Below are 93,838 nucleotides of genomic sequence, written 5' to 3' on the forward strand. Positions count from 1 at the left end.
CGGATCGGCTTCGCCGCGATGCAGGCGGAGGCCTTCATCACCCTCGGCATGCCGCGCTTCGGCCGCAAGCGCCAGCGGGAGGGCCTGATGCCGGTCCCGTCGACCCGAGAGGTCACCGAGGCCGCCTGAGGCACCGCAGCCGTGAACGAGGCCCCCGCCGGGAATCCCCGGCGGGGGCCTCGTTCGATAATGGGGAGCATGAGCGAGCGCAGCGAGCGGATCACCGGAAGGCGCGCACGGGCCCAGGCCCCTGCCGAGCGGAACGGGGCGGGCGCATGAGCGAGACACCGTCCTTCTCCCTCCCGGTCGGTCTGCCGCGGCTCGAACGCTGCGCCGTGATGGGCGTGGTCAACGTCACGCCCGACTCCTTCTCGGACGGCGGGCTCTGGCACGACCCCGCCAAGGCGATCGCGCACGGGCTCGCCCTGCGGGCCCGCGGCGCGGACCTGGTGGACGTCGGCGGCGAGTCCACCCGGCCGGGCTCGCAGCGGGTGCCCGAGGAGGAGGAGCTGCGCCGGGTGGTCCCGGTGGTGCGCGAGCTCGCCGACGCCGGGGTGACCGTCTCCGTCGACACCATGCGCGCCTCGGTCGCCGAGCGGGCCGTCGAGGCCGGCGCCGCGATCGTCAACGACGTCTCCGGCGGGCTGGCGGACCCGGCGATGGCCCGGGTGGTCGCCGAGACCGGCGCGCCCTTCGTGGTGATGCACTGGCGCGGGCAGTCCGCGGACATGGACCGGCTGGCCGTCTACGACGACGTGGTGCGGGACGTGGTCGCCGAGCTCACCGCCCGGGTGGACGCGCTGCTGGCGGCCGGGGTCAAGGAGGACCAGCTGATCCTCGACCCGGGGCTCGGCTTCGCCAAGACCGCCGAGCACAACTGGACGCTGCTCGCCCGGCTGGACGCGCTCACCGCGCTCGGCCGTCCCGTCCTCGTGGCCGCTTCGCGCAAGCGGTTCCTGGGTACGCTGCTCGCCGACCCGGCAACCGGGGAACTGCGCCCGGCCCGGGAGCGCGACGACGCGACGGCCGCGGTGTCGGTGCTGTCGGCCCGGGCCGGAGCCTGGGCGGTGCGGGTGCACGACGTGTCCGGCACGGCGGACGCCGTACGGGTCGTCGCGGCGTGGCAGCACGCGGCGCGGTTGGGGTGAGGGAGGGTCTGTGACGGGTGACGGCAGGTTGAGCGGCGGAACGGCCGGGCAGGCACGCGAGGCGGACCTGGAGGCCGTGCTGGCGGCGAACCGGGCGCTCTACGAGGCGCTGGAACGGGGGGACCTGGAGGCGGTCGAGGACGCCTGGCTGGGCGCCGCGGACGCCGACGACAAGGGCGGCGTGGTGTGCGTGCACCCGGGCTGGCCGGTGTTGCGCGGGCGGGCCCAGGTGACCCGTTCGTACATGCTGATCATGATGAACACGGAGTACATCCAGTTCTTCCTGACCGATGTCGAGGCCGAGGTCCACGGTGATGTGGCCCTTGTCACGTGCACCGAGAACATCCTGTCCGGGGGCGAGGCGGAGGAGGAGGGCGAACTCGGACCGCTGGTCGGCGGAAAGGTCGTGTCGACGAATCTGTTCCGCCGTACCCCGGCCGGGTGGAAGCTCTGGTCGCACCACGGTTCACCCGTTCTGACCAGCGGCGACGAGGACGACGAGAGTTGATTCCGACCGCTGCGGAAATGCGGTGGCGGTTCGTCGCCCGGGAATTCCGGAGTGGTCACCGAACGTTCACGTCAATCGCCATTCCGGTGTGCGTGGCACCGTTTGCTGCCGGGTAGGACGGTCAGGCGTTGTCCGTGCTCGCGGGTAGATTCGAAGCGGAGTGGCGGGCGCTGCCCGCCTTCGCCCTGCCCGTCCATGCCTTTCTCCGGGTGGGGCCCGTCCGACTGGGAGCAGTGATTCGTTTGCTGGACCGCGTCACCCTGCGGGGGCTGCGAGCCCGGGGCCACCACGGCGTCTTCGAGCGCGAGCGCGTCGAGGGGCAGACCTTCGTCGTCGACCTCGTGCTGTACCTGGACACCCGCCCCGCCGCGTCCGGAGACGACCTCACCCGCACGGCGCACTACGGCATCGTGGCCGAGGAGGTCACCGCGATCATCGCCGGGGAGCCGGTCGACCTGATCGAGACCCTGGCCCAGCGCATCGCCGACCAGTGCCTCAAGCACGAAGCGGTCGAGGAGGTCGAGGTCACGGTGCACAAGCCGGACGCCCCGATCACCGTGCCGTTCGACGACGTGACCGTGACCATCCACCGGGGCCGCGCGTGACCCCCACCGCGCGCCCGGTATCCGATGCAGAGGGAAGACTTCGATGAGTAGCAGCGACCCGACCGCCACGCCGAACGCGTTCGACCTGGAGAGCCGGGTGGACTCCGCTGACACCACACTGCACAGCCAGCGCTGCGCGGTGGTCGCGCTCGGCAGCAACCTGGGCAACCGGCTGGACACCCTGCAGGGCGCCGTGGACGCGCTCGCCGACACCCCCGGGCTGAAGATCAAGGCCGTCTCCGCGGTCTACGAGACCGAGGCCGTCGGCGGCCCCGAGGAGCAGCCCAACTACTACAACGCCGTCGTCGTGCTGCGCACCTCGCTGCCCCCGCGGGACCTCCTGGAGCGCGGCAACGCGATCGAGGACGCCTTCGGGCGGGTGCGGACGGTCCACTGGGGGCCGCGCACCCTGGACGTCGACATCCTGTCCTACGAGGGCGAGCTCAGCGACGACCCGCAGCTGCTGCTGCCGCACCCGCGCTCGCACGAGCGGGCCTTCGTGCTCGCCCCGTGGCTGGACGCGCAGCCGGAGGCCGAGGTGCCCGGGCACGGGCGGGTCGACGCGCTGCTGGCGGCGCTCGGCGGCCCGGACGCGCAGGGCGTGAAGCGCCGCGAGGACATCCGGCTGACGCTGCCGGAGTAGGCCCCCCGGGGCCGTTGATCAGGGAACTCGACCGGGGGCCCGGCCGTACCAGTAGGTGTCCGCCGTTCGCGCGGGTGTCCGTCCGGCCGGGCCCGGTACGGTGGCCTGGCGCCGCCGCGTCGGGTCACCGGGCGGTCGGCCGGCTCTGGAACCCCGGGAAGGACCTCCTCCGAGTGAAGCTGCTTCGCCTCCGCCTGCTGATCGGCATCACGGCCGCCACGACGGCGCTGGCCTGGGCCGGCTCCAAGCTGTGGGCCTCCCTGGACACGCTGCCGGCGGTGCCGGGTGCGGCGCCGGTGGTGCTGGCGGCGGTGGCGGTGATCCTGCTGGCGACCGCGCTGTCCCTGCGCTCCCGGCTGAAGGCGGCGCGTGAGCGCCAGCCCGGCGCGAAGGGGGTCGACCCGCTGCTCGCGGCCCGGGCGCTGGTGCTGGGGCAGGCCAGCGCGCTGGTCTCCGCGGTCGTCACCGGCATCTACGCGGGCACCGGGATCTACCTGCTGGGGGAGTTGGACGTGCCGGCCCGCCAGGACCAGGCCGTCACGGCGGGCTTCGCGGTGCTGGCGGGGATCGCGGTGATCGCCGCGGCGCTCTGGCTCCAGCACGTCTGCAAGTTGCCCGAGAATCACGACGGTCCGAGCGGTCCGGCGGCGTCCCACCGCTGAGCAGGGCTTTCTTCGTGATCTTGAGTGAGAATCCGGGCACGTGCGGTAAAAACCGCCCCCTGTCAAGGGCGGAAGGGGACCCTGGGCTGACAGAGCCCCAATTCGCACGCTAGTTTCTTGGCATGTCTCGCGGACGCCACCGTCATTCCTCCGTCCTCGGCCGGGTCTTTCCCCCCACCGCCGCCGGCGTACTGCTGGTAGCCGCTCTGGCCGCTCTGCTTTTCAGTCAGGACACCATCCTGGTGCGGTCGGTGGGCATCGCCGCACTGATCGCCACGCTCGGGTTCGCGCTGTTGCTGCGTCAGCGGGACAAGGCGGCCCGGGCGGCCGCCGAGATGTCCGCGGCGCAGCGGATGCGGGCCGAGGAGCGATTCGAGGAGCAGCTGGCGGAGGCCGAGTACGCGGCCGAGGTCGCCGAGGAGCGGGCCACCCGGTTCGGGCGCCGGCTGACCGCGGAGAAGTCGCGGCTGGCCAAGGCGGAGACCGAGATCGCCCGGCTGCTGCGCGAGCGGGCCGTGACGGTGGCCGAGCAGGCGCTCAAGGAGGCCGAGGCGGCCCAGCGGGCGCTCGCCGCGAGCCGTCCCAAGTACCCGGCCAGCCCGGCCGCCTACGTGCGGGCTGCGGCCGTGCTGCGGCTGCTGGAGCGCCGCGCGGCGGAGCAGGAGGCGCAGCGGGCGCGGACGGCGGGTGCGGAGGTCGCGCTGCGGGCCTCCGCGGCTCCGTCGCGGATCCGCCCGGCCGCCCCGGTGGCCCAGGCCGCGCCGGCGCCCGCGCCGGTCGCCGTGCCCGCCCCGGTGGCGCCCGCGGTGCCCACTCCGGCCCCGGCACCGGCCTCGGCGCCGGTGGCCGAGCCGGCGGTGCGGCCCGCTCCGCTGCGTCCGGCGCTGACGGCGACGGTCGGTCAGCTCGGCGGCGCGCAGGCCGCGCCGGCCGCCGCGCCCGTACCGGCGGAGCGGCAGCGGCCGCGGCCGGCGCAGTCGGGGCAGGCGCGCGGGCAGGGGTTCAGCTTCTTCGGCCGCGGCGCGGGCGCTCCGGGCCGTCCGGCGGCTCCGGTGTCGGCGGTGGGCAGCGTCGCCGAACTCGGGGAGCGGGCCGACCTGGCGGACGTGGTGGGTGACGAGGCCGTGGCCGCGAAGGCCGAGGCCGAGGCCCGGGCGGCGGAGTCGACCGCGGTGCGCGGGGACGCGCGGGAGCCGGAGCAGGGCGAGCCGACCGTGGTGGACCTGACGCCGGAGGACGAGACCGAGCTGATCCAGCTGCCGGAGCTGCGCGCCTCGCGCTGAGCCCTGTCGCACGAACGCCGCGGCGCGGGAAGTCGGACGGACCGGCTTCCCGCGCCGCGGCGTTGTCAGGAGGGGTGCGTCAGATCTGCACGCCGAAGTCCTGGGCGATGCCGGCCAGGCCGGAGGCGTAGCCCTGGCCGACGGCGCGGAACTTCCACTCGCTGCCGTTGCGGTAGAGCTCGCCGAAGATCATCGCGGTCTCGGTGGCGGCGTCCTCGGAGAGGTCGTAGCGGGCGATCTCGGCGCCGCCGGCGGCGTTCACCACGCGGATGTAGGCGTTGCGGACCTGGCCGAAGCTCTGGCCGCGGGCGGTGCCGTCGTAGATGGTGACCGGGAAGGTGATCTTCGTGGCCTCGGCCGGCAGGCCGGCCAGGTTGACGTTGATCGACTCGTCGTCGCCCGCGCCCTCGCCGGTGCGGTTGTCACCGGTGTGCACGACGGTGTTGTCCGGCGTGCTGGTGTTGTTGAAGAAGACGAAGTGGGCGTTGGAGAGCACCTTGCCGTCCGCGTTCAGGACGATCGCGCTGGCGTCGAGGTCGAATTCGGCGCCGGTCGTGGTGCGGACGTCCCAGCCCAGGCCGACGGTGACCGCGGACAGGCCGGGGGCCTCCTTGGTCAGCGAGACGTTGCCACCCTTGGAGAGGCTCACTGGCATGGCGTTTGCTGTCCCTTCGTTCGCTTCGTGCGCTTTTCCCCGGGACAACGCAATACCCGGGCGGCTTGGTTCCGCAGGGTCCGTGAATTCTTCGCGCGGGTGATTCACGGGGGCAAAGCCCCGGCAAAGACGGCCGTCAGATCCGGCGGAACCGGCCCTGCAGCGACCAGACGTTCGGGTTGTCGGCCAGGTCGGGGTGCATGTCGAACAGGTCGGCGAGGGTGTCCTGGAGGAAGTCCCGGGCCTCGCGCCGCAGGTCGCTGTGGCGGACCACGGCCGGCGGCTCGTCCGGCAGCCAGGTCGCGGTGACCTCGACCCAGTTGAAGCGGCGGGCGAAGCGCAGCAGCTCGGTGTTCTGGGTGAAGTCGAGGTCGGCGGTCTGCACCCGGGCGGCCCGGATGCCGTCCGGGTCGCGGTCCAGGTGCTCGGCGATGTCGCACAGCGCCCAGGCGAAGTCGAGCACCGGCACCCAGCCCCAGGCGGTGGACAGCTCGGCGCCCTCGGCGTCCAGGTAGACGTCGCCGCAGAACAGGTCGTAGCGCAGGGCGTGCACGGACGCGGTGCGGTAGTCCGTCTGCGGGGGGTCGGGGAAGCGGTTGGAGAGGGAGTAGCCGAGCTCGATCACGTACGCCATTGTCGGGGCTCGCGGCGCGTGCGGGTAACCGGGTGCCCGGCCCGGGTGCCGGGCCCGGGTGCCGGGCCCAAGAGGCGGGCCCGGAAGGCGGGCCTGATTAACCGGGTGACCCGGACGGCCGAGCGCGGGATGATGGGCGCATGCCCGAGCCCATCCGCGTACGGGGGTCGGTGGTCGTCCCCGACGCCGAGCTCGTCTGGCGCTTCTCGCGTTCCTCCGGCCCCGGTGGCCAGCACGTCAACACCTCCGACTCCAAGGTCGAGCTGCGCTTCGACGTGGCGTCCACCGGGGCGCTGCCCGAGGTGTGGCGCGAGCGCGCCCTGGAGCGGCTGGCCGGGCGGCTGGTGGACGGCCGGGTGCTGGTGGTCCAGGCCTCGGAGTTCCGCTCGCAGTGGCGCAACCGGGAGGCGGCCGCGGCCCGGCTGTCGGCGCTGCTGACCGAGGCGTGCGCGCCGCCGCCGAAGACCCGGCGGGCGACCAAGCCGAGCCGGGGGATGGTCGAGCGCCGGCTGTTCAACAAGCGGCACCGCTCCGAGGTCAAGCAGGGCCGCCGGGTGCCGCGGGGCGGCGAGTAGCCGGGCCCGCTCGGCCCGGCCCGGTTCGGCGCAGCTCAGCCCAGGGTGCGGTAGCCGCCGCGGAAGTAGAGCAGCGGACGGCCGCCGGGGTCGGGCACCACGGCCTCCAGCACGCGGCCGAGCAGCAGGGTGTGGTCGCCCGCGGGTATCCGCTGTTCGGTGCGGCACTCGACGGTGGCCAGCGCGCCCTCGACCAGCGGGGCGCCGGTGCGCGGGCCGCGGTGGTGCGCGGTGTCCGCGAACAGCAGCCGGTCGCTGAGCCGGCCCTTCATGGCGAAGCGCGAGCCGAGCGTCTTCTGTCCCTCGGTCAGCACCGAGACCGCCCAGGTGTCGACCCGGGAGAGCACCTCGTCCATCCGGGAGTCCTCGCGGACCGAGATCAGCACCAGCGGCGGCTCCAGCGACACGGAGAGGAAGGACGTCGCGGTCATGCCGATGTCCTCGCCGTCCTCCGGGTCGTGGACGGTCACCAGGCTCACGCCGGCGGCGAGCTGGGAGAGTGCTGCCCGGAACTCGTCGGGCGTGGCGTGGGGGGCAGCTTCGGGCTGCGGGGACGGGTACACGTACCGCACGGTAGTCGTCACCCGCGGGAAACGGCATCGGGCCTTGGTCGTAGGACCGGCGGCGCGCCCGCGGGGTCGCGGTCGCCGGTCGGACTCACCCGCAGGAGTGAAGCGGACGGACCGGCGGGTGCAGCCGGCTTCAGCTCGCGGCCGGTGCGGTCGACCAGGAGAAAAGGTCCGGATGGAACTTTGTGTCCCGTTATGGGGCGGATGAACTGATTACGGGCGCATTAGTGTCGTGTGATTTAAGTCACAAGTGGCGCCCTATTGCTGACCGAGCGTGCCGAACGCTGTGCTCCCTGTGATTCAGTTCTTCTGGCAATCGGACGATAACCAATCAAGAACTATCCGAAGCAGCCGGGGAGCCCCCGCATGGAAGCCGAGTCGGAGCCGTACGTCCGTCTCGCGACCCTCCGCACCTTGCACCGGGTCGTGGCGGACCTCAACGCTGCCCGCAGCCTGGCGGGCACGCTGCAGGCCGTCGTCGAGGGCGCGGTGCACGGGCTCGGCTTCGACGCCGCCGCGGTCAGCCTGGTCCGCCCGGACGGCGACCTCGTGGTGGCGGCCGTCTGGGAGCTGGAGGAGAGCCCGATGGGCGGCCCCTCCGTGCTGCTCGGCCAGGTCGGCTCCCGGGAGTCCTGGGACCGGCTGCTCGGCGTCAGCGACCACTGGGGCACCCTGCGCTTCCTGCCGTTCGACCGCGGCTGGGCCGTCGCCAGCGACATCCCGCGCTGGATCGGGGACGGCCCGCTGCCCGTGTACGCCAACGACTGGCACCCCGCCGACGGGCTGCTCGCCCCGATGTACAGCGCCGGCGGCGACCTGCTCGGGGTGCTCTCGGTGGACCGCCCGCGCAGCGGCAAGCGCCCCGGCGCATGGACCCGCGAGGCGCTGGAGATGTTCTCGCTGCAGGCCTCGATCGCGATCGGCAACGCCCGGCTGCGGGCCGAGATGCAACGCGCGCTGGCCCGCCTGGAGAAGGAGCAGCAGGCGCTGCGGGCCAGCGAGGAGAGCTTCCGCCAGGCGTTCGAGTACGCGCCCAGCGGGATGGCCATCACCGAGCTGCACGGCGCCGGGCGCGGCCAGCTGACCAGGGTCAACGACGCGCTCTGCCGGCTGCTCGGCCGCCCCCGCGCGGTGCTGCGCCAGCAGAGCTTCGCCGACCTCGTCCACCCCGAGGACCGGGCCCTGCTGGAGCGCACCAGCGCCGAGAGCGGCCGGGCGGAGCTGCGGCTGTCCCGGCGGGACGGCGGCTACCAGTGGGTCTGCCTGCGCAACTCGATCGTGGCGGACGCGGCCGAGGGGCCCAGCTTCCTGCTCACCCACGTCGAGGACATCGAGGACCGCAAGCGGCACGAGTTCCAGCTCGCCCACCGGGCCAGCCACGACGCGCTCACCGGCCTGCCCAACGGCGCCGAGCTCAAGGCCCGGCTGGCCCGCCGGCTCTGCGCCCAGCCGCAGCCGGTCGGCGCCGCGCCCGGCCCCGCCGAGGCGGCCTACTCGCCGTCGTACGGCTACCCGGCCGACTCCTACAGCTCCTACAGCGCCCACGCGGCCCACGACGGGCTGGAGGGCGCGGACCCGTACGCCGGGGCGGTGCACGGCTACGGGCTGCCCGAGGGCGTCCCGCCGCCCGGCCTCGGCCAGGGCTACGGGGAGCACGTGCACGCGGTCGTCCCGGCCGACCACGGGCCGGGCGGCGACGCCTGGTCCGCCCCGTTCCGCTCCGGCGGCGCGGCCGCCGTGGACAAGGGGCTCGCGGTGCTCTTCTGCGACCTCGACGGCTTCAAGTCGATCAACGACCGGTTCGGCCACAACGCGGGCGACGCGGTGCTGGTCGAGGTCGCCCGGCGGCTGAGCCAGGCCGTCCGGGACGGCGACACGGTGGCCCGGCTCGGCGGCGACGAGTTCGTGGTGCTGGCCGACGGCATCGGCCGCGAGGAGGCGAAGGACCTCGCCCACCGGCTGCGCAACGCGATCATCCCGCCGATGCGGATCGACGGCCGGGCGATGCGCGTGGGGGTGAGCCTCGGGATCGGCTGGGCGGGCTGCGGGATGAGCATCGAGGAGGTGCTGCAGACCGCCGACGAGCGGATGTACGACGAGAAGCGCGCCCGCGGCGGGGCCGTGCGCGGGGCGCGCGGAGAGCGCTCGCACCGGCGCGCGGGCTGAGACCGGACGCGGGCGGACGACACGGCCCCGGCGCCCCCGACACCGCAGGTGGGTTCCCGGTTACCCGCGAGTTGTCAAGGGTTCTTTTCCTGCTGTCACGTGCGGCAGGTAGGGTGCCCGGTACGACAGCGTCCATGATCTGCGCCGCCCGCAGCCCGGCGGCGCGCACCGGATGGGGGAACAGACCACCGTGACGACCGCCGGCAGCAACGGAGTGCCCGAGGGCCAGGGGGGCGGTGCCCCGCAGGACGACGACCCGTTCGGCTACCTCTACCGCCCGGCCGACGGCTCCACCGGGCAGCCGGCCGAGCCGCAGCAGGGTGTTCCCCGCACGTCCTACAACCGGCCGATGGAGGTCGGGCGCGCCCAGTACGGCTACGGCTACCCGCCGCGGCAGCAGCAGCCGTACGGCCAGCAGGGCATGCCGCAGCAGGGGTACCCGGGCGGTCAGCCGCAGGCCCCGTACGGTCAGCCCGGCGTGCCACAGCAGGCCGAGTACGGCGGCGCGCCCACCCAGCAGAACCGCTACGCCGAGCACTCCCGGCCGCAGCCGGGGGACGAGCGGCCGAGCAGCGGCCGGAGCAAGGGCGCGGTGATCGGCGCGGTCGCCGTGGTCGCGGCCATCGCGATCGGCGCCGGGATAGCGCTCTCCACGGGCGGCAACCCGGACGGCGGCGACAAGAACGCCAAGGGCGGCGCCGCCACCACCGCCGCGCCCGGCCCCGCCACCCCGGGGTCGACCGCCTCGACCGCCGGCGGCGGCCCCTCGGCGAGCGCCACCCCGATCACCGGCCCGTCGACCGTGGACGCGAGCCAGCTGCAGGCGCAGAACGCTCCCTCCGGCAACACCGTCAAGGGCGCCAAGTCGGCCGACGGCAGCTACCTGACCCTCCAGCCGGGCGGCTCGGTGACGTGGAGCGGTGAGATCGCCACGGCCGGGACGTACAAGCTGACGGTGCACTACAACTACTCGGGCGGCGACCTCAAGGGCACGGCCGCGGTGAACGGCAAGGACTGGCCGAGCGGGGTGACCTACAAGATCTACGGTCCCGCTCCCAAGGACCAGGCGTCGGCCTGGTACACCACCTGGATACTGCCGCAGTTCCAGGCCGGCCAGAACTCGGTGACCTTCACGGGGCCCGCCGGGGCGTCGATCCTGATCGACCAGATCACCATCGAACCGGGCGGCTGAGCCCGACCGCCCGCCGGACGCTCCACGGCCGCCCTCCCCGCAGCGGGGAGGGCGGCCGTCGGCTTTGTCCGGGCGGCTCCTTCAGGCAGCTCGCCCGGGAGGCCTCGGTCAGGCCGGCTGCACGGTGGAGAACCGGTCGGCGCCCACGACCCAGCGGCCGCGGCGCATGACGGCGACCAGCTCGAAGCTCTCGGAGTCGACCACCACGAGGTCGGCGAGCTTGCCGGTCTCCAGCGAGCCGATGCGGTCGTCGAGGCCGAGCAGCCGGGCCGGGGTGGCGGACAGCGACTCGACGGTCTGGTTCAGGGTCAGGCCGTTGACCGTCACCGAGCGCCGGAACGCGACGTCCAGGGTGAGGGTGGAGCCGGCGATCGCGCCGCCCTCGACCAGCCGGGCCACGCCGTCCCTGACCCGGACCTGGAGGGGGCCGAGGGGGTAGAGGCCGTCGCCCGTGCCGGCGGCGCCCATGGCGTCGGTGATCAGGGCGACGCGGTGGGGGCCGGCGGTGCCGTAGGCGAGGTCGAGGACCGAGGGGTGCAGGTGCACGCCGTCGTTGATCAGCTCGACGGTGACCCGCTCGTCCTCCAGCAGGGCGACGATCGGGCCGGGGGCGCGGTGGGCGATGGCGGGCATGGCGTTGAAGAGGTGGGTGGCGACGGTGGCGCCGGCGTCGATGGCCTGCAGGGTGGTGGCGTAGTCGGAGTCGGTGTGGCCGACGGCGGCGATGATGCCGAGGTCGGCGAGCATGCGCACGGAGTCGAGGCCGCCGGGGAGTTCGGGGGCGAGGGTGACCATGGTGGCGTGGCCGCGGGCGGCGTCGACGAGTTTGCGGACGAGGGCCGGGTCGGGCTCGCGCAGCAGGTCGGGGCGGTGGGCGCCGCAGCGGTTGTGCGAGATGAAGGGGCCCTCGAAGTGGATGCCGGCCAGCACGTCGTCCTCGACGAGCTCGGAGAGGACGGCGGCCTGGCGGGCGAGCTCGTCGATCTCGCCGGTGACGGTGGAGGCGACGGTGGTGGTGGTGCCGTGGTGCAGGTGGGTCCGGGCGGCGAGCAGGGCCTCCTCGGCGTTGCCGGAGGCGTAGGAGGCGCCGCCGCCGCCGTGGACGTGCAGGTCCACGAAGCCGGGGACGACGGTGTGACCGGTCAGGTCGAGGTCGCCGGGTTCGGCGGCGCCGCCGCTCGTGCCGTTCGTGAGGGCGGAGATCCGGTCGCCCCGGACGGTCAGGCGGCCGTCCTCGACGACACCGCCGGGCAGGACCAGCCGGGCACCGGCCAGGACAGTACGGTCACGGTCCGCGGTGGTCACGCGGTCACCTCCATCGAGAGCAGGTCCCAGGCGAGCAGGCCCGCGCCCAGGGACGCGGCGGTGTCTTTGAGCATGGCCGGAACGACCTTCGGGGGCATCTGGAAGGTCAGGCGCTCGGTGACCGCCGCGCGAAGCGGTGTGAAGAGGGTGTCGCCGGCTTCGGCGAGCCCGCCGCCGACGATCACCGTGGACGGGTCGAGCAGGCTCTGGGCGAGGACGATGCCGTCCGCCAGGGCGTCGACCGCCCGCTGCCAGACCGCGAGTGCGCGGTCGTCCCCGGCGTCCACCGCGGCGGCGCAGGATGCCGCGTCGGCGTCGGGGTCGCCGCTGGCCTCGGCCCAGGCGCGCGAGACGGCGGAGGCGGAGGCCAGGGTCTCCAGGCAGCCGCGGGCACCGCAGCCGCACGGTGGTCCGCCCGGGCGGACCACGACGTGGCCGATCTCGCCGCCGTAGCCGTGCGCGCCCGCCTCGATCCGGCCGCCGATGCCGATGGCGCCGGCGATGCCGGTGCCGAGGGCGATGAACAGGAAGCGGTCGACGCCCCGGCCGGCGCCGAGCCGGCCCTCGGCCAGGCCGCCCGAACGCACGTCGTGGCCGAGCGCCACCGGCATCGCGGTGCCGTCGGGACCGGCCAGCCGCCCGCCGAGGAGCGTGCGCAGGGGGAGGTCCCGCCAGCCGAGGTTGGCGGAGAAGACCGCGATTCCGTTCTTCTCGTCGATCGTGCCCGGAACGGCCACCCCGGCCGCGAGCGGGGCGACGCCGAAGCGGCGGCGGCCCTCCTCGGCCAGGTCGGTGGCGAAGTCGAGGATGGCGGCGACGACGGCGTCCGTGCCGTGCTCCCGCCCGGTCGGTCGGCGTGCCTCGAACAGCACGGAGCCGTCCTGGGCGAGCAGCGCGGCCTTCATGCCGGTGCCGCCTACATCGAGTGCGATGACGTGCTTCACGGAGGACAGTTTCCCTTGGTGGATAGAAGAGGTCTAGTCCAGTTGTCGGATTGGTCTGGTCCATACTGGGTGAGCTTTGTCGCAGCTGCGGGGGTGTGCGGGGCTTTGGGCGGGGGCGTACGGGGAGTGTCCGGGGGTTGTCCGGGAGGTGCTCGGGGGCGCCGGTGTTGCGCATCGCGCAACGACCCCGGGCACTTCGGTAACCATTGCGGCGGGGTGGCCCAGTGGTGTGGACCAGTGCTCCGCCGGTTTGGCAGTGTGGCGCCTCCCCCTGCCGGAATCCCTCGTTCCGGCGGCAGTTCTTCCCCTAAGGCGGTACCCGCGTTGAACAGGCGCGTCCACGTTCCCACCCGTGTGCTCGGCAGTGTGCTGGCCGGAGCGGTGGCACTCACCTGTGTCGGCGCGTGCAGCGGGCAGGGCGACGGGACCGTCACCCTCAAGCTGGTCGCCGCGGACTACGGGGAGAACCAGGAGACCGGCTCCAAGCGCTACTGGGACGCGGTCGCCAAGGACTTCGAGGCCGCCAATCCCGGGATCAAGGTCAGCGTCGAGGTCGACAGCTGGACCGAGATCGGCAAGAAGGTCGACGACATGATCGCGGCCGGGAAGTCGCCGGACCTGCTGCAGACCGGCGGCTTCGCCGACCAGGTCGCGGCGGACCGGCTGTACCCGGCGTCCGACGTGCTCACGATGGACGCCCAGGCGAACTTCCTGGACGGCTTCGCGCACGCCGGGCAGGTGCTCGGCATCCAGTACGGGATCCCGTTCGTGTCCTCGTCACGGGTGCTCTTCTACAACAAGGCGGTGTTCCGGCAGGCGGGGATCGCGCAGCCACCCGCCACCTGGAGCGAGCTGAAGCAGGACGCGGAGAAGATCAAGGCCAAGGTGCCGGGGGTGACCCCGTACGGGCTTCCGCTGGGGCCGGAGGAGGCGCCCGCGGAGTCCATGCTGTGGACGCTGAGCGGCGGCGGGAGCATCTCCGACGACGTCGGCAACTACACCATCGACAGCACCCAGAACCAGGCCACCTTCGGCTGGCTGAAGAGCAACCTGGTGAGCACCGGCCTGACGTACCCGGACCCGGGGAAGATGAACCGCACCCCGGTGTTCCAGGACTTCGCCGCCGGGAAGGTCGCGATGCTGAACGGGCACCCGACGCTGCTGCGGATGGCGACCACCGGGAACATCGACTTCGGGACGGCGCCGATCCCGAAGAAGGACGGCGTGGGCCGGACGGGGAGCCTCGGCGTCGCGGACTGGATGATGGCGTTCAAGGCGAACGGGCACAAGAACGAGATCAAGAAGTTCCTGTCGTTCGTCTACAACCGGGACAACCAGCTGAAGTTCGACGAGCAGTACAACCTGCTGCCGGTCACCCAGGACGCGTTCAACCAGATGACGACGGACCCGAAGCACGCGGACCTCAAGCAGTTCGCGGTCGGGCTGACCAACGCCAGCTTCTACCCGTTCGGGGACCCGGCCTGGGGTGAGGTCAGCAACCGGATCAAGGCGGGGATCGGCCAGGCCGTGACGGGGGACCCGAAGCAGGTGCTCGGGGGGCTGCAGGACGCGGCGGTGAAGGAGGCGGCGCGGGTCCGCAAGTAGGGGCCCGTCGTCCGACCCCGCCGTGCCGCGGAGGCCCGGTCCCGGTGGTTCGGGGCCGGGCCTCGGTGCGTCTCCGCTCAGGGGAGCGTGATCGCGTAGGCCTTGCGGAGGGTCTCGTGGACCGTCCACGTGGTGCGGTCGCCCTCGCGCAGCACCGCGCAGTCGCCGGGGCCGACCTCCAGGGTCGGGCCGCCCTCGATCTCGATGGTGGCCCGGCCGCTGAGGACCACGAACATCTCGTCGGCCTCGACGTCGGTGACCACACCGGGGGTGATCTGCCAGAGGCCGCGCAGCTGGCGGCCGTCCGCGGACTCGGAGAGGACCCTGCCGGTGACCTCGGGGGTGCCGGAGACGATCTGGGACGGGTCGAGCGGGTCGGGTTCGAGGTCGGCCGCGGGGATGTTCAGGACGAAGCTGGGCGTGGTCATGGGGGTGACGTTAGCCGGGGCCGGAGAGCGGTGGGGCGAGCACTGTGTGTCGGGGTCGCGCGGGAGAATGACACTCCGTAGTGGTCGGCGGAGGTGTGCGCGGTGGGCGAGCTGAGTGAGCGGGACCGGGCGGTGCTGGCGCTGGAGGGGCGGCAGTGGCGGACGGCGGGGGCCAAGGAGCGGGCCATCCGGGAGGAGCTGGGGCTCTCCTCCACGCGGTACTACCAGCTGCTGAACGCGCTGCTGGACCGGGAGGAGGCGCTGGCGCACGCGCCGGTGCTGGTCAATCGGCTGCGGCGGATCCGGGCCGCACGACGGGCGGCCCGCTAGGGCGGCCGGCGAGGGGGTGTGGGCTGCGGGCGGCCGGGGGGTATGGGCCTCGGTATGGGATTCGAAGAGACGTGGGTGCCGGGGACCGAGGCCGGGCGGGACGGGGTGCGGGCGATCCTGCGGGCGCCCCGGGACGCGGTGATCGGGCTGGACTTCGACGGGACGTTGGCGCCGATCGTGGCCGACCCCGGGCAGGCGAGGGCGCATCCGGGGGTGGCGGGGGCGCTGCGGGTGCTGGCCCCGGCGGTCGGGGCCGTGGTGGTGGTGACGGGGCGGCCGGCGGCGCTGGCGGTGGAGTACGGCGGGCTGGCCGGGGTGCCGGGGGTCGTGGTGCTCGGGCACTACGGGGCCGAGCGCTGGGAGGGCGGCGAGGTGACGGCGCCGGAGGTGCACCCGGGGGTGGCCGGGGCGCGGGAGGCGTTGCCGCTGGTGGCGGCCCGGGTGCGGGCACCCGAGGGGGTGTGGGTGGAGGACAAGGGGCGCTCGGTGGCGGTGCACACGCGGCGTACGGCGGCGCCCGAGGAGACCTTGGAGCTGCTGCGGGCGCCGGTGGCGGAGCTGGCCGCCGAGTGCGGGCTGGTGGTGGAGCCCGGACGGCTGGTGCTGGAGCTCCGGCCGCCGGGGGTGGACAAGGGCGCGGCGCTGACCGGGTTCCTGCGGGAGCGCGGCGCCCGGTCGGTGCTGTACGCGGGCGACGACCTCGGGGACGTGGCGGCGTTCGCGGCGGTGGAGGAGCTGCGCGGGGACGGGCTGGCCGGGCTGCTGGTGTGCAGCGCGGCGGTCGGGGACGCGCCGGTGAAGGAGCTGGCCGACCGCGCGGACCTGGTGGTCGCGGGGCCGGCCGGGGTGGTGGAGCTGTTGGCGGCGTTGGGGGAGGCCCTCACCGGGAGTTGAGCGGGGCCAGCGCGTTGAGCTGGTCGAGGAACCACTGCTGCGGGGGGAGTGCGGTGGCCGCCGCCGCGAGGCGCTTGGTGCGGCCGGCGCGCTCCTCCTCGGGCATGGTCAGCGCGGTGTGCAGGGCGTCGGCGGTGGCGATGACGTCGTACGGGTTGACCGTCAGGGCGTCGTCGGCCAGTTCCGCGTGGGCGCCGGCCTCCCGGGAGAGGACCAGGGCGCAGCCGCGGTCGGAGACGACCGGGACCTCCTTGGCCACCAGGTTCATGCCGTCCCGGATCGGGTTCACCAGGGCGACGTCGGCCAGGCGGTAGGCGGCGAGGGAGCGCGGGAAGTCGTCGTCGACGTGCAGGATCAGGGGCTGCCAGTCCGGGGTGGCGAACTCGGTGTCGATGGCGTCGGCGAGTTCGCGGACCTGCGCCGTGTAGTTGCGGTACTCGGCCAGGTCGGTCCGCGACGGGTAGGCGAAGGCGATGTGGACCACGCGGTCGTGCCACTCGGGGCGGGTGCGGAGCAGGTGCCGGTAGGCCAGCAGGCCGCGGACGATGTTCTTGCTCAGCTCGGTGCGGTCGACCCGGACGATCGTGCGGCGCTCGCCGACGGCCTCGCGCAGGGCGGCGAGGCGTTCGTCCACGTCGGGGCGGTGGGAGCGTTCGCGCAGGAAGTCGGCGTCGGCGCCGAGGGCGTGGACGCCGAGGGCGGTGGTGCGGCCGTCGAGGGTGACGGTGAGCGCCTCGTGGTCGACGTCGGCGCCGAGGAGGTCCGCGCAGCAGGCGGCGAAGGCGCGGGCCCAGCGTTCGGTGAGGAAGCCGGCCCGGTCGGCGCCGAGGATGCCGGTGAGGACGGCGCGGGCGACGTCGTCGGGGAGCATCCGGTAGTACTCGGGCGGGGCCCAGGGGGTGTGCGAGAAGTGGCCGATCCGCAGGTCGGGGCGGGCGGCGCGGAGCAGCGCCGGGGCCAGGGACAGGTGGTAGTCCTGGACGAGGACGGCGGCGTTCGGGGCGGCCTCGGTGGCCAGCGCCTCGGCGAAGGCCGCGTTGTAGGCCCGGTAGGCGGCCCATTCGGTGCGGAAGTCGGCGTCGAAGGCGGGGGCGGTGGGGGTCGCGTACAGCAGGTGGTGGACGAACCAGAGGGTGGAGTTGGCGACGCCGTTGTAGGCGCGGGCGAAGGTCTCGGGGTCGATGTCCAGCATCCGGACGGCCTGCCCGCCGACGTCGTGGCCGGCCAGGTCGAGGCGGCCGTCGGGGGCTTCCGCGGCGGCTCTGCGGTCCGCGGCGCCGAGGGCCGCGCAGACCCAGACGGCGTTCGGGTCGTCGATGGCGGAGAGGCCGGAGACCAGGCCCCCGCCGCCGCGCCGCAGGGTCAGCGTGCCGTCGTCGGCGGTGCTGAACGACACCGGTCCCCGGTTGGAGGCCACCAGGACGGGGGCGGTGCCGGTCGCACTCGAACGTTCGGTCGTGAGATCGCCCATGGTTGGCATGTTGCCGGGCGCCCGGCGTGGCAAACCCGTCATCGGTGGGTGGCGTATTCGGGGACGGTGTGCATCGGGGGGCGTTCCAGGGCGGTCACCGGGTGGGTGTGGGCGAGGAAGGCGCGGGTCTCCGGGTCGCGGGCGAACTGGGTGAGCTCCGGGCGGACCAGGTCGGCGGAGGCCTTGAGCCGGTGGGCGCGGTCGAGGCGTTCGAGCGCGGTGCGGTAGATGGTGGCGGCCATCCGGCCGAGCGCCTGGCCGTCCTGGTGGCGGTGGTGCCGGACGCCGACGTCCACCTGGGCCAGGGCATCCAGGCCGACCAGCTCCAACGCGTCGACGAGCAGGCCGAGTTCGACGCCGTAGCCGGTGGGGAAGGGCAGCCGTTCGAGCAGTGAGCGGCGGGCCGCGTACTCGCCGCCGAGGGGCTGGACGAAGCCGGCGAGTTCCGGCCAGTGCAGGTTGAGGAGGGGGCGGGCGACGAGTTCGGTGACCCGGCCGCCGCCGGCCGGGAGGACGGCGGCGCGGTCCCCCGCGGCGGAGCCGCTCAGTGCGACTTCGAGGGGGCGGTCGTACATGGCCTTGACCAGCTGGATGGACTCGTCGGTCAGCAGCGGCCCGACGATGCCGGAGACGAAGGCCGGGTCGAACTCGCGCAGGTCGGCGTCCACGAAGCAGACGATGTCGCCGCGGGTGACCAGCAGCGAGCGCCAGAGCACCTCGCCCTTGCCGGGGGCGGCGGGCAGCCGGGGCAGGATGGCGTCGCGGTGCTCCACCCGGGCGCCGGCCTCGGCGGCGGCCTCGGCCGTGGCGTCGGTGGAGCCGGAGTCGACAACGACGAGTTCGTCGACCAGCGGGAGCCGTTCCATCAGCTCGCGGCGGACGGTGCGGACGATGTCGCCGACGGTGGCCTCCTCGTCCAGGGCGGGGAGGACGACGCTGATCGTGCGGCCGGTGCGTTCCTTGGCCGCGAGGAGGGTGTCGACCGGCCGGTCGGCCGCGCTCCAGGAGCGGCGGCGCAGCCAGGACGCCGCCTGCGGGAGGAGCTCGGGAGTCGGTTCGGCGGGCACGGAAGTCTCCTCGGCGGGTCGGGTGGGACGGGTCATCTCGCGTGGCGGACGGTCCCGTTCAGGATTGGCGCCTTCGGATACAGTCTTCGTACAGCGGTAGGACCCATGCACGCCGGGGTCGCCGTCGAGCACCACCACAATTTCACAAGCTCATCCAGAGGGACTGAGGGAACGGCCCGTTGACGTCCCGGCAACCTTCTCGCGCGGCTGTCGACGACAGGCCCCGGCGGGACAGGTGCCAATTCCGGCCTGTGGCGCGTCCGCGCTGCGGGGAAGATGAGGAGAGAGGCCTCGCCGTCATGGCTATCGACACTGCCGCACCTGTTTCCGTGGACCTCGGCCCCGCCGCCGCCCTGTCCTGTCGGGAGTGTGGAACCCGCTTCCCGCTCGGTCCCAGCTTCGCGTGCCTGGAGTGCTTCGGCCCGCTGGAGATCGCCTACGAGTTCGGCAGCGAGGGCGCCGAGGAGCTGCGCAAGCGGATCGAGGCCGGCCCGACTTCGGTCTGGCGGTACGCGCCGCTGCTGCCGGTGCCGGCCGACGTCGCGTCCAAGCCCAACCTGAACCCGGGCTGGACCCCGCTGGTGAAGGCGGACAACCTGGGCCGCGAGCTCGGCTTCACCGCGCAGCTGCACATCAAGGACGACTCCGGGAACCCGACGCACTCGTTCAAGGACCGCGTGGTGGCCTGCGCCATCGAGGCGGCGCGGGCGTTCGGCTACACGACGCTGTCCTGCTCCTCCACCGGCAACCTGGCCGGTGCGGTGGGCGCGGCGGCCGCCCGGGCCGGCTTCCGGTCCTGCGTGTTCATCCCGCACGACCTGGAGCAGGGCAAGGTCGTCATGGCCGGGGTGTACGGCGGCGAGCTGGTCGGCATCGAGGGCAACTACGACGACGTGAACCGCTTCTGCTCGGAGCTGATCGGGGACCCGGCCGGCGAGGGCTGGGGCTTCGTCAACGTCAACCTGCGGCCGTACTACGGCGAGGGCTCCAAGACGCTGGCGTACGAGATCTGCGAGCAGCTCGGCTGGCGGCTGCCGGAGCAGATCGTGATCCCGATCGCCTCGGGCTCCCAGCTGACGAAGATCGACAAGGGGCTGCAGGAGCTGATCAAGCTCGGCCTGGTCGAGGACCGGCCGTACCGGGTCTTCGGCGCCCAGGCCGAGGGCTGCTCCCCGGTGTCGGCCGCCTTCAAGGCCGGCCGGGACGTGATCAAGCCGGTCAAGCCGGACACCATCGCCAAGTCGCTGGCGATCGGCAACCCGGCCGACGGCCCGTACGTGCTGGACATCGCCCGCCGCACGGGCGGCGCGGTGGAGGACGTCACGGACGCCGAGGTCGTGGCGGCGATCCGGCTGCTGGCCCGGACCGAGGGCATCTTCGCCGAGACCGCGGGCGGGGTGACCGTCGGCGTGCTGAAGAAGCTGGTCGAGACCGGGCAGCTGGACCCGGCCAAGGAGACCGTCGCGATCAACACCGGCGACGGCCTGAAGACCCTGGACGCCGTCTCCGACGCCGGGATGAGCGCCGTCATCCGCCCGACGCTGGACGCGTTCCGCGCCGCCGGCCTCGCGTCCGCCTGAACCACGCCGCCGGCCCCGTGCCCGCCCCGACCGCTGCCCCGCAGAGCCGCACCCCCGCAAGGAGAGTCATGAGCGCCAACGTCCGCATCCCCACCATCCTGCGCACCTACACCGGCGGCGCCGCCGAGGTGACCGCCGAGGGCGCCACCCTGGGCGAGGTCATCGCCGACCTGGAGAAGAACCACGCGGGCATCTCCGCCCGCATCCTGGACGACACCGGCAAGCTGCGCCGTTTCGTCAACGTCTACGTGAACGACGACGACGTGCGCTTCGCCGAGGGCCTGGCGACCGAGATCGCGGACGGCGCCGGCGTCTCGATCATTCCGGCGGTGGCCGGCGGCTGCTGAGCCGTCCCGCGCGCCATTCGGCCGCCCGTACGTACGGAATTCCGCTCTCCGTATGTACGGGCGGCCGGTTGCATTCCGGCGGGAATATTTCCGGGTCGAGTCGGAGTAGAGTGTCGCTCGGTTGGGAACAGGGGTTCCCTCTCGGCCGTTCGCGGCGTTCCGCCGGGCAGGGCCCGGCCGATGGGACCGGGCCGTGAAACATGTCAGGCCGATGTCAGAATTACCGCGGGGATTTGGGTAATTCGTCCGCTATGTCCCGCGTGGAATGCCGAGATTTTTCCGGTTCGGCCCGTCCTGTCCCTTGCCGGCGGGGCGGAATTACCGGCGGTTGACCCTGTTGCAGAGGGCTTCGGTCCGGATACATTCAGCGGCGGTCGACGCAATCACCCGCTCACCGGAGCCCGTTGGGCGTTCCGCGCGGAGGGTTGCGGCGTGCACGGCTGCGCCCAGGGGGGGTTCCCCGGGTGGGCCGTCAACCAACCCGGGCCCGCGACCTGCGGGCGCGTGAAGGGCCAGCACAGCACTAGGGGAGTTCGGAATGGCTCAGGGCACCGTCAAGTGGTTCAACGCGGAGAAGGGCTACGGCTTTATCGCGGTCGACGGTGGTGCGGACGTCTTCGTCCACTACAGCGCGATCCAGATGGACGGCTACCGCACCCTTGAGGAGGGCCAGCGGGTCGAGTTCGAGATTTCCCAGGGACAGAAGGGCCCGCAGGCGGACATGGTTCGCGCGGCGGTCTGACCCCTTCCGACTCCAGGAGCTCGGCGCGGCCCACGGCTGGTGACCGCTCGCTTCTCGACGGGCCCGTACGACACGCGTCGTACGGGCCCGTCGCCGTTCCCGGGCGGCCCCGGGGGTGGTCCCAGCGGCGGCTCGCGGGTTGGCGATTGGGCTTGCACTCGACCACCCGGAGTGCTAATCATTGGCGTTAGCACTCACAGCGTGAGAGTGACAGCGGACCGGGTCGGTGAGGCCCCCGGGAGCGGTAGGGGAAAAGACCCCCGCACACCAGGGCCGTCCGTCGCGGGCACCCCTTGGTCCGAGCAGTCGACCGTGTCCCGGAGGACCACTTCTGATGGCCAAGATCATCGCCTTTGATGAGGAAGCTCGCCGCGGCCTTGAGCGTGGCATGAACCAGCTCGCCGACGCAGTGAAGGTCACGCTCGGCCCCAAGGGTCGCAACGTCGTGCTGGAGAAGAAGTGGGGCGCCCCCACGATCACCAACGACGGTGTCTCCATCGCCAAGGAGATCGAGCTCGAAGACCCGTACGAGAAGATCGGTGCGGAGCTCGTCAAGGAGGTCGCCAAGAAGACGGACGACGTCGCGGGTGACGGCACCACCACCGCCACCGTGCTCGCCCAGGCCCTGGTTCGCGAGGGTCTGCGCAACGTCGCCGCCGGCGCCAACCCGATGGCCCTGAAGCGCGGCATCGAGAAGGCCGTCGCGGCCGTCTCCGACCAGCTGCTGGCCCAGGCCAAGGACGTGGAGACCAAGGAGCAGATCGCCTCCACCGCCTCCATCTCCGCCGCCGACACCCAGATCGGCGAGCTGATCGCCGAGGCCATGGACAAGGTCGGCAAGGAAGGCGTCATCACCGTCGAGGAGAGCAACACCTTCGGCCTGGAGCTTGAGCTCACCGAGGGCATGCGCTTCGACAAGGGCTACATCTCCGCCTACTTCGCCACCGACCTGGAGCGCATGGAGGCGACGTTCGAGGACCCGTACATCCTCATCGCCAACTCCAAGATCGGCTCGGTCAAGGACCTGCTCCCGCTGCTGGAGAAGGTCATGCAGAGCGGCAAGCCGCTCGTCATCATCGCCGAGGACGTCGAGGGCGAGGCCCTGTCGACCCTGGTCGTGAACAAGATCCGCGGCACCTTCAAGTCCGTCGCCGTCAAGGCCCCGGGCTTCGGCGACCGCCGCAAGGCCATGCTCGGCGACATCGCCATCCTCACCGGTGGCACCGTGATCTCCGAGGAGGTCGGCCTCAAGCTGGAGAACGCCGGCATCGACCTGCTGGGCACCGCCCGCAAGGTGGTCATCACCAAGGACGAGACCACCATCGTCGACGGTGGCGGCGACAGCGAGCAGGTCGCGGGCCGCGTGAACCAGATCCGCGCCGAGATCGAGAACAGCGACTCGGACTACGACCGCGAGAAGCTCCAGGAGCGCCTCGCCAAGCTGGCCGGCGGCGTGGCCGTCATCAAGGCCGGCGCGGCCACCGAGGTGGAGCTCAAGGAGCGCAAGCACCGCATCGAGGACGCCGTCCGCAACGCCAAGGCCGCCGTCGAGGAGGGCATCGTCGCCGGTGGTGGCGTCGCCCTGCTGCAGGCCGGTGTCGCCTTCGACAAGCTGGAGCTGGACGGCGACGAGGCCACCGGTGCCAACATCGTCAAGGTCGCGCTGGAGGCCCCGATCAAGCAGATCGCGACCAACGCCGGCCTGGAGGGTGGCGTCGTGGTGGAGAAGGTGCGCAACCTCCCCGCCGGTCACGGCCTGAACGCCGCCACCAACGAGTACGTCGACCTGGTCGCCGCGGGCATCATCGACCCGGCCAAGGTCACCCGCTCCGCGCTGCAGAACGCCGCCTCCATCGCGGCGCTGTTCCTCACCACCGAGGCCGTCATCGCCGACAAGCCGGAGAAGGCCTCCGCGGCCGCCGGCGGCGGCATGCCGGGCGGTGACATGGACTTCTGATCCTGATCGCTTCGATCGGATCGGTTCGTTCCTCGTCCGCGTGGGCGGTTCCCTTCGGGGAGCCGCCCACGCGGCGTTTCCGCGTTCCGGCGCGCCGACGGAGAATGGACGGATGGCAGCTGACGACATCGAGACCGCCCTGCACAACGCGCGGGCACTGATCCTGGCCGACCTCACCGCGCGGGACGTGGCGGACGCCGCCGTCGTCTCGCTGGTGGAGCAGGCGGTGACGCACCGCCGCTGGTGGCTGGAGCAGTGGCCGGACGGCACCGAGTACGTGCTCGGGCTGGTCGCCCAGGACGTCCAGGACGCGCTGCTGGAGGCGTACGGGCGCTGGCCGCTGTGCACCGGGTGCGCGGCCGACGGGGACCCGCACGCGCTGAGCGTGGAGCCCGAGCTGGGGCCGGAGCCGCACTGGGTGTGCGGCAAGCAGGGCGCGGTGGTGGCGCCGGTCGGGAAGCTGGTCTGAGGAAATCCGGTCCGGGGGAAGCTGGTCCGAGGGGGCTGGTCCGGGGGAGGCTGCTCAACCCTCCAGGCGGCGGAGTTCGGCCGCCAGGTTGCCGTGGGCGGCGTCCGTGAAGCGCTCGCGGGCGGCCGGGGTGCGGTAGAGCGCGGGCAGTGCCAGGAGCCCGCGCAGCACGGCGGCGCGGCCGGCGCGGAAGTCCGGCTCGGGGACGAAGCCGTACTCCTCCCGGACGGCGGCCGCGTACGCCGCGTACGCCTCGGGGGTGCCGCCGAGGACGGCGAGGTCCGCGTCGCAGAGCACCTCGCCGTCGCGGTCGCCCGGTGCGGGGTCGTGGGTGACGGTGAGCAGGACGAGCCGTTCGACCTCGGCCACCCGGGCGGCGGGCAGGCTGGCGGCGGTGAGGGCCCGGACGGCCAGGGCGGCGCTGCGCTCCTCGTTCTCGCTGCGGTCGGGCCGGTAGACGGCGTCGTGGAACCAGGCCGCGAGGCGGACGGCGTCCGGGTCGGCGGCGTGCCCGGCCAGGTCGTCGACGTGCCGCAGGACCGCGCTCAGGTGTTCCCGGGTGTGGTACCGGCGCTGCGGCTCCGACCAGCGGCGCAGCAGCTCCCGGCCGTACGGTTCGGGGTCGGTCGCGGCGTCGCAGCGGTGCAGCAGGGCGGTCCAGGCGGGGAGCAGTTCCTCGGAGATCGTCATGGGTTCCATTCTGTCCGGCGATTCAGGTGGACGGTATATGCCGTCGGGCGATATATGTGGACCATGACAGAACGCTCCATGCAGGAGCCGACACTGCTTCTGCTCACCGCGCTCGCCGATGCCCCGAGGCACGGCTACGCGCTCATCCAGGAGATCGCCGTGATCTCGGAGGGCCGGGTCAAGATGCGCACCGGCACGCTCTACGGAGCGCTCGACCGGCTGCTGGGCCAGGGCCTGATCGAGGTCGCGGCCGAGGAGGTGGTGGACGGCCGCGCCCGGCGCACCTACGCGCTGACGGACGCCGGCCGCGGTGCGCTGGCCGCCGAGGCCGCGCGGCTGCGGGCGGTGGCCACCGAGGCGGAACGCCGGCTCGCCGCGCTCCGCTCGGTGCTGAAGGGGAAGCCGGGGCCCGAGGGGCGGGCCCTGGGGGGAGGGGGTCTCGCATGACCACGCCGACGATCGGAGCGCCCCCGGCCGCGCTGAGGGCCGTGCTCCAGCTGTTCCCGGCCGGCTACCGGCGGGTGAACGGCGACGAGATGGTGGCGGTCTTCGCCGACGCCACGGCGGAGGCGGACCGCTCGGCCGTCGCCCGGGAGGTGTTCGACCTGGCCGCGTACGGGCTGCGGGTGCGGCTCGGGCTGACCGGCTCCTCGGTGATCGGGCGCGTGCTCGCGCTGGCCGCCCCGATGGTCGCCGGTGCGCTGGCCGGCTCCGGGCTGGTGCCCTGGGTCGCCGACCCGGACCGGGCCACGTTCCGGCTGACCTGGGACCGCTCGTACACCTCGTACGCCATGACCTTCGCGCCGGCGGTGGCCGCGATGCTGCTGGGTGTGGCGGCGGTGCTGGGGCGCTGGACGGCCGTGCGGGTCATCGCGCTGGTGCAGGCGGTGCTCGGACTGACCGTGCTGGCCCAGGCGTTCGGCGGGCCGGTGTTCATCGACTGGTGGTGGATGGGGTACGTCGGCATGGCGACCCTGCCGGCCGCGCTCGCCGCGGTGCTGCTGCTCGCGGCGCCGACGGAACTGCTGCCGAGGCCGACCTGGCGCACCCGGGGGACGGTGCTGGGCGCGGTGGCCGGGGGCGGGCTGCTGGTGGCACTCCAGCGCTGGGACGACACCACCTTCCCGCTGGACGAACAGTGGTTCGTGGTGCTGCTGATGGTGCCGCTGCTGCTGACCTTCACCGCGTTGCGCGGGCGGGAGCTGCCGGCCGCCGTGGGCGTCGCGGTGCTGTCGCTGACGACGTTCGCGAGCCTGTTCAACATCTGGCGGGAGTCGGGCGGGATCCCGCACCTGCTGCCGATCGCGCTGCCGGTGCTGGCTCTGCTGGTGATCGTCGCGATGGCGATGCGCCGGACCGGGCGGGGCGGCGCGGGCGGTCCGGGGGCCGGCGGCGACGCCGGTCAGGAGCGCGCCGCGGCGTGACCCCGGGTCCGGGGCGGTCTCGTCGGGTCCGGTGGGGTGTGGCAGGCTGTCGATATGTCTAGACCAATTTTCGAAGTCATCGCGCTGACGCCCCAGGACGCCCAGGCCGCCGAGTCGGGCGGCGCCGACCGGCTCGAACTGGTCACCGACATGGCCGCCGACGGGCTCACCCCGGCCGTCGAGGACTTCGCCCGGATCCGGGCCGCCGTCGGCATCCCGCTGCGCGTCATGCTCCGGATCCGCGACGGCTTCGCCCCCGGCGACCTGGACGGGCTGTGCGCCCGGGCCGCCGAGCTGCGGGCCGAGGGCGCCGAGGAGTTCGTCTTCGGCTTCCTCGACGCCGACGGCGCCGTCGACCTGGCCGCCACCGCGGCCGTCGCCGAGGCGGTGGCCGGCTGCCGCTGGACCTTCCACCGGGCGATCGACCACAGCGCCGACCGGGCCGCCCTGCGGGCCGCCGTCGGCGCGCTGCCCGGGCTGGACACCTTCCTCACCTCGGGTGCCGCCGCCGGGGTGGACGCCGGGCGCGGGGTGCTCTCGGCCGAGCTGGCCCGGGCGGGCGAGCCCGGCCACCGGCAGCGGATCCTGATCGGCGGCGGCCTGCGGGCCGAGCACCTCGCGGAGCTGCGGGCCGAGGGCTTCGACGCCTTCCACGTCGGCGGCGCGGTGCGGGTCGACGGCTGGCACACGCCGGTGGACGCGGCCAAGGTCGCCGAGTGGCGGGCCCGGATCGACGGCTGAGCGTGGAAGCGCCGACAGCCGGGCGGCCGGAGCCCGTCGCACGAGAAGGGGGCCGGGCCGTTCGCGGCCCGGCCCTTCTCCGCGTCGTCAGCGGAGCCGGTCCGGCAGCGGCTCGGCGTGCAGGACCGTCAGCCCGGAGACGGCGCGGGTCAGCGCCACGTACAGCCGCCGCAGGCCGGACCGCTCGTCGGGCTCGCCGGCGATCACCGCGGCGGGCTCGTCCAGCACCACGTAGTCGTACTCCAGGCCCTTGGCCAGCGAGGCCGGCACGAGGGTCAGCCGGGCCTCGGCGCTGGTCTCGGTGCCGGGGGAGAGGTGCGGCAGGCCGGCCGCGGCCAGCGCCTCGGCGAGCAGCGGGATCCTGGCGTCGGCGGCGATCAGACCGGTCGAGCCCTCGCGCTCCAGGGCCTCCCGACAGGCGGCGACGACCGCCTCCGGCACTTCCCCGTCCGGGACGTGGCGGATCGCCAGCGAGCCGGGCGCCTCGCGGACGGAGGTGGCCGGGGCCAGGCCCGGGGCGATCTCCGGGAGCAGTCGGGAGGCGTACGCGATGACCTCCTCCGGCACCCGGAAGCCCTTGGTCAGCTCCTCGATGTGCGCCTCCGGCTTGCCCAGGTGGTGCAGCGCGTCCGGCCAACTCTCCGTCGCCCACGGGGTGGTGCCCTGGGCGAGGTCGCCGAGGACGGTGGCCGAGCCGGTGGTGCAGCGGCGGCCGACCGCGCGGTACTGCATCGGGGAGAGGTCCTGCGCCTCGTCCAGCACGACGTGGCCGAGCGAGGGCGTGCGCTGCACCAGGTCGGTGGCCTCGTCCACCAGGACGGCGTCGGCCGGAGTCCAGCGGGCCGTCTTCACCGAGCGGCCGGGCTTGGGCCACAGCACCGCCTGCTGCTCCTCGGGCGTCAGCACGCCCTCGGCGCACTCGGCCAGGAACGCCGGCTCGGAGAGCAGCCGCAGCACCAGCTTCGCCGGGTCGACGGCGGGCCAGCACTCCTTGACCACCGCCTTGACCGCGGCGTTGCGAGCCACCGCGTCCTGCACCCGGTCGTCCGGGGCCTCGCCGCCCTGCTCCATCTTCAGCAGCACGGCGTGCGCGATGCGCTGCGGCAGGGCGTCGCGGGCGGCGCCGTAGCGCACCTCGCGGCCCTTCAACTCCTCGATGATCTCGGTGAGTTCGTACACCGGTACGCGCCAGCGGCGGGAGCCGCGGATCACCACGCAGGGCTCGGCGGGCAGCGTGATGCCGGCCCGCACCGCCCGGCGCAGCACCTCGGCCATCCGGGCGTCGCCCTTCAGCCGGGCCGCCTCCGGGGTGTCCTCGCCGCGCACCTCGACATGTCCGACCAGCTGCTGCACGGTGGCCTGGGCGACGTCCAGCTCGCCGAGGGCCGGGAGGACCTGCTCGATGTAGGAGAGGAAGGCGTTGTTCGGCCCGATCACCAGGGTGCCGGTCCGGGCCAGGCGCTCGCGGTGCGCGTACAGCAGGTAGGCGACGCGGTGCAGGCCGACGGCGGTCTTCCCGGTGCCTGGCGCTCCCTGGACGCAGATGGTGCCCGTGACGTCGGAGCGGACGATCTCGTCCTGCTCGGGCTGGATGGTGGCGACGATGTCGCGCATCGGGCCGACGCGGGGCTTCTCGATCTCGGCGGCGAGCAGGGCGGAGGAGGTCTCCTCCTCGGCCGGGTCGGTGAGGTGCTCGTCCTCGTAGGCGGTGAGCTCGCCGCCGGTGTAGCCGAAGCGGCGGCGGCGCTCGACGTCCATCGGATCGGTGCGGGTGGCCCGGTAGAATGGCTGGGAGACCGGCGCGCGCCAGTCGATCACCATCGGGTCGCCGTCGGCGTCGTGGACGTGGCGGCGGCCGATGTAGAAGTTCTCTCCGCCGCCGCCCTCGCTCAGCTCCTCGCTGATCGCGTGCAGGTAGTCGAGGCGGCCGAAGAACAGCGGGGTGTGGGAGAGGTCGGCCAGGGCGGCGATCCTGGCCTCGATCTGGTTCTGCAGGACGACGGCGGACACCCAGGTGCCGGTCACGTCGCGCAGGTCCAGGGACTCGACGTCCTCGCGCATCGCTCGCAGCGCTGCCCGGGACGACGCCAGGTGGTCGCGTTCGCGCTGGAGGGGGTCGGTGGTGGGGGTGGCGGGCACAGCGAACCTTCCCGGCTGCCCCGGTGGCGGGCGCAGCGGATCGATGGAGCTCACGGTGGGGTACAGCCGACCGGTTGCCGAACGGTCGACGCCTCCCCCGGCTGCCTGCGGGACTTCAGCAGGTACCACGGTTCGGGAGGGGGCAGACGGACGATCCTAGACCCGTCCGGTCCGGGGTTCCAGCCGGGCAGGTCTCGGGGTTGCCCCTACCCCGGCCCCGGGGTCGCCCGTACACCCGGAGGACGACCTCCGTCCCGACGGGTACGGCCTTTGGAGTGATGCCCTCGGCCGGTCGGGTGCCTACCGTTGAAGACATGAGCACCCAGAACCGCACCTCCCGTTCGGGCCCGGCCGGCGCGACCGCCGTCCAGGGCCGCCACCGCAATCCGCTGAGCACCGCCGTCCGCAACGTCGGCATCGCCCTGGACACCGCCGCGCGCGTGATCTTCCTCGGGCGCGACGGTGTCCGCTACTGAGTCGCCCGCTGCCGGGCCGTCCGCTGGTGGGACGTCCGCTGCGGGGCCGTCCGGCTACAGCACGTCGTCCGCGTCGATGATCCGGTACGCGTAGCCCTGCTCGGCCAGGAAGCGCTGCCGGTGGGCGGCGAAGTCCTGGTCCACGGTGTCCCGGGCGACCACCGAGTAGAAGTGGGCCGCGTGGCCGTCCGCCTTGGGGCGCAGCACGCGGCCGAGCCGCTGGGCCTCCTCCTGGCGGGAGCCGAAGGTCCCGGAGACCTGGATGGCCACCGTCGCCTCGGGCAGGTCGATCGAGAAGTTCGCGACCTTGGAGACCACCAGGACGCCGATCTCCTTGTTCCGGAAGGCGTCGAAGAGCTTCTCGCGTTGGGCGTTGCTGGTCTCGCCCTTGATCACCGGGGCGTCCAGGGCCTCGCCGAGCTCGTCCAGCTGGTCGATGTACTGGCCGATGATCAGCGTCTGGTCCTTCTCGTGCTTCCTGACCAGCGCCTCCACCACCCGCCGCTTGGTCGCCGTGGTGGCGCAGAAGCGGTAGCGCTCCTCCGGCTCGGCGGTCGCGTAGGCGAGCCGCTCGGAGTCGGTCAGGGTGACGCGGACCTCGCAGCAGTCGGCGGGCGCGATGTAGCCCTGCGCCTCGATCTCCTTCCACGGCGCGTCGAAGCGCTTGGGGCCGATCAGGCTGAACACGTCGCCCTCGCGGCCGTCCTCGCGCACCAGCGTGGCGGTCAGGCCGAGCCGGCGGCGGGCCTGCAGGTCGGCGGTGAACTTGAACACCGGGGCGGGCAGCAGGTGCACCTCGTCGTAGACCACCAGGCCCCAGTTGCGGGCGTCGAAGAGCTCCAGGTGCGCGTAGACGCCCTTCTTCTTGGTGGTCATCACCTGGTAGGTGGCGATGGTGACCGGGCGGATCTCCTTCCTGGTGCCGCTGTACTCGCCGATCTCGTCCTCGGTGAGCGAGGTGCGCTTGACCAGCTCGTGCTTCCACTGGCGGGCCGAGACGGTGTTGGTGACCAGGATCAGCGTGGTCGACTTGGCCTCGGCCATCGCGGCCGCGCCGACCAGCGTCTTGCCGGCGCCGCAGGGCAGCACGACGACGCCGGAGCCGCCGTGCCAGAAGCCCTCGACGGCCTGCGCCTGGTACGGGCGCAGCTGCCAGCCGTCCTCCTCCAGGTCGATCGGGTGCGCCTCGCCGTCCACGTACCCGGCGAAGTCCTCGGCGGGCCAGCCGAGCTTGAGCAGCACCTGCTTGATCTGCCCGCGCTCGGAGGGGTGCACCACCACGGTGTCCGGGTCGACCCGGGCGCCGACCAGCGGGGCGATCTTCTTGGAGCGCAGCACCTCCTCCAGCACCGGCCGGTCGGTGGTGGCGAGGACCAGTCCGTGCGTCGGGTGCTTGAGCAGCTGGAGCCGGCCGTAGCGGCCCATGGTGTCGGCCACGTCCACCAGCAGCGCGTGCGGCACCGGGTAGCGCGAGTACGTCACCAGGGCGTCCACCACCTGCTCGGCGTCGTGGCCGGCCGCGCGCGCGTTCCACAGCCCGAGCGGGGTCACCCGGTACGTGTGCACGTGCTCGGGCGCCCGCTCCAGCTCGGCGAACGGTGCGATGGCGCGGCGGCAGTCGGCGGCCTTGGGGTGGTCGATCTCCAGGAGAAGAGTTTTGTCGCTCTGGACGATGAGCGGTCCGTCGTTCACGCGGGGGAGCCCTCCACTGGCTGACAGGGTGGATTGACGCAGACCCTCCAGTGTCGCGCATTCCGCCGGGAACGTGGACGGGCTACTTCCATTCGAACAGGACGGACTTGCCGTTGCCCTGGGGATCGTTGTCGAACTCGAACAGGCCGACCAGGTCGTTGAGGCGCAGGAACGCGTCGGCGGTGCTCTCGAAGAAGATGCTGCCGCGCCAGCTGACCGCGCCGCCCTCGGTGAAGTGCCCGATGCCGCTGCCGTGCCAGCTGTACGTCTCGCCCTTGTCCGTCATGCCGACGCCCTGGCCCTCGCCGAACAGCGAGCCGTCGGGCCGCAGCTCGGACTCGTAGCTGACGAACTCCCGGACCTGGTGGCCGAGCAGCTGCCCGGTGCCGGTCATCGAGACCTCCAGCGCGGGACCGCCGACCGTGGCGAGGACCCGTCGGCCGGTTTCCGTGGTGGTGAGCTCCGCTATCCGATCGCCGAGCATGATGCCTCCTTAGGAATCCCCCACTCCAGACTGCGCCCGCACCGGGGGCCCGGCAACGCTGCGAGTGACCACCGTGCGCACTCGCTCGTTGAGCTGGTCATGAAGAAGTCGAAGCGCGTTCTCACCGCCCTCGCCCTGATGGGCACGGCCTTCGCCGCCACCGCCTCCTCGGCCGGTTCCGCCCACGCCCTCGCGGGCATCGGCGAGGGGCCCGGCGGCCTGCTCGCGGCGCCGGGCTTCCTGCTCGCGGACACCGTCACCGGGGGTGAACTGCCGGTCGGGCAGGGGCAGATCGGCAGCCTGGCGGACCAGGCCGTCAAGGAGAAGATGAAGGAGTCGCAGGGGCACTGACGCGCCGTCGCCCCCGTCCCCGTATGGCGGTCCGCAGGCGGCCGGCGGCTACTCCTGGAGCTCGGCGACGCCGGTGATGCGGTGCAGGGCGAAGGTGCGCAGTTCGTCGGCGTGGTGGTCGAAGGCGGTGACGAAGCCGCCTTCGACCTTGACCGGGTCGATGATGCGCTGGCTGGCGATGCCCTCGGCGTTGAGGTAGCCGATCCACATCCGCTCGCCGAGGAGGACGGCCGTCTGGAGGGCGGCCAGGGTCTCGGCGGCGGCCGTGCGGGGGAGCCGGAGCGGGTCGGGCGTGGGCTCGCGGCGGGCGGCGGTGGCGGCGCGGTCACCGGCCCGGATGGCCTTGATGGCGGCGGCGAGCAGGGTGTCGTCGGGGGTGGGCGGGCCGTCGGGGACGGGTACGGGCGCCGTCCGGGGCGGGGTGCGGTGGCTGTCCGGGCGGGTGATCAGCACGTCGCCCTCGGCGGATTCGGCGGCCGGCGCGTAGCCCATGGTGCGCAGCGCGGCGAGCAGGACGTCCGGGGCGGCCTGGGAGGCGAGGACGGTGGGGGCGAGCAGCCGCAGCCGCAGGTCGGCGGAGCGGCGGTCGGCGAGCACCTCGTTCAGCAGGGACGGGTCGTCGCAGCGCAGGTAGGAGGAGGCGGCGCCGACCCGCAGGATGCCGTGCCGGCGGGCGACGTCGTCGATCAGGTACGCGAGGGGCTGCGGGACGGGTGTCCGGCTGTGCTGCTCCAGGAAGGCGCGCAGGTCGGCGGCGGTGCGTCCGGCGTCCAGGGCGCGGCGGACGGACGCCGGGGTGAAGCGGTAGACGGTGGCGCCGCCCTTGGACTCGATGTCGGCGCAGAGGGCGAGGGCGTGGGCGAGCGGGGTGAGCAGCGGGCCGGGAGCGATCGCGGTGAGGTCCGGCTGGAGGATCACGTGGTCGAGCGGCTGCGGGAGCAGCGGGGCGAGCACCTCGGCCGGGTCGGCCTCGGCGGTGAGCAGGGCGCGGGCGGGGGCGGCGAGGGCGCCGCGGCCGGTGATGCCGAGCAGTTCGGCCTCGTCGAGGGTCCAGGCGGTGAGGTCGTCGCGCAGCTCGCGGCCGTCCTGGCCGGTCGGGCCCCCGCGCAGCGGGCGCTGCCAGCGCAGGGTGGGGAGCAGGTCCTCGGCGGTGGCCGGGGTGCCGGGCGGGAGTTCGGCGAGCAGCGCGAGGGCGGCGCGGCGGACGGCCGGGGCGAGGGTGCGGTCGAGTTCGGGGCCGAGGGCGGCGCGCGCCTTGCCCTTGCCGTCCGGGCTGCCGGCGAGGGCGGGGACGCGGGTGGCGGCGAGCCAGGCGGTGGCGAGGACGGACCAGCGTTCGGCGGTGTCGAGCTGCAGCCAGGTGTCGTAGCCGGGGGTCGGGGCCCAGCGTTCGTCCACCTCGCCGTCGGGTGCCAGCAGGCCTGCGGTGTAGGCGAGTTCGAGCCAGAAGGCGGCCTGCTGCTCGGTGGTCTCCAGGGCCTGGGCGGCGCGCTTGAGGTCGCGCACGCCGAGGCCGCCGGCCCGCAGGGTGAGCGGCGGGGTGAGGCCCCAGCCGTCCAGCAGCTCCTCGACGGTCTTGACGGCGGTGTGGGCCTGGCCGGCCGCGGCGCTGTCCACAGCCTGTGGATCGCGCGGGGTGGCGGCGGGCGCGGGCTCCGGCTGGACCGGTTCGACGGTGCGGTGGGTGCGGCCGCCGCGCAGGTGCAGGGCGAGTTCGCGGGGCAGCACGACGCTGCCGGGGCTGGTGGGCAGCAGCAGGCCGCGGGCGAGCAGCCACTCGACGGGGCTCTGCGCGTCCTCGGCGGTGACCGGGCGGGCGGCGTCCGGGACGGTGCCGGTGGGCGGGCCCCAGACCAGCCGGTCGAGCAGCCGCAGCGCGGGCTCGGGGGCGGTGTCCAGCAGCGCGGCGCAGCGGGTGCGGTCGGTGAGCAGTGCGGTGAGTGCGGCGACGGCGGTGACCGGGTCAGCGGTGGCGGGCTGGCCGGCCGAGGCGAGCAGCTGCTGCAGCCGGGCCGGGGATGTGCCGGCGGTGGCGTCGGCGAGGGTCGGGCCGAGCCCGGTGCGGCCGGGGTTGGCGGCGGTCGGCGCGAGCGCCTCGCGGACGGCGAGGACCAGTCGCAGGCCGTTGTCCGGGCCCCAGAGCAGTGCCCGGTCGCGCAGGGTGGCGATCGCGCGGGGCAGGGCGGCGGCGACGGCGGACCGGTCGGCCGGGGTGAGCGGGGTCGCGCCGGGGTGCGGCTTGACCTTGGCCGGGCCGGTCAGCAGGGAGCGGACGGTGGTCACGGAGGTGCCGTCGGGGGTGGTGGCCAGTGCCTCGGCGACCTGCAGGGTGAAGCGGTCCAGTCGCTCCAGGGCGCGCAGTGCGGAGGCTCGCGAGGAGAGCCGGGCGGACAGCTGGGTGAGGTCGCCGGGGACGGGGTTCAGCAGGTCGGGGCGGGAGCGGAGCAGGGCGGCGAGCGCGTCGTCGGGACGGGCGCGCAGCTCCTCGGCGAGGGTGCGCGGGCCGGTGGTGGACCTGCCCCGGCGTTGGGGGCCCTGCTGTGTGGTCATTCGACCTAGGTTAGTCGGGCGGGCCGACGGCGTGGTGTCCCGCGCACCGCCGGACCGGCGGCCGCTCCGCCCCGGCGGTCGGACTCGCGTGGGCGGGGGCGGGGTGGGTAGCGTCACGACGAGGGCGGTTCGGTGGGCGGCCGCGCTCTCCAAGGGCGGGCCGGGCGAGGCGGGGTGTCGGAGATGACGGACGGCGAGTGGTGGCGCAAGAGCGGGCCGTGGAGCGAGCGCCCGGCCGGGGGTGCGGAGGACCGGACCGCACCGGGCGGTGCCGTTCCGGGCGCCGGGGCGGGCGTACCGGCCGCCGCGGGCGCCCCGTCCGTGCCGCCTGCGCCGTCGGTGCCGCCCTTGCCCGCGTCGGATCCTGACAGCGTGTACGACCCCCCGGCGCCGAGTGCGGCCGGGATCCCGTCCGTCCCGCTGAACCCGCCGGACGCGGTCGAGGCCGAGCGGCGGGCGTCCGCGATCCCGCCGCCGACGGTGAGCAGCACCGGCCCGTGGACCATGACGGTGTTCGACTTCTCGGACGGGCCGGAGCCCGCGCCGGGGCCGCTCCCCGGGCAGCGTGCGCCGGAACCGGCCGACGGGTCTTCCGGGGCCGGGGCCGCGGCGCAGCCGACGGGGCCCGGGGTGGACCCGAAGGCGGCGCGGCGGGCGGGGAAGCTGCGCCTGACCAAGGGCAAGGCGGCTCCGCAGGCTGCCGTCGGCGCGCCCGGGGCTCCCGCGGGCGGGAAGGCGGCCGGAAAGGCGGCGGGGAAGGCGGCCGGGAAGGGCGCGGGGAAGGGTGCCGGAAAGGGGGCGGCGGGCAGGGACGCGGGTGCCCGCAAGGCGTCCCCGCTGATCCTGCTCTCCAGTGCCCTGCTGGTCGGCGGCGCCGTCACCGGCTTCTTCCCGGTCATGCTGGCCGGCTGGGGCCTGGGCTACCTGTCCCGCCAACTCTCGGACCTGATGCGCAAGTTCGCGATCCTCGGCATTCCGCTGATCACGATGAGCGCGACCACCCTGTACAGCATGCAGCACGCCAAGCAGGGCGGTGCCCAGGGCGGCGGTCTGCAGTCGGGCTCCCCGCTGGGCCAGATCAGCTGGTCGTCGGCCCCGAACGTGCTGCGGCTGTCGGCCGTGATCTCCGCGGTGGTCCTGCTGCTGGTCGGCATGCGCCGCAGGCCGCCGCAGCAGCAGGGCTGAGGCGCCGGCGGTCACCGGGGCCGTCGGCCGGCGGCGGGGCGCGGTCGGCGGGTCGGCGCGGTCGGCGGGGTCAGCGGGGTCGGTGCGCAGCCGTGGGCGGTCAGCCGTCGGCGAGGTGGACGAGGCGGCGGAAGGTGTCCGGATCGCCGAGGTGGTCGGTGATCCAGCGGGCGACGGTGGCGCGGGCGGCGGTGCCGGCGCGGGGGAGCGGCCGGTCGTAGGAGACCAGGGGGCGGGCGGACGGCGGCCCGTCCTTGAGCATCGGCACGCGGACGACCGTCCAGTCGACGTCCGACTCGGCGAGCACCTCCTCCATCCGGGCCAGGTCGTGGTGGATCTCCCGGTACAAGCGGTCGACCACGAGCCTGGTCACCACCCGTTGGGCGAGCGGGAGCCGGCTGGGGTCCAGCCCTGCCGAGCCCATGGTCACCAGGTGTGCGCCGCCGCCGGCCCGGACGGCGGCGGTCAGGGCCCGGGCGCCGTCGGAGAAGACGGTGGTGGCCCGGCGGCCGGTGGTGCCGAGGGCGGCGACGACGACGTCCTGGCCGTCCAGCGGTGCCAGCAGCGACGCGGGTTCGTGGACGTCGGCGGCCGCGGTGCGCGGGGTGCCGTGCGCGAACTCCGGTAGCCGGGCGGGGGTGCGCGCGACGGCGGTGACGGTGTGTCCGGCCGCCAGGGCGAGGTCGACCACCAGGCGGCCGGTACGGCCGGTGGCGCCCACGACTGCGATCCTCATCGGTTCCTCCTTGTGATCGCGGGGTTCCCCGCGAGCCCGTGCGGCCCCGGCGGTTGGCCCTTGCGATTCATTCAGACGGACTGTATGAATGAATCAAGTGAACCACAGCACACCGTGAGAGCAAGCCCCGAGTGCAAGCCCGAAGGAGCGATGGGACATGGGAGTTCGACAGGCGCGGTACCCCGACCTGGACGGCCGGGTCGTCGTGATCACCGGCGGCAGCCGCGGCATCGGCGCGGAGACCGCCCGGGCCTTCGCCCGTCAGGGCTCGGCCGTGGCCGTCCTCGGCCGGGACGAGGCGGCGCTGGCGGAAGTGGCCGCGGAACTGCGCGCGGAGGGTGCCAGGGCGCTCGGACTGGTCGCCGACTGCACCGACCCGGCGGCGCTCGACGCCGCCGCGGCCCGGATCGAGCGGGAGCTCGGCCCGGTCGACGTCCTGGCCGCGTTCGCCGGCGGCGACGGCTACCCCGTACCGACCGTCCGCGAGACCGAGGAGCACTGGCGGGCCGTCGTGGACGGCAACCTCACCGCCACCTTCCTCACCGTCCGGGCCTTCCTGCCCGGCTTCTCGGCCCGGCGCAGCGGTTCGATCGTCACCATGGCCTCGACGGCGGGCCGACTGCCCAGCGGGGCGTCCGCCGCGTACGCCGCGGCCAAGGCGGGGGTGCTGATGTTCACCCGCCACCTGGCGCTGGAGGTCGCCGGCGAGGGCGTACGGGTCAACGCGGTCGCGCCCGGGGCCGTCCGCACCGAGCGGACCGCGGCCCGGATGCCGCTGGAGGTCCAGGCCACGGTCGCCGCCGCGCACCCGCTGGGCCGCCTCGGCGAGCCGGAGGACCTGGCCGCCGCCACGCTGTTCCTGGCCTCCGACGCCTCGTCCTGGATCACCGGGCAGACCCTGGACGTCAGCGGCGGCCGGGTCATCGTGTGAGCGCCGGGGCGTCCCGGCACGGGTGAACCGGCCGGCGACCCCGCCGGTTCGCGCGATACTGCCAGTTCACGCGGAACCCCCGGTTCGCGCGGACGGCACACGCGGAACGAGTGGAGGCGAGCGGGATGAGCCCCCGGTCCTACCGGATGGGACAACGGCAGGCGGAGGTCGACGAGACCCGGGCCCGGATCGTCGCGGCCGCCCGGGTGCACCTGGCGGAGACCGGCGGGCTCTCGCTGGACGCGGTCGCCCGTCGCGCGGACGTCGCCCGGGCCACCGTCTACTACCAGTTCGGCTCCAAGACGGGCCTGCTGGAGGCGGTCTGCGACGCCCTCGCCGAGCAGGGCGGCATGGCCCGGCTGGCCGAGGCGTTCACCCTGGCCGACCCGTGGGCGGCGGTGGACCGCTTCGTCGAGGTGATGGGCGGCTTCTGGGCGTTCGACCGGGTCTGCACCCGCCGGCTGCGCGCCCTCGCCGCCCTCGACGACGAGGTCGGCCGGGTCATCGCCGACCGCGACGCCCGGCGCCGGGAGGGCGCCGCGGTCCTGACCGGCCGCCTTCCCGCCGCCCCGCCGGACGCGGCCGGCCTGCTGTTCGTCCTGACCGCCTTCGAGACCTACGACGCCCTGGCGGCGGAGGTGGAGCCGACCGCGGGGGACGGGCCGGCCGCGGCCGTTCCCGCCGTCACCCGCCTGGTCCGCGCCGCCCTCGGCGGGCCGGGGGCGGCGGCGGGTTAGGGCGCGGCGGGGGAGCGTGGGGACAGGCGCATCGGGGGGACTCTCCGTGGTGCGGAGCGGCCGCCCGGGACGAGCGGCCGCCCGGGACGAGCGACCGTCACGCACGAGGCTTCCCGCCCGCCCGGTGCTCCCGGCCGGAGCGCGGCAGATTCACCTGAACGACCGTCCGCTCCCCCCTCCCCGTGTTGACGCGGAGGGTCAACTGGCCTGCCCGGCGGCCGTGCTGAGGATTCCGGCGAGGACGGCGGCGGGGTCGTCGGTCGGCAGGGCGTGGCCCGCACCCGGAACCAGGGTGACCCGGGCGTCCGGGACGAGGCGGTGCAGCCGGGCGGCGGCCTCCCGGGCGTCGTGCAGGGCGCTGCGCTCGCCGAGCAGGAAGTGGGCGGGGCCGTGGCGGCGGCCGAGTTCCTCGTCGGTGAGGGTGGTGGCCGGCGGCAGCCGGCGGCGGAAGCCCAGGGAGGCGCGCATCAGGGCCATCAGCTCGGTCTCCAGGATCGCGCTGTTGCCGACCAGTGCCGCCAGTCGGGGCCGGAGCGGGCGCGGGGCCAGTGCGGCGAGGCCGCCGGCGATGAGCCAGGCGTAGAAGCGGCGGCCGGGGTCGGCCAGGCCCGCCGGGTCGACCAGGGTGAGAGTGGCGGTCCGCCCGGGGTGGTGGATCCGGTGGTTGAGGGCGATCCAGCCGCCGTAGGAGCAGCCGACCAGGTGGACGGCCGGCAGGTCGAGCCCGGCGAGGAGGTCCTCCAGCCAGGCGGCGGCGTCGCGCCCGTCCCGGACGGGGGCGCTCTGCACGCTGGCGCCGGGTTCGCCGACGGTGTCCACGGCGATGACGGGGTGCCGGCGGGCGAGGTCGTCGAGGTGGCCGTGCCACATCAGCGCGTTGCCGCCCGAGCCGGGCAGCAGGACGATCGGCTGCCCCTCGGCGGGGCCGGTGCGGTGCACCCGGGTGGTGCCGAAGCCGGTGGGGACGTCGAGCGACGTCCGGGGGCCCGGCCACAGTCGGGTCAGCGCGCGCTTGTAGGCGGTGCGGAAGCGGGCTTCGGCCTTGCCGTTGCTGAACTCGCTGATTCGCATGATACATGTGTATCACATGCATGATACGGGTGTACCAGAAGAAGGGCCCCGACCGTCGGGCCCCGCCACGGAGGTCGGAGCATGACCGCGAAGGTCGACCACGAGGAGCGTCGGCGGCAGATCGCCGAGGCCCTGCTACGCATCGCCGACACCGAGGGCCTGCAGTCGGCCAGCATGCGGGCGGTCGCGGCGGAGGCCGGCGTCTCGCTGCGGCTCGTGCAGTACTACTTCACGACCAAGGAGGGCCTGCTGCTGGACGCCCTGACCAGGCTCGGCGCCCAGCTCCAGGCCCGGATGGAACGGTGGATCGGCGAGGCGCGCGCACCACAGGAGGTCGTCACCGCGATCCTGTCCTGCATCCTGCCGACGGACGCCGAGAGCCGCCGGATCACCAGGACGTACGCCGCGTACTACACGCTGGTGCTCAACGACCCCGCGGTGCTGGAGAAGCAGGCCGCGCAGCCGCCGGCCCTGCTGGAGGGCTTCCTCGCCAAGCAGCTCCGCGCGGCGCAGGAGGCCGGGCAGATCGACGCCCGCCGGGACACCGCGGTGACCGCGGCCGGACTGCTGGCCATGGTCAACGGCCTCGGATCCAGCGTCCTGGGCGGCCAGCGCGACGGCGAGGAGGCACTGGCAGTCCTGAGGTACCACCTGGACGAGCTGTTCCGGACGCCGTGAGACACGATCGGGTCGGCCACGGCGGACGGACTGCCGGGCCGTCAGCGGACCTCTATACACTCGCGTACGACCGTGGGATGGGAGTCGTGAATGTATGTAAATAAGCTGGCCATGAGCGGCATCCGAGGGTTCGACGGTCGACGGAAATTCGAACTCGACTTCTCTCGGCCGGACGGGAGCCACGCGGGCTGGACAGTCCTGGCCGGGCGCAACGGATCAGGCAAGACGACGATTCTTCGGGCGATCGCGATCGGCCTCATCGGGCAGCGGTTGGCGTCGCAGGTGGAGGACTCGCTGGAAGGATGGCTCTCCGAGAACCGGAAGCAGGGAAGCATCCGGCTCGAAGTGTCGAACGACTCGCTGTGGGACGCCGGATATCCGGACGACACGGTCGATGCGATCGAGATGGCCTGGAGGACCGGGCCCGTGAAGCGCAAGGGCGGTGAGCGCATCCTTCCCCGTGGGATCAGGGATCGGCTCCCGATCGAGATCAGTGAGCGCTTCGAGTCCGAATTCGAGGAGCGCAGGTCGTTCGCGCGCGTTTCCTTCAAGGCGTCCGCCGCACTGGAAGAGGTCCTCTGGTCCGGTGTGGGGTATCCAGGATGGTTCCTTGCCGGATACGGCCCATTTCGCCGTTTGACCGGGGGAAACGAGGAGGACGACCGGGCCTCCCGGCATGCCGAGGAGGTCGGTTTCCGCAGAATCCCCGACTACGCGAACAAGCTGTTCGCCGTCCGAACCCTGTTCAACGAGCGTGACTCGCTTTCCGAAGCGGTCAGCTGGCTTATCCGCCTCCACATGCAACGACTTGAGGACCTGCAGCGCGGCGAGAGGAAGAGCGGATCGACGGACCTCCTGGAGTCGATCTTCGTGCTGCTCCAGGACGGGCTCCTGCCGGACCACTACAAGGTCTCCCGGGTCGACCTCCAGGGGCTCTGGATCACCAACGAGGAGACCGGCAGGTCCACCCCGCTCCGGCAGATGAGCGACGGATACCGGACGGTCGTCGCGCTGGTGCTCGACATCATCCGGCGCATGTTCGCCGCGTATCCCTACCCGGACCTTCACCGGGTCGTGTACGAGAACGACACCCCCACCCTCCGCCACCCCGGGGTGGTGCTGATCGACGAGGTGGACGCGCACCTGCACGTGTCGTGGCAGCAGCGCATCGGCGCATGGCTGAAGGCGCACTTCCCCCAGGTGCAGTTCATCGTCACGACCCACAGCCCCTACATCTGCCAGGCCGCCGACGAGAACGGACTCATCAGACTGCCCGGCCCCGGCGAGACGAGTCCACCGAGCATCGTCGAACCCGGCCTGTACCGAAGGGTGGTGTACGGCACCGGCGACGATGCGGTCATCTCGGACCTCTTCGGACTGGACACCCCGTACTCCGCCAAGGCCCGTGACATCCGGAGGAGCCTGGTGGAGCTGGAGACGAAGCTCGTCACCGGCCGGGCGACGGAGGAGGAACTGGTCCTTCTCCGGGAGCTCAAAACGCGTCTCGCGAGCTCTCCGGTGACGCGCGTCGACGAGATCTCGGCGAGGCTGCTCGGAGAGTCCGGCGGCGGTGACCGGTGATTCCGGTGCGTCGGTTAGAGCTGCCCGGTGCGGTGGAGCTGAGGCTCGGCGTGCTGACCAGGGAGGTCACGGCGACCACCGGTTCCGTCGAGCAGGTCAGGACCGCCAACCTGGCATGGAAGCGGAAGACCTTCAGAAGGGACGCGTACGCGCCCGCACTCGGCAGGCTCAAGGAGATGGCGCCGGGGCATGACTGCTGCATGTACTGCGGCCAGAACCTGGCGGATCACATAGACCACTACGTGCCGATCAATGTCGATCCGCTGCAGGCCTTCTCGTGGTTGAACTACCTCCTGGCCTGCAGTACGTGCAACAGCAGGTTCAAGAAGGGGGCGCACGCGGTCGACGACACGGGGATCCCCATGCTCGTCAACCCGACGGTCGAGGACCCGTTCGTCCACCTCCACTTGGTCCTGGACACGGGCGAGTACTGCGGTCTGAGCCCCCGAGGGGAGTACACCGTCAGCACGTGCGGACTCAACGCCGACAAACGCCCCGAGGCCCGCCGCCACGCACGGAACGTGATGTCCCTCGCCCTTGAGCGGTGGTGGACCGCCCGGGACCGCGGGCTCCCCGACGAGATGTCCCACGCACTGAGCGTGATCCGTGACCAGCCCTTCGCCGGAGTGTTCCAGGCGATGCTGAGGCAAGCCGTGAGAAGCGAAGCCGACCTGCTCTTCGCCGGGATCCGCGACAACGCCCGGTTGCTGGACATCCTGCGCTCGCCCGGTGTGCAGAACGAACTGCGGATGTCCGTCTAGGACACCCGCCGGCCCCGCGCGCCGACGAGCGCGAGGGGCCGGCGGGGGCGCGGCCGGTGCGGGCCGGTGCGTGGCGCCTACAGGTGCTTGGCCAGCGCCCGGTGGATGCGCTGCCAGGCGTCCTCGGTGGCCGCGGCGTCGTGCCCGTCGGCGCGGTCGGACGCGAAGCCGTGCCCGGCGCCCGGGTAGGTGACCAGCTCGTGGACGACCCCGGCCTCGGTGAGCTTCTCCTCGACCGCCTGCCACTCGGCAAGCGGCAGGATGTGGTCCTGGTCGCCGTTGAAGCCCAGCAGGAACACGCCGTTGGCGGCGATGCGGTCGGCGGTCTCCAGCGGCGGGACCGGGCCGACCAGCGGGAAGCCGGAGTTGAGCATCCAGCCCGGGTAGAACACGGCGGCCAGCTCGAAGCGCAGCTCGGTGGCCGCGCGGACGGCGATGTGGCCGCCCATGCTCGTGCCGAGGAAGGCCACCCCGTGGCCGTCCGCCGCCCCGCGCGCCGCGGCCAGCGCGTCGGCGGCGTCGGTCACCAGCTGGTCGCGGTCCAGGGCGCGCATCAGGACGAGACCGGCCTCGCGCTCCTCGGCGCTGTAGCCGAGTTCGGTGCGGCGGGCGCTGCGCCAGTAGAAGTCCGGTGCCAGCGCGACGTACCCGAGGGCGGCCAGCTCGGCGCAGATCCCGCGGACGTAGGCGTTGACCCCGTACAGCTCGGAGCAGACCACGACCGCGCCGCGGACCTGGCCCTCCGGGTGGTGGACGTAGGCCTCGATGCCGCCCGGCGTCCCGATCTCCTGCCAGTGACCCGTCATCAGTTCCCCCGTGGTGCAAGCCGGATGGTTTCGGCGGACATCGTAGACGGTCGCCGCGGCGGGGGCCGCCCCCCTCGCCGGGCGGGGGTTAACACCCGTACGGGACGGGTGCTTTCCCCGTTCTCCGGGCCACCCCGCCGAACCAGACTCGGGGCCATGCCCACACAGCCCGTGACGATGACCGTCGCCCCCGCCCCGCAGGCCGAGAGCGCCGGCAGCGACTTCGCCCGACTGAGCCGCCGGATGGCCGCCGAGGGCCTGCTCGACCGGCGCCCCGGCTACTACGCCGCGCGCACGGCCCTGGTGCTCGTCGCGTTCCTCGGCGGCTGGTGGGCCCTGTTCGCGCTGGGCGACACCTGGTGGCAGCTCGGCCTGGCGGCGGCGATGTCCGTCGTGTTCGCCCAGGTCGCCCTGATGTCGCACGATCTGGCGCACCGCCAGGTGTTCAGCCGGCGGTTGCCGAGCGAGATCGGCGGCCGGATCGCCGCCAACCTGCTGATGGGCATGAGCTACGGCTGGTGGATGAACAAGCACACCCGCCACCACGCCAACCCGAACCACGAGGAGCGGGACCCGGACGTCTCCCCCGACCTCCTCGTGTGGTCGAAGCGGCAGGCCCGGCAGGCGAGCGGGATCGCCCGGTTCATCGGGCGTCGGCAGGCGTACCTGTTCGTCCCGCTGCTCCTGCTGGAGGGCCTCAACCTCAGCTTCAACAGCTTCCGCGCACTGCGCAGTCCGACGATGAAGCGGCCGGTGCTGGAGGGCGTGCTGCTGGTGGTGCACTTCGTGGCGTACTTCGGGCTGGTGTTCGCGGCGCTGCCGGCGGGCAAGGCGATCGCGTTCCTGGCCGTGCACCAGGCGCTGCTCGGGGTGTACCTGGGCGCGGTCTTCGCCCCGAACCACAAGGGCATGCTGATGGTGACGCCGGAGATGAAGCTGGACTTCCTGCGCCGCCAGGTGCTCACCTCGCGCAACGTGCGCGGCGGCACGGTCATCGACGCGGTGATGGGCGGCCTCAACTACCAGGTGGAGCACCACCTGTTCCCCAGCATGCCGACCCCCGCGCTCGGGCGGGCCGCCCGGATCACCCGGGAGTTCTGCGCGGAGGAGGGGATCCCGTACTACGAGACGGGCCTGCTCCGGTCCTATCGGGAGATCTTCGCCCACCTGCACCGGACGGGAGAGCCGATCCGCTTCGGGGAGTGAGTGCGCGGGGTCGAGGGACGGGAGTGGGAAGTCGGCGGGGCCGCCTTCCCACTCCCGTCTTCAAGCCCGGGCAGGCACCGGGGCGTCCGGGGAGTCCAGCCACACCGTCTGGCCGTCGGGCGTGACGGTGAGGCCGAAGCGCTCGAAGCCGGGGCGGCCCCGGTCGTCCCACCAGCGCCAGGCGGATCGCACCTCGTCCCAGAGACTGCGGGGGCCGGACTGGACGACCTCGTAGGCGGTGCGGCCGGGCTCCCAGTCGACGGTGGCCCAGGACGTCACGGCCGTGTCGTGCAGCCAGAGGGTGTAAGAGCCGTCGGTGTAGCGCTCGACGAGCGGAAAGACCCCGGGCACCTGCACCCCCACGGCGAACATGGCCGGCCAGCTGCCCAGGGCCTCCGGGGAGAGGGACGTCGACGACCGGATTCCGTCCGCCGGCCACGGCCCGGACAGGTACGCCAGGCTGCCGGGACGGTCGGGGCGCTGCTGCCGGAGCCGCATGAAGGCGGACGACCCGACGAACCGGCCGCTCGCCGTGCCGTCGCCGCCCACGGTGAGCCGGACGACGGCCTCCCCGCCGTACTCGGGGCCCCACGGCGCGACGATCAGGCCGCCCGACCTCGTTTGGGAAACCCAGGCGGGCGGCACCCGGCGAACCGAGCAGGTGGCGATCACCCGGTCGTACGGCGCGCGGGGCGGGTGGCCAGCGGCGCCGTCCCCGACCACCAGCGTCGGCGAGTACCGGGCGCGCTTCAGCCGCAGCTGAGCCTCGGCGGCATTGTCCTCGTCGACCTCGACCGTCACGACGTTGCCGGAACCGAGGCGCTGGGAGAGGAGCGCGGCGTTCCAGCCCGTGCCGGTGCCGATCTCCAGCACCCGGTCGCCCGGCTCGACGTCCAGGGCGGCGAGCATCGAGAACACCATGGTGGGCATGGAGTTGGAGGACGTGGGCGTGGTGCCGCGGTGTTCCCCGGAGTGGTCGCCGTCGTCCCACTGCGTGGTGAGCGGGACGTCGGAGTAGACGGCGTGCCACCAGGCGGCCGGGTCGGCGTGCCTGTTCACGGAGTCGCCCTGGCGGACGCCGTCGCCCTGACCGGGCCAGACGAGGTGCGGGACGAACCAGTGGCGGGGGACGGTGTCGTAGGCGGACAACCAGTCCGAGGTGAGGGACCCGTTCGCGATCAGCGCGGAGGCCAGCCGGGCCCGGCCGGCCTCCGCTTCCTGCTGCTCGATCACGCGTCAGTCACCCGACGCCGGGCCGCTGCCGTCCGAGGTGTTGCCACCCTCGTCGCTGCCGCCGCCACCGTGCTTGTTGCCGCTGCTGCTGTCGTCCTGCTGGCCGCCGCCGGACCCGGATCCGGATCCGGATCCGGATCCGCCGCCGTGCTTGCCGCTGTCGAACACAGGCATGGTTCGCTCCTTTCAACGACGGTGTCGAATACCGCCGTTGAGACGTACGCTAGGGCGGCGGAGCGGGCCGGAAGGCGGCCGATTCTCGAATATTCCGGACCCGGGCAGGTGGGGTTCGCGGAGATTCCTCAGAAGGTGCCGAGAGCCCTGCGACAGCGGGTGATCACCTTGTGGGCGTCCGCACCGTAGACGGCGGAGGCGGCCAGGGCCTCCCAGACGCGCAGGTAGAGGGACACGTTCTCGGGCTGATCGAGCCAGAGCTCGGCGTGCCAGTCCTCGACGATGACGAGCCGCTCGTCATGGATCCAGAAACCGTTGGCGGGGGGCAACTTGAGCCGGGCTTCGAAGGGGACGATGCCGAGGGAGACGGTGTCCAGGCCGATGACGCCAGCGAGACGGTCGAGCTGCGCGGCCATCACGGGCGGAGGGCAGACCAGGGCGCGAAGGGCGGATTCCCACATGAGGATGTGGTACTGCTTGCCGGACCGGTACAGGCTCTCCTGGCGCTGGATGCGGGCTCGTACAGCCTCGTCTATGTCGCGTGGGGACCGGTGGAGATCGACGTACGCGCTGAAGATGTGCCGGGCGTAGTCGGCGGTCTGGAGCATCCCGACAATCATGGCGCCTTCCCAGGCGCGCATGAAGTGCGAACGGTCGTGCTCGGCAGTCAGGGTGTCCTGCACCGGCTTGTGCCCGGCGGCCAACTGCCGTCGCCAGGACCGGGTCCCTGACTCGAAGGACCGCAGTCGGGCTGACAGTTCGGCTGCCGTGCGGGGCTGTCCGACAGCCTCGGCCCAAGCTTTGAGGTCGTCGTGGGTGGCCGTTTGCCGGCCGGTCTCCAGCTTGCTGACCTTGGACTGCGTCCAGCACAGGAGATCGGCCAGCTGCCGACCTGTGAGACCGCCCTCGGCCCGCAGCTCGCGGAGCCGCTGACCGAGGGCGATCCTGGCGTGCTGGGAGTCGGTGCTCACATGTCGGACGGTACCTGAGCACGGAACTCGTGGTGTGGGAGGGCGAAGTGCCATGCGGCGTCGCGCTCCTGGCAGGCGCGGGCAACCCGCACTGGGTCGGTGATCAGTTCGACGTGGGTCAGATCGTCGTCGGTATCGAAGTGCAACAGGGCGATGAATCGCGAGTCGAACAGCCAGGTGTCCTCCGCCGGGAGGCCCAGCCGGTCGGCGTCGGCACGCCAGAGCTGCCGGATGTCCTCCCCGACCATGCCGTTTCGAATGGAGTTGTTGAGCAGGTACCGCTGCCCGACGGAGGGCGGGTTGTCCACGATCCGCACCCGCTCGAACCGCTTGCCCAGGGCCGACTGTTCGCGGCGCGAGACGCACCAGGGATGGTCCAGGTCCCAATCGAGGTCGAGCCCGGCGACGAACCGTCGGTAGGACTCGCCCTGTTCGTCCGAGCGGTACCGACGGCGGGTCTCCAGTCGGAAGGCCGTGTGTTCGAAGCTCACGAACAGCTTGTCGAACTCGTCGAAGTTGATCAGCGTGCGTTCCCGGCTCATCGCTGCTCTCCTCGTAGTCGGTCGGACGTGATCAGGATGCCCTGGAACTGCCACGGCGGAAGCACTGATTCTCCAATGTTCGCCCGCAGAGTCGCAGTTGCACTGTTGAGGATCGGCCGTGGTAAGGCGCATGCAGTGGGGGTGGGTACCGTCGACTTCCTGCTCCGGGGAGGTGCCCCGATCCGCGCGACCGGGGATGTGAGGTGCACGGCATGGCAGGACGGCTTCGGAGAATAATCAAGAATCAGTCCTGTCGGAGCGCCAGTTGAGGCTGAATATGAGACCTTCCTGACCGTCGGAGAAGGGGAAAGTCATGGCCAGGCGGCTGCGCGTCGTGGGTAGTACCTCGGGCGTCGGTGACTGTCCGACGCTGTACGAGGACGTGGACACCGGAGAGGTGGTGGTCCAGGGGTACGCCGTTACCGACCCTGAGGAGGTGGCACAGCTCAAGTACGTGAAGGACGATGAAGGCTTCGTAGTCGTGCCCCGAGAACTGCTCGTGAGGTTCGCGCCGAAGGAGGCAACGCCTGTGCCCGAGTTCGTCCCCCAGCAGAAGATCACCGAGTTCATCAACGACGGGTTCGAACACACCGCCTGGCGGCTGGAGACCAGGACCGGGTACCTCTCCGACAAGCAGATGCCCTCCTATTCGGAGTTTCTGCGCACCGGCGACACGGCCGGTGAGGTCGGACACCCCTGGTTCGAGAACGTGCGCCGCATGGTCGACAAGGGAAAGAGGTTCGAGCGGGTCCGCCTGGTGGACAACCCGCCCACCGAGGGGCAGCGGTACCTGCTTGCGTGTGCCCGGACCAACGTCGCTGCCGGTGAGGACATCCGGTGCATGTGGCGGGCGGACGCCGAGACGGCCGGCCTGGCCGGGCTCTCGGACTTCTGGCTCTTCGATTCGCGAACGGTCGCGCGCTTCCACTTCGAGGGAGAACGCACCGTGGGCATGGAGCTGGTCACCGACCCACTGGAAGTCCTGCGAGCCTGCCAGGCCCGCGACGCCGCCTGGCACCACGCGACGCCGTACGCGGAGTTCAGGGCTCGGGTACCTTCCGGCATGTGAGCTCCGACTTTCGACATGCGCGGTCTGCTCTCGGTGCTCGGATGCGCGAGCTTCGCACCGAGAGCGGCCTGTCAGGCCGTGCCTTGGCTACGAGGCTGGGCTGGCCGCAGTCGAAGGTCAGCAAGGTGGAGAACGGAAAGCAGTCGCCCACCAGGGCCGATGTGGTGGCATGGGCCGCGGGTGTCGGCAGGCCCGATGCCGCTGCGGAACTGGTGGGCAGACTCCGGACGGTGGAGACGCAGTACCGCTCCTGGCGGCGCCAGCTCGCCGGTGGTGTGAGGCCGGTACAGGAGGCACATGCCGAGCAGGGCCAGCGGACCAGCGACCGTCGGTCATTCGACCCGACCTTGATTCCAGGCTTGCTTCAGACAGCGGGGTACGCCCGTGCGGTGCTCACCCGGTACACCCGGGTCCATCCATCGATTCGTGACGTCGATGCTGCCGTGGTTGCCCGTATGGAACGACAGAGAGTACTCAGGGATCGATTCCGATCATTCCATTTCCTGGTGTGGGAAGGAGCCCTCGTATCCCGTCTCTGCCCTCCGGATGTACTGGTCGACCAGCTGGAGCGCCTCGAGCCGTGGTTGGTAAAAGGGAACGTACGCCTCGGCGTAGTTCCCTTTGGCGCCGATCTGGAAGTTCCCGTCGGAGTGGGTTTCTCGATCCACGACGACGCTCTGGTCGTGACCGAGTCATGGCACGCAGAGATGTGGCTGGACGATCCGGCCGACGTTGCACTTCACATCCGGGCATGGGATGCGTTGGCGGAAAGCGCTGTCTACGGCCCGGCAGCCCATCGCGTGATCGCCAGAGCCGCTCGTGTCCTTCGCGATACGCGTTGAGGAGCTCTTCCGGGGTCGGTCCGGTTTTGCGGCCCCTCGCGCGGTTGCGCGCGAGGGGCCGCTGGGGGTCAGGCGTGGTGGTCGAATTCGCCGGCCTTGATGCCCTGGAGGAGGGCGGCGAGGGCGGCGGGGGTGGTGCGGAGGATGACGTGGCCCTCGTCGGACTCGCGGAGTTCGACCATCCCGTCGAATGAGCGGACCTCTACGCAGTTCTCGACGTTTCCGCTGAAGGAAGACTTCTGCCACTTGGTGTCGGTCATGTCCGGCCCTTTCACAGGTTTCGCGCGATCTTGCGAATCAAGTCGCGAGAGGCATCCTCGCTCAGCGCTGATGCTTCGGTCCGTTCGAAGATGGCCCGGTAGCTGGTCAGCTCAGCGACCGCATCGAGGTATTCGGGGCCGTGGGAGGACTCTCGTTCGACGGTGTCGAGTTCAGGCACGGCGCCGAACGCGTAGGTGAGGTTTTCGGCGGGCCCGGGGAAGGTCTCGATGTCGAACGGGACGACGCGAATCGTCATCCAGGGCAGCTCGGAGTCTTCGAGTAGGGAGGAGAGCTGTTCCTTGAGGGTCGGTGTCCCTCCGAAGCGCGTCCACAACACCGACTCGTAGATGAAGAAGGTCAGGGGCTTCGGGTTTCGGCGCAGTTCAGCTTTGCGCTCCATCCTGAACGCGGTACGAGCTGACAGCTCGTGTTGAGGCAGCGGAGGAAAGACGCGTCCGAAGACGGCTGAGGCGTAGTCGAAGGTCTGGCAGGGGCCGGGCATATGGGTCAGGAGCCACATCATGAGCTCGCGCGAGGACTTCTCGAACTCCGCGTTCTCAAGGACGCCGTCCGGGACCGTGCCTCGGTACTTCTCCCACCAACCCTTGGAACGGTCTTGGGCCATGGCTTCCAGAGCTGCGATCAAGCGTGGATTCAGGCACTTGCAGGCGGCCGAGAAGGACCGGAGCCGATCGACGTTGACACTGGTCTTGCCGTTCTCCATCTGCGTCACCTGAGCGGCACTCACTCCGAGTGCACGAGCGAGCTGGCTGCCGCCGAGACCGCCCTGCTCACGCATCTTTCGCAGTTCGGTGCCCAGGCGACGCTGGCGGAAGGTTGGGTTCTGGCGACCAGGCATGGGATCAGTCTGCCTCGATGGCGCCCCGCGGGGCCATCCGTCCCTCGGGAGAGGGAACCATTGCTAGAACTACCTAAATTTAAGTAGTTCTGCGCTATCGTCGTTTCCACCTCGATCCGACGGATCGTCAGTAACGCCTGCTAGCAAGCACCGCAGAGCAGCCACGCCCATCTGCCTGGCCTGGCTCACGGCGACATGTGTTCCGCCGGTTCTTCCCTCACTCACGCCTCGGGAGAAGTCCCATGCGTCACCTCAACACGCCCTTGATCGCCATCGCCCGTCAGTCCCTCGGCGACACCATGACCCGCGTCGGCTGGTCCCCCTCCACCATCTTCGACGCGCAGCTCGCGCTCGTCGAGCTCCTGGTGAACGCCTGGCGGCACGGCGCGACCCCCGCGCCGATCGTCCAGATCATCTCCGTCGACCGCTCGCTCCGCGTCTCCGTCACGGACGAGAGCCCGATCGTGCCCTCCCCGGCCGCCCGCGGCCTCCTCGCCGAGTCCGGCCGGGGCCTCCAGCTGGTCGCCGGCCTCACCCACCGCTGGGGCGTCGATCCCCAGGAGCGCGGCAAGTCGGTCTGGTTCGAGCTGGACGGTGTCGCGTGAAGCGCCACCCCATGAAGCCGACCGACCCGCGGATCCGGCACTACACCGACGACCACATCCGCACCCTCTTGGCCGAAGTCCAGGAGCGCGGCAGGAGGTTCGGCCTGATCTTCCCCTCCGCCGGCACCGACCGGACCCTCGACGGCCGGGTCCTCGTCCGCTTCGGCACCGCCCCCGCCTCGACCCTCCTGAACCTCCTCACCCTCCTCCTCGACGTCGACCGCGAGACCTGGTGCGATTCCTGATCGGGGCGGCCTTCGCCGTCCTCCTCGCGCTCGCCTTCGCGACCGTCGCCCTGGGCGTCGTCACCGCCCTCCGTGCGACCCCGCCCGACGAGGACGGGTAGCAGCACGCAGAGGAGGGCCGCGACCACCCCCGCTGGTCACGGCCCTCCTGCGCTCCTGCCCTACCCCTCCGGGCTCAGCTCTTCTTCTCGAACCCGGCGAGCAGGGCGCGCGGGTCGAAGGTGACCCGGATCCGGGCGATCTTGCCGTCCTCGACGTGCATCCAGTTCACCGTCGGCGTGGGCTCCGCGATGCTGGTGTTCAGCTCGAACCAGGTGATCACCTCGTCGCCCTCGGCGACCCGCACCTTCACGTCGATCTTCTCCAGCACCTGCCCGAGGCCCCGCAGCCCGCCCAGTGCCTCCTCCACGCCGGAGGCGGTCCCCAGTGCCCCCACGAAGTCCACGTCGTCGGCCAGCACGCCTCGGAGGGTCTCGAAGTCGCCCGCCTCCCAGGCGGTGAAGTAGGTCTCGGCCAGCTCGCGTGCGTTCTTCGTCGTCGTCATGACTCCATCGTTCCGCGCGACGAGCCATTCGTCCAACAGATGGATCCGATGTTGTCTATCATTCTGAGTTATGGAGATGCATCAGCTGCGCTACCTCGCCGCCGTGGTCGACGAGGGGACCTTCACCGCCGCCGCCCATCGGCTGCACGTGAGCCAGTCCGGCGTCAGCACCCAGATCGCCAAGCTGGAGCACGAGTTGGGCCAGCAGCTCCTCGACCGTTCCGGGCGCCGAGTCCGCCTCACCCCCGCCGGAGAGGCCGTCCTTCCGCTCGCCAAGAACGCCCTCGCCACCCTGGACGCCATCCGGCACACCGCTGCCGAGTTCGCCGACGCGGTGCGCGGCCGGGTCCGGCTGGGCATGATCATGGGCTGCTCGATCCCGCCCTTCCTCGACGTGGTCGCCGACCTCGGCCGCACCCACCCCGGCATCGAACTGAGCCTGCACGAGGGGCACTCCGACCTGCTCCAGGCACAGGTCCTGTCGGGCTCCCTGGACCTCGCCCTGATCGGCTACGCGGGCGAGGTCGCCGCGGGCCTGGACGTCGACATCGTCATCGACGAGAAGGTCGCGGCCGTCGTCCCGGCCGGACACCCGCTGGACCGGCCCGGACTGACCCTCGGCGACCTGCGCGGGGAGAAGATCCTCTGTCTCTCCCCGGGCACCGGCATCCGCGCCGCCTACGAGCGTTCCTGCGCGCAGCTGGGCCTCGATCCGCGCGTGGACATCGACGCCAGCTCCCCGGCGACCGTCCTGCGCCTCGCCGAACGCGGCGCCGGCGTCGCGATCCTCAGCCCGTCCTCCGTGGAGGGCCCCGGCCTGAGCACCGTCCCGATCGCCGACGCCGCCGTCCGCTCCTGCCTCGGCCTCACGGGCCGCCGTGACCAGCACTCCCCGGCGGTACGGCTCCTGCGCGGCAAGCTCCTCGCCGCACTGGGCGGCCCCCGGCCTCGCTAGGCCTTCCAGTGCGGGTCGCGTCCCGAGGCGGCGAGCGCACTGTCCCAGGTGGAGGCGTCGTCCGGCAGGGCGACCGCCCCGGCGAAGCCCTCGTACTGCCGGTACAGCTCGGCGTTCTCGGCGACGATCTCGCCGACCAGAAGGGCGAGGTCCTCGTCCACCTCGATCTCCCCGCCGGTCGCCCGGGCGACGTCCCAGCCGTGCAGGAGCAGCTCCAGGATCAGCATCCGGGCGATCCCCACCGCCGGGACCGGCGAGCCGCCGAGGTCGAGGTCTCCCTCCCAGACGGCCGGGTCGGACCACGCCGCGACGGCGCGTTCCAGCTGTGCCGCGTACGCCGAGCGCCATTCGGCGTCGGCGGTGAAGTCCCGCGCACTCAGCTCCGGGGGCAGCTCGGTGCGCAGGGCCCGGTGCTCCAGGCCGTGCGAGGTGTAGAGCACCCAGTGGTTGACCAGGGCGCGGGTGTCGAAGTCCGCGCAGGGCGTCGGCGCGGTCGGCGGGTGGTCGGCCGGGACGGCGGCGGCGACTCCGGCCGCGGCGGAGGCGGCGCGGGCCAGGAAGGGGTGCATCGGGTGGACGTTCATGCCCCCGATCCTGCGCCGGGACGCACCACCGGGTCTTGAAGAAACGCGACGGCTAACGTGGCCGCCATGGACTCTCCGGATCTCGGCCGCGGCGTGCTCCACCCGGCCCGGGCGGCCGAGCTGATCAGCGTGGACCGGCTGGAGCCGGCTCCCGAGGTGGCGCGGTTCGTCGAGTACTACTGGCGGGTCGGCTGGGACCTGCGCGGGCTGCCGGCGTACGAGCAGAAGGTGCTCGCCCACCCCAACGTCCATCTGGTGTTCGAGGCCCCGCGGGCGACCGTCTACGGGGTGGTCCGCTCGTTGTTCGTCCGCCGGCTGGAGGGCGCCGGGCACGTGCTGGGCGTCCGGTTCCGCGCGGGTGCCTTCCGGCCGTTCGCGGGCTGCCCGGTGGGCGAGCTGGCCGACCGCACCCTGCCGGCCGCCGAGTTCTTCGGGCCCGCGGCCGACCGGCTCAACCCGGTGCTGTTGGGCGACGCGGCGGACCCGGCCGCCCTCGCGGACGCCTTCCTGCTGCCCCGGCTGCCCGCGCCGGACCCGGTCGCCGAGGAGGTCGCGGCGATGGTGGAGCGCATCACCGGCCGGCCGGACCTGTGCCGGGTGGCCGACCTGGCCGGGGAGTTCGGCCTCGGCGTCCGGCGTCTGCAGCGCCTGTTCGCCGAGTACGTCGGCGCCTCCCCGAAGTGGGTGCTGCGCCGCGCCCGGTTGCACGAGGCGGCCGAACGCGCGCGCCTCGGCGGCGAGTTGGACCTGTCCGCACTCGCCGCCGAGCTGGGCTACGCCGACCAGGCCCACCTCACCCGCGACTTCACCGCCGCGGTCGGTGTCTCCCCGGCCCGTTACGCGGGCACCCGCTGACTCACACCGCCGCGGTGGCCTCGGCGGAGGCGGCCCCGGTGGCAGCGGCAGCGGCGGCCGCAGCGGCCCGGCCCTTGGCGCCGGCCCGCTTGGCGTACGCGATGGTGAAGTAGACCAGCCCGCCGAGCACCACGTACGGGAGGATGTTGTTGACCGTCACCACGGTGCCGTGCGACAGGGTGTAGACCAGCACGATCCGCAGCACGGCCTCCAGGACGAAGGCCACGCCCCACACGATGGTCAGGTTGCGCTGGACCTTGCGGAAGCCCGGGTACTGCCACATGGAGTTCCACCAGGCGACCATCTCCGGCGTGCCGTCGGTGGCGAACTTGCGCCCGAAGTAGAACATGATCGGCTTCGGGGCGGCGAGCGAGACCAGGTAGAGCACGCCGAGCAGGCCGGAGACGAAGGAGTCCTTGGCCAGCAGCATCTTCGGGTCCTGCGGGCCGATCAGTGCGACGACCAGGGTCAGGGCGACGAAGACCAGGGAGACCACGGCGAACTCGTCGATCCGGCGGTGCCAGACGAGGTAGATCAGGGTGTCGATCACCGGCCCCAGGCCCGAGAGCAGGATGGCGGTGGATTCGCTGTAGCCGTGGTCGTGCAGCTGGTTGTAGATCATGATCGGCGCGACGACGTTGAAGCCGATGCTGATCAGCCAGCCGAGGGCGGCCGCCTTCCCCTTGCGGGCCGGAGCATGCGGAGCTGCGTTGGTGGGTGCGGTAGTTGACACTGTGTCGTCCCCCGGAGTGAGCCGTGATTTTTCGGCTCATTCTGACGGAGCGGCAGGTCAAGCGCCTAACGTCGGACCGAATCGTGATCGATCGTGCCCGAGCGGGCCGCTGCTCACGCGCCGAGGAAGCGCTGCAGTTCGTCCAGCACGTAGTTGGCCCCGGTGTAACCGATCCCCTGGAACCACAACTGGTCGTCCACCGGGAACGCCCGGTGCGCCCTGACCGCCCCCAGCGCCTGCCAGCCCGGGCTCGCCAGCACCGCGTCGAGGCCCGCCTGTTCGGGATCGCCGTACGTCGCGTAGAGCAGCAGGTCGCCGTCCGCCTTCGCGATCTGGTCCGGTGGGACCTCGAAGTCCGACTGGTCGACGTTCTGCGCGTCCGGCCGCCCCACCTGGGCATCGGCGAGCACCGTCCCGGGGAAGCTCTGCCGGCCGTACAGCCGGATCCCGCCGCCCTCCACGAACCGCACCAGGCTCACCCGGCGCCCGGACAGCCGGGCCGCCGACAGTGCCTGCGCCACCTGCCCGGCGTGCTTCTGGTAGGCGTCGGCGAAGGCCTCCCCGGCGGCCACCCGCCCCAACGCCCGGGCGTGCAGCTCGAAGTCGGCCTTCCAGGGCGCGCCGGTGGTCTGGGTGAGCACGGTGGGGGCGAGCTCGCGCAACTGGTCGTAGCGGTCGCCGTCGCGCGCCTGGTTGGAGAGGATCAGGTCCGGCCGCAGCGCCCGTACGGTCGGCAGGTCGGGCGCACCGGCGGGGCCGACCAGCCGGATCCCGGTGGTCCGGGAGGCCGGCCAGTAGTCGGGGTAGCGGGTGTCGCGGGCGGGGAGCGCGGCGCCGACCGGGGTGATGCCGAGGGTCAGCGCCGAGTCGAGCGCGTCGGTGTCCAGCACGACCACCCGCATCGGCTCGGCCGGGACCAGCACCGGCCCGGTGGCGGTGTTCACGGTGACCGGCGGCGCCGGGGTGACGGTCGGCGAGGCGCTCGGGTCGAGGTCGCCGGCGGCCGCCGGGCCCGGAGCCGGGGTCTGCCTGGTGCCGCCCGTACAGGCCGCGAGCGCGGCCCCGCCGAGGCCGGTGAGGAGGGTGCGGCGGGTGATCCGGGGCATCGGCGGTCCTCGGGAGACTGGTGTGGTCGGGGCGCCGTCGATTATGTCCGAAATGGCAGCTAAAGTGCCGATGGGTGTGCCGTCAGGCGTCCACCGCCGCCGTCGCCGCCCACGGAGCTCCCGGGACGACCAGCGGCGTGCCCGTCACCGGATCCGGCACCACCACCGAGTCCAGCCCGAACACCTCGCGCACCAGCTCCGCCGTCACCACCTCCCCGGGGGCGCCCTGCGCCACCACCCGGCCGTCCCGCATCGCCACCAGGTGGTCGGCGTACCGGGCCGCCTGGTTGAGGTCGTGCAGCACGGCGACGACCGTCCGCCCGCGCTCCACGTTCAGCCGGCGGACCAGGTCCAGCACCTCCACCTGGTGCGCGATGTCCAGGTAGGTGGTCGGCTCGTCCAGCAGCAGGATGTCGGTGCCCTGGGCCAGCGCCATCGCGATCCAGGCGCGCTGGCGCTGGCCGCCCGACAGCTCGTCCATGCTGCGCTCGGCCAGCTCCGCGGTCGAGGTGCGCTCCAGCGCCTCCGAGACCGCCGCCTCGTCCTCCGGCGACCACTGCTGCCACCAGCTCTGGTGCGGCTGGCGCCCGCGCGAGACCAGGTCCGCCACCGAGATGCCCTCCGGGGCGGTCGGCGACTGCGGCAGCAGGCCCAGCCGCTGCGCGATCCGCTTGGTCGGGATCCGCGCCAGCTCCTCGCCGTCCAGCAGCACCGCGCCCCGGACCGGTTTCAGCAGCCGGCCGAGGGCCCGCAGCAGGGTCGACTTGCCGCAGGCGTTCGGGCCGACGATCACCGTCACCCGGCCGTCGGGGATGCGGACGTCCAGGCCCTCGACGACCGTGCGCGTCTCGTAGGCCAGGGTGAGGCCCCGGGCCTCCAGACGGTGGGCGGACATCTCAGGAACCTCCACGGCGGGATCGGATCAGCAGCCACATCAGGTACGGCGCGCCGACCATGCCGGTCACCACGCCCACCGGCAGCTCGGTCGGCGCCAGCAGCCGCCGGGCGATCAGGTCGGCGAGGACGACCACCAGCGCGCCGGTCAGCGCCGAGCAGAACAGCGGGACCTGCGCCGAGCGGGCCAGCCGCAGCGCTATCTGCGGGGCCATCAGCGCGACGAAGTCCACCGGCCCGGCGGCCCCGGCCGCGCAGGAGGCCAGCACGATGCCCAGCAGCGCCATGCCCAGCCGGATCCGGTCCAGTCGCAGGCCGAGGCCCACCGCGGTCGCGTCGTCGAAGGAGATCGACCGCTGGGCGCGCGCCGCCCACAGCGCGACGGGCAGGGCCGCGAGCAGCACCCGGACGAGCCAGCCGGCCTGGTCGTAGCCGGCGCCGTTCAGGCTGCCCGTCATCCAGACCTTCGCGGCCTGCGCCTGGAAGCCGTCGCCCTTGGTGAGGAAGACGGAGGTGAGCGAGGACAGGGCGACGCTGATCCCGATGCCGACCAGCACGAAGCGCTGCGCGTGCAGCCCGCGCCGCCAGGCCAGCGCGTACACCAGCAGCCCGGCCACCAGGCCGCCGGCCACCGCCGCGTACGGCGCCTGACCGGTCGAGCCGACCACGCCGTACGCCGTCAGGCCGACCACCGTCGCGGTCGCGCCCCAGGTCACGCCCACCACGTCGGGGCTGGCCAGCGGATTGCGGGCGACGGTCTGGATCAGCGCGCCGGCCAGGCCGAGCGCCGTGCCGACCAGCAGTCCGACCACCACCCGCGGCAACCGGAACTCGCCGACCACCAGCTCGTCCGGGCTCGGCCGCCCGAGCACCACCTTGACCACCTCGGCCGGCGACACGGTGGACTCGCCCAGGCACAGCGAGGCCACCACCGCCCCGGCGAGCGCCGCCAGCAGCCCGGCGGCGACGAACGCCGAGCGCCGGTGCAGCAGGAAGGAGGCCCGCCCGGCCCGCACCACGGAGTAGCCGCGGAGCGGCACGCGGCCCGCGCCGGAGGAGACGGCGCTCATGCGGCGACCACCTTCCGGCGACGGACCAGGGCCACCAGCACCGGGACGCCGACCAGGGCCGTCATCACGCCCGCCGGGACCTCGGACGGCGGGAACAGGACCCGGCCGAGGGTGTCGGCGAGCAGCAGCAGGGCCGGGCCGAGGACGGCGGAGAAGGCGAGGATCCAGCGGTGGTCGGCGCCGGCGACGGCGCGGGCCGCGTGCGGGACGGCGAGGCCGATGAAGGCGATCGGGCCGGCCGCCGCGACCGCCGAGCCGGTGAGGACGGTCGCGCCGAGGGCGCCGAGCGCCCGGACGGCGCCGGTCCTCGCGCCCAGCCCCTTCGCGGTGTCGTCGCCGAGCGCCAGCGCGTCCAGCCCGCGCGCCACCGCAAGGACCAGCACCGTGCCGACGGCCAGGAAGGGCAGCAGCTGCCAGGCCACGTCCGAGGTCCGCCCGGAGAGCGAGCCGACGTGCCAGAAGCGGAACCGGTCCATGGTGGCCGCGTCGGTGGTCAGCACGAGGGTGTTCAGCGAGGCGATGAAGGCCGACATCGCCGAGCCGGCCAGCGCCAGCTTGACCGGCGTCGCCCCGCCCCGGCCGCGCCCGGCGAGCCCGTGGACCAGGACGGTGGCGATCGCCGCGCCCGCGAAGCCGAACCAGACGTACCCGGTGAGGGTGGAGACCCCGAAGCCGGAGATGGCGACCACCACGCCGGCCGCCGCGCCCTGGGAGACGCCGAGGATGCCGGGATCGGCGATCGGGTTGCGGGTCAGGCCCTGCATGACGGCCCCGGCCAGGCCGAGCGCCGCCCCCACGGCCAGGCCGACGACCGTGCGCGGCACCCGGAGCTCGCGGATCACCACGGCGTTCGCGGTGCTGCCGCCGTGCAGCAGGGCGTCGAGGGTCTCGCCGAACGGGACGGTCCGGCTGCCGACCGCGAGGCTCAGCAGCACCGCGGCGGCCAGGACGGCCAGGGCGGCGGCGAGCCACGCCGTTCGGTGCCGGGGCGCCCGGTGCGGCGCACCGGGCGGTGCGGTGGTGTCGTCGGTCATGGGCCCTCTCCGCGGACAACTCAGGTAAACCTAAGTTCCGCCGCGAAGGCGGGGCAAATCGCCTCGTGGCCCCGGCTGTCCGTTGGATAGCCTGGCGGCATGCCCGCGACCCCACAGGCCCCGCTCACCGTCGGCTTCGACCTCGACATGACGCTGCTGGACACCCGGCCGGGTATCCACGCCACCTACCTGGCGCTCTCCGCCGAGACCGGCACCCCGATCGACGCCGACCTGGCGGTCACCAGGCTCGGCCCGCCGCTGCTCGACGAGATCCGCAACTGGTTCCCGGAGGAGGAGGTGGAACGGGCCGCGACGCGCTACCGCGAGCTCTACCGCGACCACGCCTTCGCCCCGACCGTGGCCCTGCCCGGCGCGCACGCCGCCGTCGAGGCGGTCCGCGCCCACGGCGGCCGGGTCGCCGTGATCACCGGGAAGTACGAGCCGAACGCCCGCCTCCACCTGGAGCACGCCGGCCTGCCGGCGGACGTGCTGATCGGCGACCTCTGGGCCGAGACCAAGGGCGAGGCCCTGCGCGAGCAGGGCGCGAGCATCTACGTCGGCGACCACCTCGGCGACATCCTGGGCGCCCGGATCGCGGACGCGGTCGCGGTCGCGGTGGCCACCGGCCCGTACGGGGCGGACGAGCTGCGCGAGGCCGGGGCGGACGTGGTCCTGGCGGACCTCACCGGCTTCCCGGACTGGCTGGCCCGCCACCTGGCCTAGGGCCCGCCGCCTGCCCTTGGGCCCCGCCACCCGGCCGGGGAACCCGACCCGTCAGGGCGCGCTCAGGGACCGGCTCAGGACCCGACTCAGGGCCGGGCTCAGGACTCGACGCGGCGGCGCTGGTCGCGGGCGTTCAGGAACAGTCCGGTCAGCGCGGCCAGGAAACCGGCCGGCATCAGCATGCTCAGCCAGTACGCGGCGGTCGGGAGCGGCGTCAGGTGCAGGAACAGCGGGACGAAGGTGACCAGGGTGGCGAGTGCACCGAGACCGAAGACGATCGCCCCGGCCTTGACGTACACGTCGCCGGGATCGGCGCTCTGGCTGCTCACGTCTGCTCACTCCTCGGGGCTGGGCCGGACCGCCCCCAGTCTGGCAGAGCGGCCCGCGGGGCCGCCCACCGGAGCGGCTTCGTCACGTTGCGCAGTTTCCCGGCAGCTCAACGTTTTGATCCCTGCTGAGCGGGGGTATGGAGGGTGTGCCGAGGGGCGCTACAGGTGCGCCCCGCGTCCTCAGACCCGGGGGTGTGAGCCGATGGACCGCGCAGCGCCGCGACCCGGCCGTGCCAGTACCGGGTTGCCCCTGGCCGCGAGATCCCCGCACCCCGACCGCCCCGATCGGGCCGCGGAACGCGGATCCTTCGCGGAACGCGGATGAGGCAGTCACGGACCGTTAGTCTGCTCCTGACAGTGTGCTGACCATGAGCGCCCGCGGGCGCCGAGTCGAGGTCGGCAGCATCTTTCCCACCACCCAGTGATCCCCGGCCAGGGCCGGGATCCCTCACACCCATTCGAGGACTGTTCGAGATGCCCACCGGCCAGGTCAAGTGGTTCAACGAGACGAAGGGCTTCGGCTTCCTGTCGCGCGACGACGGCGGCGACGTCTTCGTCCACACCAAGGCGCTGCCCGCCGGTGTCACCGTGCTGAAGCCGGGCCAGCGGGTCGAGTTCGGCGTGGTCGCAGGGCACCGCGGTGACCAGGCGATGGCCGTGCAGCTGCTGGAGGCACTGCCCTCGGTGGCCGCCGCCCAGCGCCGCAGCGCGGACGACATGGCCCCGATCGTCCAGGACCTGATCACCACCCTGGACGCGGTGCTGCCCGGCCTCCAGCGCGGGCGCTACCCCGCCAAGCCGACCGGCCAGAAGCTGGCCGGCCTGCTGCGCGCGGTGGCCGACCAGTTCGACGTGTAGGGCGGCGGGGCGGAGCGGGGGGAGGACTACCCGAACGCGAGCGCACCCGGGTCGAGCGGGGGCACCAGCCCCTCCGCGGCGGCCCGGGTGAGCAGCGCGCGGACGGCCGCGTAGCCCTCCTCGCCGAGGTCCTCGGTGAACTCGGTGACGTACAGCCCGATGTGCTGCTCCGCGACGTCCAGGTCCATCTCCTGGGCGTGCTCCAGCACGTACCCGCGGCTCGCCCCGGGGTCCGCCCAGGCCTGCCGGACGGAGGTGCGGATCGCGTCGGCGACGGCCCGCAGCCGCTCGGCGCCGAGCGAGCGCTTGGCGACGATCGCGCCCAGCGGGATCGGCAGGCCGGTCTCCGCCTCCCAGGCCTCGCCCATGTCGGCCAGGCTGTGCAGGCCGTACTGCCGGTAGGTGAAGCGGGCCTCGTGGATCACCAGGCCGGCGTCCACCCGGCCGTCCCGGACGGCGGGCATGATCTCGTGGAACGGCAGCACGACGATCTCGCCGAAGCCGCCCGGCACCGCCTTCGCCGCCCAGAGCCGGAACAGCAGGTACGCGGTGGAGCGCTCGGAGGGCACCGCGACGGTCTTCCCGGCGAGGTCGGCGGGGGCCTCCACGCCCGGCAGGGTGAGCACCAGCGGCCCGCAGCCGCGCCCGAGCGCACCGCCGCAGGGCAGCAGGGTGTACTCGTCCAGGACCCACGGCAGCGCGCCGTAGCTGATCTTCAGCACGTCCAGCCCGCCGCGCTCGGCCAGGCCGTTGGTGACGTCGATGTCGGCGAAGGTCACCTCGGGGGCGTCCGCCCCGGGCACCAGGCCGTGCGCCCAGGCGTGGAAGACGAAGGTGTCGTTCGGGCAGGGCGAGTACGCGATGCTCAGCCGTTCAGCCACGGCCGGCCTCCTCGATCGGTTCGTGCCGCGCAGCCGGTTCCGGCTCGTGCCGCGCGGCCAGTTCGTGGACGGGCAGCACCGCGAAGGCCCGCTCCAGGGCGGCCAGGGCCTCGCCGATCCGCCAGGCGGCCCGGTCGCGCGGGCCGACCGGATTGGACACGGTGCGCAGTTCCAGGGCCGGCACGCCGTACCGGGCGGCGGCCTCGGCGACGCCGAAGCCCTCCATCGCCTCGGCGGCGGCGCCCGGGTGGCGGGCGGCCAGCGCGGCGGCCCGCGCGGCGCTTCCGGTGACCGTGGAGACGGTCAGCACCGGGCCGACGACGGCGCCCGGGCCGGTGGTGCCGTCCCGGCCTTCCAGGGCCCCCGTGACGAGCGCGACGGCGGCCGGGGGCGGGGTGTGCCGGACGGTGCCGAAGCCCAGTTCGGTGACGTCCGCGAAGCCCTCGGGGGTCTCCGCGCCGAGGTCCGCGGCCACGATCGCGTCGGCCACCACGGTGGCGCCGACCGGGGCGTGCGGGGCGAAGCCGCCCGCGATCCCGGCCGAGAGGGCCAGGGCGTACGGGTGGGCGGCCAGGGCGGCGGAGGCGGCGGCCGCGGCGGCGGCCGGGCCGACCCCGGCGGCCAGCACGTCCACCGGAGCGCCGGCGGACCGGTGCAGCGTGCCGCCGGGCAGCGGCAGGGCGGTGGCGCCGCCCGGGAGGCCGCGCAGCACGGCCTCCGCCTCGGCGGGCACCGCGACGACGACGAGCAGCCGGGCCCGCGCGGGGCCCGACTGCTCGTGCGCGCCGTTACCGGCGTCGTGCGCGGTCATCGCAGGACCGTCAGCTGTCCTGGGTGTTCAGCTGGAAGTACCAGACGGCGATCGGGTTGTCCGAGTTCTTGTCGCCCTCGACCACCGTGATCAGCGTCTTGCCGCTGGCGTTGAGGATCTTGTTCGCCTGCTGGGAACCCGACCAGGTCGGGCCCTTCGCGTACGCCGAGAGGCTGGTGCGCCCGCCGGAGGCGGTCGAGCCGCCGTTGCTGAAGGCCCACCAGCCCGACGAGGCCACGTTCGGGGAGACGCCGACGCCGACCTGGTCGCTCGCCACCACGTCCATGGTGGGCAGCGTGCCGTTCTTCAGGGCGGTGGTGGCGTCCTCCTGGCACTTGTCCTGGAGGTCCTCGGTGATCGGGCTGCCGTTGTTCCAGCACAGCGGGTCCGCGACCGTCGAGGAGTTGCCGACCGTGAGGGTGGCACGGTGCGAGTTGTGCTCGGTCTGGCCGGCCGCGATGGCGACGGAGGTGCCCACCGTGGCGGCGCCGACCACGACGACGGCGCCGAGGGCGGCGATGGCACGGGAATTGAGGCTCATGGGTCAGAATCTACCGGGCCAGGCCGATCACGCTACGCGGGGGTCGGCCACCGCGTGTTGCCGCACCCCGTTCAGGCCACCCGGGGCGCCGCGGGATGCCGTCGCAGACCCACCCGGACGAGCGAGTGGAGCGTCCACAGCAGCACCAGGCCGACCACCGCGGCGGCGATCGACAGGCCCAGCACCCCGTTCAGCGGCAGCAGGATGCCGACCGCGCCGCCGGCCACCCAGGACAGCTGCATCAGCGTCTCCGAGCGGGCGAAGGCCGAGGTCCGCACCGCCTCCGGGACGTCCCGCTGGATCAGCGCGTCCAGCGCCAGCTTGCCCAGCGAGGCCGCCATCCCGGCGACCCCCGCGACCAGAACCACCGTCACCACGCCGTACCAGAGCGCGGCCGCCGCCGTCGCGCAGGTCGCCAGCAGCAGCATCGCGGTGATCGTCGGCTCCGGGCCGCGGGTGCGCAGCCAGGAGCCGAGCACCGAGCCGAGCGCGTTGCCCGTGCCCGCCGCCAGCGCGACCAGTCCCAGCGCCAGCGTCGGCTGCAGGCCGCCGATCGGCTCCTCCCGCAGCAGGAAGGCCAGGAACATCACCAGGAAGCCGACCAGCCACTTCATCGCCGACATCGCCCGCAGCGCCAGGATCACCGACGGGCCGACGGTGCGCAGCGAGGCCTTGACGGGCGGTGGCTTGTGGTGGATCAGGTGCGAGCCCTCGCCGTGCACCTCGGCGTGCAGGACGGCACGCTGCTCGCCCTTGGCCGAGTCCACCTTGTGCGGCAGGTGGAAGGCCATCAGGGTGCCGATGACGAACACCAGGAAGGCGCCGCGCAGCGGCCAGCTCGGGCCGATCAGGTGCAGCAGCCCGCCCACCGCGGCCGCCACGCCGGTGGCCAGCAGCCCGGCCAGGGTGACCCGGGAGTTGGCCTTCACCAGGGACAGCCGGCTCGGCAGCAGCCGGGGCACCACGACGCTGCGCACCACCCCGTACGCCTTGGACGCCACCAGCACGCCGAGCGCCGCCGGGTAGAGCGCGATGCCGCCGCCGGCGATCACCCCGGCCATCGTCCAGGCCAGCACCGCCCGGGCCAGCATCGACATCGCCATGGCCGCCCGGCGGCCGTGCGGCAGGCGGTCCAGCAGCGGGCCGATCACCGGGGCCAGGATGGCGAACGGGGCCATCGTGATCAGCAGGTAGAGCGCCACCCGGCCGCGGGCCTCGCCGGTGGGGACCGAGAAGAAGATGGTCGAGGCCAGCGCGATGGTGATCAGCATGTCGCCGAAGGAGTTGAGCGCGTGCAGCTCGATCAGCTTGGCGAGGCCGGACTCGCCCGCGCCCTCGGCGGCGGTGGCCCGGCGGATCCGGCGGCCGGTGCCGTGCACCACCTTGCCGGTGCGGGAGCCGGCGGCGGAGGCGGTGCGGATCAGGAAGTGCCGGCGGGGCTCGGGGGCCTCCTCCAGGTCCTCGTCGAGGGCGGTGAGGTGCCGGGCGTGGGCGCCGTCCGGCCCGGGGGCGTCGTCCTGCGCCGGGAAGCCGTCCGGTCCGGGCACGCCGTCCGGTCCCGGCACGCCGTCCGGTCCGGGCACGCCGTCCGGTCCCGGCACGCCGTCCGGTCCGGGCACGCCGTCCGGCCTGGGGAGGCCGTCGGGCCCGGGGGCGTCGACCGACTCGGGGAGGCCGTCCGGTCCGGGGACGCCGCGGAGCACCTCGCCGGGCGCGGCGCTCCGGGGCGGCTTGACCAGACTCACGGGGGCGGCGGGCGCCTCGGCTCCGCCCGCCGGCTGCGGTTCGCCCGCGCCGGGGACCGGGGGCTGCTGTCGCGGCACGGCGTCCGCCTGGTCGGGGCTGCCGGCCTGCGAGGCGCGCAGTGTGTGCTGCGACGGTTTGTCGTCCGCCACAAGCCCATCCTGCCCCAGATTCGCCGCGGCGACGCGGGATTGCGCTCCGCTCGGCGCGGTCGACGGGTGCTCGCGGAGCGCCCGCGGAACGTCCGCGTCCGCCCCGGACTGTGCCGGGGTGCCGGGCGGCGGGTAGCCTGCCCAAGGTCCGCCCGCCGGGCGCCGGGGCGCCGGCAGGCCGGTCGAGCGGCGCGGCCGGTACCCGAGGGGGCCTCCGGTCGCGCAGAATGGACGAGGGACTACCGAGCCGCGACGGACCAGGCAACACGCCGTGGGCGACATAAGAACTGGGAGAGAATCGACGCCGTGAGTGCTGCGATGCGAAGCCGTACCCCCGACCGGCTCTGTGCCGAGGCCGTCGAACTCGCCCGTCAGGCAGCCGAGGAGGCCGTCGGGGCGGAGGCCGTCGGGCTGCACCTCGGCGTCCAGGCGGACGCCGACCGCGTCGTCACCCACACCTTCGAGTGCCTGGACGCCGCGTACCGCGGCTGGCACTGGGCGGTCACCGTAGCCCGCGCCCCGCGGGCCAAGAACGTCACCCTGGACGAGGTCGTGCTGCTGCCCGGCCCGGACGCCGTCCTGGCCCCCGAGTGGGTGCCGTGGAGCGAGCGGCTGCGCCCCGGTGACATGGGCCCCGGCGACCTGCTGCCGACCGGCGCCGACGACCTGCGCCTGGAGCCCGGCTGGACCGGCGAGGACGAGCCCGCGCCGAACTCCGCGGTCGCCCTCGCCGACGACGAGGACCTGGTCGTCACCGACCCGCACGTCCAGCCGGCCCCGGCCCGCGCCCGGATCAACGCCGTCGCCGAGGAGCTCGGCCTGGGCCGCAGCCGGGTGCTCTCCCGGCTCGGCCTGCACCTGGCCGCCGAGCGCTGGGAGAAGGTCCACGGCCCGCAGACCCCGATGGCGCAGGCCGCCCCGGCCTCGTGCGGGAGCTGCGGCTTCCTGATCCCGATCGGGGGCTCGCTCGGGCAGGCCTTCGGCGTGTGCGGCAACGAGTTCGGGCCGGCCGACGGCCAGATCGTCTCGTTCGCGTACGGCTGCGGCGGCCACTCCGAGGCGGCCGTCATCCCGGCCCCGCCGGCGCCGTCCGAGCTGATCCTGGACGAGCTGGTGGTCGAGCCCCTGCAGCTGCACCCGGACCGCGCCTCGGGCTCCGTCGAGCCCGACGCCCCCGCCGAGGAACTCGGCCACTCCTGAGTTCGCCGTCGTACGGCCCGCCCCGGTTCGTCACCGGGCCGGGCCGTCGGCGTTCCCGGACTCAGCGGCGGCCGAACAGGCCGCGCCGCGCAGGGGCGGCGGGGTCTCCCGCCACCGTCGGAGACCATGCGGCTTCCCCCCTCGCCAACCGGAACAGGGGGCTCAGCAGAGGCAGCGGGCGCCCCTGGTCCGCCGGGGGTGCCCGGGCAGGGAAGAATGCCCTACGACGTACAGGGCGGCGGAAGGCGGCAGGTCCCGTGGAACCTCGGATCATCGGCAGCGGCACGGACGAGCACCTCTCGGACCCCTTCGGGAGCGCTGCGCTGCGGCGGCGGGTGCTGGACGCCTGGGCCGCCTCGCCGGCCCGGTTCCGGGAGGACGCCAACGCCGAGGAGGAGCTCGCGCTCGGCGGCTACCGGGACCGCCTGGTGGTCGAGTTGGCGCAGAACGCGGCCGACGCGGCGGTCCGCGCGGGCCACGGCCCCGGGCGGCTGCGGCTGACCCTCGCCGACGGCGTGCTCGCCGCCGCGAACACCGGCGCCTCGCTGGACGCGGCCGCCGTCGAGTCGCTGTCCACCCTGCGGGCCTCCTCCAAGCGCGGCGAGGCGCCCGCCGTCGGCCGGTTCGGGGTCGGCTTCGCCGCCGTCCTCGCCGTCACGGACGAGCCCGCCGTGCTCAGCGCCACCGGCGGCGTGCGCTGGTCGCTCGGCGAGGCCCGGTCGCTCGCCGAGGCACAGCCCGCGCTGGCCGACGAGCTGCGTCGCCGGGACGGCCACGTGCCGCTGCTGCGGCTGCCGTTCGCGGCCGAGGGTCCGGCCCCCGAGGGCTACGACACGGTGGTCGTGCTGCCGATGCGGGACGCCGCGGCCGAGGACCTGACCCGCCGCCTGCTGGCCGGGATCGACGACGCGCTGCTGCTCACCCTGCCCGGCCTCGCCGAGGTCGTGGTGGAGACCCCGGAGGGCACCCGGACGCTCACCCGGGTCGCCGCCGAGACCCGCCCGGACGGCGTCACCGAGGTCACCGTCACCGACGACGCGGGCGGCCGGCTGCGGCAGACGGTGTGGCAGACCGCCGGCGCCTCCGGCAGCCTGGCCGCCGAGCTGCTGGTCGACCGGCCCACCGAGGAGCGCACCCGCCCGTACTGGACGGTGACCTGGGCCGTGCCGGTCGGCGCGGACGGCGTCCCGCAACAGCCCGGCATCGCGTCCGTGCTCCACGCGCCGACCCCCAGCGACGAGCCGATCGGCCTGCCCGCGCTGCTGATCGCCTCCTACCCGCTGGACTCCACCCGGCGGCACGTCGCGCCCGGCCCGCTGGCCGACTTCCTCACCGAGCGTGCCGCCGACAGCTACGCCGACCTGCTGCGCGCCCGCGGAGCCGACCTCGGCTCGCTCGGCCTCGTGCCCGGGCCGCTCGGCCAGGGCGCGCTGGACAACGCGCTGCGCGCGGCGGTGCTGTCCCGGCTGCCCGGCACGCCGTTCCTGCCGCACCCGGCGCCGGTCGAGGAGGGCACGCCGGCGCTGCGGCCCCGGGACGCGACGCTGCTGGAGGGCGCGGACGGCTCGGTGGTCGAGGCGCTCGCACCGATCTTCCCCGGGCTGCTGCCGGCCGGTCTGGAGCGCCGCACCGAGCTGCGGGTGCTGAACGTGCGCCGGGTGCCGCTGGCCGATGTGGTGGACCAGCTCGGCGGCCTGGACCGCGACCCCGGCTGGTGGCGCAACCTGTACGCGGCGCTGGGCGGGGCCGACCCGGAGGCGCTCGGCGCGCTGCCCGTGCCGCTCGCGGACGGCCGGACGGTGACCGGGCCGCGGCGGGTCCTGCTGCCCTCGGAGGACGCCGACTGGGCGGCCTTCCCGGGCTACCCCGAGTCGCTGGCCGGCGCACTGGCCGCGCTCGACCTGCGCCTGGCGCACCCCGAGGCCGCCCACCCGCTGCTGTCCAAGCTCGGCGCGGGCACCGCCACGCCGGCCGGGGTGCTGGACACCCCCGAGGTACGCGCCGCCGTCGCCCGCTCGTACGAGCTGGCCGAGGACGACCTGGACACGGCGATCGAACTCGCCGACGCCGTCCTGGCGTTGGTGAAGGCGGCCGCCCCCGAGCCGGGTGAGCACCCCTGGCTGGCCCGGTTGGCGCTGCTCGACGACGAGGGCGAGCCGGCCCGGGCGGGCGAACTCGTGCTGCCCGGCAGCCCGTTCGCCGCGCTCGCGCGCGAGGAGGACGCCGGCTGGGTGGACGACGAGCTGCTGGAGCGCTGGGGGTCCGAGGTGCTCGCGGCCGTCGGGGTGCTGGCCGACTTCGTCCTGGTGCGCGCCGAGGACGTGGTGCTCGACCCGGACGACCTGGAGCGGCTCGACCCGACCGCCCCCGCCGACCGGGCGGCCGGCGGCCACCCCACCGGCCTGCTGGACGAGGCCCCGGACGGGCTCGCCGAGTGGGCCGAGGACGTGCTGGAGGCCCTGCAGGCCGACGAGGCCGTCGGTGTGCCGCCGGTGGCCGCCGAGCTGCTGGCCGTGCGCGACCTCGACCTGGTGGACGACGACGCCTGGCCCGAGGCGCTCGCCGCGCTGGCCCGCCCGCCGTACCGGGACGCCGTGGTCAACCCGGTGCGCACCCTGTTGCCGGACGGCTCGTACGCCGACCTGCCCCCGTACACCGCGTGGTGGCTGCGCGACCACCCGGTGCTGGCGGGCCGCGAGCCGGCCGGCCTGCGCGCCGCCGGGGCCGACCCGCTGCTGCGCGGCCTCTACGACGAGGCGCGCACCACCCTGGACGACCAGTTCCTGCACGCGCTGGGGGTGCGCACCACGCTGGCCGCGCTGCTCGCCGAGCCGCACGGGCCGGACGAGGTGCTGGACCGGATGACCGACCCGGCCGTCGAGGTCGGCCACCGCCAACTGCACGGCCTCCACAGCGCGTTGGCCCGGGTGGAGCGCGAGCGGATCGATCCGCTGGACGTGGTGCGGGCGCTGCCCCCGCTGGACCCGGCCACCGGGCGGCGACCGGCCCACACCGTGGTGGTGGACGCCACCGAGGCGGTCGTCGCGGACGCCCCCGACCTGGTCCAGCTGCTGCACCCGTACCCGCTGCTGCCGGTCGCCCCGGCGCTCGCGGCCGACCTCGCCGAGCGGCTGCACGTGTCGCTGGCCAGCGAGGTGGCCGGCGGCCGGGTGCTCTCCGAGGGCGTGCTGCACCGGGTGCCGGCCGTGGTGCGCGAGCTGCTGCCCGGGTGCCCCGTCGCGTACGAGGAGCACGAGGAGCTGCTGGTCGTCGGGCCGGACGGCGACGAGGCCGCGGTGGACTGGCGGTGGGACACCGGGGCGGACACCCCGGAGCCGCCGTACGACCCGGAGCTCGCCGAAGCCGACGACGAGGACGACGAGTTCGAGGTCCCGCCGGTGCCCGGCCTGCTGCACGCGGCCACCCCGGAGGGCCTCGCGGCCGGCCTCGCCTGGTCGGTCGGGCAGTGGCACCGGCGCTTCGAGGTGCTGGCCGCGCTCAGCGAGCCGGACCGGGCGTACGAGCTGTCGGCGGCCCGGGACTTCGAGGGCTGAGCCCGGCGGGCGCGCGCCGGGCTCAGCCGGTGCGCGCCCGCAGCCGGCCGTACACGGTGACGGTGACGGTCAGCCAGACCGCGCCCAGGGTCACCAGCGCGGCGACCCGCAGTGCGGGCGCCGGCCTGACCGCCAGGCCGACGCCCGCCATCGCCAGCACGGTCAGCCCGACCGCGAGCAGTCCGCCCAGGAAGGCGACGAACGCCTCCAACTCCCCACCCCTGCGCGCCATTCGGCACCCCCTTCCGGGGCCATCATCGGGCCCCGGGGTGGGGACTGTCACTCATGTGGCGGCGCGTGTCGCCGTCGCCCGGCGCCACTCACCCGGTGCCGCTCACTCCAGGCCGTGGCGCTTCATGTAGCGCCAGGTGATCTCCAGGGCGATGCCGCAGACCACCGCGATGGCGACGCCGATCAGCGGGTCGCGGGTGCCGGCCAGGGAGAGCTCGAAGAAGTCGGACAGCGCGGGGACCAGCAGGACCAGCGCGAACGCGCCGCCCATGCAGCCGATCAGCAGCAGCCGCCACCAGGTGTACGGGCGGGCGACGATGGCGAGGACCCAGATGGCGATCAGGAAGAGCGTCAGGGTGGCCACGCTGGTGTCGGCCTTGAGGTCGGTCGCGTGGTCGATGCGGGCGAGCGTGTAGGCGACGAAGGTGCCCGTGCCGGCGATGATGCCGCCGGGGATCGCCAGCCGCAGCACGCGCTTCACGAAACCGGTGCGGGCCCGCTCGTTGTTGGGGGCGAGCGCCAGGAAGAACGCCGGGATGCCGATGGTCAGCGAGGACAGCAGGGTGGAGTGCCGGGGCAGGAACGGGTACGGCGAGTGGGTGAAGATCACCAGCAGCGCCAGGAGCACCGAGTAGACCGTCTTCACCAGGAACAGCGACGCCACCCGCTCGATGTTGCCGATCACCCGGCGGCCCTCGGCGACCACCGACGGCAGGGTCGCGAAGGAGTCGTTCAGCAGCACGATCTGGGCGACCGCCTTGGTCGCGTCGGAGCCGGTGCCCATCGCCACGCCGATGTCGGCGTCCTTGAGCGCCAGCACGTCGTTGACGCCGTCGCCGGTCATCGCCACGGTGTGGCCGCGGGACTGCAGCGCCCCGACCAGCAGGCGTTTCTGCTGCGGGGTGACCCGGCCGAAGACGCTCGTCCGGTCGGCGGTCTCGGCGAGCTCCTCCGGGTCCGCGGGCAGGGTGCGGGCGTCCAGCGGGTGGTCTGCGCCGGGCAGGCCCAGGTGGCCGGCCACCGCGCCGACCGAGACCGCCGCGTCGCCCGAGATGACCTTGGCCCGGACCTGCTGGCCCTCGAAGTACCGCAGGGTCTCGGCGGCGTCGCCGCGCAGCCGCTGCTGCAGCACCACCAGCGCGAGCGGGGCGAGCCCGGCCGCCGGATCGGGGGAGTCCAGCGGTGCGGGCGTCCGGCCCAGCAGCAGCACCCGCAGGCCCCGCGCACCCAGTTCGTCCACCTCGGCCAGCGCCGGGTGCCCGGCGGGCAGCAGCACGTCGGGCGCGCCGAGCAGCCAGCTGGCCTCGCCGCCCTGCGGCTCCAGCAGCTGCACGCCGCTCCACTTGCGGGCGGACGAGAAGGGCATCGCCTCGATCACCCGCCAGCCGTCGCCGTTCCCACCGCCGGCGGTGTCCTCGCCGCGCCCGTACGCGTCGATGACCGCTCGCATGGACGGGTTGGGGCGGGCGTCGGCGCCGGCCATCACGGCGAGCGCGCGCTTGACGGTCTCCTTGTCGACGGTGGCGGGCTCCCCGTTCGAGAGCACCCGCAGGTCGATCACGTCCATGCCGCCCTCGGTGAGGGTGCCGGTCTTGTCCAGGCAGACGGTGTCGACCCGGGCCAGGCCCTCGATCGCCGGGAGCTCCTGGACCAGGCACTGCTTGCGGCCGAGCCGGATCACCCCGATCGCGAAGGCCACCGAGGTCAGCAGCACCAGCCCCTCGGGGACCATCGGGACGATCCCGGCCACCATCCGCCGCACGGCCTCGCGCCAGTCCCGGCCCTCGACGGCCAGCTGGCTGATGATCAGGCCGATCGCGGTGGGGATCAGCAGGTAGGTGATGAACCGCAGGATGCTGTCGATGCCGCTGCGCAGCTCGGACTTCACCAGGGTGAACTTGCTGGCCTCCTCGGCGAGCTGCGCCGCGTACGCCTCGCGGCCGACCCTGGTGGCGGTGAAGGCGCCTGCGCCGGCCACCACGAAGCTGCCGGACATCACCTGGTCGCCGGGCTGCTTGAGCACGGGATCGGGCTCGCCGGTGAGCAGCGACTCGTCGATCTCCAGGCCGTCCGCCTCGGTGACCTCGCCGTCCACGATCACCTTGTCGCCGATGCCGAGCAGCACGGTGTCGTCGAGGACGATCTCGGAGACGCCGATCTGCCGGGCGGCGCCGTCCCGGCGGACCTGCGGGCGGGCCTCGCCGATCAGCGCCAGGCTGTCCAGGGTCTTCTTGGCGCGCAGCTCCTGGATGATGCCGATGGCCGTGTTGGCGACGATGACCAGGCCGAACAGGCCGTCCTGGATCGGCCCGACGACCAGGATGATCCCGAACATCACGCCGATGATCGCGTTGAAGCGGGTGAAGACGTTGGCCCGGACGATCTCCCGGGTGGTGCGGCTGGACCGGACCGGGACGTCGTTGACCTGTCCCTTCGCGACCCGCTCGGCCACCTCGGCGCCGGTCAGACCGCCGAGCCGGCCGGGCAGCAGCCCGAGGGGGTGGGCGCCGTCCTGGCGCTCTCCGCCGGTCGGCTGCTCGTCAGCTGGCTGCGCAGGCTGCGTCATGGCACCGACTCTACGGGCGCCTTATGTCCGATGCGTGCTACTAAAGGACTGTTCAGTCCGACCGGGTGGCCGGGTCCTGACCGTTGCCGTCCGTCGCGCGTTCGGTGGTGCCGGCCGCCCCGGCGGCACGGCTGCGGGCGATCGCGTCCCGCCGGGCGCGGCAGTACCAGAGGCCGATCAGGCCGAGCAGTCCGCCGGACAGGCAGATCCAGGGCCAGGTGCCGTGGCCGTGCTGGGAGAGCGTGCCCTGGAAGGGGAGCAGGGCGAGGAAGGCGACGAACCACAGCACCGTGCCGCCGCCGACGATGGCGACGTCGTTGGCCTCCAGCGGAGGGGGCGAGGGGTGCAGCGGCGTCTTGGGCATGGGGCAAGCGTACGGTGCGGCGGGGGTCGGCCGCCGTCGTGGAGGCTTCCCGCGGGCCCGGCTGTGCCCTACCCGGGCCCTGCCCGCGCCCTACCCACGCTCTACGCGCGAAGATAGCGCGTGTGCGACCTGGAAACCATACTTAAAGGTCTCAGCCCGGCCACCGTCGCCCCGGGCGTCGACCCCCCCTCCTCAGCTCCCCCACAGAGGACGCACGCATGCCTGTGGTCCAGCCGACCACCGAGTCGCCCGAACCCGCCGACGCCGCGCCCCAGCCCCCCACCGGCGCGGTCGACCGCTACTTCCGGATCAGCGAGCGCGGCTCCACCCTGCCGCGCGAGATCCGCGGTGGTGTCGCCACCTTCTTCACCATGGCGTACATCCTGGTGCTCAACCCGATCATCCTGGCCAGCGCCACGGACGTGACCGGGGCCCACCTGGACAGCGCCCAGCTGGTCACCGCCACCGCCCTCACCGCGGGTCTCACCACCCTGCTGATGGGCGTGATCGGCAACGTCCCGATCGGCCTGGCGGCCGGCCTCGGCGTCAACACCATCGTGGCGCTCCAGCTGGCCCCGAAGATGACCTGGCCGGACGCCATGGGCATGGTCGTGCTGGCCGGCTTCGCGATCATGCTGCTGGTCGCCACCGGTCTGCGCGAGCGGGTCATGAACGCCGTCCCGCTCGGCCTGCGCAAGGCCATCGCGATCGGCATCGGCCTGTTCATCAGCCTGGTCGGCCTGGTCGACTCCGGCTTCGTCAGCCGCGTCCCGGACGCCGCGCACACCACCGTCCCGCTGCAGCTCGGGGGCAACGGGCACCTGCTCGGCTTCCCGGTGCTGGTCTTCGTCGTCGGCCTGCTGCTCACCCTGATCCTGGTGATCCGCAAGGTGCCCGGCGCGATCCTGATCAGCATCGCGGCCTCCACCGTGCTCGCCCTGGTGATCGACAAGGTGGCCGACGTCCCGGCGATGAAGTGGGGCCTCACCGTCCCGACCTGGCCGGGCAACCCGGTCGCCGCCCCGGACTTCGGGCTGGTCGGCAAGGTGAGCCTGTTCGGCGGCTTCGGGAAGGTCGGCGTGCTGACCGGCGTGCTGTTCGTCTTCACCGTGCTGATGTCCTGCTTCTTCGACGCGATGGGCACCATCCTCGGCGTGGCCGACGAGGCCCACCTGCTGGACGAGAAGGGCGACCTGCCCGGCATCAACCGGATCCTCATGGTCGACGGCATCGCCACCGCGGCCGGCGGCGCCACCTCCGCCTCCGCCAACACCTGCTTCGTCGAGTCCACCGCCGGCGTCGGCGAGGGCGCCCGCACCGGCTTCGCCTCGATCGTCACCGGCCTGCTCTTCGTGGTGGCGCTCTTCCTCACCCCGCTCGCCACCATGGTCCCCGCCCAGGCCGCCACCCCGGCGCTGGTCACCGTCGGCTTCCTGATCCTGGCCAACTCGGTCAAGGAGATCGACTGGGCCGACTACACGATCGCGATCCCGGCCTTCCTGACCATGATCATGATGCCGTTCACCTACAGCATCACCAACGGCATCGGCTTCGGCTTCATCACCTTCTGCATCCTGCGCCTGGCCGTCGGCCGCGGCCGCAGCGTGCCGGCCCCGCTGTACGCGGTGGCGGCGGTGTTCGCCTTCTACTACCTGATGCCGGCCTTCGGCCTGCTCTGACGCCGACCGGCCCGCGCGGCCCCGCACCCACCCGGGTGCGGGGCCGTGCCCGTTCCGGGGCCGGGCCGGGCCGTGCCCGTCCGCGGGCAAGGCGCATCCGTTCCGCGGGCGGGCCGTATCGGTTCCGCGGGCGGGTCGGTGCGCGCGCGACCCGGAGGTCGGGTATCGGCCGACTGTCGGAAGGTGTCAAAAAGGCGCCCGTGTAGCCCAGTTGGCGGTGGGAATACTGGCTGGACGGAGAAGGGGGAGGGGACTCGACCGATGGTGCAACAGGATCCGCCCGGGGGTGTCGAGGCGCAGCTGCTGCCGGAGCTGTTCCGGACGGCGGACAAGGCCTCGCTGGACGGCCAGCGCGAGACGCTGCGCTGGTACCGCGGCCTGATCGCCATGCTGGTGATCGCCGCGATGATCGGGTCGTTCCCCGGCCCGGACCACGAGGGCGACTTCGACGTCTGGCCGCTGTTCTCGGTGGCCGCCTTCCTGGTGGCCGGCTACTTCTGGTCCCGGCTGCGCCGCAGCAACCCGCAGGGGCGCTGGTACGAGGCCAGGGCGGCGGCCGAGTCGGTCAAGACGCTGGCCTGGAAGTACACCGTCCGGGCCCGCCCGTTCGACGGCGAGGCGGAGTCCGCCGACGTGGACCGCGGGTACCTGCTGCAGGTCGAGGACGTGCTGCGGGCCTTCGAGGACCCGGAGATCGTGCCGCCCGACACCGTCGCCGAGATCACCCCGGAGATGCGGCGGCTGCGCGCCGAGAGCCTGACCGCCCGGCGCACGTTCTACCTGCGCACCCGGGTCGAGGGGCAGCGCACCTGGTACCGCTCCCGGGCCGAGGCGTGCGACTCGCAGGCGGTCTCCTGGGGGCTCGGCATCGCGGTGCTGATCATCCTCGGTGCGGCCGCCGCCATCGCCCAGGCCACCGGCGCGCTGCAGGTGCACGTCTTCGGAGCGAGCTCGGCAGCGGCCGCGGCGATCATCGCCTGGACGCAGCTCAAGCAGCTCCGCCCGCTCGCCGCCGCGTACCAGCTGGCTGCGCGCGAGCTGGAGAACGTCGGCAACCAGCTCTCGGACCTGGACGTCCGGGCGCCGGACGCCGAGGCGCGCTGGGCGCGGCTGGCCGCCGAGGCGGAGGACGCGGTCTCCCGCGAGCACACCACCTGGCGGGCCCGCCGGGCCTTCCCGAAGTAGGCCGGGCGCGGGCCGGGCCCTGTCGCGCAGGCGCGGGTCGGGCCCGCGGTGGGCCCGGCGGTGCCTGCCGGCGGGGTGCGCGCCAGTCCAACTCGGAGAAGGGGCTGGGGAGGTACCGCGAAGCGCGGGCCACGCCGGGACCACAGGTGTGCGGGGTGCGTGAGGGTAGAGCGCCGAGGTACGGACCGTAATCATTACGTGTCCATGCCCTGGTTTCATCGCCTCCGCGCGACCCCTGTACCGCCGGAGGCCCCCCTTGCGCATTCTCCTGATCGCCAGTGCGTTCAACAGCCTGACCCAGCGCGTCCACACCGAGCTGCGCGAGCGCGGCCACCAGGTCGCCGTCCAACTCGCGCTCGGCGACGAGCAGATGCGGGAGGGGGTGGCCCGGACCGATCCCGAGCTGATCCTGTGCCCGATGCTGACCAAGGCCGTCCCGCAGGACATCTGGTCCACCCGGACCGTCCTGATCGTGCACCCGGGGCCCACCGGCGACCGCGGCCCCTCCTCGCTGGACTGGGCGATCACCGAGGGCGCGGAGCGCTGGGGCGTCACCGTGCTGCAGGCCGTCGAGGAGATGGACGCCGGTGACATCTGGGCGTCCGTCGACTTCCCCGTCCCCGACTGCGGCAAGAGCGAGCTGTACCGCGGCGAGCTCGCCGACGCCGCCGTGGAGGCCGTCCTGCTGGCCGTCCAGCGCTACGAGGGCGGGCTGTTCACCCCCGAACCGCTGGACTACGGCCGGCCCGACGTGCACGGCGAGCCGCGGCCCCTCCTGCGGCAGGACGCGCGCCGGATCGACTGGGAGCAGGACGACACCGCCACCGTCCTGCGCAAGCTGCGCGCCGCCGACTCCCAGCCCGGGGTGCTGGACGAGCTGTACGGCCGCGAGTTCTTCCTGCACGGCGGCCATCCCGAGGACGAGCTGCGCGGTCCGGTGCCCGGCGCCGTGCTGGCCACCCGGGACGGCGCGATCTGCCGGGCCACCGTGGACGGCGCGGTGTGGATCCCGCAGCTGCGCCCGCGCCGCACCCCCGGCGGGCCCGCCACCTTCAAGCTGCCGGCCGCGACGGTGCTCGCCGACGAGCTGTACCGGGTCCGCGAGGTGCCGGTGAGCCCGGCGGCGGCGGCCCGCCGCGACACCTGGTCGGAGCTGCGCTACCGCGAGGAGGGCGAGGTCGGCCACCTCGAATTCGCCTTCCCGGGCGGGGCGATGAGCACCGAGCAGTGCCGCCGGCTGCTGGCCGCCTACCGGGAGGCGGCCGACCGGCCCACCTCGGTGCTGGTGCTCGGCGCGCCCCGGGACTTCTACTCCAACGGGATCCAGCTCAACGTCATCCAGGGCGCGGCCTTCCCGGCGCTGGAGTCCTGGGAGAACATCAACGCGATGGACGACGTCGTCGAGGCCGTCCTCACCACCACCGACAAGGTCACCGTCGCGGCCCTCGCCGGGAACGCGGCGGCCGGCGGGCTGATGATGGCGCTCGCCGCGGACGAGGTGTGGTGCCGCGACTCGGCGGTGCTCAACCCGCACTACCGCCTGATGGGCCTGTACGGCTCCGAGTACTGGACGTACACCCTGCCGAACCGGGTCGGCGCCGAGCAGGCCGAGCGGCTCACCGCCGAGGCGCTGCCGCTCGGGGCCGAGCACGCCCGCCGGATCGGCCTGGTGGACCGTACGGCCGGCGGGGACGCGGCGGGCTTCCGCCGCTGGGTGGCCCGGGAGGCGGCCCGGATCGCCGCCTCGCCCGAGCTCACGGGGCGGTTGGTGGACAAGAAGCGCCGGCGCGCCGCCGACGAGGACACCAAGCCGCTCGCCGAGTACCGGGCCGAGGAGCTGCGGCGGATGCACGCCAACTTCTACCGGGCCGGCGAGCCGTACCACCGGCTGCGGCAGGACTTCGTGCACAAGGTCTGCCCGGTGGCGACCCCGGAGCACGTGGCGGGGCTGCTGGGGCGGCCGGAGTAGCCGGTCCGGCGTCGTGCCCGTACGACGACGCCCGGCCGGGGTGGGGCCCCGGCCGGGCGTCCGTTCGTGATCCCGCCCGCGCTCAGCGCCGGACGCCGGCCCGGGCGGGCCGCTGCTGCGGGACGCGGGGGGCCCGGGGCGCCCGCGGCGGCAGCGGGGCGGCCGGGCCGGCCAGCAGGGGCTGCGAGGTGGGGCGGCTCGGGGAGACGGCGAAGGCCAGCGAGCCGAAGAACACGTAGCAGCCGAGCCCGACCCCGAGCGGGAAGATGAACTGCAGCGCCATCACGCCGTCCTGGGTGGAGTGCGAGAAGTCCACCTGGACCGACAGCGCCGCCATGCCCGTGTAGTGCATCGCGCAGACCGCCACGCCCATCACCGGCGCCGCCGCCAGCACGGCGAGCGTGCCCCGGATGTTCAGGGCGGCCCAGAGCGCGGCCGTCGCCGCGACCACGGCGATGGCGACCGAGAGCGCCACCGTCCGGTGGTCGTAGCCGAGCCGGCCGGGCAGGACCATCGCGGCCATGCCCAGGTAGTGCATCGCGGCGACCCCGAGGCCGGTGGTCAGCCCGCCGACCAGCAGCGCCAGCGCGGGCCGCCGGCGCCAGTACCCGACGGTGAAGAGGCCGACGCCGACCACGAGGACGGCGACCAGCAGGCTGAGCACGGTCAGTCCGGGCTGGTAGCTGATCTCGACGCCGGTCACCGAGAAGCCGAGCATCGCGATGAAGTGCATGGACCAGATCCCGGCGCCGAGCGAGGTCGATGCGAAGAGCAGCCAGACGGCCCGGGTGCGGCCCTTCGAGACGAGCGCCCAGCGGGCGCTGCGCAGGGCCACGAAGGCCCCGAGGCAGGCGACGAAGTACGAGACCGCCGGTGTCACCCAGCCGTGGTCGGCATGGTGGATCTCACCCAATTGAGCTCCCTGGACGAGGGGTTGAGGGCGCCAGGGGCGGACGCGGTCGGCCGGGGCGGCCGGGACGGGCGCGCGGAAACCGGCACGGGGACGCACGGGAACGGGGAAACGGGGTCCGCCGAGGGGAGACCTGGCGTGTGGTGCCCCTGACAACGGGGGACAGTAGCCACTGCCGGGCGCTCGCACAACGTTCGTGCTTTTCGTGAAATCCCAGGTCAGGATGGACCTTTACGGCGCCTGCATGATCTTGGCACCAACCCCTGACACCGCCTGCGCACGCTCCCCGGACCCGTTCGTGCCTTACTCCAAGGGTGCTAGCCCGAACGGGTGGCCGGCCGGGTCGATCAGCACCTTGAGCGTGCGCCCGTGCTGGTACGCGGGCTGGGTCGCCCCGAGCGCGAGCGCCTTCGCCGTGGACTCCTCCAGGTCGTCCACGTAGAAGTCCAGGTGGAAGTGCTTGCTCCCGTCCGGCTCCGTCCACGGCTCCGGCCGGTACCCCTGCACCCGCCCGAAGCCCAGCGGGCTGCCGCCCTCCGGGTTGTCCAGGATCGCGAAGTGCTCGTCCACGTGCCGCGTCTCCCAGCCCAGCAGCTCGCCGTAGAACGACGCCAGCGCGACCGGGTCGGCGCAGTCGATGGTGACCATGGCGAGCCGGGCGAACCCGGTGTCGCCCGGTGCGCCCTGCTCGGCCGACGCGGACGGCGTGGCCTGCGAGGACGGCGCGGACTGCTCGGAGACGAGGTCGGACATGACTGGTCGGCCCTTCTGGGAGTCGAGACCTGAGGCCCATGACCAATATGTCACCGGGCCGATGCTCCGGCGCGGCGGCGGGAACCCGATTTTCTTTAGCGAGGGTAATGACGTAGTCTAAAGAGATGCCCGAGATGTCCGAGCAGGACCTCGCAGCGATCAGTCAGCTGCGGTCGTCCACGATGCGCCTCTCCCGACGACTCAAACACCAGCGGGTGGAGGAGTCGCTGAGTCCCACCGAGATGGGAGTGCTGGGCACCCTCGCCCGGTGCGGGAAGGCGACGCCGGGTGAGCTCGCCCGGAAGGAGCACGTGCAGCCTCCTTCGATGACCAGGATCGTCGCGATGCTGGAGGAGAAGGGGCTGGTGCGGCGGGAGCCGCACCCCGAGGACCGCCGACAGGTGGTCGTCAGCAGCACCGAGCAGGCCGAGACGATCCTCGCGGAGAGTCGTCGGCGCCGAAACGTCTGGCTCGCCGAGCTCGCCCAAGGGCTCGACGAGGAGGAGTGGGCCGTCCTCCGGGAGGCCGCGCCCGTGCTCTACAAGCTCGCCCACCTGTAGCTCGAACACCTCAAGGCACACCGAACCCGGCTCGCCGGCCGGGAGGAGAAGGAGCCCGCATCACCGCAGGACCGACCACCGACACGAGGAGCGCGACGGCCACCGCCATGGCCGTCGCGCCGCGAGGGGAGACCACAGTGACACCGCCGGCCGCAGCCAGCGCCGCCGCCATCCGTACCGACGGCCCGACCACCGACCCCTCCGCGGCGAGCGCCGCGGCAGCCGACGCCCAGGCACCCGCCCCCACGGGGCTGCCCGGCAGCGGCGACGACGACCCCGACGAACGCACCGCGGCGGACCCCGCCGCTCAGGGCCGCACCCCTGCGGCCTCGTCCCCCACAGGCGCCGGCTTCACCAGGCCCGGGGGGATGTTCTCCTCCCTGCGCGTTCGCAACTACCGCTACTACTTCGCCGGCCAGGTGGTGTCCAACACCGGTACCTGGATGCAGCGCATCGCCCAGGACTGGCTGGTGCTGAGCCTCACCGGCAGCCCGCTCGCGGTCGGCATCACCACCGCCATGCAGTTCCTGCCGATGCTGCTGCTCGGCCTGTTCGGCGGCGTGCTCGCCGACCGGATGCCCAAGCGCCGGCTGCTGATCCACACCCAGGGCGCGATGGGCCTGCTGGCCGCCGGCCTCGCCGTGCTGACCATCGGCGGCGTGGTGACGCCGTACTACGTGTACGCCTTCGCGCTGCTGCTCGGCCTGGTCACCGTGGTGGACAACCCGACCCGGCAGGCCTTCGTCTCCGAGATGGTCGGGCCCAAGGACCTCGCCAACGCCGTCAGCCTGAACGCCGCCAACTTCCAGACCGCCCGCCTGGTCGGCCCCGCCGTCGCGGGTCTGCTGATCGCCGCGGTCGGCAGCGGCTGGGCCTTCGCCGTCAACGCGCTGTCCTTCGCCGCCGTGATCGGCGGGCTGCTCGCGATGCGCGAGAGCGAACTGCGCCCGACCGAGCCGATCGCCCGCGAGAAGGGGCAGCTGCGCGAGGGCCTGCGGTACGTGAAGGAGCGGCCCGAACTGCTCTGGCCGATGGTGCTGGCCGGGTTCATCGGGACCTTCGGCTTCAACTTCCCGACGCTGCTCTCCGGCTTCGCGTACGACACCTTCAAGGTCGGCGCCGGCCAGTACGGCCTGCTGAACACCGCGATGGCGGTCGGCTCGCTGGCCGGCGCGCTGCTCGCCGCCCGTCGGGGCGCGCCGAGACTGCGGCGGCTGGTCGGGGCGGCCCTGGCCTTCGGCGCGCTGGAGGTGGTCGCGGCCTTCGCGCCCGACTACTGGACCTTCGCGCTGCTGCTGATGCTGATCGGGGTGTTCGGGCTGAGCTTCAACACCTCGGTCAACTCCACGCTGCAGCTGGCCACCGACCCCGAGATGCGCGGCCGGGTGATGGGCCTGCTGGTGCTGGTCTTCACCGGCGGCACGCCGATCGGCGCCCCGATCGTCGGCTGGGTGACCGCCTCGTACGGGCCCCGGCTCGGCCTGCTGGCCTGCGGGCTGGTGTCCGCGCTGGCGGCCGCGACGGTCGGCCTGGTGCTGGCCCGCAGCGCGGACCTGCGGGTGCGCTTCGACCTGCACCCGGGGCGCGGCGGCCGGGTGGTGGCCGTCGTGCCGCGGACCGGCGTGGCGCGCAAGTCGGAGCTGGCCGCGGCCTGCTGACGCATCGTCGGGAGCGTCGCCCGGCGCACCGCCGGGTGCGTCGCCCGGCGCGTCGTCCGATGCGCCACGGACCCCCGAGGGCTCTCGCCCCCGGGGGTCCGTGGCGTCGGAGCCGGACTCGTCGGGTCAGAGCCGGATGGCGAGGACCTGGCCGGGCCAGACGCCGTTCGGCTGCTCGACCTCGAAGCTCTCGGTCTCGGTGAAGCCGAGCGCCCGGTACTGCGCGACCAGCCTGCGGTCGCCGCCGCCGTAGCAGTCCACCCGCAGCAGGCCGATGCCGCGCCGGCGGGCCTCCTCGACGGCGTCGGCGATCAGCGCGGCGCCGATGCCCGAGCCCTTGCGGGTGCGGTCGGTGACCAGGTTGCGGACGAACAGTTCGCGCTCGTCCACCGCGGGGATGTACGTGCCGCGCACCTCGGAGAGCACGCACGAGCCGACCGTACGGCCCTCGTCGTCGACGGCGAGGCGGATCAGGAACGGCTCGCGGCCGTACTGCTCGATGTGCTCGACCCGGGTGGGCGTGGTGCTGAACGGCTGGTCGCCCCACTGGCCGGTGCGGCCCCGGGCGGCCAGCCAGGCCACGGCGCCGTCGAGCAGGGCGAGGATGTCGGGGATGTCCCCCGGACCTCCGGTGCGGATCTTCATGCCACTGGAATCGATCATGGAACCGTTCTAGCCCAAAGCCGCGGGCGCCGGAAGCCCCGGCCGGGGCCCGCGCCGGATGCCGGCACCGGGGACTTGCGTCGGATGCCCGCGCGCGGGGCTCGGGGCGGAAGCCCCGCGCCGGGGGTCCGTTCCGGCAGCCCGCGGGCGGGCCGGGGCCCCGCGCCGCCGGAACGCGCCCACGCGCCGGCCCCCGCGGAACGGGAGAATGGCGGCATGAGGCTTTTCGTGGCGGTGCTCCCGCCGGTCGCGGCACTGCAGGGGCTCTCCGACGCCGTCGCGCCGGTGCGCGGGCTGCCCGGGGCGGACCGGCTGCGCTGGACCACGGCCGAGGGCTGGCACCTGACCCTGGCCTTCCTCGGCGAGGTGCCCGCCGAGTGGCTGCCGGCGCTGTCGGCGGGCCTGGCCGGCGTCGCCGAGCTCCACCCGGTGCACCGGCTGCGGATCGCGGGCGCCGGGCGGTTCGGGGACCGCGTGCTCTGGGCCGGCATCGAGGGGCAGACCTGGGCGCTGCGCCGACTGGCCGACGCCGTCACCGAGGCCACCGCCGAGGTGGTCGGGCAGTCGGCCGACACCTTCGCCTTCCACCCGCACCTCACGCTCGCCCGGGCGGGCTCCTCGCGCGGCCACCGGCGGGCCGTCCAGCGGGTCGCCGCGGCCGAGCTGGACGGCCTGGCGGCGGCGCTGGCGGACTACCGCGGGCCGGAGTGGGAGGCCGCCGAGCTGCACCTGATGAAGAGCGACCTGGACGGCGGTTCCGCGCACTACGAGTCGCTGGGTTCCTGGCCCCTCGCGGACTGGTGCTGAGGCCCCGGGCGGCCTCGCCGTCCGGTCGGGCGTGCGACGGAGGTACGCTCGTTGACCGTGGATCCCAAGACTCGTATGCGCATCGTCTCCGGCACCCTGGTGCTGCTGCTGGTCGTCGTGCTGATCAGCTCACTGGCCGGCAGGTAGGCCGGGAACGGCCGTGAGGGCCACCGCCCGGGTGGGCGGTGGCCCTCACGCATGCCTCAGCGGGTGCTCAGAGCTGCTCGACCACGAAGTCGATGCACTGGGTGAGCGCCTCGACGTCCGCCGGGTCGATCGCCGGGAACATCGCGATGCGCAGCTGGTTGCGGCCCAGCTTGCGGTACGGCTCGGTGTCCACGATGCCGTTGGCACGCAGTGCCTTGGCGACCGCGGCGGCGTCCACCGACTCGTCGAAGTCGATGGTGCCGACCACCTGGGAGCGCTCGGCCGGGTTCGCCACGAACGGGGTGGCGAAGGAGGACTTCTCGGCCCAGGAGTACAGCCGGGACGAGGAGTCGGCTGTGCGGGCGACGGCCCAGTCGAGCCCGCCGTTGCCGTTCAGCCACTCCAGCTGGTCGGCCAGCAGGAACAGCGTGGAGATCGACGGGGTGTTGTACGTCTGGTCCTTCGACGAGTTGTCGATGGCCGTCGGCAGCGAGAAGAACGGCGGGATGTAGCGGCCGGAGGCGGCGATCTCGGCGGCGCGCTCCAGGGCGGCCGGGGAGAAGGTGGCCAGCCACAGGCCGCCCTCGGAGGCGAAGGACTTCTGCGGGGCGAAGTAGTAGACGTCGGTCTCGGTGATGTCCACCGGCAGGCCGCCGGCGCCCGAGGTGGCGTCCACCAGGACCAGCGAGCCCTCGTCGGCGCCGGCCGGGCGCTTGATCGGCATCGCGACGCCGGTCGAGGTCTCGTTGTGGGTGAGTCCGTAGACGTCCACGCCTGCCTCGGCGACCGGCAGCGGGTGGGTGCCCGGGGCGGTCTTGATCACGCTCGGCTCGGCGAGCCACGGGGCCGCCTTGACCGAGGAGCCGAACTTCGAGGAGAACTCGCCGAAGTCCAGGTGCTGGGACTTCTCCCGCACCAGGCCGAAGGCGGCGATGTCCCAGAAGGCGGTGGAGCCGCCGTTGCCGAGGACGACCTGGTAGTCCTCCGGCAGCGAGAAGAGGCTGCTCACGCCCTCGCGCACGCGCTTGACCAGGTTCTTGACCGGGGCCTGGCGGTGGGAGGTGCCGAGCAGGGAGGTCTGGGTGGCGGCGAGGGCACTGAGGGCCTCGGGGCGCACCTTGGACGGTCCGCAGCCGAAACGGCCGTCTGCGGGCTTGATGTCAGCGGGGATCTGGATCTGAGCCACGCGCGCAGCCTACCGGCGGCGGGCTCCGCGGGGGTACGGTCGTCCGCCCGCTGAGACTGTGATCTTCGCTGCCCGGGATGCCGACAGCGGGCCCGGCCGGAAGCCGGACCCGCTGGTCAGGGGCCGTGCGCGGACACTCGTCCGGGGTGGTCAGCGGGCGATGGCGTCCCAGCCCTCGATCTCCTCGGGGCGGCGCGGGCCGGGGCCGACGTAGCGCGCGGAGGGGCGCACGAGCCGACCCGTGCGCTTCTGCTCCAGGATGTGCGCCGACCAGCCGGCGGTACGGGCGCAGGTGAACATCGAGGTGAACATGTGGGCCGGGACCTCGGCGAAGTCCAGCATGATGGCGGCCCAGAACTCGACGTTGGTGGCCAGCACGCGGTCCGGGCGGCGGTTGTGCAGCTCCTCCAGCGCGGCCTTCTCCAGCGCCTCGGCGACCTCGAAGCGCGGCGCGCCGAGCTCCTTGGCGGTGCGGCGCAGCACGCGGGCGCGCGGGTCCTCGGCGCGGTAGACGCGGTGGCCGAAGCCCATCAGGCGCTCGCCCTTGTCCAGGGCGTTCTTGACCCACGCGGTGGCGTCGCCGGTGCGCTCGATCTCCTCGATCATGCCGAGCACGCGGGAGGGCGCGCCGCCGTGCAGCGGGCCGGACATCGCGCCGACCGCACCGGAGAGCGCGGCCGCGACGTCGGCGCCGGTGGAGGCGATGACCCGGGCGGTGAAGGTGGAGGCGTTCATGCCGTGCTCGGCGGCCGAGGTCCAGTAGGCGTCGACGGCCTTGACGTGCTTCGGGTCCGGCTCGCCGCGCCAGCGGATCATGAACCGCTCGACGACCGTCTCGGCCTTGTCGATCTCGCTCTGCGGGACCATCGGCAGGCCCTGGCCGCGGGCGGACTGGGCGACGTAGGACAGTGCCATCACGGCGGCGCGGGCGAGGTCATCGCGGGCCTGCTCGGCGGAGATGTCCAGCAGCGGCTTGAGGCCCCAGACCGGGGCGAGCATGGCGAGCGCGGACTGCACGTCGACCCGGATGTCGCCGGAGTGGACCGGGATCGGGAACGGCTCGGCGGCCGGGAGGCCAGGGTTGAACTTGCCGTCCACCAGCAGGCCCCACACGTGGCCGAAGGAGACGTTGCCGACCAGGTCGTCGATGTCGACACCGCGGTACCGCAGGGCGCCGCCTTCACGGTCGGGCTCGGCGATCTCGCTCTCGAACGCGACGACTCCCTCAAGCCCGGGTACGAAATCGGACATGCGACGGCTCCTTCAGTTCTGCGATCGGCGCCCCGCCGTGGTGGGGCGGGCACGCCAGTGACCGAATCGTGGTTGGCACTCGGTGCCAGAGTGACAGGCACGGGGTGCATTGCGCCATACACCACCGTGGTGATGTTTGCCGCGGGCCCGCTTGACTTTTCCGTCGAGGGTCGGTCGTGCCCGGGAGACGACCGGAACCGAACACCCGGTTCCGGACAATTCCCCGTACGACGGGCGGCCAAGCGGTGGCGAGTCACCTTATCTCCGACCGGGGTTTGTCCGGAGGTAGCGGTGCCGGTTGCTTGTCGTACGGGATGATGTTGGCGTGCAGACCCCGGAACGCGCCCAGTCGACGCCCCCGAGCCCCGTCACCCGGACCCCGGCCGACGAGGCCCGCCCCGGCCCGGACCTCACCGTGATGCGCAAGCACTACGTCCACGAGGGCCTGGTCGAGGAGCAGCTCGCGCCCGAGCCGATCGGCCAGTTCACCCGCTGGTTCCACGAGGCGGACGACGCCGGGGTGACCGAGCCCAACGCGATGGTGCTCTCCACCGCCGACGCCGCGGGGCGGCCCAGCTCGCGCACCGTCCTGCTCAAGGGCTACGACGCGCGCGGCTTCGTGTTCTTCACCAACTACGGCTCCCGCAAGGGCTCCGAACTCGCCGCCAACCCGCACGCCGCGCTGCTCTTCCCGTGGATCGCGCTGGCCCGCCAGGTGATCGTCCAGGGCCGGGTGGAGAAGGTCGGCCGGGACGAGACCGCCGCCTACTTCCGCACCCGCCCGCACGGCTCCCAGCTGGGCGCCTGGGCCAGCGAGCAGTCCAGCCCCGTCGGCGGTCGCGAGGTCCTCGAACAGCGCTACGCCGAACTGGAGCGCCGCTACCCCGAGGGCGAGGGCGTGCCCGTCCCGCCCTTCTGGGGCGGGTACCGGGTCGTCCCGGAGAGCGTCGAGTTCTGGCAGGGACGCGAGAACCGCCTCCACGACCGCCTCCGCTACCTCGCCGACCCGGCGAGCCCGACGGGCTGGCGGGTGGAGCGGCTCTGCCCGTGAGGGCGGCGGGCGCGAGCGCTGCGCGCGCCCCCTGGGCCGACCGGGTCGGCCCGGGCGCGGCGCTGGCGGACAACTGACACCCCGTCACACCTCGGGTGTAGGATGCCCGACGCGGACCTGAGTCGATGTACATCCGGCCAGCAACGCGCTGTGCCGGCACGATCGAGTGAGGGACTGATGGGCGTCACCGGTGCGGAAACCGCCGCTGGACTCGGCTCTGACCTGGTCGACGTCGCCGCCCTGCCGCTCGACGAGCTCGATGCCCTCCCCGACACCGTCCTGGGCGACCTGCTGCGCCGGGTGGTCGCGGACGCCCTGACGCCCGGGGCGGAGCCGCTCGCCGCCTTCCAGTCGTCGCTCGACCGGTAGCTACTCGACCGGTAGCCGCTCGACCGGCTGCTCGGCCGGTGGCCCGACAGTCGGGGCCCCGGTGGCGCGGCCCCGGCGCCCGCGTGCCCCGTCCGGCGCCGGTGATCCCTTCTGCGCGCCCGCGCTCCCGCCGGTGCGCCCCCGGGCGCCGGAGCGCTCCCGGCTGCGGGCGTGCGCCTGACCACCGGCTAAACCCCCGCCGGCCGCTGGATCCGCCAACTCGCCAGCGCCACCGGTGGAGTTCACGACATGCTGGGGTATGAAACCAGCGCCGTCGCGGCACCGTCGGGCACGGGGGGAAACAGGTGATGGAGCAGGACCAGCAACGGCCGTACTTCTTCTTCAGCTACGCGCGTCGTGACTTCGAGGCCGAGGACGCCTTCGTCAACCAGTTCTTCAACGACCTGCGCGACGAACTCGGCCGGCTGGTCGGGATGGGCGTCCGCGCGGAGGAGCTCGCCTACCGCGACACCGAGCAGCTGCGGCTCGGCGACGACTGGGCCGAGAAGCTGGCGATGATGCTGGGCCGCAGCCGCACCATGATCGCGCTCTACTCGCCGGCGTACTTCACCAGCCTCTACTGCGGCAAGGAGTGGACCGCCTTCCGCGGCCGGGTCCGGCGCCACCACGAGGACACCGGGGAGCTCGTCTCGGCGCTGATCCCGGTGCTCTGGGAGCCCGTCGTGCCCGGCGAGTTGGCCGACGAGGTGAACAAGATCCAGTGGGCCCAGCCGGACATGGGCGAGGCCTACGCCCGGCACGGCCTGCGGGCCCTGCTGCGCACCGCGCAGAGCGGGGCGTACGAGCAGGTCGTGCGGGTGGTCGCCGAGCGGATCCGGGACGCGGCCGCGCGCCGGCTCGGCGAACTGCCCGAGTTCGACCTCGGCGCGGTGCGCGGCTACTTCCCGCCCCCCGCGGCGCCCGAGGCGGTCTCCGTCCCCGGCATGGTGCGGCTGTTCATCGCGGCCGGGCGGGCCTCGGAGGCCGCCGCCGAGGGCGGCTCGTACGCGGGTGGCTGGTACGGGGCCAAGCCCTGGCACTGGGCGCCCTACCATCCGCCGACCCACCCCTCGCTGGCGGCGCGCGCCCAGCAGGTGATCACCGCCGCCGGGCACACCACCACGCTGGAGGAGGTCGACGGCGGGCTCGGCGGGAAACTCGACCAGGCCCGCGAGGACAGCCAGGTCAGCATCCTCCTGGTGGACCCGTGGGTGGCCGGCGGCCCGCGCTACCGCTCCGCGCTGCGCGAGTACGACGACCAGAACCACCCCGTCACCGGCGTGATGGTGCCCACCGGCAGCTCCGACCCGGCCGACGGGCCGGAGCGCGACGTGCTGTGGACGGGCGTGCGCGACGTGTTCCGGCGCAACTGGCTGCGCCGGGGCGACATGGAGCACTTGTTCCGGGTCAACGTGAGCCGGGAGAGCTTCGACAACGACCTCACCATCATGGTGACGGTCGCCCAGAACAAGCTCATGGACGACAACTTGGATTGGGGGGACGATGGCGGTGACGCCTTCGGCTTCGGCGGTGGCCCGGCCATGCCCGGGTTGTCCATCCCCGCCGGCCCGCCGGGGCCCCGCCCGGTCCCGCCCGCGCGCTTCGACCAGAACCAGGGCCGCAGGGACCTCCCGCACCAGAGTCGTGGCAAGGACAACGCTGTCCCGCTGAGGGGAGACACGGACGATGACCACTGAGCCCGGCGCAGAGCTGGAGCGCGGCGGACCGGGTTCGGTCGTCACGTTCTACTCCTTCAAGGGCGGCACCGGCCGCACCATGGCCCTGGCCAACGTCGGCTGGATCCTCGCCAGCCGGGGCCTGCGCGTCCTGGTCGTCGACTGGGACCTGGAGGCACCCGGCCTCCACCGGTACTACCACCCGCTCCTGGTGGACCCCGAACTGCACTCCACCGACGGCCTGATCGACCTGCTGCGCTCCTACGTGAAGCAGGCGCTGCCCTCCGCCACCGGGCCGGTCGGCCTCCCCCCGGCCGCCTGGCTGGACGAGCCCGGGCGCCTCGACGGCTACCTCTGCGGCCTCGCCCTCGACCTGCCGCCGGGCGGCCGGCTCGACTTCCTGCCCGCCGGCCGGCAGAACGCCGCCTACGCCGCGGCCGTCACCAGCTTCAACTGGCGCAGCTTCTACCACGGCCGGGACATCCGCGGCGGCGAGTTCCTGCGCGAACTGCGCGAACGCTGGGCCCGCCGGTACGACTACGTGCTCATCGACAGCCGTACCGGCGTCAGTGACACCTCCGGCATCTGCACCGTCCTGATGCCCGACACCGTCGTGGACTGCTTCACCTTCAGCGCCCAGAACATCCGCGGCGGCGTCGACGCCGCCCGTGCCATCGCCGAGGCCGAGGAACGGGCGATCCGGGTGCTGCCGGTGCCGATGCGGGTCGAGGACGCCGAACAGGAACGCCTGGAGGCCGGCCGGGACTACGCCCGTGAGGCCTTCGCGCCCTACCTCGGCCGCTGGCTCTCCGGCGACCGCCGGGCCGGCTACTGGGCCGACGTCGAGGTGCCGTACAAGCCGTTCTACGCCTACGAGGAGGTGCCGGCCACCGTCGCCGACCGGCCGCAGGAGGCCCGCAGCCTGCTCAACGCCTTCGAACGACTGGCCGGTTGGATCACCGACGGGCGGGTCCGCACCCTGCGCCCGCTCACCGCCGACACCCGCCGCCGGCTCTACGGCGCCTACCTGCGCTCCGCCCGCGTGGTGCCACGGCAGGTCTTCGTCAGCTACGCGCCCGAGGACCGGATGTGGGCCGAGTGGGCCGCGGGGACCCTCACCCGCTTCGGCTACCAGACCTCCCTGCACAACGCCGCCGAGCCGCACACCGGCCCCCGGCCGCCGGAGGTCGCCGGGCCGCTCGAAGGCCAGGGCCGGCTGCTCGCCCTGCTCTCGCCCGAGTACACCGCGCTGCCCCGCGCCGCCGAGGTCTGGCAGCTCCTGCAGGGCCGCGAACTCGCCTCCGGTTCGCCGGCGTTGGTCGCGCTGCGGCTGCAGGACTCGGACGAGCCGGTGCCCCGCCCGTTCGCCGGGCAGTCCGCGCCGGACCTGGTCCGCTCCTCCGCGGCGGGCGCCGAGTCCCAGCTGTACGGCGAACTCGGTCCGCCGCCCGGTAGCAACCGCCAACTCGACACCGACAGCGGCGAGATCATCGCGCCCGCGCGGTTCCCCGGCACCGCCCCGCAAGTCCAGGACGCGCCGTCGCGCAACGCCGCCTTCATCGGCCGCGGCAAGCTGCTCGAACTGCTCCGCAACCGCTTCACCGGCGGCCCGGCCGCCGTGCTCAGCCAGGTGCTCTACGGCTTCGGCGGCGCGGGCAAGTCCCAGATCGCGGCCGAGTACGCACACCGCTTCAAGGCCGCGTACGACGTGGTCTGGTGGGTGCCCGCCGAGGAGCCCGCCAACATCCCGCAGAAGCTCGCCGAACTCGCCCCCCGGCTCGGCGTGCCCACCAGCGACGACGTCGCACACACCGCCGCCGCCGTCCTCGACGCGCTGCGCCGCGGCCAGCCGTACCGCCGCTGGCTGCTCGTCTTCGACAACGCCGGCACCCCCGAGGAGCTCGCCCCCTGGCAGCCGGCCGGCTCCTCCGGCGGGCACGTGCTGATCACCTCCCGCAACCAGGGCTGGGCCCGGCACGCCGGCCTGGTGGAGGTCGACGTCTTCCTCCGCGAGGAGAGCGTCCGGCTGCTGCGCCGCTTCAACAGCGGCGTCTCGCCGGAGGACGCCGACCAGGTCGCGCAGCGGCTCGGCGACCTCCCGCTCGCCGTCGGCCAGGCCGCCGTCTGGCTCCAGGAGACGTCGATGCCGATCGCCACCTACCTCGAACTCCTCGACGAGGAGCTCACCGAGATGCTGGAGCGCACCCGGCTGCGGACCGCCGACTACCCGCACTCGGCCGCCGCGACCTGGCGCATCTCGGTCGAGGAACTCCGCCGGATGAACGCCCCGGCCGCCCAGATCCTGGAGATCTGCGCCTTCTTCGGCCCCGACGCCATCCCGATGCGGCTGCTCTACAGCCGAGCCGTCACCCGCGCCCTGCGGTTGCCCCCGCGCGCGCCCCGCGACAAGCTCGCGATCGGCGAGTTCCTGCGCGCCATCAACCGGTTCGGGCTCGCCCGCACCGACCAGGGCAGCGAGACCATCACCGTGCACCGACTGGTCCAGGCCGTGCTCCGGGACCAGGTCGAGGAGGAGCGGCGGGCCGAGCTGCGCGGCGTCGTCCACGCCGCGCTCGCCACCGCCAACCCCGGCGACCCGGACGTGCCCGCCAACTGGGCCGAGTACGCCGAACTGCTGCCCCACCTCTGGCCGTCCGGGGCCGTCGACAGCGCCGACGAGGACGTCCGGCAGTGGATCATCGACTCGGTCCGCTACCAGTGGAAGCGCAGCCTGCACGAGTCCGGCCGGGAACTGGCCGAGCGGACCCTGGAGCACTGGCGCCAGGACGGCTACGGCGGGCCCGGCTTCGACGTCGACAACGACGCCCAGACCCTCATGCTGCGCACCCAGCTGAGCAACATCCGCCGCTCCCAGGGCGCCCTCCAGGAGGCGTACGAGATGGACCGGGACATCCTGGAGCGCTTCACCGCGACCCTCGGCCCCGAGCACTCGCACACCCTCGCCGTCGCCAACAGCCTCGGCGCCGACCTGCGCTTCCTCGGCCGCTACGACGAGGCCCGAGCACTCGACCGCCGCACCCTGGACGCCGCCCGGCGCACCCTGGGCCCGGACCACCCGCGCACCCTGATGATCACCAACAACCTCGCCGTCTCCGACTACCTGGCCGGCGACCGCCGGGCCGCCCTGGAGCGGCACCGCAGCAACTACCTCCAGCAGCGCGACGCGCTCGGCGCGCACAGCCTCTACGCGCTGTCCTCCGCCTCCAACTACGCCCGCGACCTGCGCGAGACCGGGCGGCTGCGGGAGGCCCTGGACCTGCTGGAAGAGACCGTCCGGATCTACCAGCAGACCATCGGCGACAGCCACACCGACACCCTGCGCGCCCGCAAGAACCTCGCCGTGGCACTGCGCCGGGCCGGCCGGTACCACGAGGCCCTGGAGATCGACGAGGACATCTACCAGCGCTACCTGGACATCAACGGCCCCGAACACCCCGACACCCTGGCCGCCGCCACCAACCTGGCCAGCGACCTCAACGCCCTCGGCGACACCACCCGGGCGATCCCGCTGGCCGAACGGGCGCTGGCGCGGTACCGCGACTACCTGGGCGAGGACCACCCGGTGACGCTGGCCGGCGCCAACAACCTGTCCGTCTACCTGCGGCTGGCCGGACGCACCCAGGAGGCCCTGGAGCTGTCCGGGCGCACGCTCGCACAGTTCCGGACCGTCCTCGGCGCCCACCACCTCTACATCCCGATCGCGATGATGAACCACGCGAACGACCTCGCCCTGGCCGGGCAGACACAGGCCGCGCTCGACGTGGAACTGGAGGCCGCGCCGCTGATGACCGAGGCCCTCGGCCCCGACCACTACGACTCCATCGGCATCAACTCCAACCTCTCGCTGTCACTGGCCACCGTCGGGCACACGGAACGGGCCGAGGAGCTGCGGAAGGACTGCATCCGGCGGGCGCGGGTCACGCTGGGGGAGGAGCACCCGACGACGGTGGCGGTGCGGGCCGGGTCGCGGCTGGACTCGGACGTGGAACCCCCGCACGTGTGACGGGGGGTCAGTGGGGCCGCCGGGCGGTGCTAGGTTCGCGGACATGGTGCCGTTCCGGCAGTTCCTGCTGAAGATCCACAGCCGGTGCAACCTCGCCTGCGACTACTGCTACGTGTACGAGGGCGCGGACCAGAGCTGGCGACGGCGGCCCCGGCGGATGGAGCTGGTGACGGTCCGCCGCACCGCCCGGCGGATCGCCGAGCACGCGGCCGAGCACGGGCTGGACGAAGTGTCCGTGGTGCTGCACGGCGGCGAGCCGCTGCTCGTCGGCGCCGGCCACCTGGCGGCGCTGCTCGCGGAGTTGAGCGGCATCGCGGGGGCCGGCGGGCCGCGGGTGCGGTTCGGCCTGCAGACCAACGGGCTGCGGCTGCTGGACGAGCCGGCGCTGCTCGACGTGCTGCACCGGTACCGGGTCTCGGTCGGGGTGTCCCTGGACGGCACCCGGGCCGACCACGACCGGCACCGCCGGCTGCCGTCCGGCGCGGGCAGTTGGGACCGGACCGCGGAGGCGGTGCGGCTGCTCGGCTCGCAACGGCACCGGGAGCTGTTCGCCGGGCTGCTGTGCGTCGTCGACCTGGCGGCGGACCCGGTCGACACCTACGAGGCGCTGCTGGAGTTCGCGCCGCCCCGGCTCGACCTGCTGCTGCCGCACGGGACCTGGCTCGCGCCCCCGCCCGGGCTGCAGGCGCGGACACCGCCCGGCGCACCCCCGACGGGTGCGGAACCGGCGCCGTACGGGCAGTGGCTGATCGCCGCGTTCGACCGCTGGTACGGCGCGCCGCGGCGGGAGACCGGGGTGCGGCTGTTCGAGGAGTTGGCGGTGCTGCTGCTCGGCGGCCGCGCGGCCAGCGAGGCGGTCGGGCTGGCGCCGGTCGACCTGGTGGTGGTCGAGGCGGACGGCACCGTCGAGCAGGCGGACAGCCTCAAGGCGGCCTACGACGGCGCCCCGGCGACGGGCCTGGACGTGTGGCGGCACGGCTTCACGGAGGCGGCCGCGCACCCGGCCTTCCGGGCCCGCCAGCGCGGCCTCGCCGGGCTCGGGGCGGTCTGCGCGGGCTGTCCGCTGGCGCGGGTCTGCGGGGGCGGGCTGTATGCGCACCGGTGGGCGGGTGACGGGTTCGGGCATCCGTCGGTGTACTGCGCGGACCTGGACCGGTTGGTCCGGCACATTGCGGGGCGGTTGCGGGAGGGGGTTGCCGAGGTGGGGGGGCCGCTGCGCGGGGCTCGGTAGGGGGTGGGCTTTCGGGAGGGGGGGTCCGCTGCGCGGGGCTCGGTAGGGGGTGGGCTTTCGGGAGGGTGGGGTGGACGGCCGGGGTCGGGGCCCGGGGGGGGCGCGCCCGGGGGGGGGTTTTTTTTATAAATCCCGATAAGGGGGTGGGGGGCGGGCGCCCGTGGGAGGGTGA

At 73.4% G+C, this 93,838-nt stretch carries 93 protein-coding genes and 1 riboswitch (1 of these 94 running past the window's edge); of the genes, 51 read left to right on the top strand and 42 right to left on the bottom strand.

The window, feature by feature from the left end; genetic code table 11:
• The 7 genes from ACIGG8_RS19290 to ACIGG8_RS19320 form a co-directional block, all read left to right on the top strand.
• Positions 1 to 129, top strand: the 3' end of a protein-coding gene (locus ACIGG8_RS19290) for a phosphatidylglycerol lysyltransferase domain-containing protein (RefSeq protein ID WP_396549324.1). It extends 1,713 nt beyond the left edge of the window; 129 of the gene's 1,842 nt are visible here — the last part of the coding sequence; the start codon falls outside the window, past its left edge; it ends in the stop codon at positions 127 to 129.
• A gap of 146 nt (positions 130 to 275) precedes the next feature.
• A complete protein-coding gene (gene folP / locus ACIGG8_RS19295; protein ID WP_396549326.1) occupies positions 276 to 1,148 on the top strand; it encodes a dihydropteroate synthase in 873 nt (290 codons plus the stop codon).
• A gap of 10 nt (positions 1,149 to 1,158) precedes the next feature.
• Positions 1,159 to 1,656, top strand: coding sequence for a nuclear transport factor 2 family protein (locus ACIGG8_RS19300; RefSeq protein ID WP_350525670.1), 498 nt, complete (start codon positions 1,159 to 1,161; stop codon positions 1,654 to 1,656).
• A gap of 245 nt (positions 1,657 to 1,901) precedes the next feature.
• Positions 1,902 to 2,261, top strand: coding sequence for a dihydroneopterin aldolase (gene folB, locus ACIGG8_RS19305; protein WP_030059580.1), 360 nt, complete (start codon positions 1,902 to 1,904; stop codon positions 2,259 to 2,261).
• 43 nt (positions 2,262 to 2,304) lie between these two features.
• The gene (folK, locus tag ACIGG8_RS19310; RefSeq protein ID WP_350525669.1) at positions 2,305 to 2,904 is read left to right on the top strand and encodes a 2-amino-4-hydroxy-6-hydroxymethyldihydropteridine diphosphokinase; all 600 of its coding nucleotides are present in this window, start codon (positions 2,305 to 2,307) and stop codon (positions 2,902 to 2,904) included.
• 173 nt (positions 2,905 to 3,077) lie between these two features.
• Positions 3,078 to 3,566 carry a DUF3180 domain-containing protein gene (locus tag ACIGG8_RS19315; protein WP_350525668.1) on the top strand — a complete coding sequence of 163 codons (489 nt, stop codon included), beginning with the start codon at positions 3,078 to 3,080 and terminating at the stop codon, positions 3,564 to 3,566.
• Positions 3,567 to 3,688: 122 nt separating this feature from the next.
• A complete protein-coding gene (locus ACIGG8_RS19320) occupies positions 3,689 to 4,849 on the top strand; it encodes a hypothetical protein (protein ID WP_396549329.1) in 1,161 nt (386 codons plus the stop codon).
• 79 nt (positions 4,850 to 4,928) lie between these two features.
• Here the strand turns inward: ACIGG8_RS19320 and ACIGG8_RS19325 are convergent, their stop codons facing one another.
• Positions 4,929 to 5,504, bottom strand: a complete 576-nt coding sequence (locus ACIGG8_RS19325; RefSeq protein WP_350525666.1) for a TerD family protein — start codon at positions 5,502 to 5,504, stop codon at positions 4,929 to 4,931.
• A 136-nt stretch (positions 5,505 to 5,640) separates the two neighbouring features.
• Entirely contained in the window at positions 5,641 to 6,138 is a 498-nt protein-coding gene (locus ACIGG8_RS19330; protein WP_396549331.1) for a hypothetical protein, read from the bottom strand.
• A gap of 140 nt (positions 6,139 to 6,278) precedes the next feature.
• On the opposite strand from ACIGG8_RS19330, the gene arfB reads away from it, so the two are divergent.
• Positions 6,279 to 6,713 (top strand): alternative ribosome rescue aminoacyl-tRNA hydrolase ArfB, encoded by a 435-nt coding sequence (gene arfB / locus ACIGG8_RS19335; protein ID WP_350525664.1) that lies wholly within the window; start codon positions 6,279 to 6,281, stop codon positions 6,711 to 6,713.
• A gap of 35 nt (positions 6,714 to 6,748) precedes the next feature.
• Here arfB and ACIGG8_RS19340 read toward each other — a convergent pair whose 3' ends face one another.
• Positions 6,749 to 7,285, bottom strand: coding sequence for a flavin reductase family protein (locus ACIGG8_RS19340; protein ID WP_396549438.1), 537 nt, complete (start codon positions 7,283 to 7,285; stop codon positions 6,749 to 6,751).
• A gap of 363 nt (positions 7,286 to 7,648) precedes the next feature.
• Between ACIGG8_RS19340 and ACIGG8_RS19345 the strand changes: the two genes are divergently transcribed.
• The gene (locus tag ACIGG8_RS19345; protein WP_350525662.1) at positions 7,649 to 9,448 is read left to right on the top strand and encodes a diguanylate cyclase domain-containing protein; all 1,800 of its coding nucleotides are present in this window, start codon (positions 7,649 to 7,651) and stop codon (positions 9,446 to 9,448) included.
• A gap of 190 nt (positions 9,449 to 9,638) precedes the next feature.
• Positions 9,639 to 10,640: a hypothetical protein gene (locus ACIGG8_RS19350; protein WP_396549334.1), complete on the top strand. Its 1,002-nt coding sequence runs from the start codon at positions 9,639 to 9,641 to the stop codon at positions 10,638 to 10,640.
• A 108-nt stretch (positions 10,641 to 10,748) separates the two neighbouring features.
• Here ACIGG8_RS19350 and nagA read toward each other — a convergent pair whose 3' ends face one another.
• Together nagA and ACIGG8_RS19360 are read right to left on the bottom strand one after the other, a co-directional pair.
• On the bottom strand, positions 10,749 to 11,945 hold the full coding sequence (gene nagA / locus ACIGG8_RS19355) for an N-acetylglucosamine-6-phosphate deacetylase (RefSeq protein WP_396549336.1): 1,197 nt from the start codon (positions 11,943 to 11,945) through the stop codon (positions 10,749 to 10,751).
• The gene (locus ACIGG8_RS19360; RefSeq protein ID WP_350525175.1) at positions 11,942 to 12,889 is read right to left on the bottom strand and encodes an ROK family protein; all 948 of its coding nucleotides are present in this window, start codon (positions 12,887 to 12,889) and stop codon (positions 11,942 to 11,944) included. The genes nagA and ACIGG8_RS19360 overlap by 4 nt, the downstream gene beginning before the upstream one ends.
• A gap of 324 nt (positions 12,890 to 13,213) precedes the next feature.
• Here ACIGG8_RS19360 and ACIGG8_RS19365 point away from each other — a divergent pair, with 324 nt between their 5' ends.
• Complete coding sequence (locus ACIGG8_RS19365) at positions 13,214 to 14,494, top strand: extracellular solute-binding protein (RefSeq protein ID WP_396549338.1); 1,281 nt, start codon at positions 13,214 to 13,216, stop codon at positions 14,492 to 14,494.
• A gap of 77 nt (positions 14,495 to 14,571) precedes the next feature.
• On the opposite strand, the gene ACIGG8_RS19370 is transcribed toward ACIGG8_RS19365, so the two are convergent.
• Complete coding sequence (locus ACIGG8_RS19370) at positions 14,572 to 14,922, bottom strand: cupin domain-containing protein (protein ID WP_350525173.1); 351 nt, start codon at positions 14,920 to 14,922, stop codon at positions 14,572 to 14,574.
• 102 nt (positions 14,923 to 15,024) lie between these two features.
• On the opposite strand from ACIGG8_RS19370, the gene ACIGG8_RS19375 reads away from it, so the two are divergent.
• Together ACIGG8_RS19375 and otsB are read left to right on the top strand one after the other, a co-directional pair.
• Entirely contained in the window at positions 15,025 to 15,252 is a 228-nt protein-coding gene (locus ACIGG8_RS19375; RefSeq protein WP_350525172.1) for a DUF3263 domain-containing protein, read from the top strand.
• 54 nt (positions 15,253 to 15,306) lie between these two features.
• Complete coding sequence (otsB, locus tag ACIGG8_RS19380; protein WP_396549340.1) at positions 15,307 to 16,146, top strand: trehalose-phosphatase; 840 nt, start codon at positions 15,307 to 15,309, stop codon at positions 16,144 to 16,146.
• Here the strand turns inward: otsB and ACIGG8_RS19385 are convergent.
• Positions 16,133 to 17,617 (bottom strand): trehalose-6-phosphate synthase, encoded by a 1,485-nt coding sequence (locus ACIGG8_RS19385; protein WP_396549345.1) that lies wholly within the window; start codon positions 17,615 to 17,617, stop codon positions 16,133 to 16,135. The genes otsB and ACIGG8_RS19385 overlap by 14 nt on opposite strands.
• A 38-nt stretch (positions 17,618 to 17,655) precedes the next feature.
• A complete protein-coding gene (locus ACIGG8_RS19390) occupies positions 17,656 to 18,684 on the bottom strand; it encodes a glucosyl-3-phosphoglycerate synthase (protein WP_350525169.1) in 1,029 nt (342 codons plus the stop codon).
• A gap of 147 nt (positions 18,685 to 18,831) precedes the next feature.
• Positions 18,832 to 18,967: riboswitch (SAM riboswitch) on the top strand.
• A gap of 16 nt (positions 18,968 to 18,983) precedes the next feature.
• On the opposite strand from ACIGG8_RS19390, the gene thrC reads away from it, so the two are divergent.
• The 5 genes from thrC (at position 18,984) to ACIGG8_RS19415 (ending at position 23,779) form a co-directional block, all read left to right on the top strand.
• Positions 18,984 to 20,264, top strand: coding sequence for a threonine synthase (gene thrC / locus ACIGG8_RS19395; RefSeq protein ID WP_350525168.1), 1,281 nt, complete (start codon positions 18,984 to 18,986; stop codon positions 20,262 to 20,264).
• Positions 20,265 to 20,332: 68 nt separating this feature from the next.
• Positions 20,333 to 20,611 carry a MoaD/ThiS family protein gene (locus ACIGG8_RS19400; protein WP_396549347.1) on the top strand — a complete coding sequence of 93 codons (279 nt, stop codon included), beginning with the start codon at positions 20,333 to 20,335 and terminating at the stop codon, positions 20,609 to 20,611.
• A gap of 538 nt (positions 20,612 to 21,149) precedes the next feature.
• Positions 21,150 to 21,353, top strand: coding sequence for a cold-shock protein (locus ACIGG8_RS19405; RefSeq protein ID WP_030289665.1), 204 nt, complete (start codon positions 21,150 to 21,152; stop codon positions 21,351 to 21,353).
• A 334-nt stretch (positions 21,354 to 21,687) separates the two neighbouring features.
• Complete coding sequence (gene groL, locus ACIGG8_RS19410; protein ID WP_350525166.1) at positions 21,688 to 23,310, top strand: chaperonin GroEL; 1,623 nt, start codon at positions 21,688 to 21,690, stop codon at positions 23,308 to 23,310.
• Positions 23,311 to 23,422: 112 nt separating this feature from the next.
• Entirely contained in the window at positions 23,423 to 23,779 is a 357-nt protein-coding gene (locus tag ACIGG8_RS19415; RefSeq protein ID WP_350525165.1) for a hypothetical protein, read from the top strand.
• Between the two features lie 54 nt (positions 23,780 to 23,833).
• Here ACIGG8_RS19415 and ACIGG8_RS19420 read toward each other — a convergent pair whose 3' ends face one another.
• Positions 23,834 to 24,469: a hypothetical protein gene (locus tag ACIGG8_RS19420; RefSeq protein WP_396549350.1), complete on the bottom strand. Its 636-nt coding sequence runs from the start codon at positions 24,467 to 24,469 to the stop codon at positions 23,834 to 23,836.
• Positions 24,470 to 24,532: 63 nt separating this feature from the next.
• Here ACIGG8_RS19420 and ACIGG8_RS19425 point away from each other — a divergent pair, with 63 nt between their 5' ends.
• Genes ACIGG8_RS19425 through ACIGG8_RS19435 form a run of 3 tightly spaced genes read left to right on the top strand, consistent with a single transcriptional unit; the run spans position 24,533 to position 26,634 of the window.
• Positions 24,533 to 24,916, top strand: coding sequence for a PadR family transcriptional regulator (locus ACIGG8_RS19425; RefSeq protein WP_350525163.1), 384 nt, complete (start codon positions 24,533 to 24,535; stop codon positions 24,914 to 24,916).
• Positions 24,913 to 25,893, top strand: a complete 981-nt coding sequence (locus ACIGG8_RS19430) for a hypothetical protein (RefSeq protein WP_396549352.1) — start codon at positions 24,913 to 24,915, stop codon at positions 25,891 to 25,893. Before ACIGG8_RS19425 ends, ACIGG8_RS19430 begins: the two co-directional genes overlap by 4 nt.
• 54 nt (positions 25,894 to 25,947) lie before the next feature.
• The gene (locus ACIGG8_RS19435; protein WP_396549354.1) at positions 25,948 to 26,634 is read left to right on the top strand and encodes a copper homeostasis protein CutC; all 687 of its coding nucleotides are present in this window, start codon (positions 25,948 to 25,950) and stop codon (positions 26,632 to 26,634) included.
• Between the two features lie 87 nt (positions 26,635 to 26,721).
• Here the strand turns inward: ACIGG8_RS19435 and ACIGG8_RS19440 are convergent, their stop codons facing one another.
• Positions 26,722 to 28,773, bottom strand: coding sequence for a HelD family protein (locus tag ACIGG8_RS19440; protein ID WP_396549356.1), 2,052 nt, complete (start codon positions 28,771 to 28,773; stop codon positions 26,722 to 26,724).
• Between the two features lie 314 nt (positions 28,774 to 29,087).
• Between ACIGG8_RS19440 and ACIGG8_RS19445 the strand changes: the two genes are divergently transcribed.
• Complete coding sequence (locus ACIGG8_RS19445; protein ID WP_350525159.1) at positions 29,088 to 29,249, top strand: hypothetical protein; 162 nt, start codon at positions 29,088 to 29,090, stop codon at positions 29,247 to 29,249.
• Between the two features lie 54 nt (positions 29,250 to 29,303).
• Here the strand turns inward: ACIGG8_RS19445 and ACIGG8_RS19450 are convergent, their stop codons facing one another.
• Together ACIGG8_RS19450 and ACIGG8_RS19455 are read right to left on the bottom strand one after the other, a co-directional pair.
• Positions 29,304 to 30,941: a DNA repair helicase XPB gene (locus ACIGG8_RS19450; protein ID WP_350525158.1), complete on the bottom strand. Its 1,638-nt coding sequence runs from the start codon at positions 30,939 to 30,941 to the stop codon at positions 29,304 to 29,306.
• Between the two features lie 82 nt (positions 30,942 to 31,023).
• Positions 31,024 to 31,425 (bottom strand): hypothetical protein, encoded by a 402-nt coding sequence (locus ACIGG8_RS19455; RefSeq protein ID WP_350525157.1) that lies wholly within the window; start codon positions 31,423 to 31,425, stop codon positions 31,024 to 31,026.
• Positions 31,426 to 31,524: 99 nt separating this feature from the next.
• Between ACIGG8_RS19455 and ACIGG8_RS19460 the strand changes: the two genes are divergently transcribed.
• On the top strand, positions 31,525 to 31,776 hold the full coding sequence (locus tag ACIGG8_RS19460; protein WP_030235101.1) for a hypothetical protein: 252 nt from the start codon (positions 31,525 to 31,527) through the stop codon (positions 31,774 to 31,776).
• Between the two features lie 48 nt (positions 31,777 to 31,824).
• Here ACIGG8_RS19460 and ACIGG8_RS19465 read toward each other — a convergent pair whose 3' ends face one another.
• Complete coding sequence (locus ACIGG8_RS19465; protein WP_396549359.1) at positions 31,825 to 34,326, bottom strand: helicase-associated domain-containing protein; 2,502 nt, start codon at positions 34,324 to 34,326, stop codon at positions 31,825 to 31,827.
• Positions 34,327 to 34,698: 372 nt separating this feature from the next.
• Here ACIGG8_RS19465 and ACIGG8_RS19470 point away from each other — a divergent pair, with 372 nt between their 5' ends.
• Entirely contained in the window at positions 34,699 to 35,511 is an 813-nt protein-coding gene (locus ACIGG8_RS19470) for a hypothetical protein (protein ID WP_396549360.1), read from the top strand.
• A gap of 100 nt (positions 35,512 to 35,611) precedes the next feature.
• Here ACIGG8_RS19470 and ACIGG8_RS19475 read toward each other — a convergent pair whose 3' ends face one another.
• Positions 35,612 to 36,247 (bottom strand): NAD(P)-dependent oxidoreductase, encoded by a 636-nt coding sequence (locus tag ACIGG8_RS19475; protein WP_396549361.1) that lies wholly within the window; start codon positions 36,245 to 36,247, stop codon positions 35,612 to 35,614.
• Positions 36,248 to 36,404: 157 nt separating this feature from the next.
• Between ACIGG8_RS19475 and ACIGG8_RS19480 the strand changes: the two genes are divergently transcribed.
• Both ACIGG8_RS19480 and ACIGG8_RS19485 read left to right on the top strand, forming a co-directional pair.
• Positions 36,405 to 37,178, top strand: a complete 774-nt coding sequence (locus ACIGG8_RS19480; RefSeq protein ID WP_396549363.1) for an SDR family NAD(P)-dependent oxidoreductase — start codon at positions 36,405 to 36,407, stop codon at positions 37,176 to 37,178.
• A 125-nt stretch (positions 37,179 to 37,303) separates the two neighbouring features.
• Positions 37,304 to 37,915 carry a helix-turn-helix domain-containing protein gene (locus tag ACIGG8_RS19485; protein WP_350525152.1) on the top strand — a complete coding sequence of 204 codons (612 nt, stop codon included), beginning with the start codon at positions 37,304 to 37,306 and terminating at the stop codon, positions 37,913 to 37,915.
• Between the two features lie 198 nt (positions 37,916 to 38,113).
• Here the strand turns inward: ACIGG8_RS19485 and ACIGG8_RS19490 are convergent, their stop codons facing one another.
• The gene (locus ACIGG8_RS19490) at positions 38,114 to 38,986 is read right to left on the bottom strand and encodes an alpha/beta fold hydrolase (RefSeq protein WP_396549366.1); all 873 of its coding nucleotides are present in this window, start codon (positions 38,984 to 38,986) and stop codon (positions 38,114 to 38,116) included.
• 81 nt (positions 38,987 to 39,067) lie between these two features.
• Here ACIGG8_RS19490 and ACIGG8_RS19495 point away from each other — a divergent pair, with 81 nt between their 5' ends.
• The 3 genes from ACIGG8_RS19495 (at position 39,068) to ACIGG8_RS19505 (ending at position 42,006) form a co-directional block, all read left to right on the top strand.
• Positions 39,068 to 39,664, top strand: coding sequence for a TetR/AcrR family transcriptional regulator (locus ACIGG8_RS19495; RefSeq protein ID WP_396549367.1), 597 nt, complete (start codon positions 39,068 to 39,070; stop codon positions 39,662 to 39,664).
• Between the two features lie 111 nt (positions 39,665 to 39,775).
• Positions 39,776 to 41,245 (top strand): AAA family ATPase, encoded by a 1,470-nt coding sequence (locus ACIGG8_RS19500; protein WP_396549369.1) that lies wholly within the window; start codon positions 39,776 to 39,778, stop codon positions 41,243 to 41,245.
• Positions 41,246 to 41,277: 32 nt separating this feature from the next.
• Positions 41,278 to 42,006 (top strand): HNH endonuclease, encoded by a 729-nt coding sequence (locus ACIGG8_RS19505; RefSeq protein ID WP_396549370.1) that lies wholly within the window; start codon positions 41,278 to 41,280, stop codon positions 42,004 to 42,006.
• A gap of 77 nt (positions 42,007 to 42,083) precedes the next feature.
• Here ACIGG8_RS19505 and ACIGG8_RS19510 read toward each other — a convergent pair whose 3' ends face one another.
• The gene (locus ACIGG8_RS19510) at positions 42,084 to 42,812 is read right to left on the bottom strand and encodes a dienelactone hydrolase family protein (protein WP_396549371.1); all 729 of its coding nucleotides are present in this window, start codon (positions 42,810 to 42,812) and stop codon (positions 42,084 to 42,086) included.
• A 156-nt stretch (positions 42,813 to 42,968) separates the two neighbouring features.
• Between ACIGG8_RS19510 and ACIGG8_RS19515 the strand changes: the two genes are divergently transcribed.
• Entirely contained in the window at positions 42,969 to 44,018 is a 1,050-nt protein-coding gene (locus ACIGG8_RS19515) for a fatty acid desaturase family protein (protein ID WP_396549373.1), read from the top strand.
• Positions 44,019 to 44,078: 60 nt separating this feature from the next.
• On the opposite strand, the gene ACIGG8_RS19520 is transcribed toward ACIGG8_RS19515, so the two are convergent.
• The 4 genes from ACIGG8_RS19520 to ACIGG8_RS19535 all read right to left on the bottom strand — a co-directional run bounded on the left by ACIGG8_RS19520 (position 44,079) and on the right by ACIGG8_RS19535 (position 46,938).
• Positions 44,079 to 45,251, bottom strand: coding sequence for a methyltransferase domain-containing protein (locus ACIGG8_RS19520; protein WP_396549374.1), 1,173 nt, complete (start codon positions 45,249 to 45,251; stop codon positions 44,079 to 44,081).
• Between the two features lie 3 nt (positions 45,252 to 45,254).
• Positions 45,255 to 45,425: a hypothetical protein gene (locus ACIGG8_RS19525; RefSeq protein ID WP_396549376.1), complete on the bottom strand. Its 171-nt coding sequence runs from the start codon at positions 45,423 to 45,425 to the stop codon at positions 45,255 to 45,257.
• A gap of 128 nt (positions 45,426 to 45,553) precedes the next feature.
• A complete protein-coding gene (locus ACIGG8_RS19530; protein ID WP_396549378.1) occupies positions 45,554 to 46,396 on the bottom strand; it encodes a helix-turn-helix domain-containing protein in 843 nt (280 codons plus the stop codon).
• Positions 46,393 to 46,938, bottom strand: a complete 546-nt coding sequence (locus ACIGG8_RS19535) for a DUF6879 family protein (protein ID WP_396549380.1) — start codon at positions 46,936 to 46,938, stop codon at positions 46,393 to 46,395. The genes ACIGG8_RS19530 and ACIGG8_RS19535 overlap by 4 nt, the downstream gene beginning before the upstream one ends.
• A 313-nt stretch (positions 46,939 to 47,251) precedes the next feature.
• Between ACIGG8_RS19535 and ACIGG8_RS19540 the strand changes: the two genes are divergently transcribed.
• Together ACIGG8_RS19540 and ACIGG8_RS19545 are read left to right on the top strand one after the other, a co-directional pair.
• A complete protein-coding gene (locus ACIGG8_RS19540; protein ID WP_396549382.1) occupies positions 47,252 to 48,007 on the top strand; it encodes a DUF6879 family protein in 756 nt (251 codons plus the stop codon).
• On the top strand, positions 48,004 to 48,849 hold the full coding sequence (locus tag ACIGG8_RS19545) for a helix-turn-helix domain-containing protein (protein WP_396549384.1): 846 nt from the start codon (positions 48,004 to 48,006) through the stop codon (positions 48,847 to 48,849). The genes ACIGG8_RS19540 and ACIGG8_RS19545 overlap by 4 nt, the downstream gene beginning before the upstream one ends.
• A gap of 68 nt (positions 48,850 to 48,917) precedes the next feature.
• Here the strand turns inward: ACIGG8_RS19545 and ACIGG8_RS19550 are convergent, their stop codons facing one another.
• Positions 48,918 to 49,109 (bottom strand): DUF397 domain-containing protein, encoded by a 192-nt coding sequence (locus ACIGG8_RS19550; protein ID WP_396549385.1) that lies wholly within the window; start codon positions 49,107 to 49,109, stop codon positions 48,918 to 48,920.
• Positions 49,110 to 49,120: 11 nt separating this feature from the next.
• Entirely contained in the window at positions 49,121 to 49,969 is an 849-nt protein-coding gene (locus tag ACIGG8_RS19555; RefSeq protein ID WP_396549386.1) for a helix-turn-helix domain-containing protein, read from the bottom strand.
• A gap of 242 nt (positions 49,970 to 50,211) precedes the next feature.
• Here ACIGG8_RS19555 and ACIGG8_RS19560 point away from each other — a divergent pair, with 242 nt between their 5' ends.
• Both ACIGG8_RS19560 and ACIGG8_RS19565 read left to right on the top strand, forming a co-directional pair.
• Positions 50,212 to 50,574, top strand: coding sequence for an ATP-binding protein (locus ACIGG8_RS19560; protein ID WP_396549388.1), 363 nt, complete (start codon positions 50,212 to 50,214; stop codon positions 50,572 to 50,574).
• A gap of 11 nt (positions 50,575 to 50,585) precedes the next feature.
• A complete protein-coding gene (locus tag ACIGG8_RS19565; RefSeq protein WP_396549390.1) occupies positions 50,586 to 50,819 on the top strand; it encodes a hypothetical protein in 234 nt (77 codons plus the stop codon).
• Between the two features lie 175 nt (positions 50,820 to 50,994).
• Here the strand turns inward: ACIGG8_RS19565 and ACIGG8_RS19570 are convergent, their stop codons facing one another.
• Positions 50,995 to 51,363, bottom strand: a complete 369-nt coding sequence (locus ACIGG8_RS19570) for a nuclear transport factor 2 family protein (RefSeq protein ID WP_396549391.1) — start codon at positions 51,361 to 51,363, stop codon at positions 50,995 to 50,997.
• A gap of 70 nt (positions 51,364 to 51,433) precedes the next feature.
• On the opposite strand from ACIGG8_RS19570, the gene ACIGG8_RS19575 reads away from it, so the two are divergent.
• A complete protein-coding gene (locus tag ACIGG8_RS19575; RefSeq protein WP_396549393.1) occupies positions 51,434 to 52,318 on the top strand; it encodes a LysR family transcriptional regulator in 885 nt (294 codons plus the stop codon).
• Here ACIGG8_RS19575 and ACIGG8_RS19580 read toward each other — a convergent pair.
• Positions 52,315 to 52,902: a TIGR03086 family metal-binding protein gene (locus ACIGG8_RS19580; RefSeq protein ID WP_396549395.1), complete on the bottom strand. Its 588-nt coding sequence runs from the start codon at positions 52,900 to 52,902 to the stop codon at positions 52,315 to 52,317. The genes ACIGG8_RS19575 and ACIGG8_RS19580 overlap by 4 nt on opposite strands.
• A gap of 66 nt (positions 52,903 to 52,968) precedes the next feature.
• On the opposite strand from ACIGG8_RS19580, the gene ACIGG8_RS19585 reads away from it, so the two are divergent.
• Positions 52,969 to 53,757, top strand: coding sequence for a DUF6597 domain-containing transcriptional factor (locus ACIGG8_RS19585; RefSeq protein WP_396549396.1), 789 nt, complete (start codon positions 52,969 to 52,971; stop codon positions 53,755 to 53,757).
• A 1-nt stretch (position 53,758) separates the two neighbouring features.
• On the opposite strand, the gene ACIGG8_RS19590 is transcribed toward ACIGG8_RS19585, so the two are convergent.
• The 5 genes from ACIGG8_RS19590 to ACIGG8_RS19610 all read right to left on the bottom strand — a co-directional run bounded on the left by ACIGG8_RS19590 (position 53,759) and on the right by ACIGG8_RS19610 (position 58,594).
• Positions 53,759 to 54,490 carry a VC0807 family protein gene (locus ACIGG8_RS19590; protein WP_396549398.1) on the bottom strand — a complete coding sequence of 244 codons (732 nt, stop codon included), beginning with the start codon at positions 54,488 to 54,490 and terminating at the stop codon, positions 53,759 to 53,761.
• A gap of 113 nt (positions 54,491 to 54,603) precedes the next feature.
• Positions 54,604 to 55,596, bottom strand: coding sequence for an ABC transporter substrate-binding protein (locus ACIGG8_RS19595; protein WP_396549399.1), 993 nt, complete (start codon positions 55,594 to 55,596; stop codon positions 54,604 to 54,606).
• A gap of 82 nt (positions 55,597 to 55,678) precedes the next feature.
• Entirely contained in the window at positions 55,679 to 56,491 is an 813-nt protein-coding gene (locus ACIGG8_RS19600; RefSeq protein ID WP_350525128.1) for an ABC transporter ATP-binding protein, read from the bottom strand.
• Position 56,492: 1 nt separating this feature from the next.
• Positions 56,493 to 57,560 (bottom strand): FecCD family ABC transporter permease, encoded by a 1,068-nt coding sequence (locus ACIGG8_RS19605; protein ID WP_396549401.1) that lies wholly within the window; start codon positions 57,558 to 57,560, stop codon positions 56,493 to 56,495.
• Positions 57,557 to 58,594, bottom strand: a complete 1,038-nt coding sequence (locus tag ACIGG8_RS19610) for a FecCD family ABC transporter permease (RefSeq protein WP_396549403.1) — start codon at positions 58,592 to 58,594, stop codon at positions 57,557 to 57,559. Before ACIGG8_RS19610 ends, ACIGG8_RS19605 begins: the two co-directional genes overlap by 4 nt.
• 99 nt (positions 58,595 to 58,693) lie before the next feature.
• Between ACIGG8_RS19610 and ACIGG8_RS19615 the strand changes: the two genes are divergently transcribed.
• The gene (locus tag ACIGG8_RS19615) at positions 58,694 to 59,317 is read left to right on the top strand and encodes an HAD family hydrolase (RefSeq protein WP_396549404.1); all 624 of its coding nucleotides are present in this window, start codon (positions 58,694 to 58,696) and stop codon (positions 59,315 to 59,317) included.
• 98 nt (positions 59,318 to 59,415) lie between these two features.
• Here ACIGG8_RS19615 and ACIGG8_RS19620 read toward each other — a convergent pair whose 3' ends face one another.
• Positions 59,416 to 59,646, bottom strand: a complete 231-nt coding sequence (locus ACIGG8_RS19620; protein WP_350525124.1) for a hypothetical protein — start codon at positions 59,644 to 59,646, stop codon at positions 59,416 to 59,418.
• Positions 59,647 to 60,120: 474 nt separating this feature from the next.
• Here ACIGG8_RS19620 and ACIGG8_RS19625 point away from each other — a divergent pair, with 474 nt between their 5' ends.
• A complete protein-coding gene (locus tag ACIGG8_RS19625; RefSeq protein WP_270144901.1) occupies positions 60,121 to 60,504 on the top strand; it encodes a cold-shock protein in 384 nt (127 codons plus the stop codon).
• Between the two features lie 26 nt (positions 60,505 to 60,530).
• Here the strand turns inward: ACIGG8_RS19625 and ACIGG8_RS19630 are convergent, their stop codons facing one another.
• From ACIGG8_RS19630 to ACIGG8_RS19645, 4 genes are all read right to left on the bottom strand, one after another.
• Positions 60,531 to 61,385 (bottom strand): 1,4-dihydroxy-6-naphthoate synthase, encoded by an 855-nt coding sequence (locus ACIGG8_RS19630; protein WP_396549407.1) that lies wholly within the window; start codon positions 61,383 to 61,385, stop codon positions 60,531 to 60,533.
• Positions 61,378 to 62,196 carry a futalosine hydrolase gene (locus tag ACIGG8_RS19635; protein ID WP_396549409.1) on the bottom strand — a complete coding sequence of 273 codons (819 nt, stop codon included), beginning with the start codon at positions 62,194 to 62,196 and terminating at the stop codon, positions 61,378 to 61,380. The genes ACIGG8_RS19630 and ACIGG8_RS19635 overlap by 8 nt, the downstream gene beginning before the upstream one ends.
• Before the next feature lie 10 nt (positions 62,197 to 62,206).
• Entirely contained in the window at positions 62,207 to 62,737 is a 531-nt protein-coding gene (locus tag ACIGG8_RS19640) for a hypothetical protein (protein ID WP_396549411.1), read from the bottom strand.
• Between the two features lie 71 nt (positions 62,738 to 62,808).
• Positions 62,809 to 64,194, bottom strand: coding sequence for an MFS transporter (locus ACIGG8_RS19645; RefSeq protein WP_396549440.1), 1,386 nt, complete (start codon positions 64,192 to 64,194; stop codon positions 62,809 to 62,811).
• 756 nt (positions 64,195 to 64,950) lie between these two features.
• On the opposite strand from ACIGG8_RS19645, the gene ACIGG8_RS19650 reads away from it, so the two are divergent.
• On the top strand, positions 64,951 to 65,832 hold the full coding sequence (locus ACIGG8_RS19650; RefSeq protein WP_396549441.1) for a DUF3027 domain-containing protein: 882 nt from the start codon (positions 64,951 to 64,953) through the stop codon (positions 65,830 to 65,832).
• 257 nt (positions 65,833 to 66,089) lie between these two features.
• Positions 66,090 to 69,386: a sacsin N-terminal ATP-binding-like domain-containing protein gene (locus ACIGG8_RS19655; RefSeq protein WP_396549412.1), complete on the top strand. Its 3,297-nt coding sequence runs from the start codon at positions 66,090 to 66,092 to the stop codon at positions 69,384 to 69,386.
• Positions 69,387 to 69,408: 22 nt separating this feature from the next.
• On the opposite strand, the gene ACIGG8_RS19660 is transcribed toward ACIGG8_RS19655, so the two are convergent.
• The 3 genes from ACIGG8_RS19660 to ACIGG8_RS19670 form a co-directional block, all read right to left on the bottom strand.
• Positions 69,409 to 69,618 (bottom strand): hypothetical protein, encoded by a 210-nt coding sequence (locus ACIGG8_RS19660; protein ID WP_396549414.1) that lies wholly within the window; start codon positions 69,616 to 69,618, stop codon positions 69,409 to 69,411.
• A 102-nt stretch (positions 69,619 to 69,720) separates the two neighbouring features.
• Positions 69,721 to 72,183, bottom strand: coding sequence for an HAD-IC family P-type ATPase (locus tag ACIGG8_RS19665; RefSeq protein ID WP_396549416.1), 2,463 nt, complete (start codon positions 72,181 to 72,183; stop codon positions 69,721 to 69,723).
• Between the two features lie 52 nt (positions 72,184 to 72,235).
• Positions 72,236 to 72,547, bottom strand: a complete 312-nt coding sequence (locus ACIGG8_RS19670) for a DUF2530 domain-containing protein (protein WP_396549417.1) — start codon at positions 72,545 to 72,547, stop codon at positions 72,236 to 72,238.
• Positions 72,548 to 72,765: 218 nt separating this feature from the next.
• On the opposite strand from ACIGG8_RS19670, the gene ACIGG8_RS19675 reads away from it, so the two are divergent.
• The 3 genes from ACIGG8_RS19675 (at position 72,766) to ACIGG8_RS19685 (ending at position 77,380) form a co-directional block, all read left to right on the top strand.
• A complete protein-coding gene (locus tag ACIGG8_RS19675; RefSeq protein WP_396549419.1) occupies positions 72,766 to 74,226 on the top strand; it encodes an NCS2 family permease in 1,461 nt (486 codons plus the stop codon).
• Positions 74,227 to 74,487: 261 nt separating this feature from the next.
• Positions 74,488 to 75,411: a DUF4231 domain-containing protein gene (locus ACIGG8_RS19680; RefSeq protein WP_396549420.1), complete on the top strand. Its 924-nt coding sequence runs from the start codon at positions 74,488 to 74,490 to the stop codon at positions 75,409 to 75,411.
• 256 nt (positions 75,412 to 75,667) lie between these two features.
• Entirely contained in the window at positions 75,668 to 77,380 is a 1,713-nt protein-coding gene (locus ACIGG8_RS19685) for a hydrogenase maturation protein (protein ID WP_396549422.1), read from the top strand.
• Positions 77,381 to 77,462: 82 nt separating this feature from the next.
• On the opposite strand, the gene ACIGG8_RS19690 is transcribed toward ACIGG8_RS19685, so the two are convergent.
• Positions 77,463 to 78,293: an MHYT domain-containing protein gene (locus ACIGG8_RS19690; protein ID WP_396549424.1), complete on the bottom strand. Its 831-nt coding sequence runs from the start codon at positions 78,291 to 78,293 to the stop codon at positions 77,463 to 77,465.
• 300 nt (positions 78,294 to 78,593) lie between these two features.
• On the bottom strand, positions 78,594 to 79,043 hold the full coding sequence (locus ACIGG8_RS19695; protein ID WP_350525111.1) for a VOC family protein: 450 nt from the start codon (positions 79,041 to 79,043) through the stop codon (positions 78,594 to 78,596).
• Between the two features lie 125 nt (positions 79,044 to 79,168).
• Between ACIGG8_RS19695 and ACIGG8_RS19700 the strand changes: the two genes are divergently transcribed.
• Together ACIGG8_RS19700 and ACIGG8_RS19705 are read left to right on the top strand one after the other, a co-directional pair.
• The gene (locus ACIGG8_RS19700) at positions 79,169 to 79,603 is read left to right on the top strand and encodes a MarR family winged helix-turn-helix transcriptional regulator (protein ID WP_030235202.1); all 435 of its coding nucleotides are present in this window, start codon (positions 79,169 to 79,171) and stop codon (positions 79,601 to 79,603) included.
• Positions 79,604 to 79,971: 368 nt separating this feature from the next.
• Entirely contained in the window at positions 79,972 to 81,261 is a 1,290-nt protein-coding gene (locus tag ACIGG8_RS19705; protein WP_350525177.1) for an MFS transporter, read from the top strand.
• 126 nt (positions 81,262 to 81,387) lie between these two features.
• On the opposite strand, the gene ACIGG8_RS19710 is transcribed toward ACIGG8_RS19705, so the two are convergent.
• Entirely contained in the window at positions 81,388 to 81,924 is a 537-nt protein-coding gene (locus ACIGG8_RS19710; RefSeq protein WP_396549425.1) for a GNAT family N-acetyltransferase, read from the bottom strand.
• Between the two features lie 216 nt (positions 81,925 to 82,140).
• Here ACIGG8_RS19710 and thpR point away from each other — a divergent pair, with 216 nt between their 5' ends.
• Complete coding sequence (gene thpR / locus ACIGG8_RS19715; protein ID WP_396549427.1) at positions 82,141 to 82,731, top strand: RNA 2',3'-cyclic phosphodiesterase; 591 nt, start codon at positions 82,141 to 82,143, stop codon at positions 82,729 to 82,731.
• 214 nt (positions 82,732 to 82,945) lie between these two features.
• On the opposite strand, the gene serC is transcribed toward thpR, so the two are convergent.
• Positions 82,946 to 84,064 (bottom strand): phosphoserine transaminase, encoded by a 1,119-nt coding sequence (gene serC / locus ACIGG8_RS19720; protein WP_396549428.1) that lies wholly within the window; start codon positions 84,062 to 84,064, stop codon positions 82,946 to 82,948.
• 150 nt (positions 84,065 to 84,214) lie between these two features.
• On the bottom strand, positions 84,215 to 85,315 hold the full coding sequence (locus tag ACIGG8_RS19725; protein WP_350525107.1) for a citrate synthase 2: 1,101 nt from the start codon (positions 85,313 to 85,315) through the stop codon (positions 84,215 to 84,217).
• A 418-nt stretch (positions 85,316 to 85,733) separates the two neighbouring features.
• Here ACIGG8_RS19725 and pdxH point away from each other — a divergent pair, with 418 nt between their 5' ends.
• From pdxH to ACIGG8_RS19750, 5 genes are all read left to right on the top strand, one after another.
• A complete protein-coding gene (gene pdxH, locus ACIGG8_RS19730; RefSeq protein WP_350525176.1) occupies positions 85,734 to 86,366 on the top strand; it encodes a pyridoxamine 5'-phosphate oxidase in 633 nt (210 codons plus the stop codon).
• A 177-nt stretch (positions 86,367 to 86,543) separates the two neighbouring features.
• Positions 86,544 to 86,735, top strand: a complete 192-nt coding sequence (gene fxsA, locus ACIGG8_RS19735; RefSeq protein ID WP_350525106.1) for an FxSxx-COOH cyclophane-containing RiPP peptide — start codon at positions 86,544 to 86,546, stop codon at positions 86,733 to 86,735.
• 308 nt (positions 86,736 to 87,043) lie between these two features.
• Positions 87,044 to 88,432, top strand: coding sequence for a TIR-like protein FxsC (locus ACIGG8_RS19740; protein WP_396549431.1), 1,389 nt, complete (start codon positions 87,044 to 87,046; stop codon positions 88,430 to 88,432).
• Positions 88,422 to 92,435 carry an FxSxx-COOH system tetratricopeptide repeat protein gene (gene fxsT, locus ACIGG8_RS19745; RefSeq protein WP_396549432.1) on the top strand — a complete coding sequence of 1,338 codons (4,014 nt, stop codon included), beginning with the start codon at positions 88,422 to 88,424 and terminating at the stop codon, positions 92,433 to 92,435. The genes ACIGG8_RS19740 and fxsT overlap by 11 nt, the downstream gene beginning before the upstream one ends.
• Positions 92,436 to 92,478: 43 nt before the next feature.
• A complete protein-coding gene (locus tag ACIGG8_RS19750) occupies positions 92,479 to 93,666 on the top strand; it encodes an FxsB family cyclophane-forming radical SAM/SPASM peptide maturase (RefSeq protein WP_396549433.1) in 1,188 nt (395 codons plus the stop codon).
• The last annotated feature ends 172 nt before the right edge of the window (positions 93,667 to 93,838 follow it).

This window comes from Kitasatospora sp. NPDC085464, assembly GCF_044541955.1.
Lineage (GTDB): Bacteria > Actinomycetota > Actinomycetes > Streptomycetales > Streptomycetaceae > Kitasatospora.

Coding starts and splice junctions, on each gene's coding strand:
- ACIGG8_RS19345 (WP_350525662.1), top strand. CDS start 7,649: ATGGAAGCCGAGTCGGAGCCGTACGTCCGTCTCGCGACCCTCCGCACC.
- ACIGG8_RS19405 (WP_030289665.1), top strand. CDS start 21,150: ATGGCTCAGGGCACCGTCAAGTGGTTCAACGCGGAGAAGGGCTACGGC.
- ACIGG8_RS19455 (WP_350525157.1), bottom strand. CDS start 31,425: ATGCTCGGCGATCGGATAGCGGAGCTCACCACCACGGAAACCGGCCGA.
- ACIGG8_RS19650 (WP_396549441.1), top strand. CDS start 64,951: ATGCGAAGCCGTACCCCCGACCGGCTCTGTGCCGAGGCCGTCGAACTC.
- folP (WP_396549326.1), top strand. CDS start 276: ATGAGCGAGACACCGTCCTTCTCCCTCCCGGTCGGTCTGCCGCGGCTC.
- ACIGG8_RS19675 (WP_396549419.1), top strand. CDS start 72,766: ATGCCTGTGGTCCAGCCGACCACCGAGTCGCCCGAACCCGCCGACGCC.
- ACIGG8_RS19600 (WP_350525128.1), bottom strand. CDS start 56,491: ATGTCCGCCCACCGTCTGGAGGCCCGGGGCCTCACCCTGGCCTACGAG.
- ACIGG8_RS19515 (WP_396549373.1), top strand. CDS start 42,969: ATGCCCACACAGCCCGTGACGATGACCGTCGCCCCCGCCCCGCAGGCC.
- fxsT (WP_396549432.1), top strand. CDS start 88,422: ATGACCACTGAGCCCGGCGCAGAGCTGGAGCGCGGCGGACCGGGTTCG.
- ACIGG8_RS19665 (WP_396549416.1), bottom strand. CDS start 72,183: ATGACGCAGCCTGCGCAGCCAGCTGACGAGCAGCCGACCGGCGGAGAG.
- ACIGG8_RS19385 (WP_396549345.1), bottom strand. CDS start 17,617: ATGGGCGATCTCACGACCGAACGTTCGAGTGCGACCGGCACCGCCCCC.
- ACIGG8_RS19610 (WP_396549403.1), bottom strand. CDS start 58,594: ATGACCGACGACACCACCGCACCGCCCGGTGCGCCGCACCGGGCGCCC.
- ACIGG8_RS19370 (WP_350525173.1), bottom strand. CDS start 14,922: ATGACCACGCCCAGCTTCGTCCTGAACATCCCCGCGGCCGACCTCGAA.
- ACIGG8_RS19535 (WP_396549380.1), bottom strand. CDS start 46,938: ATGAGCCGGGAACGCACGCTGATCAACTTCGACGAGTTCGACAAGCTG.
- thrC (WP_350525168.1), top strand. CDS start 18,984: ATGGCTATCGACACTGCCGCACCTGTTTCCGTGGACCTCGGCCCCGCC.
- ACIGG8_RS19510 (WP_396549371.1), bottom strand. CDS start 42,812: ATGACGGGTCACTGGCAGGAGATCGGGACGCCGGGCGGCATCGAGGCC.
- ACIGG8_RS19540 (WP_396549382.1), top strand. CDS start 47,252: ATGGCCAGGCGGCTGCGCGTCGTGGGTAGTACCTCGGGCGTCGGTGAC.
- ACIGG8_RS19640 (WP_396549411.1), bottom strand. CDS start 62,737: ATGAGCCTCAATTCCCGTGCCATCGCCGCCCTCGGCGCCGTCGTCGTG.
- ACIGG8_RS19725 (WP_350525107.1), bottom strand. CDS start 85,315: ATGTCCGATTTCGTACCCGGGCTTGAGGGAGTCGTCGCGTTCGAGAGC.
- arfB (WP_350525664.1), top strand. CDS start 6,279: ATGCCCGAGCCCATCCGCGTACGGGGGTCGGTGGTCGTCCCCGACGCC.
- ACIGG8_RS19320 (WP_396549329.1), top strand. CDS start 3,689: ATGTCTCGCGGACGCCACCGTCATTCCTCCGTCCTCGGCCGGGTCTTT.
- ACIGG8_RS19695 (WP_350525111.1), bottom strand. CDS start 79,043: ATGTCCGACCTCGTCTCCGAGCAGTCCGCGCCGTCCTCGCAGGCCACG.
- groL (WP_350525166.1), top strand. CDS start 21,688: ATGGCCAAGATCATCGCCTTTGATGAGGAAGCTCGCCGCGGCCTTGAG.
- ACIGG8_RS19475 (WP_396549361.1), bottom strand. CDS start 36,247: ATGAGGATCGCAGTCGTGGGCGCCACCGGCCGTACCGGCCGCCTGGTG.
- ACIGG8_RS19565 (WP_396549390.1), top strand. CDS start 50,586: ATGAAGCCGACCGACCCGCGGATCCGGCACTACACCGACGACCACATC.
- otsB (WP_396549340.1), top strand. CDS start 15,307: ATGGGATTCGAAGAGACGTGGGTGCCGGGGACCGAGGCCGGGCGGGAC.
- ACIGG8_RS19705 (WP_350525177.1), top strand. CDS start 79,972: ATGTTCTCCTCCCTGCGCGTTCGCAACTACCGCTACTACTTCGCCGGC.
- ACIGG8_RS19580 (WP_396549395.1), bottom strand. CDS start 52,902: ATGAACGTCCACCCGATGCACCCCTTCCTGGCCCGCGCCGCCTCCGCC.
- ACIGG8_RS19710 (WP_396549425.1), bottom strand. CDS start 81,924: ATGATCGATTCCAGTGGCATGAAGATCCGCACCGGAGGTCCGGGGGAC.
- ACIGG8_RS19700 (WP_030235202.1), top strand. CDS start 79,169: ATGCCCGAGATGTCCGAGCAGGACCTCGCAGCGATCAGTCAGCTGCGG.
- ACIGG8_RS19430 (WP_396549352.1), top strand. CDS start 24,913: ATGACCACGCCGACGATCGGAGCGCCCCCGGCCGCGCTGAGGGCCGTG.
- folK (WP_350525669.1), top strand. CDS start 2,305: ATGAGTAGCAGCGACCCGACCGCCACGCCGAACGCGTTCGACCTGGAG.
- ACIGG8_RS19325 (WP_350525666.1), bottom strand. CDS start 5,504: ATGCCAGTGAGCCTCTCCAAGGGTGGCAACGTCTCGCTGACCAAGGAG.
- ACIGG8_RS19420 (WP_396549350.1), bottom strand. CDS start 24,469: ATGACGATCTCCGAGGAACTGCTCCCCGCCTGGACCGCCCTGCTGCAC.
- ACIGG8_RS19485 (WP_350525152.1), top strand. CDS start 37,304: ATGAGCCCCCGGTCCTACCGGATGGGACAACGGCAGGCGGAGGTCGAC.
- ACIGG8_RS19525 (WP_396549376.1), bottom strand. CDS start 45,425: ATGCCTGTGTTCGACAGCGGCAAGCACGGCGGCGGATCCGGATCCGGA.
- ACIGG8_RS19425 (WP_350525163.1), top strand. CDS start 24,533: ATGACAGAACGCTCCATGCAGGAGCCGACACTGCTTCTGCTCACCGCG.
- ACIGG8_RS19750 (WP_396549433.1), top strand. CDS start 92,479: ATGGTGCCGTTCCGGCAGTTCCTGCTGAAGATCCACAGCCGGTGCAAC.
- ACIGG8_RS19465 (WP_396549359.1), bottom strand. CDS start 34,326: ATGACCACACAGCAGGGCCCCCAACGCCGGGGCAGGTCCACCACCGGC.
- ACIGG8_RS19585 (WP_396549396.1), top strand. CDS start 52,969: ATGGACTCTCCGGATCTCGGCCGCGGCGTGCTCCACCCGGCCCGGGCG.
- ACIGG8_RS19445 (WP_350525159.1), top strand. CDS start 29,088: ATGAGCACCCAGAACCGCACCTCCCGTTCGGGCCCGGCCGGCGCGACC.
- ACIGG8_RS19415 (WP_350525165.1), top strand. CDS start 23,423: ATGGCAGCTGACGACATCGAGACCGCCCTGCACAACGCGCGGGCACTG.
- ACIGG8_RS19605 (WP_396549401.1), bottom strand. CDS start 57,560: ATGAGCGCCGTCTCCTCCGGCGCGGGCCGCGTGCCGCTCCGCGGCTAC.
- ACIGG8_RS19615 (WP_396549404.1), top strand. CDS start 58,694: ATGCCCGCGACCCCACAGGCCCCGCTCACCGTCGGCTTCGACCTCGAC.
- ACIGG8_RS19550 (WP_396549385.1), bottom strand. CDS start 49,109: ATGACCGACACCAAGTGGCAGAAGTCTTCCTTCAGCGGAAACGTCGAG.
- ACIGG8_RS19570 (WP_396549391.1), bottom strand. CDS start 51,363: ATGACGACGACGAAGAACGCACGCGAGCTGGCCGAGACCTACTTCACC.
- ACIGG8_RS19480 (WP_396549363.1), top strand. CDS start 36,405: ATGGGAGTTCGACAGGCGCGGTACCCCGACCTGGACGGCCGGGTCGTC.
- thpR (WP_396549427.1), top strand. CDS start 82,141: ATGAGGCTTTTCGTGGCGGTGCTCCCGCCGGTCGCGGCACTGCAGGGG.
- ACIGG8_RS19490 (WP_396549366.1), bottom strand. CDS start 38,986: ATGCGAATCAGCGAGTTCAGCAACGGCAAGGCCGAAGCCCGCTTCCGC.
- ACIGG8_RS19435 (WP_396549354.1), top strand. CDS start 25,948: ATGTCTAGACCAATTTTCGAAGTCATCGCGCTGACGCCCCAGGACGCC.
- ACIGG8_RS19635 (WP_396549409.1), bottom strand. CDS start 62,196: ATGACCGCGCACGACGCCGGTAACGGCGCGCACGAGCAGTCGGGCCCC.
- ACIGG8_RS19595 (WP_396549399.1), bottom strand. CDS start 55,596: ATGCCCCGGATCACCCGCCGCACCCTCCTCACCGGCCTCGGCGGGGCC.
- ACIGG8_RS19495 (WP_396549367.1), top strand. CDS start 39,068: ATGACCGCGAAGGTCGACCACGAGGAGCGTCGGCGGCAGATCGCCGAG.
- ACIGG8_RS19625 (WP_270144901.1), top strand. CDS start 60,121: ATGCCCACCGGCCAGGTCAAGTGGTTCAACGAGACGAAGGGCTTCGGC.
- ACIGG8_RS19400 (WP_396549347.1), top strand. CDS start 20,333: ATGAGCGCCAACGTCCGCATCCCCACCATCCTGCGCACCTACACCGGC.
- ACIGG8_RS19560 (WP_396549388.1), top strand. CDS start 50,212: ATGCGTCACCTCAACACGCCCTTGATCGCCATCGCCCGTCAGTCCCTC.
- fxsA (WP_350525106.1), top strand. CDS start 86,544: ATGGGCGTCACCGGTGCGGAAACCGCCGCTGGACTCGGCTCTGACCTG.
- ACIGG8_RS19500 (WP_396549369.1), top strand. CDS start 39,776: ATGAGCGGCATCCGAGGGTTCGACGGTCGACGGAAATTCGAACTCGAC.
- ACIGG8_RS19680 (WP_396549420.1), top strand. CDS start 74,488: ATGGTGCAACAGGATCCGCCCGGGGGTGTCGAGGCGCAGCTGCTGCCG.
- ACIGG8_RS19740 (WP_396549431.1), top strand. CDS start 87,044: ATGGAGCAGGACCAGCAACGGCCGTACTTCTTCTTCAGCTACGCGCGT.
- ACIGG8_RS19575 (WP_396549393.1), top strand. CDS start 51,434: ATGGAGATGCATCAGCTGCGCTACCTCGCCGCCGTGGTCGACGAGGGG.
- ACIGG8_RS19670 (WP_396549417.1), bottom strand. CDS start 72,547: ATGCCCAAGACGCCGCTGCACCCCTCGCCCCCTCCGCTGGAGGCCAAC.
- ACIGG8_RS19330 (WP_396549331.1), bottom strand. CDS start 6,138: ATGGCGTACGTGATCGAGCTCGGCTACTCCCTCTCCAACCGCTTCCCC.
- ACIGG8_RS19460 (WP_030235101.1), top strand. CDS start 31,525: ATGAAGAAGTCGAAGCGCGTTCTCACCGCCCTCGCCCTGATGGGCACG.
- pdxH (WP_350525176.1), top strand. CDS start 85,734: ATGCGCAAGCACTACGTCCACGAGGGCCTGGTCGAGGAGCAGCTCGCG.
- ACIGG8_RS19660 (WP_396549414.1), bottom strand. CDS start 69,618: ATGGCGCGCAGGGGTGGGGAGTTGGAGGCGTTCGTCGCCTTCCTGGGC.
- ACIGG8_RS19555 (WP_396549386.1), bottom strand. CDS start 49,969: ATGCCTGGTCGCCAGAACCCAACCTTCCGCCAGCGTCGCCTGGGCACC.